This window comes from Paenibacillus sp. S-12, assembly GCF_030363895.1.
In the GTDB taxonomy this organism is placed as follows: Bacteria; Bacillota; Bacilli; order Paenibacillales; family Paenibacillaceae; genus Paenibacillus_B; species Paenibacillus_B alvei.
The window spans coordinates 115,343-201,579 of record NZ_JASIUF010000015.1; the positions used below are offsets into that span (position 1 = coordinate 115,343).

Annotated in this window: 85 protein-coding genes, 2 tRNA genes, 2 pseudogenes and 1 riboswitch (1 of these 90 cut by a window edge); of the genes and pseudogenes, 37 read left to right on the forward strand and 52 right to left on the reverse strand. The window is 45.9% G+C overall.

Translation table 11 applies throughout. The features are described 5' to 3' along the window. The 7 genes from NO352_RS15020 to hemE all read right to left on the reverse strand — a co-directional run. Positions 1-764, reverse strand: the 5' portion of a protein-coding gene (locus tag NO352_RS15020) for a DUF92 domain-containing protein (RefSeq protein ID WP_268622343.1). The gene continues 106 nt to the left of window position 1, outside the view; only the first 764 of its 870 coding nucleotides appear in the window; the start codon lies at positions 762-764; its stop codon lies off the left edge, out of view. A gap of 730 nt (positions 765-1,494) precedes the next feature. Then, positions 1,495-2,031 carry an antiterminator LoaP gene (loaP, locus tag NO352_RS15025; protein ID WP_005546035.1) on the reverse strand — a complete coding sequence of 179 codons (537 nt, stop codon included), beginning with the start codon at positions 2,029-2,031 and terminating at the stop codon, positions 1,495-1,497. Between the two features lie 465 nt (positions 2,032-2,496). Continuing rightward, positions 2,497-3,180 (reverse strand): fumarylacetoacetate hydrolase family protein, encoded by a 684-nt coding sequence (locus tag NO352_RS15030; protein ID WP_289356024.1) that lies wholly within the window; start codon positions 3,178-3,180, stop codon positions 2,497-2,499. 56 nt (positions 3,181-3,236) lie between these two features. Continuing rightward, on the reverse strand, positions 3,237-4,493 hold the full coding sequence (locus NO352_RS15035) for a CapA family protein (RefSeq protein WP_005546033.1): 1,257 nt from the start codon (positions 4,491-4,493) through the stop codon (positions 3,237-3,239). 239 nt (positions 4,494-4,732) lie between these two features. Continuing rightward, positions 4,733-6,205: a protoporphyrinogen oxidase gene (gene hemG, locus NO352_RS15040; protein ID WP_289356025.1), complete on the reverse strand. Its 1,473-nt coding sequence runs from the start codon at positions 6,203-6,205 to the stop codon at positions 4,733-4,735. Between the two features lie 26 nt (positions 6,206-6,231). After that, positions 6,232-7,176: a ferrochelatase gene (hemH, locus tag NO352_RS15045; RefSeq protein ID WP_005546031.1), complete on the reverse strand. Its 945-nt coding sequence runs from the start codon at positions 7,174-7,176 to the stop codon at positions 6,232-6,234. A 32-nt stretch (positions 7,177-7,208) separates the two neighbouring features. After that, positions 7,209-8,258: a uroporphyrinogen decarboxylase gene (hemE, locus tag NO352_RS15050; protein WP_289356026.1), complete on the reverse strand. Its 1,050-nt coding sequence runs from the start codon at positions 8,256-8,258 to the stop codon at positions 7,209-7,211. Positions 8,259-8,535: 277 nt separating this feature from the next. On the opposite strand from hemE, the gene NO352_RS15055 reads away from it, so the two are divergent. From NO352_RS15055 to NO352_RS15075, 5 genes are all read left to right on the forward strand, one after another. Further along, the gene (locus NO352_RS15055; protein ID WP_289356027.1) at positions 8,536-9,975 is read left to right on the forward strand and encodes a spore germination protein; all 1,440 of its coding nucleotides are present in this window, start codon (positions 8,536-8,538) and stop codon (positions 9,973-9,975) included. Then, on the forward strand, positions 9,945-10,709 hold the full coding sequence (locus NO352_RS15060; RefSeq protein WP_289356028.1) for a GerAB/ArcD/ProY family transporter: 765 nt from the start codon (positions 9,945-9,947) through the stop codon (positions 10,707-10,709). Before NO352_RS15055 ends, NO352_RS15060 begins: the two co-directional genes overlap by 31 nt. After that, positions 10,696-11,049 carry a hypothetical protein gene (locus NO352_RS15065; RefSeq protein ID WP_289356029.1) on the forward strand — a complete coding sequence of 118 codons (354 nt, stop codon included), beginning with the start codon at positions 10,696-10,698 and terminating at the stop codon, positions 11,047-11,049. The genes NO352_RS15060 and NO352_RS15065 overlap by 14 nt, the downstream gene beginning before the upstream one ends. Positions 11,050-11,064: 15 nt before the next feature. After that, positions 11,065-12,144, forward strand: a complete 1,080-nt coding sequence (locus NO352_RS15070; protein ID WP_005546019.1) for a Ger(x)C family spore germination protein — start codon at positions 11,065-11,067, stop codon at positions 12,142-12,144. Positions 12,145-12,264: 120 nt separating this feature from the next. Then, entirely contained in the window at positions 12,265-13,476 is a 1,212-nt protein-coding gene (locus tag NO352_RS15075; protein WP_163977973.1) for an MFS transporter, read from the forward strand. Between the two features lie 124 nt (positions 13,477-13,600). Here NO352_RS15075 and NO352_RS15080 read toward each other — a convergent pair whose 3' ends face one another. Next, a complete protein-coding gene (locus tag NO352_RS15080) occupies positions 13,601-14,590 on the reverse strand; it encodes a LacI family DNA-binding transcriptional regulator (RefSeq protein ID WP_268622355.1) in 990 nt (329 codons plus the stop codon). A 230-nt stretch (positions 14,591-14,820) separates the two neighbouring features. Here NO352_RS15080 and NO352_RS15085 point away from each other — a divergent pair, with 230 nt between their 5' ends. Then, entirely contained in the window at positions 14,821-15,594 is a 774-nt protein-coding gene (locus NO352_RS15085) for a Cof-type HAD-IIB family hydrolase (protein ID WP_268594594.1), read from the forward strand. Between the two features lie 167 nt (positions 15,595-15,761). Here NO352_RS15085 and NO352_RS15090 read toward each other — a convergent pair whose 3' ends face one another. The 3 genes from NO352_RS15090 to NO352_RS15100 all read right to left on the reverse strand — a co-directional run bounded on the left by NO352_RS15090 (position 15,762) and on the right by NO352_RS15100 (position 19,274). Beyond that, positions 15,762-17,102, reverse strand: coding sequence for a sodium-dependent transporter (locus NO352_RS15090; protein WP_005546007.1), 1,341 nt, complete (start codon positions 17,100-17,102; stop codon positions 15,762-15,764). 77 nt (positions 17,103-17,179) lie between these two features. Continuing rightward, on the reverse strand, positions 17,180-18,526 hold the full coding sequence (locus tag NO352_RS15095; protein ID WP_163979017.1) for a sodium-dependent transporter: 1,347 nt from the start codon (positions 18,524-18,526) through the stop codon (positions 17,180-17,182). Positions 18,527-18,638: 112 nt separating this feature from the next. Further along, positions 18,639-19,274: an O-methyltransferase gene (locus tag NO352_RS15100; RefSeq protein WP_268598840.1), complete on the reverse strand. Its 636-nt coding sequence runs from the start codon at positions 19,272-19,274 to the stop codon at positions 18,639-18,641. An 82-nt stretch (positions 19,275-19,356) separates the two neighbouring features. On the opposite strand from NO352_RS15100, the gene NO352_RS15105 reads away from it, so the two are divergent. Continuing rightward, positions 19,357-20,520, forward strand: a complete 1,164-nt coding sequence (locus tag NO352_RS15105; protein WP_268598841.1) for a THUMP domain-containing class I SAM-dependent RNA methyltransferase — start codon at positions 19,357-19,359, stop codon at positions 20,518-20,520. A gap of 373 nt (positions 20,521-20,893) precedes the next feature. Continuing rightward, on the forward strand, positions 20,894-22,876 hold the full coding sequence (locus NO352_RS15110) for an LTA synthase family protein (protein WP_289356030.1): 1,983 nt from the start codon (positions 20,894-20,896) through the stop codon (positions 22,874-22,876). Between the two features lie 92 nt (positions 22,877-22,968). On the opposite strand, the gene NO352_RS15115 is transcribed toward NO352_RS15110, so the two are convergent. The 6 genes from NO352_RS15115 to racE form a co-directional block, all read right to left on the reverse strand. Continuing rightward, the gene (locus NO352_RS15115) at positions 22,969-24,495 is read right to left on the reverse strand and encodes a glycine betaine uptake BCCT transporter (protein WP_268622359.1); all 1,527 of its coding nucleotides are present in this window, start codon (positions 24,493-24,495) and stop codon (positions 22,969-22,971) included. 117 nt (positions 24,496-24,612) lie between these two features. Beyond that, complete coding sequence (locus tag NO352_RS15120) at positions 24,613-24,894, reverse strand: hypothetical protein (RefSeq protein ID WP_005545996.1); 282 nt, start codon at positions 24,892-24,894, stop codon at positions 24,613-24,615. A gap of 104 nt (positions 24,895-24,998) precedes the next feature. Then, a complete protein-coding gene (locus NO352_RS15125; protein WP_005545993.1) occupies positions 24,999-25,223 on the reverse strand; it encodes a YuzB family protein in 225 nt (74 codons plus the stop codon). 125 nt (positions 25,224-25,348) lie between these two features. After that, positions 25,349-25,627 (reverse strand): YkvA family protein, encoded by a 279-nt coding sequence (locus tag NO352_RS15130; protein WP_171418141.1) that lies wholly within the window; start codon positions 25,625-25,627, stop codon positions 25,349-25,351. A 96-nt stretch (positions 25,628-25,723) separates the two neighbouring features. Then, positions 25,724-26,929, reverse strand: coding sequence for a M14 family zinc carboxypeptidase (locus NO352_RS15135; RefSeq protein WP_483311845.1), 1,206 nt, complete (start codon positions 26,927-26,929; stop codon positions 25,724-25,726). A 195-nt stretch (positions 26,930-27,124) separates the two neighbouring features. Further along, positions 27,125-27,937 (reverse strand): glutamate racemase, encoded by an 813-nt coding sequence (gene racE, locus NO352_RS15140; RefSeq protein ID WP_005545987.1) that lies wholly within the window; start codon positions 27,935-27,937, stop codon positions 27,125-27,127. Positions 27,938-28,168: 231 nt separating this feature from the next. Between racE and NO352_RS15145 the strand changes: the two genes are divergently transcribed. Continuing rightward, positions 28,169-29,314, forward strand: coding sequence for a phosphodiester glycosidase family protein (locus tag NO352_RS15145; RefSeq protein ID WP_483311846.1), 1,146 nt, complete (start codon positions 28,169-28,171; stop codon positions 29,312-29,314). A gap of 98 nt (positions 29,315-29,412) precedes the next feature. On the opposite strand, the gene NO352_RS15150 is transcribed toward NO352_RS15145, so the two are convergent. The 7 genes from NO352_RS15150 to NO352_RS15180 form a co-directional block, all read right to left on the reverse strand. Continuing rightward, positions 29,413-29,784, reverse strand: coding sequence for a YtxH domain-containing protein (locus NO352_RS15150; protein ID WP_268622365.1), 372 nt, complete (start codon positions 29,782-29,784; stop codon positions 29,413-29,415). A gap of 15 nt (positions 29,785-29,799) precedes the next feature. After that, entirely contained in the window at positions 29,800-30,240 is a 441-nt protein-coding gene (locus NO352_RS15155) for a hypothetical protein (RefSeq protein WP_289356032.1), read from the reverse strand. A gap of 311 nt (positions 30,241-30,551) precedes the next feature. Then, positions 30,552-31,193 (reverse strand): helix-turn-helix transcriptional regulator, encoded by a 642-nt coding sequence (locus tag NO352_RS15160; RefSeq protein ID WP_005545979.1) that lies wholly within the window; start codon positions 31,191-31,193, stop codon positions 30,552-30,554. Between the two features lie 91 nt (positions 31,194-31,284). Beyond that, positions 31,285-31,713, reverse strand: a complete 429-nt coding sequence (locus tag NO352_RS15165; RefSeq protein ID WP_005545974.1) for a DUF86 domain-containing protein — start codon at positions 31,711-31,713, stop codon at positions 31,285-31,287. Positions 31,714-31,889: 176 nt separating this feature from the next. Then, positions 31,890-32,267: a cupredoxin domain-containing protein gene (locus NO352_RS15170; protein WP_005545973.1), complete on the reverse strand. Its 378-nt coding sequence runs from the start codon at positions 32,265-32,267 to the stop codon at positions 31,890-31,892. Positions 32,268-32,440: 173 nt separating this feature from the next. Continuing rightward, on the reverse strand, positions 32,441-33,337 hold the full coding sequence (locus tag NO352_RS15175) for a helix-turn-helix domain-containing protein (RefSeq protein WP_268622369.1): 897 nt from the start codon (positions 33,335-33,337) through the stop codon (positions 32,441-32,443). Between the two features lie 69 nt (positions 33,338-33,406). Beyond that, positions 33,407-33,571, reverse strand: coding sequence for a hypothetical protein (locus NO352_RS15180; RefSeq protein WP_005545969.1), 165 nt, complete (start codon positions 33,569-33,571; stop codon positions 33,407-33,409). A gap of 189 nt (positions 33,572-33,760) precedes the next feature. Between NO352_RS15180 and NO352_RS15185 the strand changes: the two genes are divergently transcribed. After that, a complete protein-coding gene (locus NO352_RS15185; protein ID WP_021253290.1) occupies positions 33,761-34,015 on the forward strand; it encodes a hypothetical protein in 255 nt (84 codons plus the stop codon). Positions 34,016-34,247: 232 nt separating this feature from the next. On the opposite strand, the gene NO352_RS15190 is transcribed toward NO352_RS15185, so the two are convergent. Beyond that, positions 34,248-35,030 carry a CPBP family intramembrane glutamic endopeptidase gene (locus NO352_RS15190; protein WP_163979029.1) on the reverse strand — a complete coding sequence of 261 codons (783 nt, stop codon included), beginning with the start codon at positions 35,028-35,030 and terminating at the stop codon, positions 34,248-34,250. A 120-nt stretch (positions 35,031-35,150) separates the two neighbouring features. Between NO352_RS15190 and NO352_RS15195 the strand changes: the two genes are divergently transcribed. Continuing rightward, positions 35,151-35,423, forward strand: coding sequence for a hypothetical protein (locus tag NO352_RS15195; protein WP_268598848.1), 273 nt, complete (start codon positions 35,151-35,153; stop codon positions 35,421-35,423). 17 nt (positions 35,424-35,440) lie between these two features. Beyond that, entirely contained in the window at positions 35,441-35,728 is a 288-nt protein-coding gene (locus tag NO352_RS15200; RefSeq protein ID WP_268594595.1) for a hypothetical protein, read from the forward strand. A 227-nt stretch (positions 35,729-35,955) separates the two neighbouring features. Here the strand turns inward: NO352_RS15200 and NO352_RS15205 are convergent, their stop codons facing one another. From NO352_RS15205 to NO352_RS15225, 5 genes are all read right to left on the reverse strand, one after another. Next, on the reverse strand, positions 35,956-36,252 hold the full coding sequence (locus NO352_RS15205) for a hypothetical protein (protein WP_289356033.1): 297 nt from the start codon (positions 36,250-36,252) through the stop codon (positions 35,956-35,958). Continuing rightward, complete coding sequence (locus NO352_RS15210; protein WP_289356034.1) at positions 36,245-36,859, reverse strand: chorismate pyruvate-lyase family protein; 615 nt, start codon at positions 36,857-36,859, stop codon at positions 36,245-36,247. Before NO352_RS15210 ends, NO352_RS15205 begins: the two co-directional genes overlap by 8 nt. A gap of 81 nt (positions 36,860-36,940) precedes the next feature. Then, on the reverse strand, positions 36,941-37,960 hold the full coding sequence (locus tag NO352_RS15215; protein ID WP_289356035.1) for a bifunctional 3-deoxy-7-phosphoheptulonate synthase/chorismate mutase: 1,020 nt from the start codon (positions 37,958-37,960) through the stop codon (positions 36,941-36,943). A gap of 53 nt (positions 37,961-38,013) precedes the next feature. Then, complete coding sequence (locus NO352_RS15220; protein WP_289356036.1) at positions 38,014-39,255, reverse strand: phenylacetate--CoA ligase family protein; 1,242 nt, start codon at positions 39,253-39,255, stop codon at positions 38,014-38,016. Positions 39,256-39,332: 77 nt separating this feature from the next. Further along, complete coding sequence (locus NO352_RS15225; protein ID WP_005545952.1) at positions 39,333-40,676, reverse strand: phenylacetate--CoA ligase family protein; 1,344 nt, start codon at positions 40,674-40,676, stop codon at positions 39,333-39,335. A gap of 300 nt (positions 40,677-40,976) precedes the next feature. Between NO352_RS15225 and NO352_RS15230 the strand changes: the two genes are divergently transcribed. The 3 genes from NO352_RS15230 (at position 40,977) to NO352_RS15240 (ending at position 43,085) form a co-directional block, all read left to right on the forward strand. Continuing rightward, the gene (locus NO352_RS15230; protein ID WP_262866549.1) at positions 40,977-41,507 is read left to right on the forward strand and encodes a hypothetical protein; all 531 of its coding nucleotides are present in this window, start codon (positions 40,977-40,979) and stop codon (positions 41,505-41,507) included. A gap of 53 nt (positions 41,508-41,560) precedes the next feature. Continuing rightward, positions 41,561-42,748: a hypothetical protein gene (locus tag NO352_RS15235; RefSeq protein WP_289356037.1), complete on the forward strand. Its 1,188-nt coding sequence runs from the start codon at positions 41,561-41,563 to the stop codon at positions 42,746-42,748. Positions 42,749-42,869: 121 nt separating this feature from the next. After that, positions 42,870-43,085: a hypothetical protein gene (locus NO352_RS15240; RefSeq protein ID WP_262866547.1), complete on the forward strand. Its 216-nt coding sequence runs from the start codon at positions 42,870-42,872 to the stop codon at positions 43,083-43,085. 285 nt (positions 43,086-43,370) lie between these two features. Here the strand turns inward: NO352_RS15240 and NO352_RS15245 are convergent. Next, positions 43,371-43,953 (reverse strand): annotated as a pseudogene (locus tag NO352_RS15245) (alpha/beta hydrolase). Between the two features lie 209 nt (positions 43,954-44,162). Further along, positions 44,163-44,238: transfer RNA gene (locus NO352_RS15250), tRNA-Ala, on the reverse strand. A gap of 384 nt (positions 44,239-44,622) precedes the next feature. Here NO352_RS15250 and NO352_RS15255 point away from each other — a divergent pair. From NO352_RS15255 to NO352_RS15305, 11 genes are all read left to right on the forward strand, one after another. After that, the gene (locus NO352_RS15255; protein WP_289356038.1) at positions 44,623-45,654 is read left to right on the forward strand and encodes an ATP-binding cassette domain-containing protein; all 1,032 of its coding nucleotides are present in this window, start codon (positions 44,623-44,625) and stop codon (positions 45,652-45,654) included. After that, positions 45,651-46,466, forward strand: a complete 816-nt coding sequence (locus NO352_RS15260) for an ABC transporter permease (RefSeq protein ID WP_289356039.1) — start codon at positions 45,651-45,653, stop codon at positions 46,464-46,466. Before NO352_RS15255 ends, NO352_RS15260 begins: the two co-directional genes overlap by 4 nt. Positions 46,467-46,789: 323 nt before the next feature. Beyond that, positions 46,790-46,865, forward strand: a tRNA-Lys gene (locus NO352_RS15265). 229 nt (positions 46,866-47,094) lie between these two features. Then, the gene (locus tag NO352_RS15270; protein WP_289356040.1) at positions 47,095-49,101 is read left to right on the forward strand and encodes a serine hydrolase domain-containing protein; all 2,007 of its coding nucleotides are present in this window, start codon (positions 47,095-47,097) and stop codon (positions 49,099-49,101) included. An 82-nt stretch (positions 49,102-49,183) separates the two neighbouring features. Further along, the gene (locus NO352_RS15275; protein WP_268594657.1) at positions 49,184-49,879 is read left to right on the forward strand and encodes a response regulator transcription factor; all 696 of its coding nucleotides are present in this window, start codon (positions 49,184-49,186) and stop codon (positions 49,877-49,879) included. Continuing rightward, positions 49,863-51,245, forward strand: coding sequence for a HAMP domain-containing sensor histidine kinase (locus NO352_RS15280; protein ID WP_289356041.1), 1,383 nt, complete (start codon positions 49,863-49,865; stop codon positions 51,243-51,245). The genes NO352_RS15275 and NO352_RS15280 overlap by 17 nt, the downstream gene beginning before the upstream one ends. Positions 51,246-51,473: 228 nt before the next feature. Continuing rightward, positions 51,474-51,580, forward strand: a riboswitch (TPP riboswitch). Between the two features lie 146 nt (positions 51,581-51,726). Then, positions 51,727-52,320 (forward strand): YkoF family thiamine/hydroxymethylpyrimidine-binding protein, encoded by a 594-nt coding sequence (locus NO352_RS15285; RefSeq protein WP_289356042.1) that lies wholly within the window; start codon positions 51,727-51,729, stop codon positions 52,318-52,320. 76 nt (positions 52,321-52,396) lie between these two features. Next, entirely contained in the window at positions 52,397-52,972 is a 576-nt protein-coding gene (locus tag NO352_RS15290; RefSeq protein WP_483311843.1) for an ECF transporter S component, read from the forward strand. A 1-nt stretch (position 52,973) separates the two neighbouring features. Then, positions 52,974-54,770, forward strand: coding sequence for an ABC transporter ATP-binding protein (locus NO352_RS15295; protein WP_289356043.1), 1,797 nt, complete (start codon positions 52,974-52,976; stop codon positions 54,768-54,770). Then, on the forward strand, positions 54,767-55,552 hold the full coding sequence (locus NO352_RS15300) for an energy-coupling factor transporter transmembrane component T family protein (protein ID WP_005551579.1): 786 nt from the start codon (positions 54,767-54,769) through the stop codon (positions 55,550-55,552). Before NO352_RS15295 ends, NO352_RS15300 begins: the two co-directional genes overlap by 4 nt. Before the next feature lie 88 nt (positions 55,553-55,640). Next, positions 55,641-55,928, forward strand: a complete 288-nt coding sequence (locus tag NO352_RS15305; RefSeq protein ID WP_005551581.1) for a hypothetical protein — start codon at positions 55,641-55,643, stop codon at positions 55,926-55,928. 226 nt (positions 55,929-56,154) lie between these two features. Here the strand turns inward: NO352_RS15305 and nrdR are convergent, their stop codons facing one another. After that, on the reverse strand, positions 56,155-56,634 hold the full coding sequence (gene nrdR, locus NO352_RS15310) for a transcriptional regulator NrdR (RefSeq protein ID WP_005551582.1): 480 nt from the start codon (positions 56,632-56,634) through the stop codon (positions 56,155-56,157). A gap of 126 nt (positions 56,635-56,760) precedes the next feature. Here nrdR and NO352_RS15315 point away from each other — a divergent pair, with 126 nt between their 5' ends. Then, positions 56,761-56,982 carry an alpha/beta-type small acid-soluble spore protein gene (locus NO352_RS15315; protein ID WP_005551584.1) on the forward strand — a complete coding sequence of 74 codons (222 nt, stop codon included), beginning with the start codon at positions 56,761-56,763 and terminating at the stop codon, positions 56,980-56,982. Between the two features lie 74 nt (positions 56,983-57,056). Here NO352_RS15315 and NO352_RS15320 read toward each other — a convergent pair whose 3' ends face one another. From NO352_RS15320 to NO352_RS15370, 11 genes are all read right to left on the reverse strand, one after another. After that, positions 57,057-57,638, reverse strand: coding sequence for a lytic transglycosylase domain-containing protein (locus NO352_RS15320; protein WP_005551585.1), 582 nt, complete (start codon positions 57,636-57,638; stop codon positions 57,057-57,059). Further along, positions 57,635-58,231, reverse strand: a complete 597-nt coding sequence (coaE, locus tag NO352_RS15325) for a dephospho-CoA kinase (protein WP_289356044.1) — start codon at positions 58,229-58,231, stop codon at positions 57,635-57,637. Before coaE ends, NO352_RS15320 begins: the two co-directional genes overlap by 4 nt. A gap of 29 nt (positions 58,232-58,260) precedes the next feature. Then, the gene (locus NO352_RS15330; RefSeq protein ID WP_289356045.1) at positions 58,261-58,989 is read right to left on the reverse strand and encodes an MntP/YtaF family protein; all 729 of its coding nucleotides are present in this window, start codon (positions 58,987-58,989) and stop codon (positions 58,261-58,263) included. A gap of 128 nt (positions 58,990-59,117) precedes the next feature. Then, complete coding sequence (gene mutM / locus NO352_RS15335; protein ID WP_005551590.1) at positions 59,118-59,948, reverse strand: DNA-formamidopyrimidine glycosylase; 831 nt, start codon at positions 59,946-59,948, stop codon at positions 59,118-59,120. A 98-nt stretch (positions 59,949-60,046) separates the two neighbouring features. Beyond that, entirely contained in the window at positions 60,047-62,722 is a 2,676-nt protein-coding gene (gene polA, locus NO352_RS15340; RefSeq protein WP_262866885.1) for a DNA polymerase I, read from the reverse strand. Between the two features lie 161 nt (positions 62,723-62,883). Beyond that, positions 62,884-63,543 carry a phosphate signaling complex protein PhoU gene (phoU, locus tag NO352_RS15345; protein WP_289356047.1) on the reverse strand — a complete coding sequence of 220 codons (660 nt, stop codon included), beginning with the start codon at positions 63,541-63,543 and terminating at the stop codon, positions 62,884-62,886. Positions 63,544-63,697: 154 nt separating this feature from the next. After that, complete coding sequence (pstB, locus tag NO352_RS15350) at positions 63,698-64,471, reverse strand: phosphate ABC transporter ATP-binding protein PstB (protein ID WP_005551594.1); 774 nt, start codon at positions 64,469-64,471, stop codon at positions 63,698-63,700. Positions 64,472-64,483: 12 nt separating this feature from the next. Beyond that, complete coding sequence (gene pstA / locus NO352_RS15355; protein WP_005551595.1) at positions 64,484-65,359, reverse strand: phosphate ABC transporter permease PstA; 876 nt, start codon at positions 65,357-65,359, stop codon at positions 64,484-64,486. A gap of 4 nt (positions 65,360-65,363) precedes the next feature. Beyond that, entirely contained in the window at positions 65,364-66,290 is a 927-nt protein-coding gene (gene pstC, locus NO352_RS15360; RefSeq protein WP_005551596.1) for a phosphate ABC transporter permease subunit PstC, read from the reverse strand. A gap of 142 nt (positions 66,291-66,432) precedes the next feature. Next, positions 66,433-67,431 (reverse strand): PstS family phosphate ABC transporter substrate-binding protein, encoded by a 999-nt coding sequence (locus NO352_RS15365; RefSeq protein ID WP_289356048.1) that lies wholly within the window; start codon positions 67,429-67,431, stop codon positions 66,433-66,435. Between the two features lie 127 nt (positions 67,432-67,558). Next, the gene (locus tag NO352_RS15370; RefSeq protein WP_289356049.1) at positions 67,559-68,683 is read right to left on the reverse strand and encodes a methyl-accepting chemotaxis protein; all 1,125 of its coding nucleotides are present in this window, start codon (positions 68,681-68,683) and stop codon (positions 67,559-67,561) included. A 438-nt stretch (positions 68,684-69,121) separates the two neighbouring features. Between NO352_RS15370 and NO352_RS15375 the strand changes: the two genes are divergently transcribed. The 8 genes from NO352_RS15375 (at position 69,122) to NO352_RS15405 (ending at position 77,370) form a co-directional block, all read left to right on the forward strand. Beyond that, positions 69,122-70,483, forward strand: a complete 1,362-nt coding sequence (locus NO352_RS15375; protein ID WP_289354653.1) for a cytochrome ubiquinol oxidase subunit I — start codon at positions 69,122-69,124, stop codon at positions 70,481-70,483. Continuing rightward, entirely contained in the window at positions 70,480-71,532 is a 1,053-nt protein-coding gene (locus NO352_RS15380) for a cytochrome d ubiquinol oxidase subunit II (protein WP_289354652.1), read from the forward strand. Before NO352_RS15375 ends, NO352_RS15380 begins: the two co-directional genes overlap by 4 nt. A gap of 116 nt (positions 71,533-71,648) precedes the next feature. Next, positions 71,649-71,756: a cytochrome bd oxidase small subunit CydS family protein gene (gene cydS, locus NO352_RS25305; protein ID WP_005551605.1), complete on the forward strand. Its 108-nt coding sequence runs from the start codon at positions 71,649-71,651 to the stop codon at positions 71,754-71,756. A gap of 452 nt (positions 71,757-72,208) precedes the next feature. Further along, positions 72,209-73,813 (forward strand): polysaccharide lyase 6 family protein, encoded by a 1,605-nt coding sequence (locus NO352_RS15385; RefSeq protein WP_289356050.1) that lies wholly within the window; start codon positions 72,209-72,211, stop codon positions 73,811-73,813. Positions 73,814-74,176: 363 nt separating this feature from the next. Next, positions 74,177-74,563 (forward strand): hypothetical protein, encoded by a 387-nt coding sequence (locus NO352_RS15390; RefSeq protein ID WP_005551609.1) that lies wholly within the window; start codon positions 74,177-74,179, stop codon positions 74,561-74,563. 129 nt (positions 74,564-74,692) lie between these two features. Next, positions 74,693-76,174 carry a helix-turn-helix domain-containing protein gene (locus NO352_RS15395; protein WP_289356051.1) on the forward strand — a complete coding sequence of 494 codons (1,482 nt, stop codon included), beginning with the start codon at positions 74,693-74,695 and terminating at the stop codon, positions 76,172-76,174. Between the two features lie 431 nt (positions 76,175-76,605). Continuing rightward, complete coding sequence (locus tag NO352_RS15400; RefSeq protein WP_268598920.1) at positions 76,606-76,752, forward strand: aspartyl-phosphate phosphatase Spo0E family protein; 147 nt, start codon at positions 76,606-76,608, stop codon at positions 76,750-76,752. 222 nt (positions 76,753-76,974) lie between these two features. Then, positions 76,975-77,370 carry a hypothetical protein gene (locus NO352_RS15405; protein WP_005551641.1) on the forward strand — a complete coding sequence of 132 codons (396 nt, stop codon included), beginning with the start codon at positions 76,975-76,977 and terminating at the stop codon, positions 77,368-77,370. Between the two features lie 148 nt (positions 77,371-77,518). On the opposite strand, the gene NO352_RS15410 is transcribed toward NO352_RS15405, so the two are convergent. Then, a complete protein-coding gene (locus NO352_RS15410; RefSeq protein ID WP_040737100.1) occupies positions 77,519-78,505 on the reverse strand; it encodes a carbon-nitrogen hydrolase family protein in 987 nt (328 codons plus the stop codon). A 310-nt stretch (positions 78,506-78,815) separates the two neighbouring features. After that, positions 78,816-79,646, reverse strand: coding sequence for an arylamine N-acetyltransferase family protein (locus NO352_RS15415; protein WP_171420040.1), 831 nt, complete (start codon positions 79,644-79,646; stop codon positions 78,816-78,818). Between the two features lie 268 nt (positions 79,647-79,914). Here NO352_RS15415 and NO352_RS15420 point away from each other — a divergent pair, with 268 nt between their 5' ends. Beyond that, a complete protein-coding gene (locus tag NO352_RS15420; protein ID WP_289356052.1) occupies positions 79,915-80,310 on the forward strand; it encodes a DUF3221 domain-containing protein in 396 nt (131 codons plus the stop codon). A 203-nt stretch (positions 80,311-80,513) separates the two neighbouring features. Here NO352_RS15420 and NO352_RS15425 read toward each other — a convergent pair whose 3' ends face one another. The 3 genes from NO352_RS15425 to NO352_RS15435 are packed head-to-tail and all read right to left on the reverse strand — an operon-like array spanning position 80,514 to position 83,103. Further along, positions 80,514-82,085, reverse strand: coding sequence for a GMC family oxidoreductase (locus tag NO352_RS15425; RefSeq protein ID WP_268598904.1), 1,572 nt, complete (start codon positions 82,083-82,085; stop codon positions 80,514-80,516). Then, on the reverse strand, positions 82,082-82,675 hold the full coding sequence (locus NO352_RS15430) for a gluconate 2-dehydrogenase subunit 3 family protein (protein ID WP_289356053.1): 594 nt from the start codon (positions 82,673-82,675) through the stop codon (positions 82,082-82,084). The genes NO352_RS15425 and NO352_RS15430 overlap by 4 nt, the downstream gene beginning before the upstream one ends. Before the next feature lie 32 nt (positions 82,676-82,707). Next, entirely contained in the window at positions 82,708-83,103 is a 396-nt protein-coding gene (locus tag NO352_RS15435) for a hypothetical protein (protein ID WP_163979062.1), read from the reverse strand. Positions 83,104-83,225: 122 nt separating this feature from the next. On the opposite strand from NO352_RS15435, the gene NO352_RS15440 reads away from it, so the two are divergent. Further along, on the forward strand, positions 83,226-84,350 hold the full coding sequence (locus NO352_RS15440; protein ID WP_289356054.1) for a mandelate racemase/muconate lactonizing enzyme family protein: 1,125 nt from the start codon (positions 83,226-83,228) through the stop codon (positions 84,348-84,350). Between the two features lie 454 nt (positions 84,351-84,804). Here NO352_RS15440 and NO352_RS15445 read toward each other — a convergent pair. The 3 genes and pseudogenes from NO352_RS15445 to NO352_RS15455 form a co-directional block, all read right to left on the reverse strand. Then, positions 84,805-85,083 (reverse strand): annotated as a pseudogene (locus NO352_RS15445) (RHS repeat-associated core domain-containing protein); the annotation flags it as partial. Between the two features lie 278 nt (positions 85,084-85,361). Further along, a complete protein-coding gene (locus NO352_RS15450) occupies positions 85,362-85,742 on the reverse strand; it encodes an Imm8 family immunity protein (RefSeq protein ID WP_289356056.1) in 381 nt (126 codons plus the stop codon). A 20-nt stretch (positions 85,743-85,762) separates the two neighbouring features. Next, a partial coding sequence (locus tag NO352_RS15455) for a polymorphic toxin-type HINT domain-containing protein (protein ID WP_289356058.1) occupies positions 85,763-86,237 on the reverse strand: 475 nt, incomplete at its 5' end.

Here is an 86,237-nt window from a genome sequence, read left to right on the forward strand (position 1 = left end):
GCTGCTGCACAGTGCAACAACCGCTCTGTGGATACTCCACAAGTTCTGCATTGATACCCTGCCTGCACAGTGGCGCCCAACAGGGAATCAAACAATGCTCCCGCTGTTCCGCCAATTGTCGCAGCAACGATCACAATAAGGAGAGTGGTCCAGTTCAATCCGTCACCTGCCGGATGAGTTGCTACTAAATCCTGCAGCACCATCAAACCGACTGCCGCAAAGCCTATCGTAAGTGCACCCGCCACTGAAGCGGACGTGCCAAGCGGCGATATCGCCCCTGACGTACCAGCCGCTACCTGCTTCCCGTTCAGCAGTGAGCGAGGCAGCCGCTTGCTCAAACTGCCAATTTCCGTTGCCCATGTATCCGCATTGACTGTCGCCATCACCCCGATGAACAGCCACAGCCATACAGAGCTTGGCCATATTGCATTCGCCATACAAAGCAGCATGCCAATCCCGCCATTTGCAAATACCTGACCGGCATCGCGTTCACCTGTTTTTTCATAAATATGATCAAGGTGGGATTTTTTCCGTTTTTTCCATTTCGACCAGAAAGTTGACGTGATGAAAAAGGCAAGCAGCAACCCAAACCAGACTAAGTTGCCGCTTCCATAATAAATCGTTCCCATGACCACAGCGGCTGCTGCCCCGGATCGTGTCAAGGCACGCTTCCAAAGTGCAGCTCCCGCAACGACAGCACTTCCTACAAAGCCAATCAGCCACGGATTTAAGCTATCTATCATTTCTATCCACCTTGCAAGCATTGTGGCTCTCCTCCTTTCGTCCGTGCCCAATTTTACCACAACGAACCTAATAATATTCCTTATTTTCCAAATCCCCGATAAGCTAGAAGCTAGGTAATAAATCTATGTAAAAATAGTATATAGTAGTACTCTAAGTGAATAAAGTATATGTTAGGAGGAGTGCATGCCAATGAACAATGCTTGGGAGACCTATTAAAGAAAGCGAAGCAGCTCGATAATAGTTTTGAACCTTTTCCCCTGGTACCAGGAAATGAGAAGGCGTACCTCGGTCAAATATGACGAGGATCGCAAATCTTGGGGTATTTTCTTATACGAGGATGTAAAAATGATAGTAGAGAATAAAGATTATTTTTTGCTTCACCGTATCGAGAACAACGGTAGTCCCGCCAACTTGGAGAAACATGCCCAGATGCGATCCGCTTCACGACATTGATGAGAGATCCAGAGGGGCTTAGATCTAAATAAGATGCTCTCCTTCTCGTTCCAAATTACGTATGGCATCTGGAAACAAAAGGGGATCGCGGACTGCCCTTTTTCAACAATTCTTTGCTTCATAGATTGACAAATATATAAAATATTATGCTGATCTTCACGCGTATAAAATGTCATTCCCCAATTGAAGGGGGAATGACATTTTCCATATTTATATAATGTCTATAAATTTACGATATAAACATATTATTTTAAAAAAAACAGAAATGACATTACCCTTTGATTAAAAATCGACCTATTATTGAAGTATTTCTATTCCTACATCGATAAGCTTTTCACATCCAAGAAAACTTAATGAGATTTTAGCACGATTTTTCCGTTTGTCCACTTTCCGAATAATTCCTTCCATCCCCTTTAGTGGGCCACATTTTACTTGAACTCGTGAATTTATGACGATTGCACCCGATAAATTGATAATATGATTTCTATCAAGCAATTGAAATAACATAGAGACTTCTTCTTCAGGAATGTTAGAAATAGAAACAATATCATCGTTTTTATATATCTTATGTTGTATTTGAAAATTATTAAGAATACTGTAGACCTTCGGTACCTCTCGAAGCTTGTAGTAGGTTTTTGTATTCATCGTAGTTCGTATGAGAAGATAACCGGGAAACATCGTTTTGACAACATAATGAATATGGCCTTGTTTTTTTTCACATAATCTTCGCTTAGGTACAATCGCATGTAATATGGACGGATCAAAATCACGCCGTATAATTGATCGAACAGTCTCTTCACAGCCCGTTTCAACACTTAATGCATACCATTTCATTTTTAGCCCCCTCACAACATATGAAATCCTAAATTTATCATGACGGTATTTGCACGAATCTCCTCCAAAATGAAGGACACAGATAAGACGTTCTATTTGCGAAATCGATAACTCAACACATATGATATCTAGATGTCTAGTTCGTAAGAGAGCTCATTAGTGAAGTTTGTTGATATTATTCTGCGGTGTCGTTGCTGGAAATTACTCGAGGCGTAGTTAATGTAACTACATCTTTATGTATTCATTTGCTCTTCAATCTTGCAAACATTCATGCAATCTCCTCCTTTTCTATATAAATTAAATATTATCCAAGATATTGTCGAATCCTTCTTTTAATCGTAAAAAAATATCATGTTATTCTCCCAAATATAATAAAAAAGCCCGAAAACGGGCTTAAAGAAATGAAACTAAATATGGTTTTTGTCCATGCTATTTTCAACAAATCGAGGTAACATCCACAATCGTTTAAATGACCTTTTCCATAGCACATATGCGGCATCCGCCAAGCATTTCACCATCCATTATGAGCGACAGCTCGTCATTAACCTGTACAGCTCCCACACCTGCAGGCGTTCCAGTAAACACCAGATCTCCTACCCCAAGCCCATAATGATCGGCAATATAGGTAATAAGCGTATCAAATGAGAAGATCATATCATGCGCCGAACCTGATTGCACTTCCTTGCCATTGTTAAGCAGGCTAAATGGTGAATGCAACAATGCCTCTGTTCCCGGAAAAGGACGGAAAGACGTAATCGGCGCAGAATTCAAGACTCCTTTTGCAGCCATCCAAGGATGCCCCTTATGCTTGAGCATATCCTGTACATCACGCAGCGTAAAATCAATTCCTAAGGCGTAGGCATCAACAACCTCGTCAGCGGTCATTCCCTTCTGAACAGGCTTCCCGATTCGAAGCACAAGCTCGATTTCATGATGTACGGATCCAAGATGAAGCGGAAGCGGCAGATCGATCATCTCTGAAATATGCGCAACCGCGTGAGAGGGCTTCATGAAAACCATCGGCTCCTGAGGAACTTCGTTGCCAAGCTCAGCAGCATGCAGACGATAATTGCGGCCTATGCAATATACATTTCGAATGAAGGAATGATTATTTTTATCCAAGCTTTGCGTTCTCAAATGTGGATTCATACCTTTCTCCCCCATCAATTGTTCGGTATCTTCCTGTCAGTATGATTACGTATGAATTATTGCTTTTTGCGTATGTTTCCATTTTGATCAATGTGGATGCCTGACGATATTTCCTGTAGTCGCTTCATTACTTTTTGTCCTCGCTCACCCTCTAACGGGATTGCTTGTCCTACATCTGTGAAGTACGGTGTCATTTTAAGCTCACACTTGCCGTCCTTCTTACATTCTGCTTGAAGCGCCATTGTCTCCCACGTTTTCGGATTTTCCGCTTGCGTGAAAATAAAGTTGCCCATACTGTAAGCAATCCAACTGTCCTGCTGCTGTTCAAAACCTTGTACGACATGTGGATGTCCGCCAACGATGAGATCGGCGCCGGAATCCACGAACAGCTTCGCCAGCTCCTTCTGCTTCGCATTTGGTTCATCTGTCCGTTCTTCTCCCCAATGCGCAATGACGACAACAATATCAGCTTCCTTCTTCGCTGCCTTAATCGCTTCTGCCGCCCGCTCCTTCGTTCCTTCATAGGTAGTCGCTACTCCAGGCTTGTTTTTCCACGCATACCAGCTATCATCGGGAATAACCCGACTCAAACCTAAAAATGCCAGCTTAATCCCATTGCGCTCTACGATTAACGGCGTATAAGCTTCCTTTGAATTCTTCCCGGCTCCTATGTAGCTGACATTTGCTGCTTTCAATGCTTGGAATGTATCCAAAAGCCCTTCTTCACCTTGATCCATCGAGTGGTTGTTCGCCAAGTTGACGATGTCGATTCCAGCATCAGCCATTACCTGGGCCATCTTCGGGGAGGACTTATACACAAACAGCTTATTGTCTGCTGGCTTTCCGCCTATAGTCAAGGGCGTCTCCAGATTCCCAATCGCAAGATCCGCATCCTGTAGCAGAGACTTCGCATAATAATAAGGGAAATCATATCCCTTCTCCTTGACTACATCCTCGACTCGACCTGACATCATCATATCGCCGACGAACGTCAAGCGAACCGTGGCCTCCTTCTTGTTTTCTGGAACAGTTGTCCCGTCATTTGCATCCGTTGCATCTTTAGTACCCTTAGAGTCGTTCGCGCCCTCTCCGTTCTGTTCTTGATCTCCTACGGCTGACTTATCTCCTGCAGGAGCCGTTATTCCATCCTTGGCTTCTGTCCCGCCTAAATCAAACAACTTCCCCTGCCAAGCAAATAACGCTGCTGAAATAACGATAATTCCGAATACAACGTATATCCATACTGCTTTGCGTTTCCGCTGCTGTTGCTGCTCGCGCCGCTGCTTGTGTCGTTCCGTTCTCGATAACTCCATAGGCTCTCCTTCTTATCATTATTTTGGTATGCTTGCTCGGTAGAAATATACGCTGCTTCCATTATAACAAGTGAACAATAACGTGGGCAAAGAAGCTTTTGCACAATTTTCCAAACAAGTTCATACAAAAAAGAGGCCGTGTCCGAGCACGGCCTCTTCTTCAAGTCATTGAATTCAACATCACGGTTTGCCTCAACTCATCATGATGCTTCACTTTATCTGCAAGAAATGGTAGGGGATTATCCTGCGAATGTTCCACTTTTATCTTCTTCTGCCGAACACATGTCTGCCAAAAATGCAATGGACTGTTCGCCAGCAATTCGACCGCTGCGGATACAATCCGGCATGCCAACCCCTTCATACGGCTGACCTGCGAGATATATACCCGGAAGCTCCTTGCCGACTTGCTCACGCAGTCGCTGAATGGCCTGCACATGACCAATAGGATACTGCGGCATCGAGCGCTTCAGTCTCGTGATCTCTACGAACTCAGGCTCAGCGGTAACGCCCATAAGATCCCGCAATTCATTGCGAACCGTGCGCTTAAGCGCCTCATCCGGCCATTCGACCCGCTCCTCATCGCCTGCGCGCCCAATATAGCAGCGGACGATAAGCTTGTCCCCTCTTGACGTATGCGGCCACTTGATCGATGTCCACGTACATGCCGTAATGGCCCGCTTCTCTTTCCGCGAGATAAGGAAGCCCGTTCCATCTAGCGGCTTCGTCACTACGCTCCTCTCAAACACACTGACTACATTGGCAACCGACACATGCTCGATTGCTTCCAATCCAGAGGTGTCCACATGATCATTCAAGAAAGTGGAGGCGTGATAAGAAGGCGTGGTCACCACAATGGATGGCGTCTCCATCGTATTGCCATTATCGAGATAAATACGATACCCTCCATCTGCCAGCTTCTCGAATCGTTCTGCTCCAACACCTAGTTCAATGTCTACATTCGCTTCTCGCAGTACATCGTCCAAACGTTCAACAAGAGAGGTCAAACCGCTGCGGAAAGTCAAAAAGGTTGAACCCCGCGCAACGTCCGGCAATCCGGGCAAAGACTGCCCCGCCTTGCGGTTTGCAATCATCCCTTTTATCAAGCTTCCATATTTTCGTTCCACTTCTGCAAATTGCGGAAATGTTTGCTGCAGGCTTAGCTTGCTCATATCTCCTGCGTAAATCCCAGCCAGCAGCGGCTCAGCAATATGCTCCATAACTTCATGACCTAATCGCCGTTCTAAAAATGAGCCCAGCGATTCATCCTCGGTCGACATGCGCGGCTTCTTGAATAAATCCATTAATGCACGCAGCTTGCCCATGACCGAAATAAGCCCTGTCTTCGCGAATGGAGCCAGCTCGGTAGGAATTCCGAGAATCAGTCCCGGAGGCATGCGATGCATGACACCTCTTCTTACAATGTATGTCTTCTTGGCATGTGGATTCGTTGCTACAAGCTCCGATTCCAGTCCGAGATCGCGCGCTAAATCGATCATCGGCATCTTGCGGGCGAGAAAGGAATCAGGCCCCTTCTCGATGACGCACCCGTCTTTGCGCAAGGTTTCAATCTTGCCGCCTAGCCGAGAGGTTTGCTCAATGATAGCAATCCTCAGCGTCTGTCCGTTCTCCTCCGCTTTCTTCGCTGCATAGTAAGCGGCGGACAACCCCGTTATCCCCCCGCCGATGATGACCAGATCCCGCGAACATTTCATGTTACGCCCCTTCTTTCTCTAGCTCCCTATTGATCCAACTTCATAATCGTGTCGGCCAACACCAACATATATTGTGGATCGTCATTCAACATCCGTATACGCTTGAAGCCGATTTGCAATTGCTCTGCAGTGCGAAGTGCTTCAATGTCCAAGTCATATAAAACCTCCAAATGATCCGACACGAACCCGATTGGAGCAGACAGTACCCATTTCGCGCCTTCTTCTGCAACTGCAGCTAATGTATCTAAAATATCTGGGCCGAGCCATGGCATTGCAGTTTGGCCCGCACTTTGCCAAGTGAAGCGCCATTGTCCGCCCTTTAACCCGCACTGCTTGGCTACAGCTGCTGCCGTAGCATTCAGTTCGTCCGGATAAGGATCATTCATTTCCAATATGCGCGCCGGCAAGCTATGTGCACTAAATAGCACCTCAACCTCACCACGCACCGCTCCCTCAGTCACGAAGGCTTCCAGCTGCTCATTTACACGCTTAGCCAGCGCATCTATAAGCTCCGGATGCAGGTGATAGCTGTTGACGCATTTCATCTGAATGCCATGCTTAGCCGCTTCTTCCTGAGCACGCTTATTATAGCCGCCAACGCTCATCACAGAATAATGCGGAGCGAGCACAATGCTGACTGCTTCCGTTATTCCATCCTTCGCCATTGCCGCCACGCCGTCTTCAATATATGGCTGAGCATGCTTCAGACCTTGGTAACACACATACTGCACATCCATACCTGCGGTTAAACGATCCAAGGTATGCTGCAGCCCTGCAACTTGACGATCTGTATTTTCGCGAAGTGGAAATACTCCACCTACAATCGCTTCATAGCGCTCTTTTAATTCCGCCAATTGCTCGGCAGAAGGAGGGTTCCCTCTGCGAATATGCGTGTAGTACGGCTCGATTTCTTCCATACTGCATGGTGTCCCATAGGACATGACGAGAACGCCTACTTTTCTCTTACTCATGCGCCACCTCCATCAAGATTGCTGCTAAGCCTTTATTTGCGGGAAGCAATTGCCTCTGATGAATAGGCATGAACGAATTCCGTCAACTGCTTCAATTTATCCAGCGATGCCTCTGGGAATAGTCCATGTCCTAGATTAAAAATATATCCAGGCTCCTTCACACCTTCATCTATAATATGAGCCGCTTCACGTTGGATAATGTCCATAGGACCAGTAAGTACAAATGGATCAAGATTGCCCTGAACTGCATATTTGCCCTCTAGACGCTTCCGTCCTTCTGCGATAGACACCCGCCAATCCAGTCCTATCACATCGGCCTTCAAGACATGCAGATACGGAAGCAGCTCGCCTGAGCTAACTCCTGGGAAGTAAATGCTCGGCACACCGAGATCAGACAGCTCATCATAAATCCGCTCGATCACAGGGAGAACATATCTTACGTAATCACGTGGAGACAGCGATCCAACCCAGCTATCGAACAATTGGAACGCTTTCCCGCCGTTCGCAATTTGAGCGCGAACATAACGGATGACCATATCGCCGAGCTTGTCCATAAGTGCGAACCATACCTCTGGCGCTTCGTACATCATCGTTTTCGTACGTATATAAGATTTCGATGGACGCCCCTCAATCAGATAGCTGGCAATCGTAAATGGAGCTCCCGCAAACGTAATCAGCGGTACGTTTAATTCAGAATCCAGTATCCGAATGGTTTCTAGAATATGTGCTAAATCCCCTTCTGGATCAACCGGCTTCAAGCGTTCAACATCCTTCGCCGTGCGGATTGGATTATGAATCACTGGGCCAACCTGAGCGACAATATCAAAGTCGATTCCAATCGACGCAACAGGATTCATGATGTCTGAATATAAAATAGCTGCATCGACGCCCAGCTTCTTCACCGGCATCATCGTCACTTCCGCAGCCAATTCAGGCTGACGGCATATTTCAAGCAAGCTGTATTTCTCTTTAATCTTGCGATATTCCGGATCATAGCGCCCCGCCTGGCGCATGTACCATACCGGAAGCCGATCGACCGGCTCCTTGCGGCATGCACGTATAAAACGATCATTATAAGTCATATATACCCTCCAAACGAACGGTATTGTGCAATTTGTTACAACCTAACGCTTCCATTATGCCCGTTTTCCAGAACGACCACAACCAGACCATCTGCAGAAGCTATGACAATCTGTTGACAATCCAAGTCCAAAAATGAGCAGACTTTGACATTTTATCATACAACCCGCTTCTTTGCCGATAATGCGCCCTTATATTGTTCAAACCCCATCATAAAATTTATGATGTTGCGCATCATATGCTCATGGATTAGGGACAAACAGGAGGATTTCGCGCATCATGGATTTGCAACAGCAGCTTACACATTCATTTCGCGAATGCGATGACTTAACCGTACGCTCCTATGCTGACGGAGAGGTGACCCTTTATTATTTCGATCACCTGTTGGACGGAGCCCAATTCCAACAAATTGTCACGTCATTCTTCGAAGATAACCCGACTGATGTGAGCATAATGCGCATGCTATCCACTTGGCAAGCTATCCAGGAGCCTAGTCCAGCCGCGAGTGAACGCAGCTTCATTACTGATATCTTGAAAGGCCGCATCGGCGCAGTGTATCGTTCGAAACTGTATACCGTGTCATCTGGGAGCGGATCCACCAGATCAGTAGAAGCAACTGAAAAAGAAACGTTAATAACCGGACCGCATGACGCCTTCACAGAAGGCTGGAGCACCAATGTGTCACTCTTGCGCCGGCGACTTCGAACCACGGATCTTAAAGTAAAAAAAGTAGATGTAGGAGACAGCTACTCTCAATTTGTGTACCTCGTTTACTTAGAAGAAAAAGTCGATGCATCGGCACTTGATGAGATTAACCGTCGGATTCAGCTTCTCCATATCGATGAAGTGCTGGACGGAAATACAGTAGCAAAATATTTGGAGAATTCGCCGTTCTCCATCTTTCCACAGTGGTATGACACAGAACGGCCTGACGCAGTTGTTCACCTTCTTACACTGGGCAAAATAGCGCTTATTACAGATAACAGCCCTTCTGCAATGGTTGCCCCTGCCCGTTTTTTGGAGTTTTTCGCTTCAACAGGGGATATGTATGAAAGATGGCATTTCAGTATTTTTATCCGCTTGCTTCGATTAGCAGCCTTTATGCTTTCTATTATGTTCAGTGCATTTTACGTAGCCGTCACTACGTATCACTATCAATTCATTCCGGCCACCTTGCTGAAAACCATTGTGAGCTCTCGTTCCTCTGTTCCATTCGATCCCATGATCGAAGCGCTGCTGATGGAGTTCGTCATTGAGTTGCTGCGCGAGGCAGGGGTTCGGCTTCCAACGAAGATTGGACAAACGATCGGCATCGTAGGCGGTCTCGTCATCGGACAAGCAGTCGTACAGGCTGGATTAGCAGGGAATGTGCTCATCGTATCTGTAGCTGCAGGAGCGCTTTCCTCCTTTATCGTGCCGAACTATACCATGGAAACTTCGTTGCGCCTGCTTCGCTTCATGTCGATATTGTTAGCCGGATTTCTCGGTTACTTTGGGCTCATGTTGTTTTTGATTGTATTTATTATGCATTTATGCCATTTACGAAGTATCAATCGGGAGTATATCTACATCGATGATGTGCCTTTTTATCTGTTTTTAAAACAAAACCGAGTGCCTCAATCGGTAACGCATCCGTCGACAAATATAACCGTCGGAACCCATCAAGAGATGACATCGGAGGTGCGGCCTTGTCACCAACATACAAAGCTTGGGGAGTAGGTATCCTCATTTATATGACACAACGGGGAGCTTTGTTTTTTCAATTGCCCAATGTTATGGCACAGCAATTTGGCACCAACAGTTGGGTTATGATCCCTGTTTTTTATATTCTTTCACTGATCCACATTATTGTGATGTATTACGGGATGCGAAGACATGGATTTCAGTCTATTCCACAACTCATATCGGAGAGACTTCCGGCATATGCAGCTGTTCCTCTCCTCAGCTTCATTGGCATTCAGTTCATCGGGATTGTATATACCGTGATACATTCCTATACGCTGGTGTTTCAGTATACAAATGATACCTCAGTAAACATTCATACGCTGAGCATTATCATTTTAGGAACAGCTTTGTACTGTGCATGGCTAGGCCCCTACACAATGGCGAAGTCCTCTATCGTTTTTTTGTTTTTGACATTCTGGTCAATTGGCCTTGAGCTGCTGCAATTCAATGATTTCCAATTCACTCGGCTTACACCCTTTTTCTTTTATCAAGCCCATCCAACGGCAGCCGGCATCTCAGAAATCATGAGCTCTTTTTTTGGTTTTGAGCTATTGATGATGTTGGCTCCGCTATTGGACAAAAAGACGAAATGGTTCCGCACTGTACTCTTGTTCAACGGAATCGCTGCCGCCTACTACTTGATGTACTGTTTGCTTGTTCAAGGCATGCAGCACGATCCTTTACCCGGTTCTGCGGCTGTACGGAGGCTCCAGATTGACAGCGCTTGAGAATATTACCGACCTGCTGTTCATCTTCATGATGTTCTCTGCCGTTATCTCTGCTTCCTTGTACATATGGAGTGCTTCGCAAGCTGTCATGCATATTCGGCATCAAGCACCCAAAGCGCCTGTTTTTGTACTTCTTTGCGTATTATGCTCAATACCGCTGCTTGCTTCCATCACTGTTGAGCAATTTGGCAAGATAAGCGAGTTTGTCGCATATGGAGACTGGATACTCATTCTGATCCTCATTAGTCTGTATTGGATTCTCCCAGTCCATGCTGATCAGCAATCGGCCGCTAAGCGCGAAGATACGTCCATACAAGAATCCGCCTGCCCGCAAACGTGAACAGGAGGTTGTGTCATGAAGGATACATCCATTCGAAAGCTCTTCTTAACCGGAGTATGGATCATCTCCATTATCGCTATAACCGGATGCCAGCAAAAGATTATTGTGAATGAGGCAGGTTTCATTCAAACCATTACGGTCGATGTTGGGGAGAAACACCCATTCAAATACGGCATCAGCTTTCCGCAAGAGTCTAGTGGCAACAAGACACTCATCTGGCATTCGATCCTGGAGGCGCCAGATTTCCAGGGGGCTATGAATCATTTCAATCTGCAGACACAATCCCAACTCGTGGTTGGACAACTGCGCAACATTTTGTTCGGGGAAGAGGTCGCGAGGCAACCGGTAAATGCCATCCGTCATCTTGTCTATGACTCGAAGTTCCCTTTGACCTCCAACCTGCTTATGGTGAAAGGCAAGGCCAGCGGCATTTTCCAAGCGCCCAAGGGGGAGTTGAACCTCGCCCTGTATCAATTGCTGATGAAGCTTCATAAAAATAAAAACTTGACCCTATCTTCACTCTTCAACTTTATTCGAGACGATCTCGATGATGGGATTGAGCCTGTCTGCTCCATTGCCAGTTTTAATAAAAACGATGTTCGAATTCACGGAATGGCATTGTTTCGGAACGGAAGCTGGGTCGCGACCCTGCCCGAGGAGGATGTCAATTTCATGCTCACTTTACGAAGCAACCGAATGACGGCGCTCCTGTATATTCCAGAGGAACGGATGAACAAACAACAACCGCTTATTATTGAAAATGCTCAAGTCAAACGGAAAATCCGCGTTATCCGAACGGATCCCTATCCAGAGGTGGAAATCACACTGTCCATCAAGGGAGCCACCACCTCATCATTGAACGAGCTTGGCAACAATAATGTTGGTACCTCCTCCAACATTACCAAGCAGTTGCAGCGCAAGTACGAGCAGGTCATTCGCTTCCTTCAGGAGCAAAAGACAGATTGTCTCGGGATCGGTGCACATGTACGCAATAAGATCGGTTATCCTGCTTATAAAGGCGAGGAATGGCCAGAACGATTTGCGAAGTCCAACATTCGCTGTATTGTAACGTACAGCAAAATCAATGAGGTGTAGCAATGCTTGGCATCACTGCCTTCCAATATGACAACATTGTTATAGTACAATATGGTATACTGGTACCAGTTGCTGGCACATCGGACGGACCGTGACCGAAGAAAGTGGTGAACAAGAGATATGCAGCAATGGAAATTAAATCTCATCATTTTATGGTTCGGTTCATTTCTTGCCATGGCAGGAATGACCATGGTTACCCCGTTTCTTGCTTTATATTTGCAGCATGATATCGGACTGACCGATACGCATCAAATCGCGCTCTGGTCAGGATTCATATTTGCGGCGAATTTCTTCACCTCATTTATTTTCCAGCCGATATGGGGGAAATTCGCTGACAAATACGGGCGCAAGGTCATGCTGCTTCGCTCGGGATTCGGAATGGCGGCAGTTACCGCATTAATGGGGTTAGCGCAGACGCCTTGGCATCTATTGCTGCTGCGCATGCTGAACGGAACCATTTCCGGATTCAACCCTGCTGCCGTTGCGCTAGTATCGTCAACGACGCCCAAAGAACGAATGGGCTTCGCGATGGGAGTTCTTCAATCCGGGGTCGTTGCAGGCTCGATTTTGGGGCCACTAATGGGCGGCGTGTTGGCCGACTTGGTCGGATACCGTCCTATTTTCTACATCACAGGAACGCTCCTATTTCTGGCAACCATGCTGACAATGTTCATGGTGAAAGAGTCCTTCGATCGTGAGAAGGTAAGCAAAACGTCTGAGATGTCTGTACTGCAGGGTTTCAAGGAATTGGCCCGCATCCCGCAATTGAAGTCGTTGTTGGCTGTTACCTTCCTGCTGCAATTCGCCATGCTAAGTCCCATGTCGTTATTGCCGCTGTATGTACAGGAGCTCCATGGATCACAGCAGGGTCTGGCATTGCTAGCCGGAGTCGTAAGCGCAGTGACCGGATTGTCTAATATGATCTGTTCACCGATACTCGGCAAAATCAGCGACAAAATCGGATCGCATCGCATCTTAACCATTTGCCTAGTCGGTGCAGCCTGCTGCTTAATCCCACAAGCCTTCGTCACGCAAGTATGGCAGCTTGCCGCTGTTCGGTTTGCACTCGGAATCTTCATGGGAGGACTCCTTCCTTCCGTTAATTCGCTTATCCGCAAATTTACGCCTGACGGTATGGAAAGCCGTGCTTACAGCTTCAACAGCAGCACCTTAGCGCTGGGCAACATGGTTGGACCGATTGTCGGCGGATTGCTTTCGGGCGTTATCGGTATCGAAGGAATTTTTATTATGTCAGGAGTATTGCTGCTCCTTAATACGTTGTGGACTCGCTTCTCGTTGTACGGCAGCAACCGTGCAGAACTCCGTCCGTAGTGCCAATGAAATCACGTGTTCCACACCATCAAGAGATCATGGTCACAAATACATTTTGCCGACTACATCATCAGAAGTAATGAGCACATCATGAACAAGACCCAGGGCATCCCTGGGTCTTGTCCTATTTGATATCCGCGACTGAGCTCCGCTCTACGAACTCAAATCGCATAATTCGCTGTTCGGGCACTGCTTCAGGATTCATAATTCGTGTAAAGCACGCCTGAAACATAGCAGCTCCAGCTTCTTCATTGCGATAATCAATTGAAGTCACCCCGATAACTGAAGCCATCGGGAAATTCTCGCAACTGATTAAGGATAGATGCTCTGGGACATGAATTTCTTGCTTCCGTCCCTCCAATATCATTCCAGCTGCAACTTCATCGCCAGAAGCAATGATAGCGGTTGGACGATTTTCCATTGCAATCCATCTCTGGAGCAGCTCCGCTCCATGCTGGATGTTGCTGCTCCGATAGAACATCCAGTTCTCCTCAGGGGTTACGCCAATATCACGGAGGGCATCCACATAAGCTTGCAAGCGAATCGAACTATTATAGCTATATTCTCTACATACCGATATCCCGATACGACGATGTCCCTTCTCGATGAGATAGCGCATGGCATAGCTGTAGCTTCCATAGTAATCAAAGCTTATCGAAGTTATCGGACGATTGCCGGCATGCTCTAAGGATACAATGGGTCCGTAGCGCGTGTATTCCTCAACCGTATCCCATGACAAGTCCTTCGAAACAATAATCAGTCCGTCAATTTGTCTCTGCTTCAGCATATGGAGCGCACGCAGCTCTTCTTCCGCGTTATAGTCCGTTTGAAAAAATACAAGATTATATTTATGTCGCAGCGCTTCTTCTGCCAATCCCGTCATGAAGCTTGAGAAAAACGGCATATCCATACAAGGAAGAAGAATGCCGATAAGCTGGGTTCTCCCCTTAACCAAATGCACCGCATTGAAGTTTTGCGTGTAATCGAGCTGCTCGACAACCCGCATGACGGCCTTCCGCTTTTCTTGACTCACATAAGGATGATTATTCAGCACACGGGATACCGTGGTGACAGATACACCGGACAGCTCCGCAATCTGCTTAATATTCGCCATTATCGCGATCCCCCTATTCATCCAATGCTTCTTCATTATACCGTATGGTAACCGATGTCTGAAAAAAAGTAAAAAAGCTCTTGCTATGAAAAGCATTTCATCTGATACGTTATGACTGTAGCCGTTACCTGCTGGCGTAACCTGATGCACCACACGGAGAAAACCGATAGCTTCAATCTCCTAGGGCGTTACGGCAGGATGGCTCGCAGCCGATGAGAGAGGGAGAGATAATGATGACTAGGAGCATCGTATTTTTTGACATAGACGGGACATTATTGAATGAGAAAAAACAAATAAATCCCTCGACGAAGCAAGCAATTGCTCAACTGCAGCAGTCTGGGGTCTATACGGCCATTGCAACTGGCCGCTGTCCAGCATCCTTCCAATGGGTATGCGAAGAACTCAATATACGATCCTTCGTCTCTATGAACGGACAATACGCCGTCTTTGAAGGAAAGGTCGTCCATGATAATCCGCTGCCGGCCGCTGAGGTTGAACGCTTAACCGATATGGCAACGAAACGCAATCATCCGCTTGTCTATTTGCAGGCAGATGCAATGCAGTCCTCCATGGGACAGGACTCCATTAGTGATGCGCTTAAGCAATTCCAGATCGGACGCTTGCCTTTACGGCAGGCCAGCGATCAAGACAAGTCTGTCTATCAAATTTTGCTGTTCTGCAATGAACAGGAAGGCAAGGAATATGCTGTTCATTTCCCTGATTATCAGCAGCACCGCTGGCATCCGAATGCGGTAGATTTTCTGCATGGCAATATTTCAAAGGCCGTCGGTCTGCAAAAGATGCTTGAATACGGCGGATTCTCACGTGAACAGTGCTGTGCATTTGGCGACGGCACCAATGATATTGAAATGCTGCAATTCGCAGGCATAGGAGTGGCTATGGGCAACGCATCCCCCGATGTCAAATCATACGCGAATGTAGTGACAACTTCCCACAACGAAGATGGGATTCGAAACGGTCTGCAGGCGATCGGTCTTCTATAGCCTCCTACGCAAAAAACCTCCGGCTGGAAAACCGGAGATTTTTTCATGTTTGCTCTTTTTTCGATTTTACTTCTAGCTAACCTCTTTTATGCGGTGCAAGTATAGCTGCTGTTAAATCTAGATGCCATCGATAAAGCTTATATCCATGTAACATTTTTGTACATTCCTTATACGATGTGCAGAAGATTCAAGAATACAAGCACAATGACAATTGGAATGACCACACGTAGCAGCATGAGATACATTGCGAGTCCCTTCTGCCACCAAACCGCTTCCGTACGGAACTCTTGCTTCAATCGCGCCTTAGGGAATCGATAACCGACGAACAGAGCGATTAGCAGTACACCAATCGGCATCAATATATTCGTCACCGCAAAATCCGCCATTTCAAAGATGGTTAAACCAAAGAGTTGAATCTCTGACAATACGCCGAAGGACAACGCAGATGGGACGCCAACAACAAATATCAATAAGCCGAACAAGACGCTCAAACGCTTTCGATTGATTTTGTTGCCTCCCGAGAAGCCTGACACCAATATTTCCAACATCGAGAACGCGGAAGTCAATGCAGCAAACAAAAACAACGCTAGGAATAATGTAATAAAAATTCCGCCATAAGGCATTTGTTCAAATAAAGCCGGCAAAGTACCAAACAGCAGTCCCGGACCTTCTTGCGGCTTCATTCCCAAAGCGAATAATGCTGGGAAAATCGCAATTCCCGCCATTAAGGAAGTGAGCACATTCAAGATAACGACGGAAGTCGCCGATTTTACCAAAGATTCTTTCTTGTTCAGGTATGAGCTGTACGTAACCATTACAGATACACCGACACTGAGACAGAAGAACGATTGGCCAAGGGCATTCAATATAGCTTGTCCTGTCAGCTTGCTAAAGTCTGGCTTAAGGAAATATTCAAGTCCTTCACTCATCCCTGGAAGCGTAAGTGAACGGATTATGAGTACAAGGAACAAAATGAATAGACCCGGCATTAAAATACGGCTTGCCCGCTCAATCCCGGACTTTATCCCCTGCCCTACGACGACGATCGTAATCAGCATGAAGGATAGTTGCGCCATAACAGCAGTCCAAGGATTAGATACGGTCTGTGCGAACAGTTCATCATAATTTCTGCCCGCTACAAGCAATCCGCCTACAATCCCACGAGAGAGATAGAGCAAAATCCATCCCCCTACAACGCTATAGAAGGAAAGCAGCAGGAAGCAGGTTCCCATCCCCAAATAACCCGTCCAATGCCAGCGCGTTCCCGGCGCAATTTCCTTATAGGCTCTAATCGCTTCCTTGCCTGTTCCACGGCCAATTACAAATTCAGCAATGAGCAGCGGCAAACCAATCCCCAGTGTAAATATAAGGAACAATAGAAAAAATGCCCCGCCACCGCTTGTGGCAACTACATTCGGAAACTTCCATATCGCTCCGAGGCCTATTGCCGATCCCGCCGAGGCAAGTATAAATCCAATCTTCGATGTCCATTGTTCTGTAGCCTTCATGAATTCCTCCCGCAACCGTTCTTTCTCGTTGTCCCATCTCTTTTACTCTATGTCGCCTCATTCGTAATCGCTGTACTTTAGAACGGAAGCCAGTTCATCCCATGCAAAAACACAATACCTACAATAATCGGCAATACGTAGCGCAATAGCACCATATATACAACTAATCCCTTATGCCACATAGAGGGCATCGTGCTCCATTCTTCCTTCAAACGCTCCCGCGGATATCGGAAGCCGACAAATACAGAAATAAGCAGCACCCCTAACGGAAGCATCACATTCGTTACCGCAAAGTCCGCCCATTCGAATACATTTTTGTTCATCCAGGTCAGTTCGCTGCCAACCCCAAACGACAGTGCCGACGGTACGCCTAACACAAAAATGATCGTCCCAAATATCCAGCACATCCGCTGTCTGCGCACTGCATCTTGATGCGAGAAGGCAGCAACCACGATCTCGAGCAAAGAGAACGCGGATGTCAATGTTGCAAACAGGAATAATGCAAGGAATACCGCGATAAATATACTGCCGTACGGCAACTGCTCGAATACATTCGGCAGGGTCACGAACAGTAATCCTGGGCCGTCCACCGGCTTCATTCCTAACGCAAACAACGCAGGGAATATTGCAATACCTGCCATGAATGATGTCATAACATTTAACCCAACGACAGATAGTGCAGGCTTGCCGAGTGATTCCTTCTTATTCAGATAGGAACTGTACGTGACCATACAGGAGCCCCCGACACTCAAGCAGAAGAATGACTGCCCAAGCGCGTTCAGCAGCGCTGCCGAAGTCAATTTGCTGAAATCCGGCTTCAGAAAATATACAATTCCCTCGTACATGCCCGGCAGTGTCAAAGAACGTACGATCAGCACAAGGAATAGTACAAACAATCCTGGCATTAAAATGCGACTTGCCCGTTCGATCCCGGACTTCACTCCTCTTGCTACTACCAGAATAGTGAGCAGTATAAAGGCTCCTTGGGACAATACTGCAAACCATGGATCTGCCACAGTCTGTGAAAAAAGCTGCCCGTAATCTCGTCCGTTCTCCAGCAATGTGCCGCTAATCGAACGAAGGAAATACAGCACGATCCATCCGCCTACTACACTATAAAAGGAGAGCAGCAGTGAGCACGTTGCCATTCCTAAATACCCTATCCAATGCCAACGGCTATTCGGTGCCAAGTCTCGATAAGCAGAGACTGCCTCCTTGCCTGTTCCACGACCGATAAGGAACTCAGCAAGAAGAAGCGGAAGCCCGATACCGAATGTAAATAATATAAATACAAGGAAAAAGGCTCCGCCGCCGCTCGTTGCAACTACATTTGGAAATTTCCATATTGCTCCCAGTCCAATAGCAGCTCCAGCAGAAGCCAGTATAAATCCAAGTCTGGACGTCCATTGTTCTTCCGATTTCATCTTATGATCCATCCTTCATCGTCTAGTTGCCGTCACATATTATAACATAAGAGAGTGCGGCACCACTCAAGATTTTAGGACTTCAGAGGCGATTTCATACGCCAAATTACGGTTATCGAACAATCGCAAGCGCCAAACCGTCATATGCTGGAAGCAGCGTGCTAATGAGACGTTCATCCTGAGCGATTCTTTCATTAAAGAGCCGCATCGCCTGTACAGCTGGTCCCTGTTTGGCCTCATCGAGCGTTCGGCCGCGCAGCATCAAGTTGTCCCCCGCAATGATGGCGCCTGGACGAGCCAAGCGTATGGCATATTCCAAGTAGTTCGGATAATTCCCTTTGTCCGCATCAATAAAGAAAAAGTCAAACGTAGCCTGCTCCTTCTCCAGCTCTTCCAAAGCATACATCGCTTCACCGACTCTATACTCCACTTGACCTCCGTATCCCGCTTCCGTCAAGTTTCTCTTTGCAATATCTGCATAATCCTGCCGCAGTTCGAGGGATACCAGCTTGCCTTCCGCCGACATTCCGCGAAGCAGACAACAACCACTGTAACCGCCTAGCGCACCAATTTCCAGAACGCGCTGTGCACCGATCATACGGACAAGCATTGTCAGCAATCTTCCGTATCCTTCATGCACCGATATGTCCGGCAAGCCATTTTCCCGAATATTTTCCTTAATCCGCTCTAAGATATCGTCCTTCTTATAGAGCTGTTCCAAATAGGTTTCAACCGCATCATTAGACATTTTCACAACCTCCTGCTTTTTATGATATGATGAATGCCATATGAGTACAAGTCAGACAAGAAAACGGAGTTGAATGATTATCATGAGTCGACCTTGGTCGTTAATCGCAACCGCACCGATGGGCCTTGAAGCTATCGTTGCCCGCGAATTGCAACAATTAGGATATGACACTCAAACGGAAAATGGGCGCGTTCATTTTACTGGCGGGCCGCTGGATGTGTGCCGCGCTAATTTATGGCTGCGTTCTGCAGATCGCATCCTCGTTAAGATGGGACAATTCCCTGCCCGTACCTTCGATGATCTATTTGAAGGAACGAAGGCCATTGACTGGCATGAATGGATTCCAGCGCACGGCGAATTCCCTGTCGATGGACGTTCGCATAAGTCTCAGCTGTCCAGCGTGCCGGCTTGCCAAGGTATCGTGAAAAAGGCTGTCGTTGATAAATTAAAGCAGCAGTATCATATTGAATGGTTTGAGGAGACAGGTCCTTTATACCGGATTGAAGTGTCCCTGCTAAACGATATTGCAACAATTACATTAGATACAACTGGCGCCGGCCTGCACAAGCGGGGCTATCGCAAATTGACAGCCAAAGCCCCATTGAAGGAAACAATGGCTGCCGCACTTGTTCAGCTCAGCCGCTGGAATCCTGAACGCCCGCTGTATGATCCATTCTGCGGATCGGGTACACTGCTTATCGAGGCAGCTATGATTGGATGGAATGTTGCTCCTGGATTGCGCCGTTCTTTCTCAAGCGAAGCTTGGCCAATCATCGGTGAATCGTATTGGGAAGAAGCTCGTGACGAGGCATTCGATGCGGTACGAGACGATATTGAACTGCAGATAGCCGGTTCAGATATTGATCCAGAAGCGATCCGCTTAGCAGAAGCAGCAGCGAAGAGCGCAGGCTTCGGACGTGAAATACAGTTCCATGTAGCACCGGTTGCTCAAGCGAAGCCAACTGGGGATTACGGCGTCATTCTTACGAACCCGCCATACGGGGAACGCTTGAATGAACAGGATGAGGTCGACCGCATGATTCGTCAGCTCGGCTTCCTTTATAAGACGCTGCCGACCTGGTCAATGTTCGTCATCAGTCCGAACCGCCAATTCGAGCATAGAATCGGCGATCCGGCTACGAAGCGGCGCAAGCTGTACAACGGCAATATCGAATGCCAATTGTATCAATACTTAGGCCCTCTTCCTCCTCGCAAACCGCGGACAGACGAGTCTACTCAGGCCTAATACAATTCAGGTGCATGTGCTATGCTTTCTTATTTGACTTACAGGATGGCATGAACATGAACTACTATATAAGTATGTCCAAGGGGCTGTTCAACACATCGAACAGCCTCTTTCCTATAACGTGTATGATTCGCGGCGCGGATTGGTTTTTCCTCTCGAAACCATACAATATGTATTCACATAGCGGCCCTTTTTGACTACTCACTAAACAAAATAGTTAAAAAAACATTTACGCCTTTGTTTTTTAAAATTTGGTAAATCAACAAAATCATATAGCCTCTATCGCGGGTGCCTTCTTTTTCAATTATTACATTTTCGTAAAATCTGGTATGATGTAGAGTGTTTGTAGAAGATGTACAGAAAGGATGGAAGTATGAATTCGACTATGTATGGCTCGTATAATACCTCCAGCCATCGTCTCACTATCTCGTCCATATTCGGACGATTCGCTATGGTATGGTTTATCGCCTTAATGATGTGGAAGCTCGTTTGGTTCGATCGCACTTTATCCATTCCATATATGACAATGAGCACACCTGACTTTTTTGTAGCTCTAGGCACATTACTTATCATAGCTGGGTGGACGTTCTGGCTGTCAAAGCGCTGGCGTACGATTGTACTGTTAGTGTTGAATGTACTACTCACAATTCTTATTTTTTCGGACTTGGTATATTTTCGTTATTTCCAAGATTTCATCACTGTTCCGGTGCTGCTGCAAGCTGGACAAGTAAGCTCGCTTGGGGACAGTATCGCTTCCCTAATCCATCTCGGTGACATCTGGCTGTTCCTAGACTGGATCATTGTGATACCGTTGTCCATTATGTACTTCCGAGCACAGTCCAAGGAACATAAAGAACATAGAGGCGGATATTTGCTTAGCGGTGAGCGTCGCCGTCGTCCCGCTTGGGTTACCCGCTTAATCACTAGTACGCTCAGCCTTGTTATTGGCGTGTTGATGATGGCAGTGCCCATCCATCAAGCAACGACGACCTGGGCCTCAGGCGTCTTCACGGGCAATTGGTGGAATGCGTCCATATATAACATAACCGGACTGTTCGGATTTCATGGGTATGATGTGTACCGCTATGCTGAGCTGAATTGGTTCGGCGGAAATAAGCTAAGCGAAGAAGAATTGAATAAGGTCGGGCAGTGGTTTGACGATCATCGCGCGAAGCTGCAAGGCCCGCCTGCTTCCTTCGGCAAATACAAAGACAGCAATGTCATCATTGTACAGGCAGAGGCTTTCGAGAATTTCGTAATCGGCAAATCCTATAATGGGCAAGAGATTACACCGAATATGAACAAATTGCTGAAGGAAAGCATGTATTTTAATCGTTTCTTCCATCAAACCGGACAAGGACGCACTTCAGATGCGGACTTTGGCGTAAATGCAAGCCTTCACCCTTTGCCAACTGGTTCTGTCTTTATTCGGTATCCAGGTCAAACCTATGATTCACTGCCTTCTATTTTGAAATCATCTGGCTACTCTACAGGTGCATATCATGCCTACGATGCGGGATTCTGGAATCGGTATATCATGTACAGCAATATGGGATACGATAAGTTCATGAGCCGCACTGACTATAAAATAGACGAGCCGCTTGGATGGTCTCTTGGTGATAAATCGTTCCTTCGACAATCGGTGGCACATATGGCGGATAACAAATTGCCATTTTACAGCTTCTTGATTACGCTGACCAGCCATCATCCGTACAAGCTGCCTGCAGATAAACAAGAGCTTAATGTAGAACCGTATCAGGACACCATCTTCGGCGACTATTTGCAAGCTATTCATTACGTAGATGCGGCACTGGGTGATATGATTCAAGATTTGAAGCAGCGTGGTCTATGGGACAAGACGATATGGATGATGTATGGTGACCACGACAATTCCATTGATGATCGCGAACCGCTTGCTCGAATGCTAGGCCATGAGATTAGTGATCTGGATATGCTGGAGATGAAAAATCAAGTTCCACTCATCGTCCATTTGCCTGATGGGGCAAATGCAGGAACCTATGATACCGTAAGCGGTCAGCTCGATATCGAACCGACACTCCTGCACTGGCTTGGAATCGATTCGAGCGACAAGCACCTCATGGGTCAGAATTTGCTGAATCCGGCGAATCGATTAGTCGTACTTCGCAATGGCTCCTTCACAAACGGCAAAGTATTTTATGTACCGTCTGCTGACGGATTATTCGAACATGGAACCTGCTACGATTATGAAACTCGTCAACCAACAGATGCAGCAGCGTGCCAGCCGTTCGCAGCAGAGGCGAATAATCGGCTGCAAATTTCCGATAAGGTCATTATGAACAATGCCATTCAGCAGTTGCGAGAACGCAAAAAATAACACAAACAAAGAAAGAGCCGCTGCATATACGCAAGCGGCTCTTCCACTATTACCTGTTATTCATGAATGCCGTGCACCCACGACAACTGTTATCATAAATCTTCCTGTTCCAGCAGTTTGTCCACTTTACGGCGTCTGCGCTTTTCCTTCAAGCGATAATCCCGTTCCTCCTTGCGTAACGCCCTTGTTATCGAGAAGCACATGCCAAGCAATATTACCGCAAACGGCAGCGCTGTGAGGATAGATGCGGTCTGCAATGCCTCCAAACCGCCTCCCAGCAGCAGCACGGTAGCGATGAGCGATTGGAATAGCCCCCACGCTATTTTAATCGGCGCGCTCGGATTCGGATCCCCGTTCGTTGACATCATTCCCAGGACAAATGTTGCCGAATCCGCGGACGTAACGAAGAAGGTAATAATGAGCAGCGTTGCTAGAATGGCAATAAAACTGCCGCCTGGCAGCGCATCCAGCGTTACGAACAGCGCAGATGTAATATCCTTTTTAACCGACTCTACGATCGGCAGGCCATCGAACATCTCCAGCTTAAGTCCGGTTGCGCCGAAAACAGAGAACCATATGAAACTGAATCCACTTGGCAGCAGCATTGTTCCCAGTACGAACTCCTTGATCGTTCTTCCCTTAGAGACTCGCGCGATAAAAGAGCCAACGAATGGTGCCCATGCAATCCACCAGGACCAATAGAACAAGGTCCAGCTCGCTACCCACGAATCCTCGGTGAACGGAGTCAACCGCAGACTCATCTGAATAATATTTTGCAAATACCCGCCAAGCGTCGTTGTAAAGGAATCGAATATAAATGAAGTTGGTCCGAGTAGCAACGTGAACAAAAGCAAGCCTAATGCGATCAGCAAATTCACATTGCTAAGAATACGAATTCCCTTGTCCAGTCCCGTCACTGCAGAAGTAAGGAACAACACGGTTACAATCGCAATAATAATGACTTGCACCGTTGCATTGCTCGGTATGCCGAACGTATGCGCAAGCCCGCCATTGATTTGCATGGCTCCAAGCCCAAGTGATGTTGCCACCCCGAAGGCCGTTGCAATAATAGCCAATATGTCGATTGTCTTCCCAATCGGCCCCTTCACTCGCTCACCAAGCAGCGGCTCAAAGGTCCAGCTAATTAACCCATTATGACCTTTGCGGAAAGTAAAGTAGGCAATTCCCAGCGAGACAAGCGTATAAATGCCCCAAGGATGCAATCCCCAATGGAAGAAGGAGTACCGCAGCGCTTCATTCGCTGCACCAGGCGTCATCCCTTTCAACGTTGGCGGATTTATGTAATGGCTGATAGGTTCGGCCACTCCCCAGAATACAAGCCCGATCCCCATCCCTGCGCTGAACAGCATGGCGAACCAAGATATATTGGAATACTCCGGGTCATCATCATCATTGCCTAATGTGATATGTCCGAACTTCCCAAAAGCAAGATAAAGACAGAAAACCAAGATGATTAACGCTGTAATCAAATAGAACCATCCAAAACGTTCAGTCGTAAACGACAAGGCCGCGCTGGATTGTGTGGATAAGCTTTCCGGAGAAAGGAATCCCCAAATGACAAACGCTAAAATAACGACTACTGATATACCAAATACCATAACCTCACTCCCAGATGCTAAGACTTGATGTCGGCGGTGGAAGGGTAAAAAAATCCCAGACATAGTCCGGGACAAGAACAAATATCATGACGATAAAGACAATAAAATTGCGTACACCTATCCCTCAAAGGAATCCAGTTGGTCTGCGCCAATGGAATTCAGCCGGGATTGCTCCGCTGCAAGCATTTCTTCAGCTAATTGGACCGGATGTGGATTATCGCTGTCTGCGGCCTGTTGTACGGCGCGCTCAGCATGTTGAAGAGATTGCTCCGCCTGATAGACGGATTGGTCCGAAGGATGTGACATTGCTTGAGATACAGCGTTGTGCGCTGTCTTGACTGCGTTCTGCGCTTGCGAAATCGGATTTTGCGATTGCAAGCTTGAGTCATATTTGGACATGCTGCGAGCCTCCTTCTTCGCCAGAGTATGGAATGTTCCCAAACAGGGAGTAGTCTCCAACGATTAGGATATCGCTTCGCAGCTTTTTCTATGCGGTTAAAAACTTACTTTTTGACAAAAGGCTTTGCCTTTTCAATTGCTTCATCCTCTGTCGGAGCAATTACGTACCGACCATTGATATAAATGAACACTCGCTTGGCGCAATGCCCACAGTATGACTTACAGCCAATCTTGATATCCGCTTCCGGATCCAGACCTTTGACTTTCGGTAAAAAAGTCTTCATTTTGATATGCCGACATTTATCACAAATACGAATATCGTTCGCCATTGTTCTTCACTCCGCTTTACCCCATTGTCTTGTTGTACTTTCGCAATGAAATTGTTGCGTTCGCCAACCTCTATGTCATTGTACGGGAACCCGGGGCGAGAAGCAACCTTTTGCGTCACATTCCGTCATTTTTGGTTCGCATTTTCATATTTTAGAGCACGCTTGGAAAACCAAGGCAACAGAATTAAGGTAAAAATAATGTCATCAATCGGCATAAAGGGAATTAAATCAAATGGGATTATCCAGTAAATAGCGATTACACCTACAAATATTGCTTTTTCCCAAAAAGGAACACGCTTGGATGTCAGCAGTCTTGGCACTGAACTGAGCAGCAACCACAACCTCTGCCAAGATCGCTTAGGGCGTGGTTTTTGGGATGGGCCTCTCGAAGTGGGATTCGCCAATTTTGCACACCTCCTACTCATTAGTGTGCGTAGCGAATTCTAGAACATGCAGGAGTGAATCACGCGCGTCCCATTTATTTTCCAGGCTGTCTAGCCTTATGGAAGCAGGGCTTCCTTCATAATTGCAGCCACTTCCCGGTACATGGCATCAAAGTCATCCAGCGGCAGCGGACTAACGCCATTGCCGACCTCGATAGTGAATCCAGGCTTCCTGTAGCGCTGTATGAACCAATCCTTGTAGCCGGCATCGCTTCCCGACAGCTTCACGGCCCGGTATCCGCTCGCCCTTTGAAACCGTTCTGCCCAGCTACATGCATCATCTGGCTCATAATCTCGATAGTTCCAATAAATTTCTTGTCCCTGGGTATGGAAGGACAGTGCCATTTCAAAAGGAATTCGTTCTGATAATTCGGCTAACGCGATTGCTTCCGGCTCAGTGAGCGGTCTCGTCCCACCGTAATTAAGTGGTGCTGGCGCATATACGCCTCTTCGCGCTTGTTCTTCCTCCCAGTAAGCCGGGAACTGATCATTAAGATCAATGCCTCGAATATTCGCCTTCCAGCGCTGAAATTTGCGCGACCCCTGATTCCATTCCATTATGGAGGCGTAAAGTGGATGCTCCGGCGATATCCCCTCTTGAACGAGTTCTACCCCGTCGGGGTTAGACATAGGAACCATCCATAATGTCGTTCTTTCAAAGGCAGCAAGCGCATCCCAGCCATTCCATGCCTCTCCGCTGTCATACGCCCTCGCATAATCTTCAACAAATTGCATTAATAAGGCTGATGTAATCCACTCATTCGCATGTACAGAACCATTGGCATGCACGTGAACGGTGCCTTTACCGATAATAATTGCAGGTATCGGCTTCCCCATCACACTATTCCCGATCTGCTCAACTCGAATGAAGGAATGGCTATTTTGCAGTTGACCAATATCTCTCATCATTTGAGCATATCCGTATTCTGCCGTTTTCCTTTCCCATTGCGTACTGTATTCGAAAGGAATTAACATAAGCTGTCCAGGTATCAATCTTCTCGGATCAAGCGTTGGATTTGCCTCTGCAAGGCGCTGTGTTGATACTTGAAATCGCTGCGCGATGTGATAAAACCTGTCTTTTGCCTGCACCACATATTTATTGATGGGGGGATCTGGAATATCGATTACCTGTCCGGGTACAGCATATCCATCCGCACGCAGCTGAGGGTTCGCACTAAGCAAAGCATGCAGTTGAATACCGTGACGCGCGCAAATGCGAAGATAGGTATCTCCCTTTTGCACCACATAAGGAACTGCCACCATTTGTCGCTCCTTTCCCAATCTGCTATTGGTTGAAGCATATGCGGCGGCATAGACGTTCATAACTTTCAGGATTTCACCTGAAAATGATACTAAACAATACAAAGAGAGCGCTCCCTGGCAGACTTGCTGCTCACGGAACGCTCTCTATTATCAATATCGTATAAGTTCGTGAATCCAACTGAATGAGTTCAGCCATTACATAATTTTCGAAATCTGCCAGATTACAGGATTAGCATGAATGTGTTCGCCGAGCCACAAGCAGGCAATCTTCTGAAACATTTCCGGGTCTCCGCTGCAGAAAAATTGATGAGTGGGAACTGTTTCTGTGTTCGCTAACTGACCTTTATCTTGTAAAATGGTGCTGATTTCTCGTGCTGTTTCTTCTGCTGAATTAATAAGCTGAACCTTAGGCCCTATCGCTTCCTGAATCGAATCCGCTAGAAAGGGATAGTGGGTACATCCCAAAATGAGGGTGTCAATTGGGACACTATTCAGCGGTTCGAGTGATTCTCGAACGACATCGGATGTTGACGCACTATTTCTGAACATCCCTTTCTCCACGAGAGGTGCCAGACGAGGACAAGCTTGACTGACCACTTCCACGTGGGGGGACAGCCGCTTTAACGCTTGTTCATATGCTCCACTGCGAATTGTGCCTTCTGTTCCAATGACACCAACATAGCCGCTGTTTGTGGCGGACAGGGCTGCTCTAGCACCCGGGTGAATAACCCCGATTACCGGAATCGGCACGTAAGCTCGAATATATTCCAATGCTGCGGCTGTCGCTGTATTGCATGCAAATACGATCATTTTAGGTTGGTATTGAATAAGATAATCTACGATTTGGCGAGTGAACAACCTTACTTCCTCAGCAGTACGAGGACCATAAGGCGAACGGGCTGTATCACCAAAATAGATGATTTTCTCCCGCGGCAGTTGACGCATTACTTCCTTGACGACTGTCAACCCACCAACACCCGAATCGAGCATAGCTATAGCTTGCTGCACGAATACACCGCTTCCTTCGTCTCTTGTTTGACTGACCTTACTTAACATATGTATTCTTTATTTAAAACGTACCTCGATCTTATCAGTAAGTTGGACAAGGTTCAAGTCATCCACAACTGGCAAAACTCGGAGGAAACTTTTCACTTCCAAAAAACGTCATTACTATGTGGAGACAAATAGAAAGGGTTGAAAAAGATGCAAACGGAACGTCCTATTAATAAAAAGAATAATATGCGAGCGTTACCCCCGCGCAATGTGGTCCGTACAAGCCATCGGACTAACAACCCTAAGCAAGGGAAGCAAAAAAAGCTAAAGAAGAAACGCTCGGTTTGGCGTATTTTTCGCATAGTTGCGGCTATCTTCCTATTAGTTGGCTCCCTTGGCGCCGGATGGTTATTCCTAACTCCTTCCGGTACAGAGATGCGGTTCTTGATCGCGGATACGTTAATCACAACACAGCATCGACATTGGGCGAAGTACATTATCGGCCAAGCCGAATTAGACAAGCGTGTACAAGAGTATTGGGCGAGATTTGAACGAATGGGCGACGAGAAATCAACAATTGATATTAATAAGCCTTCTGTAGCTGAGCAGGCCAAAAAGCCGCTCGTCGAGTATAAGGAAGTAAGCGGTACTGGTGCTACAGGCGCCTCATTCAGCGGATATTTAATGATTGTAAATGATCCCACCAAAATACGGATTGGCGTTCCCGGCAAAGTGGGACGAGGCGAGAAAGTCTCAAGCATGGTAAAGCGCACTGGCGCATTGGCAGGCGTCAATGGCGGTGGATTCGCAGATCCGAACTGGGAAGGCAATGGGTTTAAACCCATCGGTGTCGTCATTAACGACGGTAAGATGTATTATAATGGCGTAGGCAAGCAAGATACGCAAATTGTTGGTATTGATAAGGATGGCAAAATGGTAGCCGGTAATTTCAAGGTTAGCGAGCTGCTCGAAATGGGCGTGAAGGAAGCTGTTACCTTCCAGCCGCGCATGATCGTTAACGGAAAAGGGCAAATTCGCAATCATGCAGATGGCTGGGGTATTGCACCTCGAACTGTAATGGGACAACGCAAGGATGGAGCCATTCTATTCCTTGTTATTGATGGCCGCCAGCCTCACAGCATTGGAGCAGACTTATATGACTGCCAGAAAATTATGCTTGAGAACGGCGCAGTGATTGCAGCTAACTTGGACGGCGGTTCGTCTACTGTGCTTGTGGAAAAAGACGGCGTCATTAAAAATTCGCCATCAAGCCAATACGGAGAACGTTATTTACCTACTGCATTTCTTGTATTCGAGCATCCTGAAGACGCAAATATCCCGAACATTTGGGAAGGGATGAGACCTAGCGATATTGATCCTTCCAAATGGTAATCTCGCAATCCTATTTCGTTCGCTTATAATTACACGGTAACAATAAATATCCCTACCATCTGTCTGCTTACGCACATAGGTGGTAGGGATATTTATATTTAACGAGCTTCCTTAATCTCTCCATCCTTTACTTTCACATCCGCAGTTACTTCCTCATCCCAATCGGCAGCGGGCTCCTGCAGGCTGGAGATGGCGGCTATCTGTGCTTCATCAGAGTCCTGCTGTCTCCATGAATTCAAGCCTTGCTTGAAGGATGCTACCTTTCCCTTAGCAGAAGTGATCAATTCTTCTGTCTGGTCACCAACTTGCTTCGCCCACTGCTGAGTACGTTCACTAACCTGCTGTGCTCCTTCTGCAATATCTTTACGAAGCTCGCGTCCGCTCTTTGGTGCGAATAGCAATGCAGATACCGAACCAATGACACTTCCGATCAATGCCCCTACCCAAAAAGACTTTTTGTTACTGCTCATCGTTCTTCCTCCTCATTACTCATTCCCGGTATTCTTTGCACTAGAAGGGGGAGACGACATAGCGCGCTTTGCTTGAATCGAGCTCCATACTGAATAGCCGAGTTCAAACATTTGAAGCATATCCGTCAGCCGCTGATCAGATGCATTATTCGCATTCCGCTGACTAACTTTAGCCACGATACGTTCCAACACGTCATTTCCGCGTTGTAATACTCTGCGTGTACGCTTCAATTCTTGTGCCCACTCGTTAATCATCCCCACGGTCTCTTCGGACTGCTTCAACACTTCGTCAGCTCGACGCGTCAATACTTGGAGTTGGTGGCTCAGTCTCTGCCCTTCCTCAAGACATGTATCCGCCCTTCTCAAGGTACGCATTCCTCGGACAATGAGCAGGACAGTCGCCGTACATACAGCACTCCACGCTACAGCAGCCAGCAAGATGCTCCATTCAATCATCGTCTCCCCTCCTTAGCTGCAAGATCTACCGGGCGTATGCCCATGTCGTATTGACAGTATAGGAAGATGGGGCTCGCTTTGACACAACTTACCTTGTACTTTTTTTTGCCCGCTTGTCCCTAATCTGTGCAAATAGACCGAACCTCTGTGAGGCCGGCCTGAATTTGGGAAGCAAAATCAATGAGATAAAATTGCAAAACTTACTCGCGTCGCAATTCGTTTTCCCACCGATCAGAAAAAGGCTGCCCATAGCTATTATGGACAGCCTTCCCGATCATTCGAACAAGGAATGATCTTGCAATGTACAAGTATTACTGGTTAGTCCGAGGGCGAATCTTGTACGTGCAGCGCTGCCCGCGTTCTGCAAGACATTCTGTACGCTCTACATCGCTATCTAGTAAATCTTGGAATAAGGCAAGTTCACATGCGCACGGTTCCTTATAATGCTGAGCAACCTGTGCAATTGGACAATTGTACTCATGCAGCAGCCAGCTGCCATCGTCCGCCTTCTCCGTCTCTACCATATAGCCGTTTGAATCTTGAATGTGACCAAGCGCTTCAACTCGTTCCTCCAAGTTTTTGCCTTGGACGAGCGGCACATATTTCTCCAGCATGGACTGTCTTCTTCCTTCGAATAATCGATGGACACTATTCTCATCCTGCCAAGATTCCATTTCCTGAAGCAGATCTAAAATCAGTTGATGATACTGCTTTGGGAACTGTTCATCTCCTGTATCCGACAAGCGATACATCTGCAAGGGACGTCCCATCTGCTGTCGAACCATTTCCGTATCCAGCATGTGTTCCTGCTGCATGGCATATAGGTGTCGTCTTACTCCCATTTCTGTCATTTCCAGCTGCTTGGCAAGCTGGGCAACAGACATAGCCCCATTGGTTTTGAGTAAGCTCATAATCTCTTCACGTGTGGATGATTTGCGTACTGGTTGCTTCATGTAACCACCTTAACCTTGGTTGTCATCGTACCGTCATTGTAACGCATCACTTCCTTACAGACAACAACCTTGCCCCAGTTGAAGGCAGGAATCATTTCAACGCAAGTTCCTTACTTACAAATTGACGGACAGACTGAGCAAATTCCGGCAGCCACTTAGGCAGGTGTGCAAGCTGCGAATGAATGGAATCTCTCTCCCATATCATGTACTCCTGAACCAGCGGTCTGCGCAAAGACACTAGCTGAAGCAATGTCGCATGGAGCTGTGGCGATACAACCTGCTCTTGTGCGATAATTTCCACAATATCCTCGTAGCTGCTTGCATCACGCATTAGAAAACCGTCTATGAGCAAGCTGCCTACATCTGTGATGATCTCGATCGCGATATGAAGCGCCCGCTCCTGTGCATAAGAGTAGTGCAAGCTTCCATCCCATTTCACCATAATCTGTTCAACAGTCTCTATCAGTTGTGGTATAAAATCAAGCCGCTGCTCAATCTGCTCCATGTTCACATAGTACATTCGTTAGCCCTCCCCTGTGATGGTCTAGCTCGGAAGCGGTGTTGCGATACCATTCTCGAACAGGCCTGGTATCTTTCCCGCTTCTACTACATTCGGCATATGTAACCAATCTCCTGTTCCCTGTATGCAACATGAAAAAAAGGAGCTTGTCAGCCCCTTCTCTCAACTGAAACGTATTATTCTACAATAAGAACCGACTTCATATCATCGTGGCCTGTTCCACACATGACCGAACACAAAATCTCATACTTGCCCGGTTTTTCAAATACAACGTCCTTCTCCATTTGGCCATCTTGCAGATTAATGCCCAATTCCTTAATTTCAGCACCATGCAACCCGGATTTGTTCACAAGCTTCATGCGAACCTTATCCCCGGCCTTCACTTTATACTCCGGTTGGTCGAACTTAAAATCACTTGTAGCGATAAGTTTAACGAGAGTGACTCCCTCAGGAGCTGCCTCCTCGACCTCCGGCTTTGGCATATTGAACAGCATCAACCCAGCGGCAAGCAGGCACGCGATGCTGAACAAAATGAACATAGCCCATTTCTGCATAACTGTTCTACGCCCCTTTGTCAGTTACATTCATCACTTCTCATATTACAAAATCTTTCCTATTTCTCTCAATACCTTCTTGCAAATTTCGGAAGCAAATTTTGTAATTGTGACAATTCATTGAACAACAGACATCTACGGCAACCCTATAAAAATAGGAAGAGAACCAAGTATTATGCCTGAAGCTGGTCATTCAATTCACGTAATTCACTAGGCGACATTTGGAAGTGATCTTTAAATAATCGATTGAAGTTGGACAGGTTGCGGAAGCCGCTTTCAGCGGCGATTTCGATAATTTTCTCTGTCGAAGAAGTTAATAGCTGAGCCGCATAGGCCAATCGTAGTCTGATCAGATAATCGAGTGGAGATGTGCCTAACGTCTGCTGGAATAATGCACTGAATCGGGAAGGACTTAGGTGGGCCAAGTCGGAGAGTTTCTTCAGCGTCCACGGATAAGCTAGCTGACTTTCCATGACGCGAATCACCTCTTTAATTGTCTGTACTCCTCTAGATGGCGATGGTGAAAATGCAGCGTGCGGCCTGCTTGCATATCTGTTGATCAGCGTAAAAAAGCGTATGTATTGGGCTTGAACAATTGTTGCAAACCCAGCTTCTCTTTGATCGAGTTCATTCTTTATGTCCATTAGCATATCAGACAACAGGCCGCATTGCAGCAAAGACCGCTGCAGGACATGCGGTACGGCTTGTCCAATATGATGGAGATAGGAACTCGTCTCCTGGCCCCACCATGAATTGAGTTGGATAGACACTTCAAAATGAAATGCTTCCATCAGAAGCTGATCTGTCCCGCACACCCGATGCAATTGCTGTGGCGGGATGAGCACAATGTCACCCTGTTGAATCGTATACGTTGTCCCGTTGATGATACAAAGGCCGCTGCCTCCGGCTACATAATTGATTTTCCAATGCGAATGCCAATGTGCCAGTGTTAATTTCGGATGATTGCCCTGCACCATCTTCTCAATTTTAGGTATCATAAACTCCTTCTGCCCTGTATCTACTTCAAATAAAGTATTAACGGGCGATTGTACAGCGGTATACCGTTTCATATAAACATGAACCTCCTGTCATCCTACCATGAATATAGAGGTGAACATTGGTCAAGATTATGAAAAGACTTATTTGCGCTTGGATGAATCGGATAGGCTCTCAGCAAGCTTGGACACTCTTTCCTCCTGTTTCATCGTCATTCGCGCAAGAATGGAGTTAATCTCCGTTTGCAACTCGTTTCTTTTGGCAATGAGTTCGCTTAGCTGCTTGAATTCTGAGTTGTCGTCATGCATGGTTCCATCCTCCAATTAGGTCGTAAAGTCAATCGCTCACTATATGTATCACCATCTGTGAGGCAAATGAAAATGATTAATTTTGGGAATATGGATTTTCTCTGGATCGTGAAGAAATAAATTGACAAACGAGCCCAAACAACATAATATGTTACTTGCAAAAAATTTAAGGATGCAGGTGAAGCCAACGTGACCTATGAACCGATTGTAAAGGAAAAAACGTTAATCGAACGCAACGATGCCGATAACCTTTATCAAGTAAAAGTAAAATTGCAGGATGGTACGCTATGCCGCGTCTTTTATAATCACGGTGCCAAGCATGTTAGCAGACTGCTTACTATTCCATGCCCGATTTGCCGCAAAGACTTTATTTGCAAATGCATGAGTCGCTTCGCAGACCAGCTTGACGAACAAATCAACTTGCCTGAACTGCTGGCTAAGTAGTCGCACAACGATGCAACCGTTCGAACTCGTTTACTGAATATAAGCAGCATACAAGCTCTCTATTCGCCTATTGCGAAAAGGGAGTTTTTTGTTTGATCTCCATCACTGCTTTCCCCTCGTACTAGCTCCTCGCTCCAACCTAATTATACCATTTATTTGTTGTGAAATTAGACAAGCTCTCAATATTTTTAAGTTTTTTTTAATTTAGCTGCACTTGCCATTTTGGACTGAATTACAAGAAACCGCTGAGAATCATCAGAACATTAATCCATGTATGCCAAATCACGACGGGAATGATACTTTTGGATTTGATCGTAATTCCTCCGAAATACAACCCTCCCAGTGCAAAGGCGATGCAAATGCCCCAAGAGAATCCAAGGGAATAATGCTGTAAACCAAACCCTGCGCTGGTCACAATTACCGCCCACTTATCACCTAATTGTTCGGAGAACCGACTAAGAAGCACCCCTCGCCAGATGATCTCCTCCAACACGTTTATGATAGAAAAAGCAAGCGTGAATAACCAAATTCCTTGCACGTTGCCCCATCCGTTTCGAATAACAAATGGCATAAAAGCTAAAGAAACCGCAGCAATTGCGATAAGTAAGAAAACGTTAACTTTTGACTGACGGAAGCCTGACCAAATAAATGGTATCCCTATCTGCTCGTTCCAATGCGGTTTTTTCGCATACAGCATGAAAGGTAATTTTTGAACAAACGCCATGACAAGCAAGGGAATGATGATACAAATCAATGACAATCTGTTTAGAAAGATATGCCATTCTTTGGGCTTCAAATCGAGGATCCAACTTGAGTTTATGAATAGATAAATAGCAAATCCGACACCCAAACCTATCGTTGTCAGAAGAAATGGCCGCATTGGCTTGTAAATGAAAAGCAATCCGGTACAACCTCCCCACAAACACATCAATACGTAGTTATGCGTTTGGAGGGAGATAAGAAGTGACCCAACTAAGAACAGACAAGCTAAATTTCGAAGTAACGTGAAATTCATTCTTTATCCTCCTTATGGATTAGACGAACGTGGAATTACGCTGAAAGGTACTCAAGTGTCCATATTATCGGGGAACTCCATACATATACTGGATTATTGTGAGAGGATGTGAGAAATGACATGGGTATGAAGGAAATGGGCTTTGCAGATCGCGTAATCTTTATTCTCGGATTAACCTTAGCCGGTGTACTGACATTTGTCCTTCTGGTCGGAGTCATTGTTGCAGTATTAAAATTTTATATGGACAAAAAGGAACGAGCCATTCAGGTTCAACCAGATCCAATGCTAAAAGATGATCCTAGGCCACCTTTGGAAAGCGTTTCGACGCCTAAGCATTTATCTGAAGATAAAGTATTGCAGGTTAATGATGAGCAAGAAAGACCACCGAATTAGGTAATTTTAGAGAGGAGATGACTCATTTGGCAACGAGTAATCAAGGAATGTCAAAGTTCTTTAGTCATATGAAGAATGGATTTCTACATTTCGCAAATACCTATTCTGTAGCAGTAAAAAGCGGCGCGAATGTGGCAGGAAAGCAAATTATTGAAGCGATGGAGGAATTGAATCAGCCATCTGATATTTCTGCTGGAAAGCTGATCGCAGCCGTTAAAATTGGTGTACAACATGCCAGTGAACATATGGTGAATTCAGGTACGGAATTCGTTGAACACATGAAAAACAGTCAAAAAAAGCAATAAGGAGAGAAATTAACATCCATCATTTTAATACAATTAAATAAAAAGGTTTTCTGTTTCATGTTTTCTCCTCTTGGTTGATGAACTTACGTTATTGACCAGAGGTTTTTTTGAGTTGGGCGCGCATTTGCGCTGTTGAGTACAGTTTGAATGATTGAAAAAACGGAGGACCACTCCCTTTAACAAAATAAGGAAGGAGTCCCTTTTTCATTTTATTTATAACTCTTTTATTATTCCTTGTCTTTTTCTTTTGCTTTTGCTTTTTCTTTTGCTTTCTGTTCTTTTTCTTGCTGTTTTTCAAGCTCTTTTTGTTCTTTTTCTTGCTGTTCCTTAAGCTCTTTTTGTTCTTTTGCTTTCTCTTCCGCTTGCTCTTTTTCTTTTTTCTTTGCTAGTTCCTCAAGTTCCTTCTTTTCTTTCCGTTTCTCTTTTTCTACTTTTTTCGCTTGTTTCTCAAGTCTAGCTTGCTCTTTCGCTTGTTCCTTTACCTCTTTTTTACTCGGTTTATGCTCTTTCATTTCTTCACTCATCTTTTATCCCTCCATTTTGGAATTGGTCAACCTTGTTTAAACGGTATCTGACAACTTCTGGATTAAAATATTCAAGCATATGAATTCCTGGCACTGACTGAAAAAAAATATCGTATCTCTTGTAAGGAATTTTACTGTGCCGTTCAGGGATTCGAAGATTGATTGGCTTTTGGAACAGATCAACAGCCTCTTCTTGACCCTTAAGCCCAGAGTCAACCACTTTTCTGTAGGATTGTAACCCCATCGAGCTGATTGATTTGCCAATTCCCTCTTGTTTGTGAGCAATTTTCTCAAATAAAGATTCTGGTACGTACTTTGAGTTCACAATGGCAATATTGTGAGAAACGATAAAATCACTTTTGTCGCTTATCAAAATCGATTCTCTCACATATAAAGGAGCGCCGGAGGACTCCGCTTGATGATCCGCATGTTCTTCTTTCAATTGCTCTTGCCGAATGACCGTTACACACATCTTTTCGTTCAACAAGGTTTCTAGCAAATCTGTCGTCCTTCCGTCTGTCACTAGCAACAAATCGAATATTAGTTTCTGCAAAAAGTCCAATGCCTCTCCCGCATGCCGCGAGCCCTTGCCATTGGTATCTGTCATACAGTTTCCTCCATTAGCCGTATGTCAGCTCGTGTTGAATTATAACCTGTGTACAGGAACTTCTGTTATGATAACCTGCTGTTAACGATAGAGACCGGAATCGCGGATCCCCTGCAAAAATTTGTGAAATTCATCAATATTCAACTGCTGCTTCGCATCAGAAAGTGCAACCCGCGGATTCGGATGCACCTCGACCATAATACCGTCTGCGCCAGCCGCTAGTGCTGCTTTCGCACATGGAAGCATAATGTCCTTTCGACCAGTGGCATGGGTAACATCTACGAGAACCGGAAGATGAGTTTCTTGTTTCAATATCGGAACAGCAGAAATATCAAGTGTATTGCGCGTCCATCTTTCATAGGTGCGAATTCCGCGCTCGATTAACATGACTTGGTTATTCCCGCTGGATAGCAAATATTCAGCCGCAAACACAAATTCCTCGAGTGTAGCGGAAAGGCCTCGTTTCAGCAGGACAGGCTTTTGGGTTTGGCCAACGGCTTTCAACAGATCGAAGTTATGCATGTTGCGGGCACCAATCTGAAAGATATCAATGTAACGAGCTGCCATGTCGATATGCATAGGGCTCATGATTTCACTTATCGTCACCATCCCCGTTTCATCAGCCACTTCCTTCATGATTTTCAACCCTGCTTCGCCAAGGCCTTGAAAATCATACGGTGATGTTCTCGGTTTGTACGCGCCTCCTCGTAAGACGGTAATGCCGGCGTTCCTCATCGCAGTAGCAACCGTTAGCAGTTGATCTCTGCTTTCAATTGAGCAGGGTCCAGCGACGATGACAGGCGAAGAACCGCCGATTTCGGCATGCTTGACTTGAATAATCGTATCCTCGCTCTTATGCCGGCGGCTAACAAGAAGCTTGCGCTCGGCTGGAGCCTCTTTTTTTATTTCGGACGCAAAAGTAAGGGTAGCAAGCTCATTCAGTAGTTGTTGGTTGCCAACTGGCTCCGCTTGTGAAATACCCTGCTTATTCTTTTCTTGAACGATTTGCGCAGCCATTCGTGCACGTTCGTTCATCAGATCGAGCAATTGTTGGTTAATTCCATCCCATTGCGTGATTAATTGTTTCCATCTGTCGCTCACAACGAGCACACCCCTCTTTTTCACAATTGACTGCAGCCTTTCCTTCACCAGACTTACACTTTATTTCGCTTCTGGATATATACCGGTTTGGTCGATGGCACGTTATTCACGAGCTCCACTCGATCAAGAAGCGTTGCGTCGGTAATGATTTGAAGGGTGACAGGCAAATGAAGCTTTTCAGATAATTGAGTTTGGATGTCCTCCCTACTCCATTGTCCAGCATCGTGCGAATCAAGAAGAACATACAAACCATCTTCTTGCTCCAATACCTTCCATGCATCTGGGGCAGGTGTCAACGAATAGACGGCCTCTTGGATATCATAAGCATCTAGAATGGTATCACCGATCACGATTCGATCCTTACTTCTGCCGTAATGCACCAACTTGCCCGTTACTCGCCCACAAGCACACCTGGAAGGTTCAAGGGAGATAATATCGTCATTAAAGTAACGCAACACCGGAGAAGCTTGATGAGAGAGTGTTGTGATTGCCGCAAACCCTCTTTCTCCTTGAGTAACAGGGCCCGAACCGTCTTCATGCAGCACTTCTACGTAAAAATCCCGTTCCACGATATGCATCGAGCCATACTCACACATGGTTGCAATATTCGCAGTTTCCGTCGAACCATACATATTAAAAACAGGTACACCCCACAGCCTTTCGATATGCTCTTTGCGTTTATCGCTCAATAACTCACCGGCAACGCAAATGGCCCTCAGCGCTGGAAAATCCTCGTTCACATCCAAACCAATGAGACGCGCCGCCTCGGCCAGAAGCTCCATCTCGCGCGGAAGTCCTGCCAATACTGTGACTTGCAGGCGCTTCATTAGACTTAATACTTTCGTGTATGGCGTAACTACCGTACGTCCGCTTGCAGGTACAACCCCCGCTCCTGTGTGCCAGGCAGCTTGCTGCATTAAGAAGGCGGGCAGCGCCAAGGCATACGGGAATCGAATCAATACAAGATCATCCGCTGTCAATCGGACTCCACACTCCTGCAGCTGTCTTCCGCCAACTCGGATGTCTTCTTGCGTGAACCAAGAAGCGGAAGGTTCTCCGGTTGTACCCGTAGATTCGTGGTATTGGGCAATCTTACTTATTTCGACAGCTAGGTGTCCGAAAGTGCCGGCATTCCGGAGATCTTCTTTCGTTGTCAATGGCAGTGTTTGAATGTGTTTCATTCCCATATTATCGATGTTATATTTCGCTAATCGATCCTTATATAGAGGGGATTTCGTTAGGCGTAGTAATAAATTCTTGAACTTCTCCTCCCGCTCCCTCTGAATATCGGTCATCAGGGCACCTCCTTTCAGCGTTACACGGCGCTTTGGGATGGCTAATGCAAATCCTTGGCCCCATGCTCCTAGCCGCCTTACGTGATGATTCGCGTTGCTTTGCCAAAAGTACGAGGAATATCGTGTCTGATTTCCACTTCGCAATCAATCCCGATCCGATCTGCCATATGCTTTCGAATTTTCGTTGCCAATTGCTCGTCTGTTAATTCCGTCCGGAACGGTTCGGCTTCAATTTTGAAAGATCCCTGATTCAATTTGAAGTGATACCACATACCCACATCTGGAATTTCCATCAAAAATTGTTCTAGTATGAACGGTGAGTAGTCTTCATCCCCTAATCGAATCATGTTCTCCATTCTTCCTCTCAAATGAAGAACGTCCATTGTGAGACCACAATCACATTTGGATTTCTGTAAATACCCGATATCCCCACTGCGGTAACGCACCATTGGCATGGCCTCGCGCAACAACGTCGTGACAACGATTTCTCCCGTCTTGCCGTAAGGGAGCTTTTCCAGCGTAATTGGATTAATAATTTCTACTTTTACATGTCCCTCCATCACGTGATAACCTTTGTGCTCACTGCATTCAACCGCAACGACGCCGCATTCGGTCGATCCGTAGAAGAAGGACACTTCACATCCCCACCATTTTTCCAAACGCTCACGGAATTTATAGGAGCAGCCTTCACCTGTAAGCACTATTTTTTTCAACCGTATATCTTCACCTATTTTGATGCCGAACCGCTCGCTTTCTTCGGCCAAAAGCGCCGCATAGGAGGGGGTCGTAGTCAGAACTGTAGCTTGGAACTCCTTCATCAACTCTAATGACTTATCGACGGGAGCCATGTAACCGCCTTTGCCAAGTGACAGCACCGCTGTTCCAAAAGCAAATTGAAACAACCGCTGAAATCCAAGTCCAGGCAAAGCAAATTCATAAGGCAAGGCGACAGCCACCACATCAACATCCGTTTCCTTAAACAATTCCAAATATTTAGGCAGCAAATCATAGACATACTGATCAGCTAAGGAGTACGAGGTATAAATAGGTTTGCCCGAAGTACCGCTCGTTAGGTGAACCTGACCGATTTCCTTTGGATCCAAGCATAAGATTTTCTGCTTATCGCCTCGGATGACGTCTTTATTCAAAAACGGTACCTTTGTTAATTGCTCCAGACTTTCAATTTCTGGCACTGTAAAGCCTGCCTCTTCCAGCTTTGAACGATAATATTCATTGCGGTTCCAAATATGAGTAAGTGTTGCGTTAATCGCTTTTAACTGATAATCTTCAATTTTTTGCCGAGGCAGCTTCTCAATGGTGATTCCATTCTCATCCAATTGTTCAAAAAAAGCTTTGAATTGTTCTAAATGGGATGTATGTTCGTCCACGGATACCTTCATTTTATGGGTTTGCGCTTTCATAAAGATCCTCCTAACCATTTTCAATCCAATCCTTCGGCATGTCATTCATCTAGCGTTCTCTCATGATTATTTGTAAGTAGTTGATCTGCTCGCCCTCCTAGTCACCCTAATATGAAATGCAAGCAAAGTCAGCCTTGACTCGGACAGCCGTATATCTTCTGAAAAGTGATTTTTTCATCCAATCATTGCAGTAGGGATTCACATATCGTAACAAGTATATAGCCCTTGAAATCATGAGAAGTTGACGTAGAGAAACTCGGCTTTCAAATAACGGCGAAGCAAATTGGAGGTGAGGTAAACTTGTCATCTGACAGCAATCCTGATAAACAATTCAAGATCGCAAAAAAGCTCCTTCAAGATGGGGTTGAAGGAGACAAAAAGGCAGCGAAAAGAGCGAATGAGAAGCTTGTAAAACTACGTGAGACCCAGCCTCATAATGCGCTTATTGAAGCCTATTACGGTAGTTCATTAGCCCTCTTATCACGTGATGCCGTTAACCTTGTTGAGAAAGAAGAAAAAGCACTAGAGAGTTTGGAGGCATTGAATCAAGCAGTTATATGGGATCCAAATGAAAAAGAAATTCGCTTTTTACGCGGAAGCGTCTGCCTGCATCTGCCGGAGTCTTATTTCTATTGTTCGAAAATAGCGATCGAGGACTTCACGTTCCTCCTTGACCGTTATCAACAAGGTTCAAATTACCTAACCCAAAAACAAGTCAGAGAAGTACTTCGAAAGCTGAGTAAAGCCTACCTAAATATCGGAAATCAGGTCAAATCGAATGAAATCTTACAGCTTCTTGCCTCCATGCATCCGAAGAAAAAAGATGATTAGAACCATGCAAGCGATCGATGTGATCATGCATGAATACAGAGAGGATGAATTTAGTGACAAACCTTAACCCCAGTGATATGGAAGGATCAAATTTGATTGAAACTTCTATATCAAGCGATGATCATGCGAATTCATTGACCGAAAGCAACCTAAATTCCGTGTCAGTTCCGGTGTCTACTCCACCTGACCCCTTTAATGAGAGATTCACCCTAGCTGTCCAACTTCATAAGGATGGCATAGCTGGCAATGCAGCGGCTGTTCAAGAAGCACATCAGATTTTAGAACAACTGCGTGTTGATTATCCAGATAATCCTCTTGTTGATGCTTACTATGGCAGCACAATGATATTGATTGCAAGGGATAAAACAGAGGCTTCTGATAAATTGAAATGGTCAAATCAAGGATTGAAAATACTCGATGATGCGGTAGCCGCCGACCCACACGACAGTACGATTCGACTGCTTCGCGGCAAGTCCTCTTACAATCTCCCAGAGAAATATTTTCATCGGACGAAGACGGTGATTGAAGACTTCACCCTCCTCCTCAATACACAATCTGATACGCTTGATACTGATACACAATTAGAACTCATCTATGAACTGGGTGAGGCTTGCACCAGGATAGGTCGAAACCAAGATGCGGCTGCGCACTTTAGAAGATTGCAGAGTCAAACACAAAATTCGGCATGGCAGCAGCTATCCAAGCAAAAACTGCAAGCGCTAGAAGGAAAACCGGCTTTTGAAAAAATACCAAACAACATTCCCACTACCCTATTGATTGAAGCTACTCGGACTGTAGGAAATGCCCTCCTTATCTGGATTAATAATGAAAAGAAGAAACAGATAGCCCAACAAAAAGCAAAAGAACGGGCTAAAAAACGGGCTTTACAAAAAGCGAAAGAAGAAGCGATTGAAAAAGCGAAAGAACGTGCGAAGAAAAAGGCTGAGGAAATGGCCTTAGAAAAAGAAAGAGAATTGATTTTAGAGAAAGAAAGACAAATGGCACTAGAGAAAGAAAGAGAAATGGCTTTAGAGAAAGAAAGACAAGTGGCAATAGAGGAACTAAGGAAAATGGCCTTAAAGAAATCAAAAGAAAAAGCTAAACCAAAAACTAAACTGATCACAAAGCGAAAAGGTAAACCGCTTGCTAAGTCAAAACCTAAACCTAAAGCTAAAGAAGTAGTAAAACCAAAATCAAGTCGAAATCAAAAAAACAAGGCCTACCGTACAGCCATTAGATAAGAAACATGTTCTCCTTCTAACCCCCCTTGATGTTAGTTGGTCAGTGCTAGCGATAAGTCGAATTCATATTAGACTTTACTTCAAGGGGGGATTAGCGTACTTTCGGAAGGAGGTGAGATACATGTCTGACAAACACAGCGAATTTTTCAAGAGTTTCCTTGAAACAGCTTTAAAAAGCGGCGCTAACAATTTCGGCAGACAACTTCTAAATGCAGTAAATGATGAAAACCAACCCGCTGAAATTATTTTAGGGAGAATCGCAACTGCCCTTAAGAGTGGTGCCGTAGCAACTGGCCAAGAAGTATTGCGAGCTCAACTTGATCAGCTTAAGAATTAACTTGAAACATATGGGATTCCCCCTATATTTCACACAAATAGACAGAGGTATTTGATAGGAGTTTCACGCAAATAGCCCCAAGTCTTGGAGGAGTTGTTGACAATGGGTTGAGGATCTAGTCCCCAGTCCAGCGAAGTCTTTGCAAAAACCTTATGTTTGTCAACAGCCCCAGAAGGCTTAGGGCTTTTTCATATTCTTACGGTTAACTCTATTTACCAAGATAAAAAATCAACAATTAGTTATGCCTGTCAGCTTGCACTCATATGTCTAATCCTTTTATAAAAATTAAGGGAAATGAAGTGCCCGGGCCATCGCCTCCATATAGCTCTGAGCGGCGCGTTGACTTACCTCCGCTTCTGGAACAAAAAATTCGAAAAGGTGGAAGCATCCGGGATATAAGTGAAATTCGACATTTACACCTGCTTGTGCAAGTCTTGTTACATATTCGATCGTTTCATCTCGGAACAGATCGAGCTGACCTACACATGTATAGGTTGGCGGCAGCCCTGCCAAGTTCTCCGCTATCGTCGGTACTGCATAGGGTGATATCCCGCTGGAATGGTTCTCCACGACAACACATCGAGCCGTCTGAACGAAGCGTTCATACAACTCGTCGTCCATATCAGGATGTCCCAGCACATATCCACCCCCGTGAATCCACAACATGGCTAGAAGCTTGTCATCATATCTCCTGCCAGGTTCATAAATTTTTACCAGTCTCTCCTGCAGCACCTCAAATTTTTCGACTGGTCGTGTTTACTTGCTTTGACCTTCTCACAGGAGGAACCGACACTAAATTTCTGCTCCACTCTAAATTTTCTTCCAATTGAAACCCTGGAAATTGTGATAACATTTCTGAACCGATCATTCCAGATAAATAAGTACAGAAATTTCCCATTCTTGATTGATCTTGCTGTCGAAGCTCGTTCGACGATGACTACCTTACTAGTTGAATGAGACGCCGTGCTCTCTCGCCTTTGGCTCCCTGCGCGCGGGCGAACCCGGGTTCGCTCCCCCCTGTTATACTCCATCAATGCAAAAAACACGACCCATAGGATCGTGTACGTTTGTTGATTTTGGTGGAGCCAAGGGGGATCGAACCCCTGACCTCTTCGCTGCCAGCGAAGCGCTCTCCCAGCTGAGCTATGGCCCCATATTTTTGTATGCCAAATTATTATACTACTTCAACTCATTTTCCTGCAAATTGCTACAATCGACCACAACGGCCTATATTTTAACAATTTTCAATCATTAGCGGGTAGTTAGTCATTATTTCTCACATTTTCTCCATATAACTTTCCATTTCATATGTAATGCAAATTCCACACGATTTATGGATACGTAAAGTACATTCCACTTCACGCAGCCTATTGTAGGCTGCGTTTTTGATTGAGCAAATATTCTGAATCCGTCCACAGACCGATCGATATACCATTCTTCGGAAGGTTTAATGAATTGAAAAACATTTTTACAATACAAATAGACAAAAACGAATTCAAATTCAACTCATCTAATCTTCAAATAAGGAGCATTGGAAATGAACAACAAATACAAAACAGCAGGTTCGAGCGCCAACGAATGGGCCGTTGAAGCCCTCGGGCTTATTAAAACGTTCGGAGACAATCGAGCTGTCGATGGCGTAGATCTGAACGTTCGTGCTGGCTCCATTTACGGCGTGCTTGGTCCGAATGGAGCAGGTAAAACGACGACGATTCGCATGCTTGCCACATTGCTGCGTCAGGATGCTGGAGAGGCACGAATATTTGGCCATGATGTAGTGAAAGAGTCTCACATTGTGCGTCAATTAATCGGCGTAACAGGACAATACGCATCGGTTGATGAATCGCTGAGTGCTACGGAAAACCTCATTATCTTCTCAAGGCTGCTCGGGCTAGGACGTGCAGAGGCGCGACGCAAGGCGGCTGACTTGTTAGAGGAATTCGGCCTGACGGAAGCTGCAAAACGGCCGTTGAAGCATTTCTCAGGAGGCATGCGCCGCCGGCTTGATTTGGCCGCCAGCCTAATTGCGCAGCCACCGCTCATTTTTCTGGATGAACCAACAACAGGTCTTGATCCGCGAACGCGATCGCAAATGTGGGATACGATTCGCCGCTTAGTAGACACGGGGTCAACGGTGCTTCTCACGACGCAGTACCTTGATGAGGCGGATCAATTGGCGGATCGAATCGCGGTTATCGACCACGGCAAGGTTGTCGCTGAAGGAACAGTTGATGAACTAAAATCCTCGGTCGGCACCTCGTCCTTGCATTTGAGAGTCCAAGAAGAAAAAGACAGCGCAGAGGTCCGCCATATCGTGGAACAAGTGCTCAAAGTCCGTTCCAATGTAAATGCCGAGGCCGGAAAAGTTACAGCACCTATGACGGATGCGGATCAGGTGACCGATCTGTTGATCGCACTTCGTGCGAGGGGGATTCATCTGTCCGAGCTCAGTGTACAGAAGCCTACCCTTGACGAAGTATTCCTAACGATCACAGGACATAGCGCAGAAGACAGCGCAAGAGAAAATCATGTGCAAATGGACAGCGCAATCAAGGAGGAAAGAGCATGAACCAGGTATCTGTAAGCATAAAAAATGGACGCCCTTTAAAAAACTACACTGGCTTCTGCCAGGCACTTCGCAATTCGTTAACGATGGCCTATCGCGGGTTGCTCAAAATAAAGCGTACTCCCGAGCAATTGTTTGATGTAACCATTCAGCCCATTTTATTTACCATCATGTTTACGTATATATTTGGCGGCGCAATTTCAGGTAATGTACACGACTACTTACCGATCATTATCCCCGGCATTCTTGTTCAGACAGTCATCACGAGTGCTGTCGCCACTGGTGTCCAATTGCGCGAAGATATGGATAAGGGTGTATTCGACCGCTTTAAGTCACTTCCGATCGCGCGTATTGCGCCTTTGGCGGGAGCCCTTCTGGCGGATACGATCCGTTTCGCTATTGCGACCGTACTCACCTTTGTCATGGGCTACTTAATGGGCTATCACCCAGTCGGAGGCTTGGGTTATGTCGCAATCGCCGGCTTGCTTGTCATTGCGTGCTCCTGGGCAGTCAGTTGGATTTTTGCCTTTTTCGGCGTCATTGCTCGTACAGCCGCAAGCGTACAAGGAATTGCCATGATGGTGCTGTTCCCACTCACCTTTCTCTCCAATGCATACGTACCGGTTAATACAATGCCAGATTGGCTTCAATGGTTTGCTAACATTAACCCAATCACCCATTTAGTAAGTGCTGTACGAGAGCTCGCCAATCAAGGTACGATCGGCATTGAATTTGGCCTCACTCTCCTTTGCGCTATGGTCATCGTAGCTATCTTCGCCCCACTCACCGTTCGCGCTTATATGCGCCGCACCTAAATTTCAAATAAGAAGCCCTCAACAATTTGGGTAACTGAAAAAACATCTGAACACGTAAATGTAAACATGTACGGTAAGGTGCAGAGAACTAAATCCCTGCTCCTTATCGCATGATACGGGAAATGGAAGTATTCCTAACAGAGTCATACTACACCCTTAGCAGAAAAGGGAATATCCTTGAATATCCACGGATAATCCCCATAATTCAATTTTACGAATCTGCTGAAGAGGTCTATACTTAGGGTGTGTTAAGGAACAAGGCATTTCACAACAGCTTCGTTCAATCGGGATGCTTCAATCCCCCTTGAACCCAGTTCTCATATGGGTTCTTAGCTCAGTTGGTAGAGCAGTTGACTCTTAATCATCAGGTCGAGGGTTCGAACCCCTCAGAACCCACCAATTATGTGATCAAAACGGCAGAAATGCCGTTTTTTTGTTGCATTCTTTTCATTTTCCGCTTACCAAACATTGATTCTCCTAATGGAATCTTGCATCCCATGTCCCCTCCCCCTAAGATTCTGCTGTTCATCGGAAATTTCACATTACATTAAGGTTACATAGAATCTGGATTAAGTTTGCTCATATATTCTGATGATGCACGAAAATGATACAGAGGAGAGAGCAAACAATGAATATGTTTTCCAAGCGCGTGACGACCATTGCACTGACCATCATCGTAGTAACCGGCTTGCTTAGCGGTACGGGTACATTATCGAAAGTATCGGCGGCAGCATCCGTAAACATAGGCCCACAAGACCCCAAAGAAGTTGAGCAATTTGCCGATGAATTTTTTAGCCGTCCAGAAATTAAGGACAGTATGGCAGGAGCTGCGTTTGTCGTCGTCAAGGGTGACAAGGTGCTGTTGAAGAAAGGTTACGGCTATGCAGATGTGGGTAAAAAGCTGCCGGTCGATCCGGATCGAACCGTATTCCGCGTAGCTTCGATTTCCAAGGTGATCACCGCTACAGCCGTGATGCAATTGGCAGAGCAGGGTAAAATTGATTTGAACAAAGAGTTGTCTGCATACCTGGGAGATATTAAAATCCCTAATAAGACTGGATATCCCCTAACTACGAAGCATTTACTAACGAATTCGACCGGATTCGAATTCGGAGACGGCTCAGAATTATCAACCGACGATTTAACGCGAGAAGTATCTATCAAGCAATATGTGTCGGACAATACGCCTACGGTGATCCGCAAGCCTGGCGAGTACTACCGCTATGACAATCTAGGCTTTACCATTCAAGGTTACATCGTAGAGCAAGTGAGCAAACAGCCATTTAGCACATACGTGCAGGAGCATATTTTTAAACCGCTAGGTATGACAAACAGCGAATTCCGCTTAACCTCGGACATCACGAAACACCTGGCCGTTCCATATAACGTAATGGGAGATGCAATTCCCACCTACGCAACGGTTCCGACGGAGCTTCCAAGCGGCGGCATGCTCTCTACTGGCGCTGATATGGCCAACTTTATGCTCGCCCATCTAAACGGCGGCAAGCTAGGAGATGCAACGATTCTTAAAAAAGAAACGGCAGCGGAAATGCATAAGCCTCAGCTAGCCATACATAAGAAGCTGCCGAACATGGCATACGGCTTCGAATACGCCAATCGGCAGCATAACAACGGACATTATATGATTGAGAAAGCCGGGGACATGGCTGGGTATCACAGCAATATGTGGTTGATTCCTAATGAAAAGGTCGGTTTTTTCGTCACGGTAAATAAGGATGTTGAGTTCCGCAAGGAATTGTTGAAAGCATTCATGGATCATTATTACCCGAAGAAAGATGGCGCCCAGGCTCCTCATGAGCAAGCGAAACAATCGTTGGCAGCTTTCGAGGGCATGTACAGCGACTTGCGAAATCGGATGTGGACCTCGCGTGTTCGTACTGAGAACGGCAAGCTTATCGTGAAAGATCCGCTTGGAGAGCATGTGCTCCATGAAATCGAGCCCCTGCTTTTCCAAGATGAACAAGGCGTAAAAGCTGCATTCAAGTTAAATGACAATGGCGAAGTACAGGCATTTTATTACGACCTGAAATCAGATAGTTGGGCCGAAAAATTAGCAGCACCGCAGCATTATCAGGATATCAGTGACGACCATCCGTATGCTCGGTATATCTATCACTTGCGCCAATTGAAAGTCATTGATGACAATAGCGGCGACAACCGCTTTCAGCCTGAGCAAGCAATTACCCGGGAACAGTTTATCGGTTGGTTTATCCGATGGCTTGGAGTGTCTCCATCCAAGAGCAAGCCTGCTTTCATAGATATATCCGATAGTGCGTTTGCTAAAGAAATACAAGCTGCGTATGAGTTTGGCGTCATTCAAAAGCCTGAAAGCGGCAAATTTCATCCGCGGGAATTGTTGACGCGCCAGGAAGCTGCAACTATTATATGGCGTATGGCATTCAACCACGTGGGTACCGGACCGAAAAAAGCACGGCTCGGCGGCTCCACCGATTCTTGGGCGCGGGAAGGCGTTCAGTTCGTCATCGCCAAACAATTATTTGGTCCTGAAGTTGTCCAAAGGAAAGACGGGACGTTCGACTATCGATCCAAGCAGCCGATGCTGAAGCAAGAAGCGGCAGGATTGCTATCTACATTCGCCGACAATCTATTCTAATTCAGCACAACTCCCGATCAATCTGCGTTAAGCCGCATGTTGATCGGGAGTTAATTGTTGCATACATAGAGGTGGACAAAAAATGAAAATCATACTCATCATAGACGACGAAGCCGAAATTCGGGAATTGCTGACCATCTATTTGACCAACCACGGCTATGCTACGATTACAGCCGGGAACGGTGTCGAAGCTATGACTATCTTGCAGGAGCAGCCCGTCGATTTGGTCATAGCCGATATTATGATGCCGCAAATGGATGGCTTGGAATTACTTAAAAAAACGCGGCAGAATTCGCAAATTCCGTTTCTCTTTATTTCTGCCAAATCCGACGATATGGACAAAATTTATGGCTTGCAGCTCGGGGCGGACGATTACGTGGGCAAGCCCTTCAACCCACTCGAAGTCGTCAGCCGCGTTCAAGCGCTGTTCAGGAGAATTGATTCCCATTCGAAGCCTGATAAACAGGAACAAGAATGTATCGAAATTGGAGATGTAAGGCTGAATATAAGAAGCTGCCAACTGTTCAAGTCCGGTATCCAAAAGGAATTGACATCATACGAGTTCAAGATTTTGGAGCTCCTTATGAGAGAGGCTGGCAGAGTGTTGACCAAAGCGCATATTTATGAGCAGGTGTGGGGCGAGGAATACATCGGAGACGAAAATTTAATTATGGTGTATATAAGCAAAATTCGCGAGAAAATTGAAGATAATCCGAGAAAGCCTATCTATCTCATTACAATTAGGGGGTTAGGCTACCGTTTTGAAAAAAGCAAATAATCTCTCCGGTCGACGTCCCTTGAAACGGGTGTTTTTTCGAAATTATGCAGTGATCTGCATCCTGATGATAGCAGCGATCATTGTATCTCTCCTTAGCACGAACCTTTTTATGAGGCGGTATATAGATGAATTGGTCGTTGCTAAAATTAATGGAACGGATATTTATCGATACCCTTTCCATAACATCAGCGATCATTTACTGGACAAGTACGGCGGCTGGTTCGAAATCGTGAATGAGTCAGGCGAGATCATTTTTGTCAAAGGAAACAAAGAGGACGACATCATGCATTACGAGGACGGCCAAATGTATGCCAAAATGGATGCGGAGCGCAACGATGATTCAATCTTCTATCATGCTTACCAAGCAAAAGGACCGGACGGCGAATCTTATGTATTGCTGTGGAAAATTCCTGAGCGATTATTGAAATTATCAACTGCGACAACGATCTTTGCTGCAATATTAGCTATTTTATTATTTATCCTGCTTTACTTTTACGCCCGCTATTCGGTTAGACAAGTGAAAAAGCCGCTGCGGCAAATCGTAGAAGGCATCAAGGAGATGGAACGCTTCAATTACACGAAGCGGCTCCATTATTCAGCCGAACAGGAATTCGCGGAAATACAAGATGCGTTTAACGGCATGGCTGAACGTTTGCAGCTTACTTCTGCCGAGAAGGAAACCGCCGAGAACAATAAGCGGAACATGCTGCTTCATCTGTCGCATGACTTGAAGACGCCGATTACTTCGATTTACGGTTATTCGCAGCTTCTGTTGGACAATCAGGCATTGGAAGATAAAGATATCCGCAAGTATATTCAATACATTTACGATAAGTCAGCTTATATGGCCAATTTGATTAAAGACTTATTTGAACTGGCGAAGCTGGATGACAAGCACACGGAATTGAGCAAAGAGAAAGTAAACATTACGAAATGGTTCCAGCAGCTCGTGGTGGAATTTTATCCAGAAATAGAAGAGAAGGGATTTGAGCTTGAAGCACGTATCCAGGAGGAACCGCTCTATGTCAAGATAGATAAGATTCATATGAGCCGCGTCATCACTAACTTAATTAGCAATGCACTGCGATATAATCCAACGGGAACGGTGCTTTATGTGTCATGCGAACGACTGGATAGACATGTTATTTTGCGGATCGGAGATGACGGCATTGGCGTTCAGGAGCCGATCAAGGAGCATATTTTCGAAGAATTCATTCGCGGTGATGGCCCGATTAAAGACAGTACAGGCTTAGGTCTCGCCATTTGCAAAAAAATTATAACGCTCCATGAAGGCACGATTGAACTAACGCAGGATCAGCGGTATTCTACCTTGTTCCAAATCACGCTGACCATTATGGAGGACTAGCTGCGCGCTAAACGCCGCTGCCCTTTTGCAGCAAACCCGGCATTTCATTCTTATGAGCATCTATTCCCCACTATATCACTCTTAGATTTCCGCAACGCTCACATCATCGACTGCAGATAGAACGGCGAGTAATAATCACCTTGCTCCATGATCCTCTTTACAATCCGATCATCCAGTGTATAATGTAAGCAGTCAAGCATATGAACAACGGAACAACTGCATAGTGATATCGAACACTAGGGGTGCTGTCACAAGCTGAGAGACAGCGGCAACGCTGTTAACCCTTATAACCCGAACTAGATAATACTAGCGTGGGGAAGTGTAGTCGACTGATTGATATAAGCGGTGGCTTCACCATGCACGTCTTTGCATGAAGCCACGCCGTAATCTTGTATCCTCAAGCGCAACTGCACCGACTCACGGTGCAGTTTTTTTGTTGTCTGCTGGCCCATATATTAATTTGCCAAGGAGGATATAAGTCATGAATCATTTATCTTGCGGTACGAGCCGCATCGTTGGTTGCCGCTTTTCCATTTATCCGATGAGCGATCGCTTTGTCGACATTATTTTGGGAGCGCTGCGAAATACGGACATGTCCAAGGTATGGTCCCATTCCGACGATGTCAGCACTTGGGTGCGTGGACGGAGCGAGCATGTATTCGATGTCGTACAGTCCGTTTTCTTGCATAGTGCTGCTGGCGGTGAACATGCCGTGCTGAATGCAACTTTCTCCATTGGCTGTCCAGGAGACACGCAGGGAGACGCCTTCATGAGTAAGGACGATATGCGAATGAATGCTGAACGCAATCAAGCGATTCCACTCCAGGTCGCTGCCCATTTTGCACTTTACCCGCTCGGGACGCCCGATTATATGGATACCATTTATGAAATTATCGGTCTAGCGAAGGAAGAAGGAACATTCGATGAGAGTGCACACTATGCGAGCCGCCTGGAAGGAGAAGCACAGCGAGTATTCGCTACACTCGAACATGCCTTCAATCGCGCACAAAAAACAGATAAGTCCCATGTCGTAATGACAACCACCATTTCTGCCAATAGTCCTTCAACAAAGTAATTGCTGCAGAGGAATTTTGCAACCTGCAATCTCAACGGACTCATCTGATCATCATACAAAGAAAAGAGGAATGTTCATGAATATGCGAAACAGCCAATGGAAATTGCGGGATATTGTCGTTCTCAGCTCACTGTCTGTCGTGTTTGCCGTCATTTATCTGCTCTTCTTGCAAATCGGCAATGTGCTTGTGGGCTTTATGGGGCCGATGGGCTATGAAGTGATTTTCGGCATTTGGTTCATCGTATCGATCATTGCCACCTATATTATTCGCAAGCCAGGGTCTGCTGTCATTTCGGAAACGGTCGCTGGATTGGTTGAGGTGCTCATCGGGAATGCGGTAGGCCCTATTTTAATCGTCTCTGCCTTGATTCAAGGGTTGGGAGCAGAAGCCGTATTTGCCGCAACAAGATACCGTAATTTTTCGACCAAGGTACTCATGCTTGCCGGTGTTGGTTCTGCTGTGTTCAGTTTCGCTTGGGGCTATTTCCGAAGCGGGTACGCAGCTTATTCGCTGGGACTAATCCTTGCGATGCTCTTGGTTCGCTGCATAAGCGGTGCAGTCATTTCCGGTCTCTTAGGAAAATCGATTGGTGATGCATTAGCCAATACAGGCGTACTCCGGAGCTTCCCAATTGCAAAGGGGCAGCGATAACATGACGAGCACATTGCTTCTACCTAATGAGCAAGCATCTCCAGCAACGAGGGAAGATGATATAGAACCGCACCCTAATATAGCGATTGCCGCCTTGAATGTGTCCTTCGCCTTCGAGCATGAAAGCGAGCCGATCTTATCAGGAATTGAATGCTCTATTATGGATGGAGAGACCGTACTGCTGCTCGGGCCAAGCGGATGTGGAAAAAGCTCGCTGGCTTTCTGTCTTTCCGGACTGTATCCCTATGCTATCGACAGCTTTGTGGAGGGCTCTATACAAGTATACGGCAAGCCAATTGAGCAATATGGTTCAGGCGAGGTTGCCCAGATCATCGGCATCGTATTTCAAGATTTCGAAAGCCAGTTCTGTATGCTGCGAGTGGAAGAAGAGGTTGCTTTCTGTCTCGAAAATCGCAATTGTCCTCGTACGGATATGGAGCCAATCATTTACGAGGTGCTGGAGAAGGTTGGCCTGCTCGGATGGCGCCAAGCTTACATTCATGAGCTGTCCGGTGGTATGAAGCAGAAGCTTGCGCTCGCCTGTGCCCTCGCACTTCGTGTGAAAATGCTTGTGCTGGACGAGCCGACCTCGAACCTTGATCCGTATACAAGGCGTCAGTTCGCCGCACTTATCACCGAGCTGGCGCAGAAGGAAGGGGTTTCCTTGCTGATTATTGAACATCAGTTGGATGACTGGATCGGGTTTGCGGATCGCTTGCTTGTCATGAATGAACGAGGAGAGCTCGCATTCGATGGGCTGCCTGCTGCCTATTTTGAGCAGCACGCCGCTGAGGCCAAATCACATGGCATCTGGCTTCCCCAAGCCTTCGAGCTGCAACGTACCCTTCAACAGACCGTATCCTCCTACTGCTCAGCTTCGGGGCTGACTCATTATCCTGCATTAACCGACGATGAGCTGCTGAATATGTTATTGCCTCTTTCTGCAGAGATCCAGAAGGCAGCGGTGCGTATATTGACACCAGCAAAGCCGAAGCCTTCTCAGCAGCAGCGCCGGACAGTTCTGAAAGCGGAGGGGCTTGCCTATCAGCGCCAAGGGAGATCGATTATTCATAACGCGTCGCTTACCCTGTACGAGGGGGAGTGGGCAGCGCTTGTTGGCCCGAATGGAGCCGGCAAGTCTACCCTTGCCTCCCTTCTGTCCGGATTGACTCAGCCGAGTGATGGACATATTCTGCTGCAAGATCTGCCTCTTCATCGTTATGCTGAAAGAGAGCTGCGGGCGCACATTGGCTATGTATTTCAAAATCCAGAGCATCAGTTCATAACAGATACCGTGTTCGATGAGATTGCATTTGGAATGCGGATGCAGCATGTAGAGGAAGAAGAAGTGAACACCAGAGTCGCGGAAGCATTGGCACGGTTCCGTTTAAGCAAGGTTGCGAAGGCGAACCCATTCTCCATCAGCCAAGGCCAGAAGCGCAGACTCAGCGTAGCTTCCGTCCTTACGGACAGCCAGCAGCTCTTGCTATGCGATGAGCCCACATATGGACAAGATGCTTATACATCCAAGCAGTTGATGGATATGCTGCAAATGCGTGTGCAAGCCGGGGCAACCGTCCTAATGATTACACATGATATGGAATGGGTTCAAGCGTATGCAGACCGTGTTATCGTTCTGGATCAAGGACACATTCGCTATGACGGCTGCCCTTCCGAATTGTGGACGAAACACCCGGAGCTTGTGGAAGCCTGTCATTTGCGAATGCCTATGAATTTCGCGATAGCGGAACAGTTGCAGGCGCTAATTTCTGCAAGGAAGGAAGTGGAGGGGCAGTGATTCTACGAGAATGGAATCCCAGCATCAAGGGATTGGCCATCATTGTGGCAGTTATTATGCTGTCGCTAACATTCGATCCGGTTACACCGCTCGCAGCACTTGGCTATATTATTCTTTTTACCTTCACATTAGGACGCATATCTTGGCGCAAATGGCTGCTCAGCTTCTCTCCCTTTCTCATTATGGGGATTGGCTACGTCTGGACAGCCCTCGTCTTCCCGCGTGCAGCCGATCCAGCTTCGAGCACGATCCTCTGGCATTGGGGCTCGCTCATCATTACCGCAGCGACGTTCCAGCAAGCTGTATCACTTGGTTTACGAGTGCTTATTTTCTCAGCCTTGTCGCTTATATTCATTTTGACGACTGATCCGGTGCGCTTCATGCTCAGCCTAATGCAGCAGTGCAAGCTTCCCCCGAAATGGGCTTATGGCATATTGGCAGGCTATCGCTTCCTCCCCTTCTTCAAGGAAGAGCTGCGCATCCTTCAGCACGCTCACCGAATGCGAGGCATTGAACGGGCTCAAGGCTGGAAAAATAAGCTGCGCGCCTGGAAGCGTTACGCCATTCCTCTGCTTGCTTCTGCCATACGCAAGTCAGAGCGCGTAGCAGCCGCAATGATATCCAAGGGCTTTACGGGAAGGCGCGATCGAACGTATTATACCCAGCTTCGCGTCACTTGGAAGGATTGGCTATTATTTGGCTTACTGCTGAGCGGGATCGCTCTTTGCTACCTGTTATCTTGGAAGCTTGGGTTTGTACAATGGTATCAAGGACAGTTGTGACACAGTTTGACACCCTTTTCTCGTATCGCGCATAACATAATGAAGCACACTTTGTGTTTCCTTTATCTAGCGAAAAGGAGGTCGTTCTATGCCTAAAAAGATTACGCCGAAAAAAACCGTTCCGAAGAAGATATCCTCCCATTACACAAAAAGCGTAAAATACTTAAAAAAATTCGTGAAAATCAAGGATAAAAAGGGGAATATCTATACGGGCACCATCGTAAAGGTAGATAAAAAAAGAGTGTATTTGAAAGTCAATTCCGTCAAGCATGCCGGTAAAGTACACACCTCATTTATCCCGTTTATTTTGCCGCTGGTACTGTTTGACCTGTTAGCCATTGTGCTGCTTGATACGCGTCGAGGATGGCTGTTTTAAAAGCTTTCTACCCCCTTAACGATCCTTAAAAATAATCATATCTTATCATTTCGAGTATTTCGTTTGGACATACACGAATTTTTATCCTATGTGTGTCACGTGCAGGGAAAAAATGAACAAGCATGGCGTCTCCATACTCCCTTGAGCAATTGAGGGAGTATGGTTCATGTGATAAACATAACCCCCTCCAGCGTTATCTGCTTGAGGGGGGGCATATAGTAAGAAACTATTTGTCAGGGTGTTCGCCTAATGCATTCTTCGATAGAAGGTGGTTCAGTTCCTTCATAAACATACTGATATCCTTGAACTGACGATAGACCGATGCGAAGCGCACGTAAGCCACTTCATCCACCGGATAGAGCTGTTCCATGACGAAATCGCCGATGACACGGCTGTCCACTTCCGCATGTGCCGTATCGCGCAACTGCTTCTCAACCTCAGAAGCAATCATCTCTAGCCTCTCCACAGAGACCGGCCGCTTCTCGCAGGCCCGAATGAGTCCGCGCAGCATCTTGTCTCTGCTGAATTCCTCTCTGCTTCCGTCCTTCTTTATTACGATTAATGGAGTCTCCTCCACCATCTCAAATGTAGTAAAGCGTCTGCTGCACAGCTCGCATTCCCGCCTGCGGCGAATGGACTTATTGTCGTTCGCTGGACGAGAATCAAGAACCTTTGTACCTAAGTGGTCGCAATAAGGACACTTCATTACCTTACCTCCGTCCTATTCTTGATGTTATCATTTTTCACTAATAAAAAAATACCAGTGGTTACCTGTAATGATCTTTGAAAGAATGCACACAATACAATTACCAACCGCAAGGAGGTGAATCAAATGAGCCAAAACAATCGTTCCAGCAACAACTTAGTCGTACCTCAAGCGACAGCAGCTCTTGAGCAAATGAAGTTCGAGATCGCACAAGAGTTGGGCATTGCCATCCCATCTGACGGATACTATGGCAACATGGCAACTCGTGACACCGGTTCTATCGGTGGTTACATCACGAAGCGTCTTGTCCAAATGGCTGAACAACAACTTGCAGGTCAATACAAATAATGATGGGAAGAAGCGTCGGAGATAAAGCGCGATAACGGTATCGGCTTGTCCGATGCTTCTTCTTCGTTATACATTTACTTCGAATAGATGCCTTTATACTTATCATAATAATGGATAACGCGCTGTACGTACAACTTTGTTTCCCCGTAAGGGATTCGCTGCTTGGCAGTTTCATAGCGGCCGTCCCATATTTTCGTACGAATCCATTTGCTCACATTTCCAGGGCCGGCATTATAAGCAGCGATCGCAGCGATCCAGTTCTCATTGAATTGCTTATGCAAAGACTTCAAATACCATGTTCCAATGAGGATGTTCGGATCGGCTGTATTTTTCAATTCATTCAATGACCAGCGCTCTTTCATCTTCAACTGTTCCATGGCCCATGTCGCCGTCTCCGGCATAAGCTGCATCACCCCGATAGCGCCCTTGCGAGATTCTCGACCTGCCTGAAAGTTCGTTTCTACTCGAATTATGGCTGCTACGAGCAGGGGGTCAATATCGTATTTGGCCGCATGCTTGCGAATCTCCTCTTCATACGCAATTGGATACATCCATTTTCCCAGCCACTGCGACTGCACGAACAGCAAAAACAGCATGCCTAAAAACAACAGCAATAGCACTCTCTTTTTGCGAAGCATCTTCATCATACGAATCATAGCAAGCCTTTCTCCGACCAAAATCGGTCGACCTGCATGATCGTATCTTGTAGCGAACCACTATTGTCGATCACAATGTCCGCCAGATCCCGTTTTTTCTCCATGCTCCATTGCGCATTCAGCCTTTGCTCCGCTTCCTTCTCGTTCCAACCGTCCCGTTCCATTAGACGCTGTAATTGAACACTTCTTGGTACATACACGACTACTATCGAATCGAACAGCTCAGCGAGGCCTGACTCATACAAGAGTGGAATATCTACAACAACAAGACGCTCTGGATGCTCCTGTTCGTACTGTCGCGTTTGACGTTGTATTTCCTGACGGATAGCTGGGTGCGTAATGCTTTCCAACTGTTTGCGACTTGTTTCACTTGCGAAGACAAGCTCTCCTAATCGCTTACGATTCAATGATCCGTCTTCCAACAGCATGTCCGATCCGAAATGCACCGCAATTTGTTCCAACACGGGACTGCCAGGGAGAACGACTTCCCTGGCAATCTTATCAGCATCAACTAATAGAGCACCCCGCTCCACTAGTAATCGGGAGACGGTGCTTTTGCCGGATGCGATGCCTCCGGTTAACCCGATGTTCATGCCTTCACCTCATTCTATAATAATGCCGCCTACGTCAGCAGCTTAATAATCCCCATAATAATCAACATGAACCCTGGAACAAATGACAGCTTGCCGATCCACCGCTCGCCTGCAAATGAAATCCCGACGTGAATGCCAAAGCGCAGGAAAATACCGCTGAATAAGGCGATCGTGAATGCGGTCATGAACGAAGGATATCCCAGCAAAGCCGCTCCTATACCCGCGCCAAAAGCATCGAGTGACAGTGCAACACCTAGCCAAGCAGCTTCTACAGCACTAATTGTTCCAGAGCGATCCATATCGGCAGCGCTCGGGGTCTTCAAGATTTGGATGACGACACCTAAGCTCTTTAATTGAATACGTACGACTTGACGCGGCTCAGCCTCCAGCTCTGTTGTGTGCAGAAGAGGCTCAACGAGATGAGAATCTTTTGCCGCATTTGGATCCCCTTGCTCAAACCGTTCCAAATGTTCGCCTTCTTCATGCGAGGAACGAAGTAGCTGCAGAATGGCCCAACAGCCGATTGCCACGAGAATTAGTGAACCAATCCACTGTGCTACAGCAGGAGATACATATTGAATAAGCACATTGCCTACCTGCATCGACAGTAGAATGACAAGTCCCGAGCAGCATGAAATCACTACGATCGATGTCCAAGGGATGCGGAGCCGACGCAATCCATAGGTCATTCCTACTCCGAAGCTATCCAGGCTTAGGGCAAAAGCCAGGATGAGCAAAGACACGGTATGAATAAGCAACAACAGTCCCTCCCGCTAAGTCGTTCCCGAGCATCTGACTGCGTGCGGCTCAGGAATACCGATTTACCATATCATATGGGCATGAGCGGATAAGGGTGCTTATTCAACGATTAGCCTTACCTAAAAGCCTAAGAAAGCTGCTGGCATTTCGGACAATAATGTGTGCCTCGACCGCCAACAACTGATTTTTCAATGATACTGCCGCAGCGAACACAAGGCTCGCCTTGCCGCCCGTACATTTGCAATTGATGCTGGAACATCCCCATTTCGCCTTGTCCATTGACATAAGACTTAATGGAAGAACCTCCAGCCTCAACAGCCTCCTGAAGGGTATCAATAATAGAGCGATGCAGGAGCGCATACTCCTCATCTGTTAATTCATCTGCCGCGCGGTTCGGGTGAATGCCGGCTCTGAACAAGGCCTCATCTACATAGATATTCCCGATTCCGACGACGATATGCTGGTTAAGCAGTACGGGCTTAATAAAGCTGCGCCGTCTTCGCATCGCTTCTGCGAATCGTTCCACAGTAAATTCTGCGGACAACGGCTCTACCCCCAGCTTATGTAGCGGCGGCAATTCCCATTCTTCCCCGGCCGCGAACAGATGCATCGTACCAAATTGACGCACATCCTTGTAACGCAGTTCGGTACCGTCATCAAAATGAAAAATGACATGCGTATGCTTCTCCACTGGCTCGTCAGCTTTATATACGCCATAGCGTCCTTCCATGCGCAGATGGGAGACAAGGACGAGTCCGTCCAGAAGGATTCGCAAAAACTTGCCTCTCCGTTCAACCCGCTCAATGGTATGACCCTGCAATGCATCACAAAACTGCTCTATCTCTAACGGCCGCTGGATGATGCGGGGCAGCGTTACCGTAACGCGCTCTATCCGCTTCCCAGCTACCAATGTGTTCAATGTTTGTTTGACTGTTTCTACTTCCGGCAATTCCGGCATGTCCATCACCTCTCGCTATCCATTATACCGAAAAAGCCATGAATATGTAGGCTTAGCGGATCTTGTCATTCTCTTTAACTATGCCTAAAGATCTATTCCTACTTCGCCTCATACCAATTCTCGCCGCTGTTCACATCCGCCCGCAATGGCACATCAAGTGATATAGCAGATTCCATCACCTCGGGAACGAGCTTCAACATCGTCTCCATTTCCTCATCTGGAACCTCAAATACCAATTCATCGTGTACTTGAAGCAGCATGCGGCTCTTCAATCCCGCTTCACGCATACGTATATCCATTTGCACCATCGCCAGCTTAATAATATCCGCTGCTGTACCTTGGATCGGTGTGTTCATTGCTGTCCGCTCCGCAAATGAGCGCAGGTTGAAGTTGGATGCATGAATATCCTTCAAGTAGCGTCTCCGTTCGAGCATCGTCTTCACATAGCCGTCTTGGCGGGCAAGCTTCACGATGTCTTCCATATACTGCTTCACGCCTTGGAATACGGCAAAATATTGTTCAATAAATTGGCCTGCTTCCTTGCGCGTAATATTCAAGTTCTGAGACAGTCCGTAATCACTGATGCCGTATACGATACCGAAGTTAACTGCCTTTGCCGAACGGCGCATATTGGCATCGACCTGTTCAGAGGAGACTCCGAATACATCCATCGCCGTCTTCGTATGAATGTCCATATCGTGCACGAACGCTTCCTTCAGCTTCGCATCCCCCGAAATATGAGCCAATACACGCAGCTCAATTTGAGAGTAGTCGGCAGCAACAATATGCCATCCCTTCTCCGAAGGAACGAACGCTTGGCGTATCTTGCGCCCTTCTTCCAGCCGAACCGGTATGTTCTGCAAGTTCGGATATTGGCTGCTCAACCGTCCTGTTGCAGTAATCGTCTGACGGAAGTACGTATGCACATTGCCCGTCTCCTTGCGAACTTCCTTCAGCAATCCTTCAATATAAGTCGATTGCAGCTTCGTCATTTGCCGGTAATGCAAAATGAGCGGGATAATTTCATGGTAAGGCTCCAGCTTCTCCAATACTTCCGCATCGGTGGAGTATCCCGTCTTCGTCTTCTTAATCACAGGCAATCCGAGCTTGTCAAATAAAATCTCACCGAGTTGCTTCGGTGAACCAACGTTAAACGCTGTACCCGCCAACTCATAAATACGCTTCATTGTCGTTTCGATCTGTTCGGTGAACTGAGCACCCAAGCTGTTCAGCGCATCCGTATCGACTTGAATGCCCGTTTTCTCCATCTGTGCGAGCACTCGCGATAAGGGAAGCTCCAGCTCAAAGTACAGCCGGTTCATCTCCTGCTCTTCAAGCATCTTCTCCATAACTGGCTTCAACTGGCGAACGAGTTTCCCCTTGCGCGCAGCATGCAGCGCCACCGTCTCCAGTGCCGGAACCTTGAACTTGGCCCCTTTTCCATACACGTCATCATCTGTCGGGGTCGCTGCCAAGCCATACTTCTCTGCAGTTGCTTGGAGCGTTAGCGTCGCATCATCCGGGTTGAGCACATAAGACGCAAGCTGCGCATCGAATGCAGAGCCGTCATAAGGAACTCCCGCCCAATGAAGAACCAGTTCCGCATAATGCATGTCATAGCCGTTCTTCGGCTTGCCTTGATCCGCAATCCATTCCCGTACGAACTGCGCCTCGTCAGACAATAGCTGCTCCTTCGTCAAGAACCAGTTGGATTCCTCTTCTGCGATAAGCACACCGATTAGCTCGGCCTGATGAGGATTGTCTCCATGAGCTTCCACAATGATCGTATCTGCAGAAGCGATCATTTGCTTCATGCCGCTGTAATCCCCGTCCACAAGCTGTACATCCAGCTTTTCTTCAGACAGTTCATCATCGGCTGGTTCAGCGGATACAGGAGTGCCTCCCTCGATCAGCCCTATTTTCTCCATGCGTTCAATGATCGACTTGAACTCAAGCTTCTGCAGCATAGGAATGGCAGTGTCCGCCTTAATGCCATGGTACGCCATCTCCTCGCGGCCCTTCTCCAGCGGAACCTCACGGAAGATCGTTGCGAGCTTCTTGCTCATGCGTGCGTCTTCAGCGTGATTGATGAGGTTCTCCTTCATCTTGCCTTTTAGCTCGTTTACATTCTCCAGTACATTCTCAACGCTGCCGAATTGATGCAGAAGCTTCAGTGCCGTCTTCTCTCCAATTCCAGGAACGCCCGGAATATTATCCGAGGAATCGCCCATTAAACCCTTCATATCTATGATTTGCAGCGGTTCAATTCCGTACTTCTCCTGCAGCGCCGCAGGCGTGTACTTCTCAATCTCGGTTACACCCTTGCGAGTAAGCAAAATCGTGACTTGGTCGGAAACTAGCTGCAGCATATCCTTATCCCCGCTCACAACCGCCATTTCGATTCCTTGTTCATTTGCCTCACGGGTCAAAGTACCGATAATATCATCCGCTTCATATCCGCTCATCTCGAAGTGCGGAACGCCAAGCGCATCAAGCAGTTGCTTCAAAATCGGGAACTGCTCTGACAATTCAGAAGGCGTCTTCTCCCGTCCTCCCTTATAATCCTTGTAATCACCATGACGGAATGTCTCCTTGCCGGCATCAAATGCAACGAGCAGATGGGTCGGTTTCTCCTCTTCGAGGACACGAAGCAGCATAGTCGTAAATCCGTACACAGCATTTGTATGTAATCCTTGAGCATTCGTCAAAGGAGGCATTGCAAAAAAAGCGCGGTAAATTATATTGTTGCCGTCAATAATGATCCATTTATCCATAGTTTCATGCACCTCAATCCATTCTCTACCTTCATGATAGCATAGCCAGTACCAGAAAAGAAAATGATGATCTTATGGGAAAAAAATAACCGACCGGGTATGTCGCGGTCGGCGAAAAGATGAAGAATGAAAATCACATATTCATCAATAATTCCGTATGATTAATTATTCAAGTCGGGACGCTGGTTCGTCACGAGATAGACGACCGCCTCGCCGATATTCGTCGCGTGATCGGCAATTCGTTCAATATAGCGTCCTACAAAGGTAAGCAGCATGGCTTGAGATGCATTCTGTGGATTTTCCACGACGTACGTCAACAGCTCACGGAAGATTTGGCTGTATAGCTGATCGACCATATCATCGTCCTTCGCCATTTTATAAGCAAGATTCACATCTTCCTTAATATAGGCTTGAATGGATTCCTTAATCATAATCTGCACCGTTTCCGCCATTCGCGGCAGGTCAATTAACGGCTTTATGAGCGTCTGTCCTTCCATGCGCAGCACAACCTTCGCTACGTCAATCGACAAATCGCCCATCCGTTCTAAATCATTGGAAATCCGGAAGGCTACAAGAATACGGCGCAAGTCTTTGGCAACAGGCTGCTGGGTCAGAATCAGCTTCGATCCCAAGTCGATGATCTTTTCTTCAATTCGATTAAGCTCTGCATCTTCGGAAATAATCCGCTTGGCGCGCTCGACATCCGTATTCTTCAATGATTCGATTGATTCGGACAGTGCACGTTCTACTCGCGCCCCCATCTCTTCAAGCAATTTGCTTAGTTCTTCCAAGGCCAAGTCGAACTCTCTCCGTTTGATCATTTGCAGCTACACTCCTTATCCTACTTATGAATTTCCGTTCTTTTGCAGCATCTTGCTGTAATTGAGCGATCCTGTGCTCCACACCGTGATTATGCTGGGCGCCAGATAACATGCCCTATGGCGAAGCCAGACACCGGAGGAGTCCATCATGGCATTAGCCGAAGCGACCAGTAATATAGTCCTCTGTCCGCTTATCGGATGGATTGGAGAACAGCGTTTCCGTATTGTCGAATTCGACTACTTCCCCGTTCAGGAAGAACACCGTCTGATCCGATACACGGGCAGCTTGATGCATATTGTGTGTAACCATAACAATCGTGTACTTATGCTTCAATTCTTGAACAAGCTCCTCAATCTTCAGCGTAGAAATCGGATCCAAGGCCGAGGTCGCTTCGTCCATCAGCAAAATATCCGGGTTGACTGCCAATGCGCGCGCAATACAGAGACGCTGCTGCTGACCGCCGGACAAGCCGAAGGCAGAGCGCTTCAAGTAGTCCTTCACTTCATCCCACAGTACCGCTTGCTTCAAGCTTTGCTCGACAATCTCATCGAGTTTTGCTTTACTGCGTATCCCATGAAGTCGCGGGCCGTAAGCGATATTGTCATAAATCGATTTTGGAAAAGGGTTCGGCTGCTGGAATACCATTCCTACCTTTTTGCGAAGTGTCTCTACATCGACTTCATTGCTGTAGATATCTGTACCGCCAATCGCAACTGTCCCTTCAATTCGCGTCCCCGTGATCATGTCGTTCATCCGATTCAATGTACGAAGCAATGTAGATTTCCCGCAGCCGGATGGTCCGATGAACGCTGTGACTGCCTTCTCCGGAATCGTCATAGTGACATTTTTCAGCGCATGATACGTGCCATAGTATAAGTTCAAATTTTTAATGTCGATTAACGTCTGTAAGGCAGTCGCTGTGCTCATGCTATCGTCTCCTTAAATATGTTTCTGATATTTATTGCGTAGAATTACTGCTGAAATATTCATAATGATAAGCAGCCCCAGCAGCACGATAATGCCTGCGGCAGCGAGTTCATGGAATGCAAGCTGCGGTCTGGATACCCAGTTAAAGATCTGAATTGGCATCACGGTGAACTGATCCATAATACTCTCAGGCAGGAACGCCACAAATGTTAATGCCCCAATCATGACGAGCGGGGCGGTCTCCCCAATTGCCCGGGACAATGCCAAGATAACACCTGTCAAAATACTTGATATCGAGGACGGAAGCACCGAACGCGATACCGTTTGCCACTTCGTAGCGCCAAGGGCGAAGGAAGCATCGCGCCGCGCTCTTGGCACGGCTCGAATCGCTTCCTGCGCAGACACGATAATAATCGGCAGCACGAGCAGCGTCATCGTAAGCGCACCGGAGAGCAGACTGCGTTCCAAGGCCAATCCGCGTACGAAGAGCGTCAAGCCTAGTATCCCGTACACGATGGATGGAACTCCGGCCAATGTACTAATATTCAGTTGAATCAACCGTGTCAGCCTATTCTTCTTCGCGTATTCCTCAAGATAGATCGCCGCTCCTACGCCGAGAACGAACGAGATAGGAGCCATGATAAGCACCATGTATATGGAGCCGACGATAGCCGATTTCATACCTGCCTTCGCAGCCATTCGCGAAGGATAATTCGTAAATAAGTCAAGATTCAAGCGAGACAATCCGTCCATCATAATTTGAATCAGCAAAGCCATTAGCGCAATAATACCGATCGAAGTTGCCACCAGGAATAAGATATGCAGCACAAGGTCTACCTTCCGGCGGGTACCAATCTGTTTGCGATTCGCATCTTGAAACATACTCATTAGCTTAGTACTCCTCCCTGAAGCGTCGTGCCACCCACAGCGCCAAAATATTGAGCAGGAACGTAATGACGAACAGTGTCATTCCGACAGCAAATATTGTTCCATACTCGATGGAGCCATGCGGTGTATCCCCCATACTAACCTGTACAATATAAGCGGTCATCGTCTGGATGCTCTCCAGCGGATTCCAGGTCAAATGAGGCGTAGCACCCGCTGCAATCGTTACAATCATCGTCTCGCCAATGGCACGCGAGAAAGCGAGCACGGCCGATGATACAATACCGGAGAAGGCGGCCGGAACGACAATTTTCAATGCCACCTCGAATCTGGTTGCCCCAAGCGCATATGCACCATTCCGCAAACTGCGAGGCACAGCCGACATCGCATCCTCTGATAAAGAGGAAACCATCGGAATAATCATAATTCCGACGACAAGGCCTGCACTTAACGCGTTGAACATCCCTGTTGAAGGGAAAATAAACTTTAACAATGGCGTAACAAACGTTAGAGCAAAATAACCGTAAACAATCGTTGGGATACCAGCCAACACCTCAAGAATCGGCTTCACCATTTTGCGAACACGACCGGGTGCATATTCGCTCAAATAGATTGCACTTGCAAGTCCAATCGGTATCGCAACTAGACAAGCAATGACCGTAATCATTAACGTACCGCCCAACAGGGGCAGGATGCCGAATGATTTCGGCGCTATTAACGGGCTCCATTTTGTACCGAATAAAAATTCTGTAATCTTGACTTGCTTCAAGAAAGAGAACGTTTCAGAAAAGAGCGTGTAAACAATCCCGATGGTTGTCACTACGGACAAAGCAGCACATAGAAATAAAAGAATAGGAACAAGCTTATCTGATAGATGCACTTTGCCGTTACTGAATGATATCGTTGTCTCTCGCTGCGGGAGATTACCCTGCATAGCCTTAACCCCTCTTTGCGTTCTTTTACAATTCGTTAACATTGACTTCGTGAAAATGTGATGTCTCCACCATCTGTTTTTGACGAGACATCACATTTTACTACAGGTTGTATGATGCTGATTTCGAAGCCTTTCCTTGTTCTTACTTCAACAGATTCAATTGCTCATCGTATTTTTCTTGCGGCAGAGCTACATAGCCTACTTCCTTCGCAATGCTGCCTACATTTTTGAGGTAGTACTCTACGAATGCCTTCACTTCAGGCTGTTCCAGCTTTTTCTTGTTCACATAGACGAAGAGCGGACGGGACAATGGAGAATAGCTTCCATCTTTAATTGCCTCTTCAGAAGGAGCGATTGCGCCTTTGCCGCTGTCAACGGGAACAAGCTTCAGCTTGTCTTGGTTCTCTTCGAAGTAAGAGAAGCCGAAGTAGCCAAGTGCGTTCTTGTCGCCGGATACTCCTTGCACGATTGCGTTCGTATCCGCACTGAATGTGATTTGCTTGTCATTGCGGCTCTCTTGCGCCTTGCCGTTGATTTCTTCTGTAAAGTAGTCAAATGTGCCATGGTTCGTGTCTGGCGAGTATATTTTAATGTCTTCCGCCGGCCATCCTGCACGAACATCAGCCCATGTTTTTACTTTGGAGTTAGGCTCATAGATTTTTTTCAATTCATCTGTCGTGATGTGGTCAACCCAAGTGTTGTCCTTGTTGACAACGATGGACAGGCCGTCATAGGCAACGGACAATTCCAAGTAGTCGATTCCTTTTTCTTTTGCTGCAGTTGCTTCTTTATCTTTGATAGGTCGGGAAGCGTTGCTGATTGCAGTTTCGCTGTTAATGAAGCGCTTGAAGCCGCCGCCTGTGCCAGCCGTACCTACCGACACGCGAACCTCGCTGTTCTCTTTGCCGAACTCCTCGGCGATTGCTTCCGTAATCGGATATACGGTGCTTGATCCGTCTATATCAATCGTGCCTGTCAGCTTCTCAGGGCTGGTTGTTTCCTTCGCTGCATTATTCGTTTCTGTCGTCGCCGCGTTGTTGTTCGCAGAAGCATCATCCTTCTTGCCGCCACAAGCTGCCAATACTACCGTCAACGCTGCTACGAGCGTAAGCATCATGATTTGTTTTCCCCATCTTTTCAAGTCAATCCACTCCTTTTGATCGTTTCCCGTTTGTTGTTGTATGCATTGTTGTTTGTCTCACATCTAGTATGTTAATGCCTGTTTGTTAAGACTGTTTGGTTTATTTGTTAACGGAATGTAAAAATCATTAATGCTGCGCAGACATTGACTGTAATTGTCGATTCGCCTCGTTCGCTGTCATTGCCATACGCGCCGCATATGCATCGACTTGATCCAAGCGATTGCGATTTTCCGCAATCGCGCGGAACAACTGCTCGAATTTGAACAAGGCAGAATTCAATCCTTCAAGCGTTGTGTTCACTTCGGAATGGGCTTGATCGCCGGTTGTTATTGTAGCCGTTAATGCTTGCATCATCTGATGGAGCGTCTCATCAATTTGTTCCGTAGCGGCCTTCGTCAAGACAGCCAGCTTGCGCACCTCTGAAGCAACCACTTCAAATCCTCGGCCATGCTCCCCCGCCCGCGCCGCTTCAATGGATGCGTTCAGCGCCAACATATGGCATGAATCAGACCACGAACGAATCACGCTGACGGCATCCGCCACCGCTGCGGTATGATCTTTCAGTTCCTTCGTTTGTCTCGCCTGACTTTCCACTCGAATCGATACCTGCTGAAATGAAGCGGAGACTTGATCAAGCACGGTTTTCCCCATCAATGTCTCGTCGATCATCCGATCTGCATGAGATTTGCCATCTGCCGAGGCTTCGCGGACATGCTCAGTTTCCGTTAAGATACTGCTCAGCGCCCCTAGGGTGGAGCTAATGACTTCCGACTCCTTCTGCTTCGCTTCCATCCGTATTTGATTCGATAACGAAGACAACTGCTTCGATGTGAGAATTCCGGCATATTTGCCTGCACGGGTGACCACAATGCTGTCGTACATTCGTTCCTCCGCGCGCGACGCTGATAAATCCAACAATTCCTCTGTATCGATACCGCACTCTACGATGAGCGCATGCTTGTCCATTAAGCGCACAATCGGCTTTTCATAATATAGAGCCGGTGAGAAACGTTTGCTCATCTGTTCATGAAATCGCTCTCGCATGACAATGCCAAGCGGTTCAGCATGTTCATTCCCTATGACTAAGCAACGCAGCGAACCATCCTCTCGAAATCGATGATCTGCTTCTTCAATGGTTGTACTCGCATGAATGATGGGTGCGAATTGAATCAAATCCTCATATTCTCGCTTCATGGATTGCTTCTTCGCTTCCTCGCGTCTTCCTTCCATCTTCGTCAGCAGCATCGTCATAAGCTCCACTCCTACTCTAGTCCTGTAATCGGTCTTTAGTCCCAATGTAGCATGGGAATGTTAATGCTGCCATATTGCGTGTTTTAAGATTTTGTAAAGGGAACAGCCGAGATCTCTTTTCATTTTTTGTGAATAGAGTCACAACGAAAAAAAGAAGATAAGACTAACTTTCACGATTTCATCATAGACATCGAAAAAACGGGCATCATTTCACTAGGAGTATGGATTGCGGATCACATACTTCGAGGGCGACCTCTATGTATATAAGGAAGGGGAGCAATAATGGAATCTGACAAGAATCATGTTGCAAAAATAAGAAAACAAGAAAAAATACTAATCATTACATGCTTTGTTGTCGGCACTATTATGCTGCTGTCCTTTCTGCGGCGGCTATTCTGAACGTCAGGAATTTTAATTTAGAAGGAGTGTTGACCTTACATGCTCACCTATGATCCAGTTGTCTACAGCCGCATCCTTACCGGGCTAACACTGTTCGTACATATCGTTTATGCCACAATTGGCGTTGGAATGCCGCTTATGATCGCGCTTGCGGAATGGATCGGGATTAAGCGCAACGATTCTTACTATCTGCTCATGGCACGGCGCTGGGCTCGCGGCTTCACCGTTACCGTAGCTGTAGGGGTTGTAACCGGCACTTGTATCGGTCTGCAGTTGAGTTTACTATGGCCGAACTTTATGAGAGTTGCAGGACAGGCTATCGCGCTCCCCTTATTTATGGAGACATTCGCCTTTTTTGTGGAAGCGATATTTCTCGGCATCTATCTGTATACCTGGGATCGCTTCAAAAATCGCATCTATCACTTTCTGCTGCTTATCCCGGTAGCCATAGGGTCTTCCGCTTCCGCCTTCTTCATTACCTCGGTAAATGGCTTTATGAACGCGCCGCGCGGATTCGATCTGGTCAACGGCAAAATGACAAATATCGAACCCATCGTAGCGATGTTCAATCCGGCAATGCCTACTAAAGTTGGACACGTTCTGGCTACGGCCTATGTAACCTGCGCCTTTATTATGGCGGCGATTTCTGCGCTGTCTCTGCTTCGCGGCCGTACTCATGCGTATTACAAAAAAGCGCTTCGCATGTCGATGGTAACCGCGCTCCTATTCTCTGTCGCTTCAGCCGTAATTGGCGACTTTTCCGGCAAGTATTTGCATGAGTACCAGCCCGAGAAGCTCGCGGCTGCGGAATGGCATTTTGAGACGAAGCCCCATGCCGAGCTCGTCTTCGGCGGCATCCTTACGGAAAAGAATGAGGTGAAATACGGATTCCGCATCCCTTATGCACTGAGTATTTTGGCGGGCGGCACGCCCGATACCGTCGTAAAAGGCCTAAATGATGTTCCCGTCGAGGAAAGGCCCCCGCTGAAGGCGTCCCATTATTTCTTCGATTCCATGGTATTCATCGGCATGTATTTGACAGTCGTGTCCCTATGGTATGTCATCTGGTTCATGCGCAATCGCAGGCAAAGCCTGAAAAAACCGCATAATCGGTTGTTGTTAAGAGCAGTAGTGCTCGGAGCTCCGCTTGCGGTATTGGCGATTGAGTTCGGATGGATGTTCGCAGAGATTGGCCGCCAGCCATGGATTCTATGGAAGGTGATGACCGTAGCCGAAGGCGCGACGACCTCGACGCACGTGGATACGATGCTGTGGCTGTTCACCCTGCTGTACCTCTTGATTACCATTACTGCGATTCGTGTGATCATCCGCATGTTCAAGAGCAATCCTGCAGAGGACGAAATTAAAGCACTTGGCTGGGAAGGAGGAGGGAAGAAATGAGTTACGAATTAGTCGGCATTACCGTTCTATGGATATTCCTGTTCGGCTATTTGCTTGTCGCCTCCATCGACTTCGGAGCAGGCTTCTTCAGCTATGTCAGCACCGTGACCGGCAAGCGCCATATCATTCATAATGTGATCGAGCGCTATTTGTCTCCTGTATGGGAAGTGACAAATGTATTCTTAGTCTTCTTCTACATCGGGTTGGTCGGGTTCTTCCCGGATACGGCTTATTATTACGGAACAGCATTGCTCGTGCCAGGCAGTCTGGCGCTTATCCTGCTTGCATTGCGCGGCTCCTACTATGCCTTTAGCACATACGGGATGAAGAGCAATCGCATCTATGTGTTCCTGTACGGCGTAAGCGGATGGCTCATTCCCGCAGCGTTGTCCACTGTGCTCGCGATATCGGAAGGCGGGTACATTACGGAGGAGGCGGACGGCAGCATCTCCTTCCAGTTCCTGAGCCTATTTGCGAACATCTATCCATATTCGGTTATCGTGCTTGCTCTTGTCAGCGTACTGTACATTTCCGCCATGTTCCTGACCTACTATGCTTCCAAGGCCGAGGATGAAGCAGCGCTCAACATTGTACGCAAATATGCCTTGATGTGGTCCGCTCCCACCATATTAGCCAGTTTGTTCGTATTTTACGCCATTCAGGGGCATAACGCGGAACACTTCAACAATATGATCGATCGTGCATGGATGTTCGTCGTGTCCTTCCTGTTCTTCGTCATCGCCGTCTATTACGTATGGAGAAGACGACATTACGGCCTTGCCTTTCTGTGCGTCATCTTCCAGTTCGGATTCGCATGGTTCGGCTATGGTTCGGCGCATTTGCCTTATGTGCTCTACCCGTATATCAATGTGTACGAGCACGTCACGAATCAGGCTATGGCTTACGCGCTAATCGTTGTATTCGTCCTTGGGCTGCTCATTCTGCTGCCATCTCTGTTCCTGCTCCTGCGTTTGTTCCTGTTCGATGCGAACTATGTGAAAGGGATCAAAAATGGGAAAGGCGGACGTTCCGGCAAGAAGCACATCTAAGAGGATGAAGAAACGAATATGTAATTCATGCGAAGCTATGTAGCGGATGAAGCGGATGAAGCGGCAGGTATGTATATCGTGCAGTGCTATGTTGAATAAAAAGGAGCACCGAACAGATGAATCAATTTTTAATCTTTTATGCCCCGTTCATTATTGTCATTGCTTTCGTGATTGTCCTATTTTATTGGGGTTCGCGGGTAGACATGAATGAGGATGATATTTAGATCGCTGTCTTTAGGCAGCGTGTTCCAAAGGACCTTGCTGCCGTTCAAGCAAGGTCCTGTTAGTAAAGTCATGCTATCATGAGCATAATGGCATTAAAAAGTTGACTTCTTAATACATCGGCTACGCAATTGTAAGACAGTCCAGAAAGGTGAACAGACACAGCCTTGCATAACAAAGACTCCTCAAAAGATAAACTGTCCCTCATGTAAAAGACATTTTCAAAAAAGTCTAGGCAGATGAAAGAAGATGATCTCTGTATTCAACAGGGGTCATCTTTTTAAATTCCATTGATACCTGTAGTGGTTGTTTTTGTATAATTGTATACGCAAACCGTCCGTTACCAGTTGATCCAATATCCGTAACTTTTTAATTTTTCGCCAAATTTCAAGATCCTTTTATACCAAAAATAGGTTATATTTAGAATGCTGGATTACAATTTTATACAGAGGTGATGATATTGGTGAAACCTAGTAAAGTTAGACAATTATTACTTATGACCTTGTTGTCAGTAACCTTGCTTCCCGTAACAAGTTATTCGTTGGCGGAAAATCAGTCAGCCGGTGACCCGCCCACAGTAACAGACGCCGTTTATAACATTGCGCCTGAACCGGAGGTATTGTCGAGTCTAGCATCGAGGGTAGTAAAAGTGTCGAACTCTTCACAGCTAGAGAAAGCAATTGCCCAGGCCACTCCAGGGACAACCATCGTATTGGCAAATGGTACATACACAGGAAGCAAAGCGCTGCAAATCAGTGGTAAACATGGCACGAGTAAAAGTCCGATTACGATTAAAGCCGCAAACCGTGGGCGAGCGATTATTGCGGGTGCTGACGTGTTACACATTGTCCGTTCATCGTATATTGTCGTTGAAGGTCTGAAAATTACGAACACCGGAACTGCCGACCGCAGTGTAGCGGTTCAGCTTGACGGCTCGAACCATATTCGACTGACACGCAATACGTTTGCCGTTCCTGCAACTGGAAACAAGACGATCTGGCTGGAGATCAAAGGTGAGAATAGCTCTGACAACCAGATTGATCGCAACGATTTTAACGGAAAAAGCGATCCTGGACCAGTAATTGCTTTTAGTGGATTTATTAAGGGAACTAATAAACAAATCTCTCAGCGTGACGTGATTGAATACAACCATTTCCGTAACGTTACGTATTCTGAAGCAAACGGCAATGAAACGATTCGTCTTGGAATATCGAAGATTTCCTTATCCAAGGGTGAAAACAAAGTCCAATACAATCTATTCGAAAATTGTGACGGCGATCTAGAGGTGGTGTCGGTAAAATCAGGCGGAAATGAGGTCAGATATAACACTTTCATAAATAACCGTGGCGGATTGACATCCAGACATGGCCACAATAACAAATTTTACGGCAACTTCTTCTTTGGAGATGGCGTGAAGGAGAAGGTACTGGGCATTCGGGTATATGGAAATGATCATGAAATTTATAACAATTATATGGAAGGCATAACAGGTGATGCGATATTTCTGGACAGCGGCAAGTATGACGGTGGAACAGATGGGAAACCAAAGAATCCTACAGATGAAGATTTGAGTTCCCAATGGCGAGTGTATCGTGCAACAGTCGTAAATAACACCATTGTTAATAGTAAAGCCGGGATTACGGTCGGTTCAACGAATACGACTAAAAAATACGCCCCGACTGGAAGCTGGGTAGCCAACAATATCGTCGCGAACAAGACGGGCATCTTATATCACGAGCCTATCAGCACCGACACTGTCTATAAGGGTAATATCGGCTATGGAAGCACATTGAACAATGCGTCACGCGGCCCTTCTGAAATATTAGCCAAAGACCCAGATTTTATCATTTCGGAAGGCTTGCATAAACTATCTGCCAAGAGCCCTGCGATAAATAAAGCAGTCAGTGACAAGCAGCTTGAAAAGCGAGTAAAAGTGACAGATGATATGGATGGTCAACCACGCTCGAAAACCGATGTAGGAGCGGATGAATTTTCGGATGCGGCTAGTAGTCGCAAACCGCTTAAAGCATCTGATGTGGGTCCAAACGCACCGGAATAAACGGGATAAAGGAATGGACTTACTTTTTGATTGTGTCGTAACGAACCGTTCCCCAAATAAACTGTCCCCCATGTAAAGGACATTTTAAAAAAGTCTAGGCAGATTAAATAAGATGATCTCTGTATTCAACAGGGGTCATCTTTTTTAAATTCCATTGATACCTGTAGTATTCGCTTTTAAAACACACTTTTATTAATAGGAAAATAACAACAATAATTACTTCGAATAATGATTATACATCCCCAAATAATGTTGACATAATATATTATTATAGGTAATATAAGGATAGTTCATCATCCATACACAAAGTTATTCTACTAAAAAATGGTGAATTAAACATATCATTTTTTGGGAGGTAATACTATGTTGAAAGGGCTTTCTGTTTCAATCCTTGCAGCAACTACATTGTTCTCTGCTGGTTCTGGTGCAGTTCTTGCGGAGCCGCTTCAAGCCTCTACTGTTGAGGCAAAAGCAGTGAGTCAAGCCTCAAGTTATGTAAGCACCAGAATTCTTTGGGGACCAGTAGCCGGTGCTTCTTATTATCGGGTTGCCATCAGGGATTTGAATTCCAACCAACGAATTGTTGTCGATCACCAATATAAAACTTATTATGATGCAACTAACCTGACACGGGGTAATCAATACAGATTTTGGTTTGGTGCATATGATAATGATGGTAGATTGATAGCTCAAGGTGAAACAATCGAAACAGTGTATGGAAATAAGTATTTCACTATTCCCCGTAAATAATAAGGATTTGAACCTTGTTGGCCTCAAGTCTCTCAAAATTTGGTTATATTAATTATCTTTTTCAAGGTAAGAGCTGTGGAAGTACTTCCACAGCTCAAATTGTTGAGACATCGTTTCGCGATGTCTTTTTTGAGTACATTGATTATTTCTCTTTATCTTAATACTACCTCCCTGATATGTGAACTTCCCCCAAATAATTTCCCGAAAAGCATTTTTCCATTTCCAAACGTCCGCAACTTACCTATGATTTTGCAACCCAAACATTCCCATTCGACAAAAACCATGGTAAAATATAGGAAATTTCGATTGAGAATGAGAGAAGGTGCATACAGGATGGCACAGATCTTGTCCATCGGTGAATTAATACATCGTTATAGGCGCAATAGCGGAATGACTTTAGCGCAATTAGCGGAATCATCCGGCGTTCATAAAGGCACAATATCCAAAATCGAAAATGAAGACGTCAAAAGACCGGAATATAAGACGCTCCGTCCGATTGCCGAAGCCTTACATATACCGCTGGAAACGGTAGTTGAAATGTACATAAGCGCTGACAAAAGAGCTGATACTCTGCTGTATGTGCTGCAGGATGCAATCCAGCATTCAGGCTCTACCGAATTGGTGCGAAAAGTAGGCACAAAATTTCTGGAATCCCCGAGCGACGACAGCCACTCCTTAATCGAACGTCTATATGACTTTACAGCTACCGTGGACCGCAAGGAAATTCGATTGGCCTTGTACCAATTGATCGTTGACTACGCGCGTGATCACGGCATCATGCCTTTTTTGGCAAAAGGCTTACTCCAGGTGTACCTCATCGAACGGGATGATTTTACTCGAATGCGGGCAGTGTACGAAAGTGGAAATCATGTCATAATGTACGCTCATTTTTTGAGCGTACAAGACCGCATCATGTTCTATTACAAGCTAGGTATTCATGCTTATAATTTATTTTTATATCCAGAGAGTATCAAGCTTGCCCTTCATGTGGTTCAAGAAGCAGAACCTGACAATGAGTACTACATTCACGCGCTCTTCATATTGCGAGAGGCATATTTTCATATTGGGAATTATGATAAATCCGAATATTATACCCACCTTTACTCACAGTATGACGGCCCTTACATCAAAGAAAATACGTTGTTAATGAACGCGTTACTTAATGCCAAGAAGGGGAAAACGGATACAGCGGTAGCCCAGCTTACCTCTGTGTTAGAAACGTATGATCAGAATTTAGCTCTATCAGCTTTAAATCAATTAATGATTATTTATTTGCAGGAGCATCGATTACAAGCAGTCGAAAATTTACTTTCTTATCCTATCGACTCACAACACATCATTGACAACAATCCCCTCATGATTTCACAACTAGCTGAATATTATTACCATCGAGCGGAATATTTCACTACTGTTGGTGAGTTTGAGAGGGGCATATTCGAGTTTCTCGAAAGCGCGTTTCACTTTTCTAGAGTGGACGATGTGCGTCAAGAAAAACAGTGCATTCATCAAATTATGCAAAGCCATTTGACACAAAATATTACGATGAGTATACCTACGATGGAGAAACTAACAGAGTACTATAAACGAACTGATTGGGAGGGATTACGGTGAAGCGTTTCACGGCAAAAACATACATTGCTCTTTTGAGCGCTGTCGTTATCGGGGAAGCTATGATGTCTGCTTTGCTTGGTAATAATGGCGGCACCACTCCATGGTAGCCTAGTCGAAAAGTACTCCATTACCTTCAGTTACACGCCCCCTTGAAGATGTGTCCCACTTTGAAAGTGGATACTTGTCTCCTTTTCTCTATTATTGGAGTAACAACATTTTTGGCGACATTGGGAAATGATAACGGACATCACCCATGGTAAGAGTACCAGCTTGGTACTCTTTTTTGTTTTTAAAAAAGTTTCCCTATAATCCCTTTTATTAGAATTCGATAGACACATTGTATACTAATAGTAAAGAAAGGGCGGCGCCCCATTATTCCCCCTAATCCGAGGTGACGGACTATTATATATTGTGATGATCTATTACATAAAATTGATGGACTTAGGCAAGAACTAACCTGCCTCGTGAACCAAAAGAATAATCTTATCGATGACGAAGTGATCCAAATTAGCCAGCTTCTAGACATTTACATACTGGAACATCAGAAGAGATGCATGAAAAGAACAAAGCAGAGATAAGATTCTTATTTTCCACACAGCATTTTACAGGTAGACAAGCTCCTCTTCAATCAACGAGAAATATTTAGAATCCGAACCCATTTGAAAAAATTTAATAAGTATGAGGACTTCTTTACACATCTATATGTGACAGATTTGTTAATAAAAAGAAATAACAAAGGATACGACGTTATTATATAGAAATCTATTCCTGTACCAAAATATAGAAGGGAGATTGCAATCATGATCACAAAAAAGAATTTGGTAGTTGCAGTACTCACTCTCTCATTAGGTCTAGGGTTTGCGGCAGGAGCTACACCTGCGCTTGCCCATGCGGATTCATCCGCATCGAACAGCACTTCGGTCTCGACCCTGGACAAACAGGATCAATCCACTTTCACCGGTTTTGTTAGTTCCATTAGCGACACGTACATGACCATTGTAAATGCGCCCACAAAAGAGCAAGCCTTGCAAGGAGAGTGGTGGGAGCTCGTTAATCAGGGAAAAGTATTATTAGTTCCGGTTCCAGAAAATGAAACCTATGCAGTAGGCGACCAGTTAAATGTGTATTACAAAGCGATGACGATGTCGCTTCCGCCAATTGCGATTATGCCTGTCCTTGAAAAAATCACAGAGTAGTTTCAAAAAATAGCATAATGCTAACCCGGCGTCATTCAGATGCCGGGTTTTACGTATTTTCACAATACTTTTGTCTGGTTCTGCCACAGCTTACGAACAAAAAGAGCATTCGCTGCGATTACCGCTTATAAAAAGGAAGCATTTTCACCTAAAAAGTTTGACTGCCAATCTGTAGATTGATTTCCTCGTAAGTAATTTTCTTAGTCTCGTTATCTCCAAACTTACGAACAACAGGTGTAGGATTTTGATTAAAATTCATACTTAAGCTTTGGTTAGAATAGTGACCGGCAGGATCGATGTAATATTTATAATCAATTATTTTTTCTATATCTATTTCAGCATAAGCAATTCCTTCTGTTTCTGCAGGAATCATATCGCTAATTGGTTCTCCATCAGGTCCATAAATACAAGTATGTCCACTCTTAAATGTATCGAAGTATTCTTTTTGTTCAGGTGTTAAACAAATCATGCTTTTCATTTTTTCCGAATATATAGAGGATGTCATTAAAACAAAGGTTTGAGTTGAAATAGCATAATATCGACTTGAGATTTCATCATCAAAGTATCCTGGCCAGGAGGCTACGTGTACTTGTTCATTTTGTGAATTCATTGCAAGCAGATTTAAAGGAACCTGGTGTTCCCAACACATCAGTCCGCCCAAATTACCAAGCTCTGTTTTAAATACTGGCATCAAGCCTCCACTTCCGTCTCCCCATATAAGTCTTTCAGCAACAGATGCTCTCATCTTTCGATGTTTTCCAATTAAATCTCCCTTGGGATTAAACCATAGTTGAGTTAAATATAAAGATCCACCATCTTTTTCACTACAAGAAATACATACGTAAGTTTCGTGTTTCCTAGCTGCTTCACTTATTTTTTGAATAGCCAAGCTAGGAATTTCAACTGCATTTTTGTAGAGATCCTTATAGAATTTTTTTGTATATTCTGGATGACCAATAAACGCAAACCAAGGATAACCGGGAAGAAAAGCTTCGGGAAAAGCAACTAATTTTGCATCATTTGATGCTGCTTCAGCAATCAATTTGCAAGATTTCTCAACTGTTGCATCTAAATCCAAGTATACAGGTGCAGCCTGGACGGCTGCTGCGCGATATTTAGGATAATTTCCCACAATAAATTTCTCCTTTTGTAATTATTTATAATTATTTAAGTACAAATAATTATTTAATTACAAATTAACATGTAAGAATTCGTTTGTAACCATCCACTTTCCACTTTTTTACTCATCCACTTTCCATTTTTATTAATTTGATCAAAGAGAAATATAAACCTCAATCGATGAAACGTTGACTGCTTTTCAAATCGGTCGCTCTCTAAGGTTTTCGTTACGATAACGCCGTTGCTGAAGCCACATTTAACGGAGTTCATTAGCAAATGAACTTTCATAGCTAGAAGATCATTAGTTCAATTTACACGGTATCTTTCTAAAAATTAGCAACGTATTTATTCGGAATAATGTCAAAATCCTCCTCAAGGATCTGACAAAACTCTTCTTCGTTAATCGTTCGTTTTCTTTTTTTACCGTTTTTGGTTTGTGTAAAACTTCGTTTCGTTAGTGAAATATGCCCGCCTTCAATTAATTTACAGACAATATGTCTTTTGTTAAAGGGGGATTCTGGGTGCTCAACAATCGTATTTTGTACCAGATTTACTTTATCAGTATCTATTTCATCTAATGTAAATGCATACCCAACACACCATGTATTTGTAGGTTCAGAATCAAGGAAATGAGCACTCTCCCCATTCTCTCCTTTTTTCATTTCTAGCAGATAGGTTCCTTTCTCAGTATTTTGTTTACGGATACGGTATTTTCCGGTTTGGGATGAGATGACTTCACCGCTGAATGGGACTGGATATAAGGGAAGATGTGAGGCAAATCCCCCGTCTATAATATATTTCTGATCATTATGATTTAAAATAATAATGACATGCCCATCATCAGGCTTCCAATTATTAGTCCCCAAATCATAGACCGTACCAACTACTCGATAGACATCAAACCCACAATCAACCAAAAAATAGTATAATAAGGAATTGAGTTCGTAACAGAGTCCTCCGCGATGGGTTAACAGCAATTTTTCTTGAACACTCGCTCTAGAAATGTTGCGGACATTCTTATCCATGACGTCTAAATTTTCATAGGGCAGTACATATCCCATTTGCAGTAAGATTCCATGTAAATCCTCAAAGGTTACATCTTCTTTTGGAGATATCTGCAACCGAGAGAAAAAATCTTTTTGTAATTCAGTTAACACTTTACAATCACTCCCATTTATACATATTTAATCCATTTGTTTTAATGTTACGCCAATTAAAATATATAATCAAGTCTAAAAGTATTCTGGAACGGCCAGTTGCCGACGCGGTATGCGCCCGGCTCAATTTAATGTTCTTTTTATCAATAAAAAAATTCCCAAAATTCTAAATGTGACAGATTTGTTAATAAAAAGAAATAATAAAGGATACAAAGCTTTTATATAGAAATATATTCCTGTACCAAAATATAGAAGGAGGGTTACAAACATGATTACGAAAAAAAATTTGGTAGTTGCGGTACTCACTCTCTCATTAGGTTTAGGGGTTGCAGCAGGAGCGACACCTGCGCTTGCCCATGCGGATGAATCCGTATCGAACAACATTTCGGTCTCGGCCGTGGATAAACAGGATCAATCCACTTTCACTGGCTTTGTCAGTTCCGTTGGCGACACGTACATGACCATTGTAAATGCGCCCACAAAAGAGCAAGCCTTGCAAGGAGAGTGGTGGGAGCTCGTTAATCAGGGAAAAATATTATTAGTTCCTGTTCCGGAAAATGGGACATATGCAGTAGGCGACCAATTAAATGTGCATTACAAAGCGATGACAAAGTCGCTTCCGCCAATTGCGATCATGCCTGTCCTTGAAAAAATTACAGAGTAATTCCAAAAAATTTCATATAATGTCCACCCGGTGTCGTTCAGATGCCGGGTGGACATTATATGTTTACCGTACTTTTCTCGAGGTCTGCCCCTGCATAAACGATACAGTCACACAACAAAACCACAGGAAACAAAGGATCCTGTGGTCTACTTGCATGACGAATATGTTGTTCATTTGAATCGCACAGTGAAGAAACATGCTGTCTACAGTTGAAGCTTTTTTGCTTGTTCCTTAATATAATCTGCGGTTCGCAGCGCGAGCGACATTACGGTGTTCGTTGGATTGCCGCCTCCGGAGGTCACGAATATGCTGGCATCGCAGACGAACAGATTCGGGATATCGTGGCATTGCCCGTACGAATTGACGACCGAAGACTGTGGATTACTGCCCATCCGGCAGCCTCCCATTAGATGAGCAGTATCCGGCACGATATATTTGACCTCTCCGCCCTCCGCTTCCAGAATGGCGCTCATTGTGCCTACGGCATGGTCGATAAGGTTGCGGTCATTCTCTCCATAGCTGAACGTAACCTTGGCTCGCGGCACGCCGTTCTCGTCCTGCTCATCGGTTAGCGTTACGCGGTTGTCCGGATTCGGCAGCACTTCTCCTACCATCGTAATTCTTCCGTAGTAATTATAGTCTAGCAGTTCTTCCTTAAGCCGACTCCCCCAGATCGGGCCTGTACGGGCCTTGCTCAAACCTTGGGCGAATCCGACGGGTCTTGCTCCATGTGCATGGAGGGTGTAGCCTCGCGCAAATCCTCTGCTCTTGTCCGTCTCATAAAAATCTTGGGTCGTTGCCAATACCGGCGTTCCCTTGTACAGACGAATATCGCGGTCGAACTTCGCGTATACATCCTCACTGCTATGCGGCATGATCGCTTTGCCGACCCACCCGCTGCTATTGGCAAGCCCGTCCGGAAATTGGCTGTTTGCGGAATGAAGCAATAATCGCGGGGTCTCAACCGCGTAGGCGGACAAAATAACCACCTTTGCCTTCTGCTCATAGGTCACGCCTTCATGCACGAACGTTACGCCAGTTGCCTTGCCGTCGCTTCCCGTCAATACTTGCGTTACCATACAATCGGCAAGTACCTCTGCCCCAGCATTGATCGCCTTCGGGATATGCACAATTAAGGTGCTGAATTTCGAATTCGGCATGCATCCTTGATTGCAGAAGCCTCTATTAATGCACGGCGGACGGCCGTCGAATGGTGCCGATATAATCGCAAGGGGCGGAACGGAAGATCGAATCCCCAGCTTTTCGCAGCCCTTCATGAACACATAAGCATTCGGACTCAGCGGATCCCGTTCCGGATGCGGATAAGGGCCATGGTAGCTGCCCCAAGGAAAATGCTTCGGACCGGACACCGCTATTTCTTTCTCAATGCGCGAGTAATACGGCTCCAGATCCTCATACCGTATCGGCCAGTCCTCCCCTACGCCATCCAGCGTTCTTGTTCGAAAGTCAGATTCATGGAAACGTAGAAAAACGGCCGTAAAATGCACCGTTCCCCCGCCTACACCGCGTCCTGAATTGTTATGTCCCATCGTCAGCGGGTCTTTTCCGTCTACAATGCGAGTATCCTGCCAGCCTAAATTTTTCATCGTAAGCTCATCGCTTGCAAAATCCTGCTGCGGATCGCGGAATGGACCTGCTTCCAGCACAACAACGCGAAATCCAGCCTCGCTCAATTCCTTCGCAAGCACCCCGCCTGCAGCACCGGCGCCTACGATTACGACATCAGCCTCATCGGCAAATTTACGCAGTATCATGCTTCTTCCTTCGCCTCCCATGGATCAAGCCTTCCGATATCGCCGCGAACATAGCCGCGCGGATATGCGGGACCGGCATATCCCATCTCCGACCATACAACTGGATGCGAGCAATACGCCTCGACAGTCAGATTCAGCATTTTCACGAACCATTCTCGCTGGAGATCACTTGACCATGTTGCAAAACCCGCTCTTCCTTCGCTAATTTGCTGTAGGACTTCGGTCACCTTCTGCACGTCCCATTTGGTTGCTTTTGTTCCCGTCAGTTGACACATGAGTTGGCCTACATGCTGAATGCCCTCAAGTATGAGCGTTTTCCGTTCCGGTATGCCAGCTTTACGTTCTCCTTCCCCCGTCGTTTCCTTCAATGTCCGGTCGACATGGGCAAGCACGTATCGAATCACTTCCTCGCGCTCGTCATCGACAAGCGCGGAGCATATTTGCCGCAGCAGCAGTTGTTCCTCGCCATCCAACACGACACAAGATTGCGGCTTTAGCACCCTGTTCGTCACGATGGCTTGCGTATGGGTGTCCCATGCTTCACGTTCATCCATCACATTGAAGGAAGGATACCGAGTTCTTTTCACCATCAATAATCACCCCCGTACAGTGTTCTTCATCATTACGTCCGCCAATACAGCGCAATAAGCCCGAGCAAGCTCATCGCCGTAACCATAAGCGGCATGATGACAGGCGGACCGATCAGAAAGTTATGAGATTTATAACCGCCGACCCGCTTGCCTACGCCGCGTACATGAAAATAGAAGCCGATAAGCCCCGCCAAAGCTCCTACCCACATCAGGATTTGGAATGTACCGCGCAGCCAAGCCGCGTGATAACAGACGAGGATCAACCCGAACACGAAAAATAGCGGAGCTGCCAGTACAGGTACCCACATCGCTTTATGGTGAAAATTTTGCCGATAATGAGACATCGTCACTTGTATGCCAATTAAACAAAATGCCAAGCTGACGAACAAAATGAGCATTCGATCGATTGGCCAGCCTTCCCATCCCATCGCCTTCCCTCTTTCTCGTTAAATTTGTTCTAATTTGCTGCAATTGCCGCTTATAAAAGTGTTCCAACATATCCCATACTTAAAACATAGCCCTATCATCATTTCTCTCATGGAGGTTCCTCTTGCTAATTCACAAGATCGACACGTATCCGTTGTTATATCGAATCCCCCGTCCGTACGGCGATGCCAATGGTCTAAAAAAATTCCGTTCCACTTACCTGATCAGAATTACAACGAAATCCGGGCTTACCGGTTGGGGCGAATGCTCGGGATGGCTTCCCTCCTTGAAAGCAGAATTTGAACAGGCCGTCATTCCTTTCCTGCTTGGAAAGGATGCTCGGGAGCGAAATTCAATCATTGCGGCATTGACCAAGCAGAAGCATGATAGACCGGCGGCCGCAGTTAGCATGGCATTGACGGAAATCGTTGCGAATCATGCGAAATTATCGGCATGGGAGCTTTGGGGCGGTGCGGTTAGACGATCGCTTCCGATGTACGCATCGTTCCAATCGTACTCAGAAACAACGGATTGGATGAACCATTCGCTGCGCGATATTGAGGGGGCAGTTCTCCAGGGATTTACGAATCTAAAGATAAAGGTGGGGGGAAAAGCACTTAACGATGATATTCGGCATGTCCGCGCCATTCAGGAGCGGTATGGGAAGCATGTACGAATTGCATTGGACGCCAATGGCAGCTACGATGCCGCAGCAGCTTGCAACTGGAACTCCCTGCTCGAACAGTATGACAATTGGCTCTGGTTCGAAGAACCGATTCCTCTGCACGCATGGGATCAATATGCGCATTGTCGGCATAAGCTGCAAATTCCAATTGCGGGTGGCGAAAATATCGCGACTCCTGCCATATTCCATCATGCCATAAGTCAGCAAGCACTGGATATTGTTCAGCCTGACCCGCTTCATCTTGGCGGAATCGATTCTTATCGCGATGTGCTCAAGCTTGCGCGTACGGCGGCCATCCGTGTATCCCCGCATACCTTCGATGGCGCATTAGCCCGGTGGTACGCAATATTAGCCCACGCATGCTTGCCTCCCTGGAGTAAAATGAACACGGACGAAGCGATTGAACCAATTGAGTGGGATGTGATGGACAATCCGTTTGCAGAATTGGCGCCGATTCGCGTTCATCAAGGAGTCGTAGACATTCCAGATGGAACCGGCATCGGGCTGGCTATCGATGAAGAAATGCTCAGCCATTACCGCTGGGACGGATCGCGGTATTGGTAGCTAGGCATGTGAGCCTTCCCTTGTTTGCAAATATAAAAGGCGAAGCCGGGGCTTCGCCTTTCGTTCAATCTGCTTCTAGTTGGAAATACATCATTACTAAGAGATATGATGGGTACAGCGTCCGCCTGATTTAATGGAATCTGTAATTGCAATCTAATCCCCTACTCATCAAAGAGATTACCAACAATGGGTTCCTCAATCGGCTTTAAATCATCAAAATACTTTAGCTTAAAAAGTTCTTTAATAGTCAAACAAATGTATTCTTTACTGACTTCTTAACCAACAATAAAGCTAGTTCAGTATCTTCAAGAAAGATTACCTTGAAATTTCCCATGTAGTCGTCTCCATTGTTATTTCGCTCTTCCCTTTCCACCAACTTCTCTAGCTTTTCCTATGCCCCCGATTACTGGCCCCAATGAAGCCAAAGCTTCCGAAAAGGAGATTTCCTGATGCCATTCTGTACGTACGTATATAGATTCAGCGTCAGCGGGTTCCCTAATTCCCCTTCATACGTATCCTCATTAATAAACCGTCCTACACTTGGATCATACCATCTTGCGCGCAAATATTGCAGATTCGTTGCTGCATCCCAGTATTCGCCCGAGTAGCGGAAAATGTTCGGGACTCGCTCCTCCTGCACCAATGGATTGCCCCAGATATCGTACGTATAGCGGTTCAGTACATTGCCTTGCGCATCCCGGATTTCGGTAATGTCGCCGTGTCCGTTGGATACCTGCTCTATGTTAACTGGAACGTTACTAAATTGTTCTTACAGAATAAACATCGCTACATATATCCGGATTATTGTGAAGCAAAATGATATTTTTTAACCATGGTGGTATCTGATGATTTCGGGGTTATTTACAATGGAAGTGCAACCATATTGGAAAAATATCATACGGGGTTGATGAGGGTTAGGTTCTTTCGAGACATGTCTCCCGATTCATTCGGCACTAGGTAAGGCTAAGAAAACCCTTGAGGAAGTTGTATATTCCCCAAGGGTTTAATCTGTTACTTATTTTCGTCTAGCTTTGATAATATATCTTTTTCCGTATAGAACTGGATATTATCATACTCCCAGTTTAAATGACGATTAATAGCATTTGCGGCTTCTTCCCAAGTAGGTCGAATACATTCTTTGAGTATTTCTTTTATTTCTGTTTCTAACAATTCTAACTCAAAGTTTTGAACAATGAATGTCGCTCTGCAATTTAGCATCTTATTTTCAATAAGACTTTTTGTCACATACTCGGGAGTCAACACTTGAAAATGGAAACAATCAGAACCGGTATCATCTTCTTCAGCAATATAAGCTGTTCCTCTTAATTTAGAGCCTTTCAAACCATCTTTAATTTCAATGATATCTAATCCTTTAAGTACGGGAATGACCAACTAATATCTCCACCTTTTTATTAATTGACCTTGATATGAAAATTGCCACCCGTCTTAGTATCCTCTAAATTCAACTCAAGTCCTCCATTTTTCTTATAACCATATCTTGCTACATACCTTCCATCTGCGCTGACGTAAGTTGTGTATCCGTTACTAGCAGTACCTTTAGTATAACCTTTTCCTACAAACTCAGTAGCTGTAGTTTGTGCTGTATTTTTTGTTATATAACCACCTTCTAGTCCTGCATTACCTGTGTTTGTTTTACCCATAGTAGCGAGCGTTTTAGGGCTTAAATTACACTCTGTATTATGCACCCAAATCCCAATATCCGTTACATAATACGTATGGAAGTCAGCAACCGTAAAGTTATAAACCGTAACAGGCTCATCCAGTTTAACAAACTCAACCTTATCAATCGTCAGATTGCTTCCGTCAGCTTTTTGGAGCTTATCGCCTACTTGGAGTTCATCGGCGAAGACCCACCCTTTTTCTTCT

What these genes read in the sequence shown, in the direction of transcription:
- phoU (WP_289356047.1), bottom strand. Translation starts at nt 63,543, where the DNA reads ATGATCAAACGGAGAGAGTTCGACTTGGCCTTGGAAGAACTAAGCAAA.
- NO352_RS15160 (WP_005545979.1), bottom strand. Translation starts at nt 31,193, where the DNA reads ATGAAGCAACCAGTACGCAAATCATCCACACGTGAAGAGATTATGAGC.
- NO352_RS15150 (WP_268622365.1), bottom strand. Translation starts at nt 29,784, where the DNA reads ATGAGCAGTAACAAAAAGTCTTTTTGGGTAGGGGCATTGATCGGAAGT.
- NO352_RS15405 (WP_005551641.1), top strand. Translation starts at nt 76,975, where the DNA reads ATGATCACAAAAAAGAATTTGGTAGTTGCAGTACTCACTCTCTCATTA.
- NO352_RS15425 (WP_268598904.1), bottom strand. Translation starts at nt 82,085, where the DNA reads ATGATACTGCGTAAATTTGCCGATGAGGCTGATGTCGTAATCGTAGGC.
- NO352_RS15315 (WP_005551584.1), top strand. Translation starts at nt 56,761, where the DNA reads ATGAGCCAAAACAATCGTTCCAGCAACAACTTAGTCGTACCTCAAGCG.
- NO352_RS15375 (WP_289354653.1), top strand. Translation starts at nt 69,122, where the DNA reads ATGCTCACCTATGATCCAGTTGTCTACAGCCGCATCCTTACCGGGCTA.
- nrdR (WP_005551582.1), bottom strand. Translation starts at nt 56,634, where the DNA reads ATGAAGTGTCCTTATTGCGACCACTTAGGTACAAAGGTTCTTGATTCT.
- NO352_RS15275 (WP_268594657.1), top strand. Translation starts at nt 49,184, where the DNA reads ATGAAAATCATACTCATCATAGACGACGAAGCCGAAATTCGGGAATTG.
- NO352_RS15305 (WP_005551581.1), top strand. Translation starts at nt 55,641, where the DNA reads ATGCCTAAAAAGATTACGCCGAAAAAAACCGTTCCGAAGAAGATATCC.
- NO352_RS15195 (WP_268598848.1), top strand. Translation starts at nt 35,151, where the DNA reads ATGGGTATGAAGGAAATGGGCTTTGCAGATCGCGTAATCTTTATTCTC.
- NO352_RS15220 (WP_289356036.1), bottom strand. Translation starts at nt 39,255, where the DNA reads ATGACCGATATTCAGAGGGAGCGGGAGGAGAAGTTCAAGAATTTATTA.
- NO352_RS15090 (WP_005546007.1), bottom strand. Translation starts at nt 17,102, where the DNA reads ATGAAGGCTACAGAACAATGGACATCGAAGATTGGATTTATACTTGCC.
- NO352_RS15120 (WP_005545996.1), bottom strand. Translation starts at nt 24,894, where the DNA reads ATGTCCAAATATGACTCAAGCTTGCAATCGCAAAATCCGATTTCGCAA.
- NO352_RS15205 (WP_289356033.1), bottom strand. Translation starts at nt 36,252, where the DNA reads ATGAGTGAAGAAATGAAAGAGCATAAACCGAGTAAAAAAGAGGTAAAG.
- pstB (WP_005551594.1), bottom strand. Translation starts at nt 64,471, where the DNA reads ATGAGCACAGCGACTGCCTTACAGACGTTAATCGACATTAAAAATTTG.
- NO352_RS15175 (WP_268622369.1), bottom strand. Translation starts at nt 33,337, where the DNA reads ATGAAACGGTATACCGCTGTACAATCGCCCGTTAATACTTTATTTGAA.
- NO352_RS15035 (WP_005546033.1), bottom strand. Translation starts at nt 4,493, where the DNA reads ATGGAGTTATCGAGAACGGAACGACACAAGCAGCGGCGCGAGCAGCAA.
- NO352_RS15380 (WP_289354652.1), top strand. Translation starts at nt 70,480, where the DNA reads ATGAGTTACGAATTAGTCGGCATTACCGTTCTATGGATATTCCTGTTC.
- NO352_RS15190 (WP_163979029.1), bottom strand. Translation starts at nt 35,030, where the DNA reads ATGAATTTCACGTTACTTCGAAATTTAGCTTGTCTGTTCTTAGTTGGG.
- NO352_RS15075 (WP_163977973.1), top strand. Translation starts at nt 12,265, where the DNA reads ATGCAGCAATGGAAATTAAATCTCATCATTTTATGGTTCGGTTCATTT.
- pstC (WP_005551596.1), bottom strand. Translation starts at nt 66,290, where the DNA reads ATGCAGGGTAATCTCCCGCAGCGAGAGACAACGATATCATTCAGTAAC.
- NO352_RS15080 (WP_268622355.1), bottom strand. Translation starts at nt 14,590, where the DNA reads ATGGCGAATATTAAGCAGATTGCGGAGCTGTCCGGTGTATCTGTCACC.
- NO352_RS15200 (WP_268594595.1), top strand. Translation starts at nt 35,441, where the DNA reads ATGACTCATTTGGCAACGAGTAATCAAGGAATGTCAAAGTTCTTTAGT.
- NO352_RS15285 (WP_289356042.1), top strand. Translation starts at nt 51,727, where the DNA reads ATGAATCATTTATCTTGCGGTACGAGCCGCATCGTTGGTTGCCGCTTT.
- NO352_RS15170 (WP_005545973.1), bottom strand. Translation starts at nt 32,267, where the DNA reads ATGCAGAAATGGGCTATGTTCATTTTGTTCAGCATCGCGTGCCTGCTT.
- NO352_RS15390 (WP_005551609.1), top strand. Translation starts at nt 74,177, where the DNA reads ATGTTGAAAGGGCTTTCTGTTTCAATCCTTGCAGCAACTACATTGTTC.
- mutM (WP_005551590.1), bottom strand. Translation starts at nt 59,948, where the DNA reads ATGCCGGAATTGCCGGAAGTAGAAACAGTCAAACAAACATTGAACACA.
- cydS (WP_005551605.1), top strand. Translation starts at nt 71,649, where the DNA reads ATGAATCAATTTTTAATCTTTTATGCCCCGTTCATTATTGTCATTGCT.
- NO352_RS15240 (WP_262866547.1), top strand. Translation starts at nt 42,870, where the DNA reads ATGTCTGACAAACACAGCGAATTTTTCAAGAGTTTCCTTGAAACAGCT.
- NO352_RS15430 (WP_289356053.1), bottom strand. Translation starts at nt 82,675, where the DNA reads ATGGTGAAAAGAACTCGGTATCCTTCCTTCAATGTGATGGATGAACGT.
- NO352_RS15290 (WP_483311843.1), top strand. Translation starts at nt 52,397, where the DNA reads ATGAATATGCGAAACAGCCAATGGAAATTGCGGGATATTGTCGTTCTC.
- NO352_RS15105 (WP_268598841.1), top strand. Translation starts at nt 19,357, where the DNA reads ATGAGTCGACCTTGGTCGTTAATCGCAACCGCACCGATGGGCCTTGAA.
- NO352_RS15145 (WP_483311846.1), top strand. Translation starts at nt 28,169, where the DNA reads ATGCGAGCGTTACCCCCGCGCAATGTGGTCCGTACAAGCCATCGGACT.
- NO352_RS15270 (WP_289356040.1), top strand. Translation starts at nt 47,095, where the DNA reads ATGAATATGTTTTCCAAGCGCGTGACGACCATTGCACTGACCATCATC.
- NO352_RS15370 (WP_289356049.1), bottom strand. Translation starts at nt 68,683, where the DNA reads ATGACGATGCTGCTGACGAAGATGGAAGGAAGACGCGAGGAAGCGAAG.
- hemG (WP_289356025.1), bottom strand. Translation starts at nt 6,205, where the DNA reads ATGAAATGTTCGCGGGATCTGGTCATCATCGGCGGGGGGATAACGGGG.
- NO352_RS15155 (WP_289356032.1), bottom strand. Translation starts at nt 30,240, where the DNA reads ATGATTGAATGGAGCATCTTGCTGGCTGCTGTAGCGTGGAGTGCTGTA.
- NO352_RS15320 (WP_005551585.1), bottom strand. Translation starts at nt 57,638, where the DNA reads ATGATTCGTATGATGAAGATGCTTCGCAAAAAGAGAGTGCTATTGCTG.
- NO352_RS15030 (WP_289356024.1), bottom strand. Translation starts at nt 3,180, where the DNA reads ATGAATCCACATTTGAGAACGCAAAGCTTGGATAAAAATAATCATTCC.
- hemE (WP_289356026.1), bottom strand. Translation starts at nt 8,258, where the DNA reads ATGACTTATAATGATCGTTTTATACGTGCATGCCGCAAGGAGCCGGTC.
- hemH (WP_005546031.1), bottom strand. Translation starts at nt 7,176, where the DNA reads ATGAGTAAGAGAAAAGTAGGCGTTCTCGTCATGTCCTATGGGACACCA.
- NO352_RS15385 (WP_289356050.1), top strand. Translation starts at nt 72,209, where the DNA reads ATGATATTGGTGAAACCTAGTAAAGTTAGACAATTATTACTTATGACC.
- NO352_RS15115 (WP_268622359.1), bottom strand. Translation starts at nt 24,495, where the DNA reads ATGGTATTTGGTATATCAGTAGTCGTTATTTTAGCGTTTGTCATTTGG.
- NO352_RS15225 (WP_005545952.1), bottom strand. Translation starts at nt 40,676, where the DNA reads ATGAAAGCGCAAACCCATAAAATGAAGGTATCCGTGGACGAACATACA.
- NO352_RS15055 (WP_289356027.1), top strand. Translation starts at nt 8,536, where the DNA reads ATGGATTTGCAACAGCAGCTTACACATTCATTTCGCGAATGCGATGAC.
- NO352_RS15210 (WP_289356034.1), bottom strand. Translation starts at nt 36,859, where the DNA reads ATGACAGATACCAATGGCAAGGGCTCGCGGCATGCGGGAGAGGCATTG.
- NO352_RS15260 (WP_289356039.1), top strand. Translation starts at nt 45,651, where the DNA reads ATGAACCAGGTATCTGTAAGCATAAAAAATGGACGCCCTTTAAAAAAC.
- NO352_RS15125 (WP_005545993.1), bottom strand. Translation starts at nt 25,223, where the DNA reads ATGGCGAACGATATTCGTATTTGTGATAAATGTCGGCATATCAAAATG.
- NO352_RS15135 (WP_483311845.1), bottom strand. Translation starts at nt 26,929, where the DNA reads ATGGTGGCAGTTCCTTATGTGGTGCAAAAGGGAGATACCTATCTTCGC.
- NO352_RS15085 (WP_268594594.1), top strand. Translation starts at nt 14,821, where the DNA reads ATGATGACTAGGAGCATCGTATTTTTTGACATAGACGGGACATTATTG.
- NO352_RS15070 (WP_005546019.1), top strand. Translation starts at nt 11,065, where the DNA reads ATGAAGGATACATCCATTCGAAAGCTCTTCTTAACCGGAGTATGGATC.
- NO352_RS15180 (WP_005545969.1), bottom strand. Translation starts at nt 33,571, where the DNA reads ATGCATGACGACAACTCAGAATTCAAGCAGCTAAGCGAACTCATTGCC.
- NO352_RS15295 (WP_289356043.1), top strand. Translation starts at nt 52,974, where the DNA reads ATGACGAGCACATTGCTTCTACCTAATGAGCAAGCATCTCCAGCAACG.
- coaE (WP_289356044.1), bottom strand. Translation starts at nt 58,231, where the DNA reads ATGAACATCGGGTTAACCGGAGGCATCGCATCCGGCAAAAGCACCGTC.
- loaP (WP_005546035.1), bottom strand. Translation starts at nt 2,031, where the DNA reads ATGAAATGGTATGCATTAAGTGTTGAAACGGGCTGTGAAGAGACTGTT.
- pstA (WP_005551595.1), bottom strand. Translation starts at nt 65,359, where the DNA reads ATGAGTATGTTTCAAGATGCGAATCGCAAACAGATTGGTACCCGCCGG.
- NO352_RS15100 (WP_268598840.1), bottom strand. Translation starts at nt 19,274, where the DNA reads ATGTCTAATGATGCGGTTGAAACCTATTTGGAACAGCTCTATAAGAAG.
- NO352_RS15420 (WP_289356052.1), top strand. Translation starts at nt 79,915, where the DNA reads ATGATTACGAAAAAAAATTTGGTAGTTGCGGTACTCACTCTCTCATTA.
- NO352_RS15095 (WP_163979017.1), bottom strand. Translation starts at nt 18,526, where the DNA reads ATGAAATCGGAAGAACAATGGACGTCCAGACTTGGATTTATACTGGCT.
- NO352_RS15435 (WP_163979062.1), bottom strand. Translation starts at nt 83,103, where the DNA reads ATGGGATGGGAAGGCTGGCCAATCGATCGAATGCTCATTTTGTTCGTC.
- NO352_RS15255 (WP_289356038.1), top strand. Translation starts at nt 44,623, where the DNA reads ATGAACAACAAATACAAAACAGCAGGTTCGAGCGCCAACGAATGGGCC.
- NO352_RS15165 (WP_005545974.1), bottom strand. Translation starts at nt 31,713, where the DNA reads ATGTACTATGTGAACATGGAGCAGATTGAGCAGCGGCTTGATTTTATA.
- polA (WP_262866885.1), bottom strand. Translation starts at nt 62,722, where the DNA reads ATGGATAAATGGATCATTATTGACGGCAACAATATAATTTACCGCGCT.
- NO352_RS15110 (WP_289356030.1), top strand. Translation starts at nt 20,894, where the DNA reads ATGAATTCGACTATGTATGGCTCGTATAATACCTCCAGCCATCGTCTC.